Here is a 113259-nt window from a genome sequence, read left to right on the forward strand (position 1 = left end):
CAGCAGCTCAAGCGGAGATTCAAAAGACAGTAAAGGAAATGCTTCAAACAAAGATGAGGCATCAGGTTCCATTACCATCTCAGGATCATCTGCGATGCAGCCTTTAGTTCTTGCGGCAGCAGAAAAATTCATGGATAAACATCCAAAAGCCGATATTCAAGTACAAGCCGGCGGTTCAGGAACAGGACTTTCTCAAGTGTCAGAAGGATCTGTACAAATTGGTAACTCAGATGTATTCGCTGAAGAGAAAGACGGAATCGACGCAAAAGCTTTAACAGACCACAAAGTAGCAGTTGTTGGAATGGCTGCAGCTGTAAACCCTGAAGTGGGTGTCAAAGACATTACAAAGGACGAATTGAAAAAAATCTTTACTGGTAAAATCAAAAACTGGAAAGAGCTTGGCGGGAAAGATCAAAAAATCACTCTTGTGAACAGACCTGACTCTTCAGGAACTCGTGCAACATTTGTGAAGTATGCACTTGATGGTGCAACACCTGCAGAAGGAATCACAGAAGATTCTTCAAACACAGTGAAAAAACTGATTGCAGAAACACCAGGTGCGATCGGATACCTAGCATTCTCTTATTTAACAGATGACAAAATTACACCGCTTAGCATTGATGGTGTGAAACCGGAAGAAAGCAATGTAGAAAGCGGTAAATATACAATTTGGGCTTACGAGCATTCTTATACAAAAGGTGAGCCAGATGGTCTAGCAAAACAATTCTTAGATTACCTCATGAGTGATGAAGTGCAAAAAGAAATCGTCAAAGACCAAGGCTACATCTCAGTTTCTAATATGAAAGTAGAAAGAGACGCAACAGGCAAACAAACAGATAAGTAAGAGGTCTTGAATTGCTGATGAAGGAAAAGTGGAGCTTTTCACTTTTCCTTTTATGACATTCATAGGAGTGTAGAAAAAGATGAAGCAGATAGAACATACAGAAGCGAGCGATCGACTGATCAGCTCGAAGAAAAATAGGCAAATGGATGAAGTAAGAGGAAGTATTTTGGTGAGATTTTGCGCATTCTTAATGATTGCTGTCTCGATCGCCATCACCATCTTCCTTGGCATTAAGGGTTTACAATCTTTCATCGTAAATGGTGTAAGCCCAATTGAGTTCTTAACCAGTATCAATTGGAACCCAACAGCAGAAAACCCGCAGTACGGTGCATTTCCTTTTATCTTCGGATCAATCGCCGTCACGCTCCTATCGGCACTCATTGCAGCGCCGCTAGGCATCGCAGGCGCAATCTTTATGACAGAAATTGCACCTGCTTGGGGACGTAAAATCCTCCAGCCAGTCATTGAATTGCTTGTAGGGATTCCATCCGTTGTTTACGGATTCATAGGTCTTACAGTATTGGTGCCGTTTATCGGACATTTCAAGTCAAGCGGTTCAGGGCATAGTGTGCTAGCAGGAACGATTGTCCTGTCTATTATGATCCTGCCAACCGTTACATCCATTGCGACCGATGCAATGGGTTCACTACCAAAAAGTTTACGTGAGGGATCGTATGCACTAGGCGCAACAAGATGGCAAACGATTAGACGTGTGCTTGTCCCGGCAGCTCTGCCAACATTAATGACAGCGGTCGTTCTTGGCATGGCTAGAGCATTTGGAGAAGCCCTTGCTGTACAGATGGTCATTGGAAACACGCGTAATTTACCAGAGAGCATTATGGATACAGCTGGTACATTAACAACCATTATTACGTTAAACATGGGTCACACAACGTATGGAAGTGTTGAGAACAATACACTTTGGTCAATGGGACTTGTCCTTCTAGTTGTATCATTTATGTTCATGCTCATTATCAGATACTTGTCGTCTAGGAGGAAGATTTAATGAATAGCAAAATGACCGATCGATTTGCCACATTTATATTTGGATTATGTGCTGCCATTATTACGGCGATTCTCGTTGGTTTGTTTTCTTATATCATTTTCAACGGTGCAAAAGAATTAAATTTCGACTTTTTGACAACCCGCTCAAGTGCGATTGGCTCTGGCGGCGGCATCAGGGATCAGCTGTTTAACTCGTTTTATATTTTGTTTATTACGATGCTGATTACAGTCCCGCTTGGCGTCGGCGGCGGAGTGTATATGGCAGAGTACGCGCCTCAAAACAAAGTCACAGATTTTATTCGTACATGTATTGAAGTGCTGTCTTCACTTCCGTCTATCGTCATTGGTATGTTTGGTTTACTCATGTTTGTGAATTTAACAGGCTGGGGCTATACGATCATTGGAGGAGCTCTTGCGCTCACTGTGTTTAACCTGCCGGTGATGGTCAGAGTGACAGAAGATGCGCTGCGCTCTGTACCGAAGGATCAAAAGGAAGCATCACTTGCGCTTGGTGTAACGAAGTGGCATACAGTCAAAACGGTCCTTATTCCAGGTGCGCTTCCTTCTATAATTACCGGTGCGATTTTAGCATCAGGAAGAGTCTTTGGTGAGGCGGCTGCCCTTCTTTTTACAGCAGGTCTCTCCACACCGCGCCTAGATTTCACAAACTGGAGTCCTTTTTCTGATACGTCACCGCTGAATGTGTTTAGACCGGCAGAAACATTAGCCGTTCATATATGGAACGTCAATACACAAGGAATCATTCCAGATGCAGAAGCCATCGCAAATGGTGCATCAGCTGTACTTGTGCTTTCAGTCTTATTATTCAACTTAGCAGCTAGATGGCTGGGTTCATTTATTCATAAAAAGCTTACGTCAAAATAATGTGAGAGAGGTGTGAAGGGGATATGGTTCAAATGCTAGCAGAAAAAAAAGAGATTGCAGCGAAAAAGGCTCCACTTCAAGCGGAACAGATTTTACAGGTGCAGGATTTAAGCATTTATTATGGTGAAAAAAGAGCGGTCAATCACATTTCATTCGAGATTGAGAAGAATGCAATTACTGCATTAATCGGTCCATCCGGCTGCGGGAAGTCAACCTTTTTACGCAGTATTAACCGCATGAACGACTTAATTCCAGGTGCGAGAAGTGAAGGGGCGATCATGTACGAAGGATTAAATATTTTGGATGACCGTATTAATGTGGTGAATTTAAGAAGAGAAATCGGCATGGTCTTCCAAAAACCAAATCCATTTCCTAAATCGATCTACAATAACATTACCCATGCGTTAAAGTATGCCGGGGAGAAAAGAAAATCTGTGCTTGATGATGCGGTTGAAGAAAGCTTAACAAAGGCGGCGTTATGGGATGAGGTCAAAGATCGTTTGCACCGATCCGCTTTGTCATTGTCAGGCGGTCAGCAGCAGCGTCTTTGTATTGCTCGTACACTTGCGATGAAACCTAGTGTCTTGCTATTAGATGAACCGGCTTCTGCCCTAGACCCTATCTCAAATGCGAAAATTGAAGAGCTATTAGGCGAATTAAAAAATGATTATTCAATCGTCATTGTGACACACAACATGCAGCAAGCGCTCCGTGTATCAGATCGTACGGCCTTTTTCTTAAACGGAGATCTAGTAGAATATGATGCCACAGAACGTATCTTTACACGTCCTGCGCAGCAAAAAACAGAAGACTATATCAATGGTCGATTTGGATAAGGCGGGTGGATTTGATGAATGCAGTAGCAACTGAAACAGCAAAAAAAGAAGTGTTTCGTGTGAATGATATGAATCTTTGGTATGGACAGCATCATGCATTGAAGCATATTGACTTAGCGATTAGAGAGCATGAAGTCACAGCGATTATCGGCCCGTCCGGCTGCGGAAAGTCAACGTTTATTAAAACGTTAAATCTTATGGTCAAAACAGTGCCAGGTGTGAAAATCACCGGGGATATGATGTATAAAGATGACAACATTTTAAAAGGTCGTGTCGATTTAGTCGAGCTGCGTAAAAATGTCGGCATGGTGTTTCAAAAAGGGAATCCATTTCCTCAGTCAATCTTTGATAATGTCGTATACGGACCAAGAATTCATGGAGTAAAGAGCAAGCAGCAATTGAAAGAAATCGCGGAAAAAGCGCTTCGAGATGTTGCCCTATGGGATGAAGTGAAAGATCGATTAAGTGCCCCCGCTCTAGGTCTTTCTGGCGGTCAGCAGCAGCGTCTTTGTATCGCAAGAGCCATTGCCACAAGCCCAGACATCTTATTAATGGATGAGCCAACATCAGCGCTTGATCCTGTCTCCACATTAAAGATTGAAGAATTGATTATGAAATTGAAAGAGAAATATACAATTGCCATTGTGACGCATAACATGCAGCAAGCGGCTCGGGTATCAGACCGAACGGCATTCTTCTTAATGGGAGAGCTTGTTGAAGTCAATGATACAAATGTGATGTTTTCTGAGCCAAACGATCAAAGAACGAATGATTATATATCTGGTCGATTTGGATAAGAAAAACCCCCTGGAGGTCAGTGCCGCCAGGGGGTTTTTCTTGTTATTTTGTTAAGGCTTTGACAATCTGTTTGAACGTCATTCCTGTTTTTAAATTGAATTTGCCTGCACGAATTTCTTTATGGTAGCCAGCGTCAATTACGTAATCATTAAAGTCTTTAGACGAGTTGATGATGCCGTCTTTTTCAAGCATGTCTGAAACATCACTTGTACTCATACCGTTTTTAATCACGAATTTGATCGATTTGCCTTTAGGCTTGTCCTCTTTTTGTTGATCACTATTAGAATCGCCGTCTTCATTTGCCTTCAGCGCTTTTTCCTTATAGTCAAGAAGCTGCTGGTACGTTTCACGGCTGACAGTGACTTCTTTTTTGGAGTCTAAATAGTTTTTCACGTCAGTGTCTGTTACTTTCTGTGCGAGTGTTTCTTTTGTTGTTGTATCAGCTGCTGCCTCGTCTTTCCCAGTGAGGAAAAAGACAATCGCAAGAACCCCAGTTGCAAGAATCATACCTGCTGCAAACGTTTGGATGCTTTTTTTCGTCATACAAGCACCCTCTCGTTGTCTTTAATGATCATGTTGACATCTTCTACAGATACATGCTCAGCGCGCGCAATGGCCTCAGGAGACATGCCATTTTGATGCTTTGAAATGATCTGTCTTGCGATGGATGGATCAATTTCAGAATGCTGGCGAACAACGATGTTTGTTTCAAGTAATTCTTCTTCAAGCACTTTCATTTTCTTTTTCAGTTTATAGATTTCTTGCATTGCAGATAGTTGAAGTGTTTCAAGTTCCTGCTCGACTTCTTTAATCGGCTCTCTTTGAAAATATGAGAATGCGATCAGTACAATACTGACAACAAGCAATCCGATAATTGCAATTTCCATGTTTCATCACCTTTTATTCATATTTTAATGCTGAAAGCCATAAAAGGCTTTCAAGATTGTTTCAGACAGTTTTCGACCCTTCTTTTTTATACCATAAAAAAGCTAGTTTCAAAAGGAATTGCTGAAGAAAATCACCTTTTTTTCATCTTTTTTCTTTTTATATGTAAAACGGGTATGAAAACCTTGCCTCGCTGTCAAAATAAATGAAAGCGGCGGGGAGAAGAGGGGTCTCATGTATACAGTACGACAAAGGATCAGGTTTTATAGGGGAGCAGACGATTTTTCATGACATAAGCATGCAATATGTAAGTGAATGCATTCAAATTGAAATTGGTGAAAAAACATTCTAGCATTCCTAAGCTAGAAGTGGTATTATGGTTAGGTCTGAATGTGAATTGATTTTAGTTTGGAGGGAAAAATATGCGCGTAAATATTACTCTAGCTTGCACTGAATGCGGTGAGCGTAACTATATTACTAAAAAGAATAAGCGAAACAATCCAGATCGCGTTGAATTCAAAAAGTATTGCTCACGTGATAAAAAACAAACTGTACATCGTGAAACAAAGTAAGCAGCAGGGAATTTTCCTGCTGTTTTTTTATGATGGGAGATGATCTGTATGAAAAAGGAGCTTCGCCTTCAAACATTAGCCAAGCTTGATCAGATAAGCGCTGAAGAATTTGAGCGCAGCACGGCTTTACTTCATGAGCATTTACTGCAGCTGCCAGCATGGAAACAGGCGGAAACGATCGCTTTGACGATGTCTAGAGGAAAAGAGATACCGACAATGCCTCTGATTGAAAAAGCGTGGGAAGAAGGAAAAACAGTATGTATCCCCACCTGCTTTCCGAAAACAAAAGAGATGATCTTTTATGAATATACACCCGAAACAAAGATGACATCCAGCTACTTTGGGCTATTGGAACCAGATCCTCAAGTATCAACAGCTGTACATAAAGAAGCCATTGATTTAATCATTGTGCCTGGAGTATGCTTCGATCAAAAAGGCTACCGGATTGGATTTGGGGGCGGCTATTATGACCGCTACTTAGCTGACTTTCACGGCGTCACCATTGCACTTTGTCTGTCTTTACAGCAAATTAGGCATGTGCCATCTGAAGCACACGACATGCCGGTGTCTATAATTGTCAGTGAAAAAGGTACGTTATATCAAAAGTAAAAGTCCGCTGATTGTCCAAAGAACGGGCTTTTTGTTGTTTCATAAAGTCATTTCATTTTAGCTGATAGGAGGTCCGTTTTGAAAAAATTTCGTGGAAAGAAAAGATACTTCCGCAATATGCGGGAGGAAGTCAATACTTGTGATCTAAAACTCGATCAGGATTCATGGTTTTATTTTTGGCATACGCACCTTGATTTTTTTGGAGTCGGGGAAAATAGCTTAAAAATAAGAAGAGAGCATATCAAAGCCCATATCGCCTTATATCATAGGCTGTTAAAACAGCTTGAAGGCTTTGAAAAGCCATACCAAACATGGATTTGTATTCACGAACATGACCCTGGTTTGGACGCTGTATATGTACATACACCAAATCCATACGACAGTTATTTCCCGCATAAGATCGAAGAGGTAGAGCGGAATTGTAAGCTGCCTCATACGTTCAAGGATTTAATCGACCTTCATCGATTTGACGTTTCTTTTGATCAATCAGAGTGTGAAGAGGTCTATTATATTCAATCAAAAGAACAAGGGATTAGAGTGTGAAAGCAGATCGCATGGTAAGCGATAAAAATGATGGTTCATGCATAAACACACCCTATTTAAGCCACGATACGAACATAGGAGGGAATATGATGAATAAAATGATTTGGAGCATTGTGTTCACATTGTTTGCATTTGTTCTCGTGCAAAATCGTTATCGACTGATGAATTTGATCTTAGGTCAAAATCAAGTGCGTCACTTTTTTATTAAGTGGCTGATGAAAATCCCATATTTTCGGACGAAATTTATTCGCCAAGCATTCTAATCCCGCAGACGCCGGGATTTTTTTGTTCAGAAATGCGGATCAGAACGATTCTTGTTATAATAATGTAAAAAATGGAGCGCGAATGAATGAATGTCATAGATAGTTTATTTTGGCGAGTTGTTGATGAATTAAGACAAAAAGGGTACGAGATGATTCAAAGTCCGTATCCAGAAGATGAAATATTTTTCGAAGCACCACGAAACTCAGGGTATGATCTTATCCGTCTATATAGAAAAGATGTGAATTTTAAACAGGAGGTCGTTCGAGATATCGAAGAGCAGACGTATCGGATGAATCAGCTGAGAGAGGCCATGCGTAAACGGTCTCTTCATCTCTTGCAGCTCCAATTTACAGCTGACCACCCTGTAGATGATTGGGAGGACCTAAACGGTCAGCCGCAAAAAAAGCAAAAGGTGACGGTTACACCTGTATTACTGAATGCAGACACTCTTCAACACGACGTTAACGAGCTGCAAAAATGGCTCAATACATCGTTGACAGTGGATGTAGAAGAGGCAAAAAGAGACACAGCTGAAGATGTCATAAAGCTTAAAGTGAACGCACTTCAAGCATTCGATGATCAGGAAAAGCAGCGTGAACGAGAACGGGCCGTTTTTCAAAATGGCAGGCCGATTTTCACCTACCTGCTCATCGCTGTTCAAGTGGTGATGTTTCTTTTACTTGAACTATTTGGCGGAAGTACCAATACGGCAACTTTGACAGCGTTTGGTGCTAAAAATAATGGGCTGATCTTAGAGGGAGAATGGTGGCGCCTGATTACACCAATGTTTTTGCACATTGGCTTGACGCACTTACTCTTTAATACATTTGCTCTTTGGTCTGTCGGAGCGGCTGTTGAGAGAATTTATGGTTCATGGAGATTTGTGCTCATCTATTTCATTTCCGGCATTTTTGGTTCCATAGCGAGCTTTGTCTTTAATACCGCCATCGCAGCCGGTGCATCAGGTGCAATCTTTGGATGCTTAGGTGCACTATTATATTTGGCAATCTCTAACCGTAAGCTCTTCTTTCGGACGATGGGGACAAATATTATTGTGATCATCCTCATCAATTTAGGGATCGGCTTCACCGTATCAGGTATTGATAACGCAGGGCACCTTGGCGGTCTAGTTGGCGGTTTTTTAGCTGCTTTAGCTGTCCGTCTCCCTAAACAGGTGCAGCCTGTCAAAATGTTTCTTGCTAGTATTGTTCTACTGTTGATTGGTGGTTTTGGATTGTATACAGGGTTTCATTCCGATGATCAAAAGGAAGCGGCGGCAGTAAGTGAGACAGCAAGTCTATTTGATGACAAGAACTATAACGAAGCAAGTAAACGTTTAGAGGAATATGTACATCAAAAGGACGCATCAGCTGAGGCTCTCCATATATATGCACTATCGGAAGCCCAGCTCGGCCACCTTGACAAAGCGATTGGATTTTTACAAAAGTCGCTTAAAAAAGATCCAGATGATCCAAATAAACTGTATCATTTATCGTTGTTGTACGTAGAAAAAGGAGAGACAGCGAAAGCAGAGGATCTAATAGAAAAAGGATTAGACCAAGATCCAAAAAATGATCAATTTTTAAAGCTGAAACAATATATTGAAAACACGCAAACACATTGAATGACTTGACTGAAAGCGCATTTATGAATACGCTTATCCTATCTGTTGATGAGAAGAAATGGTGGAAACAATGAAAACGTTATATGATGTACAGCAGCTGCTCATGAGATTTGGAAATTATGTGTATTTCGGAGATCGTGAAGTGGAATTAGAATTTATGGCAGATGAACTGAAGGAAATGTATACATCGGGCATTATTGACCGGACCGAATGGTCAAACGCAATGACGATTCTTCAAATGGAACTAGCCAAATTAAATCGAAAAACAATGTGAAGGTGGAGGGCATATGATAGGGGATTGGTTTGTAGGAGTTGATCTTGGCGGTACGACAATTAAGCTTGCGTTCATTAATCTATATGGTGAAATTCAGCATAAGTGGGAAATTCCTACGGATAAATCAGGGCAGACGATCACAGTCGATATTGCCAAATCAATTGACCACAAATTGGTCGAAATCAGTATGCCCAAATCAGCGCTGATTGGGATTGGAATGGGTGCACCTGGGCCTGTAGATAAAGTATCTGGGATTGTCTATAAAACAACGAATCTCGGCTGGACAAACTATCCACTCAAAGATCACCTAGAGGCAGAGACAGGACTTCCATCTGTCATCGAAAATGATGCGAATATTGCTGCACTCGGTGAAATGTGGAAGGGTGCAGGCGATGGCGCAAAAAATATCCTGATGGTCACACTTGGTACAGGTGTTGGCGGCGGTATTATTGTAAATGGTGAAGTTGTTCAAGGGGAGACAGGGGCTGGCGGAGAAATTGGCCATATTTGTGCTGTTCCATTCCAAGGAGCACCGTGTAACTGCGGAAGAACGGGCTGTATTGAAACCATTGCATCTGCGACTGGCATCGTCCGGCTAGCAAAGGATAAATTAGAAACAGAGCAGCATACATCTTCACTGGGCACACTCACCTCGCTGACTGCAAAGGATGTGTTTAAGGCCGCTGAAAGTGGAGATGACCTTGCCATGCGTGTCGTAGAAGAAGTGACGACTCATCTTGGACTTGTCCTAGCGAATCTTGCCAGTGCGTTAAACCCAACAAAAATTGTCATTGGCGGCGGTGTTTCAAAAGCAGGTGAGCTCCTTCGCAGTAAAGTAGAGCGCGTTGTTAAGCATCATGCATTTCCGCCTTGCGCTGATGATGTCGAAGTCGTGATTGCCTCTCTCGGAAACGATGCAGGAGTCATCGGCGGTGCATGGATGGCAAAAAACAAATGGTTGTCTTAAACAAAAAAGTCATCATGATGTCATTTTTATTAAAAAAAGCGATAGATGGGCATGAAATGAAATGTTTAGCATATTTATAAGTTTGTCATGAGGAAAAAGACATTGATTTTCCAGCACATACAGGATAAGATATAGTTTAGTTATTTTTGAAGAAGCACCAATAATTAGGGTGTATCCCTAGCTTGAGTGCTCGCTTAGCATAAGGAGGTTACAATGCGAAAGAAAAGATTAAAGGCGATGTCATTTTTACTGATTGCGACTTTGCTCATGTGGGTCAAAACCTATGTTATCTATAAATCTAGCTTCAATATTAAAATAGAAAATTTCATGCAGGAGTTTATCCTGTTTATTAATCCGCTTAGCTTTATCTTGTTTATCTTCGGTATAGGTCTATTTATGAAAGAAAAAAATCGCAATCGATATATCATCGTGACGAGCTTTATTTTGACATTCATTTTGTTAGCTAACATTGTGTTTTATCGATTCTATAGTGATTTTCTAACCATCCCCGTCCTATTTCAAACAAACAATATGGGGGACCTCGGGTCAAGTATTACCTCTTTAATTGAACCAGTCGATTTATTGATGTTCGTTGATATCATCATTTTAATGTGGCTCTATAAAAAGCAGCCTTCCTTTAGAACGGATGTCACCATTTCACGAAAAGAACGAGCAGCGTATTATTTATTTGTGGCAGCGACTTTCTTCTTTAACCTAGGTTTGGCTGAAACAGAAAGACCAGAACTGCTCACTCGCTCATTTGACCGTGAGATGCTGGTGAAAAATATTAGCTTATATAATTTCCATATTTATGATGGAGTGCTGCAATCGAAGCAGTCTGCTCAACGAGCCCTTGCTGACAGCAATAGCTTAACGGAAATTGAAAACTATGTAAGCGCAAATCAAACCGACCGTAATGAAAAGACGTTTGGTCAAGCTAAAGGACGAAATGTCATCCTTGTCTCACTTGAGTCTACTCAGAGCTTTGTGGTCAATGAAAAATTAAATGGGAAAGAAATCACCCCATTTCTCAACAAACTAATCAAGAAAAGCTACAACTTTACTAATTTCTATCATCAAACAGGCCAAGGAAAAACATCGGACTCGGAGTTTATTGTTGATAACTCTCTCTATCCACTTGGAAGAGGGGCTGTGTTCTTCACAAATCCAAGCAATGAGTATACAGCCACACCTGAGCTGTTAAAGGATGAGGGGTACCATTCTTCTGTCATTCATGCGAATAACAAAAGTTTCTGGAACCGTGACCTGATCTACGATAGCTTAGGCTACGACAAGTTTTTTGATATTAAATCATTTGATGTAAATGAAGAAAATTCAGTTGGCTGGGGGCTGAAAGATGGTCCATTCTTCGAACAGTCAGCGGAATTGATGAAATCGATCCCGCAGCCTTTCTATACGAGATTGATTACATTAACGAATCACTTTCCGTTTGATCTAGACGAAGAAGATAAGCTGATTGATGAATATGATTCTAAGAGCAAAACGTTAAACAAGTTCTTTCCGACAGTGCGATATCAAGATGAGGCGCTGAAGATTTTCTTTGAAAAGATGAAGGAAACAGGTTTGTACGAAAATTCGATCTTTGTTTTATATGGGGATCACTATGGAATTTCAGAAAACCATAACGAAGCAATGGGACAATTTTTAAATAAAGAGATTACGCCATTTGAAGAAGTGCAGCTTCAAAAAGTGCCGTTTGTTGTACACATTCCAGGGATCACAGATCAACAGCCAAAAGAAATTGATACAGTAGGCGGACAAATCGATATCCGTCCAACTATACTCAATCTTTTAGGAGTCGATACAAGTAAACAAATCCAATTTGGTCATGATCTTTTATCAAAAGATAAGAATGACTTTACCGTGCTTCGTGATGGCAGCTTTATTACGAAGGACAGTGTTTTCACAGATGGTGTTTGCTACAATAAAAAAACGGGTGAGCCGAGAGATGATGAGACTGTTTGTCAGTCTTATGAAGAAAAGGCAAAGCAAGAGCTCCAATTCTCTGATCAGATCATCTATGGGGATCTCCTTAGATTTTATGACCGGAACAGCCCGGACCATTCTCCATCCAAAAAAGAAGATGAAACGAAGCTGAAAAAGGCGTCCTAACATATGAGAAAACCTCTGTTATTTTTACATGCAGAGGTTTTCTTTTTTTGTATGCCAGCTCATATAGTATGAGAGGAGGGATGTAAATGAAGACAACGTCGTTTGGGAAAATTGAATGGCAGCTTGATGAAGAGGAAAAGGATAATGTGGCAAAGCAGCTAGGGATAGGGAATGCGGCTTTCCATTTATCCAATCATATCAGCACTGAGTATCTCCTTTTACCGGGATATCGACTTCCGGAAGGCATCCATTCATTTTCTTCCATAGGTGAGCTGCAGAAATTTATTGCGCCATACAGGCTGCAGCAATCCGATGATTGGATCAATGGAACCTTTGAATATGATAGTGTTCAATTAGAAGAAGAGCTGGGCCGATTAAAAGCCGCATTTCCTTTTCTTCAAATCAGTGTCATAGGTCATTCAGTGCTTGATACACCTATTTATGAAATCCGAACAGAGCCTGTTCAGCATTTGCATTCTATTCATTTGAATGCCTCTTTTCATGCAAATGAGTGGATCACGACGTCTGTTTTAATAAAATGGCTGAAATCGCTGTGTTTGGCTGCATCTGACCCGGTGCAAGCAAGACATCATGAAGCCGTTCATATTCTGCGAACTACAGCTCTCTCCATCGTACCAATGGTGAATCCAGATGGCGTGGATCTCGTACGAAATGGACCAGAGTCACTAGGGCTCAGCAGTGAAGAATTCACAGCGCTACATGGAGGATATGCTGATTATCAAGAATGGAAAGCAAATATAAGAGGGGTGGATTTGAACAATCAATTTCCTGCTTATTGGGAGATCGAATACTACCGTTATGAGCCTAAGGAACCGTCCAATCGCGGTTTTCCTGGATATCAGCCGCTAACAGAGCCAGAAGCGAAAGCGATGGCAAATCTAGCGTTACGAAAACGCTTTGACAGGCTTGTTGCTCTTCATACACAAGGAGAAGAGATATACTGGGGTTTTCTTGGTCATGAACCAGCCATCTCAAAAGAAACGGTCAAACGATTTGAGCAAGTAAGCGGCTATCAGCCAGTTCAATATCTTGACAGCTATGCAGGCTATCGTGATTGGTTTATTTATCAATGTCACAATGAGGGCTATACAGTCGAGCTTGGTCTAGGAAAAAATCCTCTTTCCATGAATCAATTTGACACCATCTATGAGAAAACAAAGCGGTTGTTATGGGAAGCATGTAAGTGTTAAAAAGCACCTGTCAGGTGCTTTTTACATTTGACATGAAGCAATTTCTTATTGTCAATAAAAATAATAGTAGGGTCATTGACGAAGGCCTCCCTTGTGAGCTATTGTGAAAGATATGGATGTAAAAAAAAGGATATGTTTTAGGGAGATGTCGATTATTGAGTGCTCAAAGCCTGTGGAAAAGGAATTTCACTTACTTATTTATTTCTAAAATGTGCAAAATAACAGCTGATAGTCTTTCTTTCAACACCATCTTGTGGCTTTTAGTACTAGGCGGAAAAGGGGCAATTGGAACAGCCTTTTTTATTGCGGTCAGCTTTGTTCCGCAAGCCATTGTTGGCCCGCTCATTACCCCAATGATGAAGCCGCATCAACTGAAATTTTGGATGTGTTTTGCTGATTTAACTAGAGGAGCGATAATCCTTGTGATTGTGGTCAGTTACTTTTATGGTTTCACGCCATTAGCACTAGTTATTGGCTGTATGCTGCTTCATTCAGCAACTGGTGGCTCCTACGAACCGGCGTCTGTATCAATTATTCCAAAGCTTGTCCATGAGGACCTCATACAAAAAGCGAATGCAACTATTCAATCAGCAAGTCATGTAGTCAGGCTTGTGACGGTCACGGTTTGTGGTGTCATGATTGCATTTGTGGGGGTAGGATATACAATGCTTGTGATTATTCCTCTTTATCTCTTGTCCGCTTTACTCGTATTCATCATTACATATGAAACAGAAATCATCATCGATAAAGCCAAAAAAGGGTTATCATACGGCAAAAGATTGATTCGGGGATTTTCACTTGTGAGAAGGCATCATATTTTGTTCCCATTGGCGATTTTTTGTGTCTGCTCGAACTTTGCTGCCGCACCATGGGAAGCATTGTCGGTTATTTATTTAACAGAGGATTTACATAGTGGACCAGTGATCTATTCATTTATTAAAGTCACAACGGCACTAGGTGCATTCTTGATGGGATTTGTTTTGACAAAGGTAAAAGTGAACCGGTATGGGCTGCTGTTTATAGGTGCCGGGATCGTTGACGGAATCTCGTTTTTCATCACAGGTATGAACGCATTTTTACCACTTGTATTTATATCAGCTTTTGCTTTAGGTGCCGCCATCAGTGCAGTCAACGTGCCTGAACATACAATGATTCAATTGTCAGTAAAAGCAGAGGATCAGCCGCAAGTGTATGCAATTATCAATATGATTTCCTTCTTCATGATTCCGTTAGGCGCACTCATTGGTGGCTATATGGCAACACAATTTGGGTCTGGATATGTCATTGCGGCTGGCGGCATCATTGAAGCTGTGTCTGGGATATGCCTGCTGCTATTCACAAAGATTGGGAAGGTAAAGAGGACGGATTTGACGATAGAAAGAGACAAACCTTCTTTAAATGCAACGTGAGCATGGCATGATGGAATGCGAATAGGTTACAATGAGGACGAGAAAACATGAGGATTCAATGGAAAGGGGCACTAAACATGGCCATAGCAGATGTCACGATCATTCCAATAGGCACCGAAACACCAAGTGTCAGTGCTTATGTAGCAGATGTACAAAGAATTTTAGAAGGCTTTCAAAAAGAAGGGAAAATTAATTATCAATTAACACCAATGAATACGTTAATTGAAGGTGAATTATCCGTTTTATTTGAAGTCATTCAGCGCATTCATGAAGCACCTTTTGAAAAGGGACTGCACCGCGTAGCGACCAATATCCGCATTGATGACAGGCGGGATCAAACCACAACGCTTACAAGTAAAATAGAAAGCGTGAATAAGCACTTGAATCAATGAAAAAAGCCTGCTAAATGCAGGCTTTTAATGTGCAGTTGGATAACCGCTATAGATGATGGTCATGACAGTAAACCAGCCAAAAACCAAAAAGGTTGCGCCAGCAAAAGCGATGGCAAGTACGTTCACTTTTTTAAGTGAGCGATAGATCCCGAGTGCAGCTAAAATCGTGACTAGACCAAAAATAATGACGAGCATCATGTGAAAGTCCCCCTTTGTCATCAATCCCCTTGATTTCCTTTCTTTTCATTTTAACCGTTTTCATAAAGCTTGTCGAGTAGATTCCAGTTGACGATTGTTTGAATTTTTATTGTGTAGCCTTCATAATAAAAAAGAATGAATAAAGTAGGTGATGAAAATGAATTGGAGAAGAATGCCACTAGGCTATGTACAAGCGAATGCGTATATTTGGAAAAATGAGCACGGAGAATGTTTAATCTTTGATCCAGGCGGTGAAGCACAAAAGCTGATTTCCTATGTAAAAGAAAAACAGCTCACACCGCTTGCTGTCTTACTGACACATGCTCATTTTGATCATATCGGTGCCGCAGATGAGGTGCGGGCAGAGTGGGGAGTGCCACTCTATGTACATGAGAATGAAAAAGAATGGCTCACGAATGCTGAATTAAACGGTTCAGCTCGATTGATTGGGAATGGAATTACGGTCAAAGAAGCTGAAAAATTAATCACGTCAGAAGGAACTCTTCAAATTGGATCGTTTACATTAGAGATGTTCCACACTCCTGGGCATTCTCCAGGCAGTGTATCTTACTATTCGGCGGAAGAAGGATTTGTGATTTCTGGTGACACGCTATTTGAAGGCGGCATCGGGAGAACAGATTTAGTAGGGGGCAGTCAAGAAGTGCTGCTTCAATCAATTCATAACAAATTGTTGTCATTACCAGAATCAACTCTTGTTTTAAGTGGACATGGCGGAGAAACGACTGTACTCACGGAGCAAGAACAAAATCCATTTATCAATGGTTTTTCTCTTTAAACGTATGAAAAAAAGCATCTCTTTTGATAGAGATGCTTTTTTTCAATTAATGTCCGGTACCGGGAACCATGATGAAAATCGAATAATATGTAAATCCGGCAAAGAAAATCGTCAAGTACGCTCCGAAAATGTAAATATACATTCTTTCGGATAGATTCAAGTAGGATAAAAATACAAAAAGAACGGTTTGACCGAAGAACAGCAACGATGCATCTTTCATATGCCCTAAATAGAACATGACAGCAAAAATACCCGTCCAAAAGCCAAGCACGCGGAACATGCGATTCATTTCTTTCCCTCCCCTTAAAAAAACCCCTTTGATTCATATTATAGCTGATCATCACTTGTTATGTAAACATTTACATTTTTGACAACGTGTGAACATTTATTTTGCAGGTAGAAAAAATTTTTTTGAAAAAGTGATCAAAATGTGTTTATGCCGAAATACATGAGGGTACTTACTCCATAAGAGAAAAGGTTAACGACCTAAGGAGGAAGACTAATGAGTGACATTACTTTTTATTCATACCCGAGCTGCACGTCTTGCCGCAAAACAAAACATTGGCTAAAGGCGAATCAAATTGATTTTAAAGAGCGTCACCTTTTCAGAGAAACGCCAACCCTAGAAGAATTAAAAAAGATCCTTTCCTTAACAACAGAAGGAATGGATGAAATTTTAGCCACACGAAGCCAAGCTTTTAAAAGCTTAAATTTAAATATTAATGATTTAAAAGTAAACGAGGTTCTTCAACTTCTCATTGAAAAACCAAAACTGCTCCGAAGACCAATTATCATTGATGGAAATAAGTTAGTAGTAGGCTATAATCCCGGAGAACTCATGAAATTATCAAAAAAGAAAGCGATTCATCAATCAGTTTCCTAATAAAAACGAAGATCAGCTGAAACATGCTTCAGCCGTCTTCGTTTTTGTGCTGAACTGGGCTAGCTGGGTTCGAACCAACGATCACGGAGTCAAAGTCCATTGCCTTACCACTTGGCTATAGCCCAATATCAAACGTGTAATGATATTGTTCACCATCTACGGTCATTTATACATAGAAGTTGTATGTCGCGAGTTTTAAGTGAAAAAGGAGCGGAAGAAGTAAATGAAGAATGAAAAATCTAAGCAATTATATGAATTTATCCTAAAAGAAGCCCCTGTCATGACCGAAGAATGGCTAAAGACAAGAACAGAAGAAGGCTCATTATATTCTAAACATGCTTCAGAGGAAACGGAAAAGAAGCTGAAGGAACAGAATACAGCGTTTATTCAAACTATTGCAGCAACACTTGTGACACTGTCAGACAAAGCAGAAAACCATTTGAAAAAATGGTCTGTTGATATTGCTCGTGATCGAGCAGTGCACGAGGTGCCGTTATATGAAATCATTGGACAATTTAAGATCTTCCGCTACATTTTCTGTTCGAGAATTGAGACATTCACCCAAGAAACAGAGCTTGAAGTGACCCTGCAAGATGTGTGTCAGTGGAATCAGCACTTTCACGCCACATTTGATGATATGATTGAGCGTTTATCAGAAGAATATGACCGCGTGACACTCAGTCAGCTGAATGCACAGAGAGAGATGATTCAAGAACTGAGTGCCCCTGTTATTCCGGTATCAAAGGAAATCGGGATTTTGCCGCTGATCGGAGAAATCGATACGTACCGGGCCAAAATCATTCTGGAATCCGTACTAGAACAGGCTTCAAGACTTCGTTTAACGCATTTATTCATTGATATATCGGGCGTACCGATCGTTGATACGATGGTTGCTTATCAGCTGTTTAAAGTGGTCGATAGTTCGAAGCTACTAGGAATTGAGACGATTATATCAGGCATTCGCCCAGAGATCGCTCAAACTGTAGTGAAACTCGGCATTGATTTCTCAAAAGTAAATACAGAACACAGCCTTGCAAAAGCGTTAGAAAAAAGAGGATTTCGTATCTTTGAAGAGCAGCAGCAAGAAGCAACATGAACAAAACCTTTACTTGTAAAAGTACCGGGTCCGTTGACAAGGAGAAACAATATAATTAGCATATTCATTAGATGGCCAATTCGCATACAGGTTTGGTCTCTTTTTTTACCCATAAATGCTGATTTAATAGGATTTGTCTTTAACAGTTCGTTTAACATACCTATTTTATGATGCATAATCATGATGAGTCAATGTCCAATCTGTATGCTAAAATAACTGCTGGAATTTTTGTTAATTCATCAACCAAAATAAGGAGTCTTTATTTAAGATGATGAATTGGAGCTAAATAAAGCCGGAAAATCAAAGCTCAGATAATGTGAATTGGGTCATTTCCGAACAGACATGAAAGGATATTCTTTATCTTCCGTAATAAGTAACCTGTTGAGGAGGACATACATTTGGAAACACCGAAATTGTTTGCAACAATTTTGAGCAAACCAGAAATAGTTAATTATCTTATTGAATACTATGACTTTGAATTGATTGAGCCTAATTCAGATACAGAAAAATTTCATTTTAAGGTGGATGAACAAGTTGCGATTATTGCTCAAGACGTGTCGGGTGGAATTTTTTCATTAATTGGTTCTGGTGAAGTTGAAAAGCGCCCAGTTCTCTATATTGATTCAGAAGGAAAGGCTGGAAAGGTTGGAAAAAGTTTTAATGGTTTTATTTCACTCATGTTGGCTTGTCCGTACTGGCGTGATTTATTAAAGTTCTCTGGAAATGGACAAATGACAGAAATGATGAAAACACAGCCATTTTTAGAATCGGAAATAGTTGAGGATTACCTTGGGCTAGTGGATATTAAAGATAAAGTTATGACCGAACTTTTAATTGAAGAATTGTCCCATCCGGTAGACACATTATATGAGTCAATGATTTCTCAACCTCAAATTTCTGTTTTCTCACTCGAAGGGGATAAGTATGATTCACTATTTAACTCATTCGTTGTAACGAATCATCCACAATGGAAGAACAAAATAAAATAGTGATGATCCTATGTAAATTAGTATAAAAAAGAGGTGCCAATAGCATCTCTTTTTTTAATGTTATTTAGTTATTTTCCCCTCTGAACGGAACCCGTTGTTGTAAAAATCAATTTTTTTATATGCGCTTCTGTTATTTATAGATGGAATACATCTCATATTGAACATGTTCACACCTTTTCAGTCATGAAAATGAAGAAATACGCTTTTGTCAGGAATGTTCTACCACCTTACAATAGGGTCACTGAAAGGAGTGAACCACTTGTATGGGATTGAATATTTGGGGCAAGAGCTGCTAGAAGAAGCATGCCGTATGAGGGCTTCTGATGTGCATATTGTCCCAAAAGAAAAGGAAGCGTCTGTATCTTTCCGAGTAGACTCAGATTTAATTCAGCAGCGGACCATTGATAAAAAAAGCGGCGAGCGGCTCATTGCTCATTTTAAATTTTTATCATCCATGGATATCGGAGAAAAACGGAGACCGCAAAATGGGTCGCTAGCTGTGATGCTAAGAAGAGGCCAGGTGTTTATTCGAATGTCTACCTTACCAACTGTAAATGATGAGAGTTTAGTGATTAGAATATTGCCGCAGGATCATGTTCCGAAAATAAAACATCTATCACTATTTCCGAAAGCCTCTACTCGATTATTATCGTTTTTGAATCATTCGCATGGGCTCATTTTATTTACCGGTCCAACCAATTCAGGCAAAACAACGACCCTCTATTCATTGATCCAGTTTGCAAAAAAGAATTTCAACCGAAATATAATTACACTTGAAGATCCAGTGGAAACAAGAAATGAAGAAGTGTTACAGGTTCAAGTAAATGAAAAAGCCGGTATCACATATGCCGCAGGATTACGCGCTATTTTAAGACATGATCCAGATATGATTGTGCTAGGAGAAATAAGAGATGCTGAAACGGCCCGAACGGCAATTAGAGCAGCACTGACAGGCCATTTAGTGATGAGTACACTACATGCGAAAAATGCAAAAGGAGCCCTTTATCGTATGCTTGAATTTGGTGTCACGATGAATGAACTCGAACAAACGATGGTTGCGATTGCTGCGCAGCGATTAATCGAGCTCACCTGTCCTTTTTGCGGAGAAACATGCCAGCTTTACTGTAAATTAAATCGTCCGGTCAGACGAACAAATGTATTTGAACTGCTGTTCGGAAAGGAGCTCGGTGAGTGTATCAAGGAGGCTAAAGGAGAATATGCTCACTCGTCATATGAAACACTGCAAAGATTAATTCGTAAAGGAGTGGCACTAGGCTATTTATCGAAAAACACCTATCATCGCTGGGTTTATGAAGAAGCAAGCCTATAAAGCGTGGTCTAAAAAGGATCAAGCGGAATGTCTATCAAAACTTGCTCAATTGATTCAGGCTGGATATACACTGGTTGAGGCATTAACGATGGTGAATATTCAGTTGTCGAATAAACAGCAGCAACAATTAGCACCGGGCATTCAGTGGCTGCTTGAAGGGGAGCCTTTGTATGTGGTGCTAGAAAGACTTCATTTTCAGCGGGAAGTCATCGCCATTTTAAGTTTTTCCGAAAAGCATGGCAGTCTAGCAACAGCACTTGAACAAAGCGCACGGTTTTTAGAGAAAAAAATTAAACAGGTAGACACGTTTAAACGCATATTACGTTACCCAATTTTCCTCATCTTTACGGTTTTGATCGTGCTCATACTTGTTCAGCAAATGATCATTCCTCAATTTTCTCTCTTGTACTCCTCGATGGATACCCGAATGTCATGGCTGATTCAAGGTATGTTTGGAATCTTTCAATTGCTTCATGTATCTCTCCTCCTCATCGGCTGTGTGTGTATTTGTCTGACTGGATACTATGCCTTCTTTTTTAGGAAAAAATCTACCCTTGAGAAGCTGAGGGTCATAAGCAGGTTTCCTTTTTTATATAAAGGAATGCGGCTGATGCATACGTACCTTTTCTCTCTACAGTTAAGCGGACTGCTTCAGGCTGGGTTATCGATGTACGAGAGCTTGCTAGCTTTTAAGCAGCAAAGCTACTTACCCTTTCTTCAAGAAATATCAGAACAGATGATTGAAGAGCTAAGAAAAGGAGAGAGCATGGCATATCAAGTGAGCCTGTCGCCTTTTTTTGAAAAACATTTTGCCGCCGTCATCGAACATGGTGAAGCGAGCGGGATGCTTGCAAGAGAAATGTACACGTACAGCCAATTTCTATTAGAGAATGCAGAGCTGAAAATTGAAAAATGGATGTCGTGGCTGCAGCCGATTATCTATGGTCTGACGGCAATTCTAATACTCATTGTGTATTTATCTATTCTTTTACCAATGTATCAACTGATGGAGCAAGTGTAAGAAGGAGGACAAAAATATGAATGATAAAGGATTTACTCTGTTAGAAATGTTAATTGTCATGCTTGTGATTTCAATTCTTTTACTGATTACCATTCCGAATATCACTCGACACCACCAAACGATTCAAGCAAAGGGCTGTGAGGGGCTTAAATCAATGGTGAGCACACAGGTGATGGCATATGAATTAGAGCACGATGGCAAGACACCATCTTTAGCTGAATTAGAAAAAGAAGGTTATGTCAAAAAGGGATTAACGTGTCCTAATGGAAAAGCGATTGTCATTCAAAACGGCCATGTGAAGCATGAATAAATTAGTTTTTCATGAAAAGGGTTTTACCCTCATAGAACAGCTAATGATCTTACTGGTTCTATCGATACTATTGTCGATCATAGGAGTGAAAATCCCAAATGTAATAGAAGACGCTGAAGCCAAAAGACAAGTGAACATTATGAAACAAGATTTTCAATTGGCTGCTTATACTGCATTTGTCAAAAAAACACGTGTGTATGTTGAATTCCATCCACCACATGTATCGTATCAGGTAATCGATCAAAAGGATGGCGAAATCATTGCTTCTTTTCAGCAGCAAAAGGGAAGCATTAAGGCTTCTACATTTCCACAAGGTATCTATTTTAATGTAAACGGACATCCGAGCAGCGGCGGGTCTCTCATTATTCAATTTGGCAGTCAAACGTATAAGCTCACGATCTATTTAGGAAGCGGGCGAATCCATGTTCAAAAGCAATAGAGGGTTTAGTACGATTGAAACGCTGTTTGCTTGTCATATCTTCCTATTTGCAGCTCTTGTGCTCATGCCAGCTTATGAAAAAATCATGATAGGGAAAAATGAAATAAGAGCCAAACTTGAAGCTTACCAAATTTTGCATGAACAGATGAATGAATTGTTCATAGATGGTACAAAAACTTCTGTCAAAAAGAAGCGAGGCGACATCACATATGTATTCAATTGGAGTAAAGAGAAGGGATGTGTATCATACACGATACATAAAAAGCAGACCATATGCTTTCACCATGTTGCTGAACGGTGAACAAGGTTTTACCCTTGTCCAGGCTTTGTGGCAATTGCAGCTCTTTTTGTTCCTTTCAATTGGCTGTGTACTGATCTTTTCTACAGCTGAGAAAGCTCGTCCTTTTGAAGAGGTCAACCGATTTTCACAAATGGAGTGGAGACAGACCGTGCTGCAATTAGATGAGGAATTAAGCCGAGCAACGGCTATTCGATCGGCGCAAGGAGGTAAAGCGTTAGAGTATGTGTCTGATCAAGGGCGAGTCGTAACGATTGAGCCATATCAAGAGATGCTTCGAAAGAGAATGGATCAAGCAGGCCATCTCCCTTTATTGCAAAAGGTGAAAGAATTTCGCGTAAGAACAAATCAGCATAAAGCTATCCTTAAAGTCACAGATGAATCTGGTAAGGTGTATGAAGCCGTTTTTTTCATATATAAAGGGGTGGTACCTACATCGTGAAAAGGGAAGGAGGATTTATCTATCCGCAAGTACTGGCTGCGATTCTATTTTTTCTCTTGATTCTAGGGGCGATGACGATGGGGTTTCAAAGAGAGCTGAGAAGTGCAGAGCTGACGATTTCATTTTATAAAAAACAGCAGCTTTTCAGGGTGGGTGCGAATGAAGCTGCCAGTACATTACATCGGTTGTGTGAAAAGCAGCATACCCCTATTGACACTGAAGAAGGACGAGTGACATTAAAGCAGGTGACATGCGATCAAAAGAAAAAGCATATCCACATGTTAGTCAGTGTGAAAACAAAGGATGGTTTATCAGATGAGCGGGAACTCGTGCTAAATTGGAAGACCCGTGAAATCATGAAATGGGCAAACAGTGAATAGCCAGTGTATAAAATGATCCTCTTCCTGGTAACACTTGAAGAAAGAAGAGGTGAATGTGCTTGAAAACAAATGACTATGTAAAATATATGACACAGGAAATCATTAAATATATGAATACACCACGTGACGAACGGAAGGAACATAAACAAGAGAAAATGGAAATGAAACCGCCATTTTCACAGCGTTTATTTGGGGTTCTGCCGTTTGGGTTTTCAATGATGCTAAAAAAACGTAAGCGACATCGACAAAAGTAAAAAGCCGCCAGCAGGCGGTTTTTTTATGCCTATTTAGCTGTATTCTTCCACAACAATCACTTTATTGACCTTGTTTGAGTAGGGATTATAAGAAATAGTGACATATACCCCAAATTCTTTGGTGTGGTCTTTTAATGTAATATGATACTGTTTCACAGATTCCTTCTCGCGATGACGGTCCCATACTTTTTGTTTGAATAAGACTTGCGTTAGAGGATATCGCTTCTTTGCTTCTTTGACTGCCCGTGTTTCCCATTGATCTGCGGCGGCAGTGAAACCTCTCGCATCCGCAGGGTTGGTGTCTTGTATCATAGGAATCAACAGTAAACAGAGCATGATTATCATCTTTCCATATTTCACTTCACATCACCTCACCTGCTATTATTCTGACCAAATGCTGCACTTTTATGTAAATTTTTAAGAAGTACAAATGTCACACAAAAAAATATTGAATACGGCGAAAGAATGAGAAAATGGAAGAATTTTCTCGTAATCATTCTTGTTTAAGAACAAAATGGACTAATTTGACGTTTTGGGTTTTATAGGTATTTCCTTATACTGTATGTAATCGTTCTTATTAAAGAACAATCGTTCAAGGAGTTGGAGAATGAATGAAACAGTCGCTCTTTGTACTTTTTTGTGCCATTTGTTTGATTTTCACGTCTCTCTTGATCTCAACAACGAACGCTTCTTTTAACGATGTTGAGCACTCAAACTTTGTCATGAAAACATGCGAAAATTTTGAACAGACGGATCAGCATTGTCAGCCTGCCAAATGGGATAGAAGTCATTTGGAACTCATCGATCAAACAATGATCAAAGGAACAGTCTGTGCGCCTCAAAGCTTGAGCATGACATTAAAAAATAGTGGACAATCTATTGCACACTCTGAATGGAAATGGGAATTACATAAAGTGAAAAGTGAGCAGAAGCCGTTACAAGATGGTCATATTCTTGAAAAAGGTTCTATAAAATCCCTTCTTTCACAAGAAACAGTGACTGTCACGACAGATAAAGCAAAAACGAATGGAATTTATGCGTTTAAAATTTATTATCCTAAAGGTTTTGGTGGGTCTGAAAAAGCATTTATATGGTCTAAATATATGCAGCTCGTAAAGTGTCAAGAAAAGGTATCTTAAATAGAGCTGTCTTTTTTAATGAAACAATGATAGGCGAAGGGGAGAAGAGGTCATGAAAAAATGGATGAAGATGTCTGGAAGTATTCTTTATGTGGTGGTATTCACGGTGATGATTGCATGTATTATTGTCGTATTGTCATCAAGAACTACAGGAGGAGATCCTCAAATTTTCGGTTTTCAATTCAAGCAAGTATTATCTGGCTCAATGGAACCAGAATTTTCAACTGGCTCTCTCATTGCTGTAAAAGAAGTGACTTCACCTGAGTCGCTTAAAAAAGGAGATATTATCACGTTTCAAACAAAACAGGACCAGTCTTATGTGACCCACCGAATTGTTGGGGTGAAAGGAAAAGGAGCAAAAAAAGCCTTTGAGACGAAAGGTGACAACAATATGTATCGGGACGGCACGCTAGTAAAAGCGGATCAGGTAGCTGCGCAGTATACGGGTGTGAACATTCCTTATGCAGGAAAGCTTCTTTCGTATGCTGGGACTTCTGCTGGAACCGCGTTGCTGCTCATTATACCAGGTGTGATGCTGCTCGTTTATTCAACTCTTCATTTTGTGGGCGCTGCAAAACACCGAAGACGCACAGCTGATTTACATATGTCAGAGGAACAAGCTTAAATTTTCGTTTGTAACCTAATTAGGTTTCAATAAAACAATTTATTAGGGGGTTCATTCATGGCAAAGAAAAGATCAATTCGTTTAGGTGTATTATCAGGGGCTTTAGGCCTGGCATTAATCGGTGGGGGGACATGGGCGGCGTTTAACGATGTTGAAACGGCAAACGCGGTCTACTCGACAGGAGAGCTGGATTTATCTGCAAAAGAGAACTCCGGCGCCATCAACCTTTCAAACTTAAAACCTGGTGATCGGATCAAAAAAGAATTTAATTTTGAAAATAAAGGATCGCTTGCGATCAATCAAGTGCTGATGAGTCTTGATTACAGCCAGTTTCAAGACGGAGCTTCCGCAAAAAATGGCAGTAAGAATACAGCTGAAGAATTTCTTAGCCAGTTTCAGGTAAGTGTTCTGACGGTCGGAGCTGAAGGTGGAAATGGTTATCCGAAAAATATTATCTTAGACGCTGCAAACCTGCTTGACTTGCATCAACTAACGGCAAAACAGGATCAGACCGCATTTGAAAAGCTTCGTCATGCCGTCGATGAGAAGTTTTTACATGAAAGCGGGAAGATTAATGTAGCAACTGTTGATGGAACAGTGGCTCCAGAGTATGACGGCATACCAAAGAACCCGTTTGATTACGATAAAATGGAAATGATCATTGAATTTGTCAATGACCAGACGAAGGATAAAGCTGGTCACTATATCCAAAATAAATACCAAGGCGATGCGATTCAAATTGATCTTTCCTTCGAAGCGACTCAGTGGAATGGTTTAACGATCAATCCCAAAAAGCATACGGATGAAAAAGGCTACGTGAAAGAAAACGAAAAAGCACACAGCGAAGATAAAAAATAAAGCCAGTCTTTAGACTGATATCAAGTTCTGCATAGCAATTGGAGGAGTATGCGCTAAAATGTGCGCTTTACTCCTCTTCTTGCTTTTTTCTCCAGATTTGATAATCTAAAAATTCACGAAATTGCTTTTTCGAAACCCCTGATGTCATTGCATCTCGAACTAGTTTTTCCCATTCACTATCTAATTGACCATCGTATTCGGTTTCATCTTTTTCGTGTAACAGTGTATGAACCGAGACGTCCAGAACAGCGGAGACTTTTTCAAGAAATTGAATGGAGGGGTTTGTTTGCAAGTTTCTTTCTATTGAGCTTAAATAAGACTTCGCTACCCCAGCCTTTTCGGCCAGTTCTGATAGTGAGTAGCCTTTTTCATTGCGGTATTGTTTAATACGCTGGCCAATCAATGTCATCACCTTCCTTTCGATATTATAGCACATTCAGAAAGGTTTGATAGAATGACTTCTTACCAGAGGGTGAGACTCAGAGGACTTTTCACTTGATTTGAGGAATTGACGGACTTCTTCCACTGTTAGCCCTGCTTTACGAGCTTCAAGTAATAATTGAACCCATTCACTGTCTAATATGTTCGTTTTCTTTTCCATACAAATACCCTCCTAAAATACTGAATCATGTATTTCAGGCACTTAACGCATGAAATGGAAAGACACAGGTGGTAAGACCTCGTAGTTTGCTTGCGTCATTTTTCCGCCCAATACAAACAGACAAACGTTGCTTTTGGCTGATCGAAAATTGTACGTCACATGAAAGGGAGGGGCCCTATGGATCAACCTCCTCTTTTTTGCTGTAAGTAAAAAAGTCCGCCATTTTCAATCGTAAGACTGATTTTTGGTTCGTATAAAGTTTTGAGTGCTTGTCTTTCTATTTCATATTCTACAGACGTGTCTGAAGTCCCTTCATAAAATTGGTTTAAAAGTTCAGTGTCTTCTTTCCATTTTTGAACAGCTCTTACCGCCCAATCATCTGGTTCCTCATGGGCGTAATGCTCCATTAAACTGTAGAGCCGTTTGACTCCGCTTTCTGGCTTGATCATTGTACTCATCGTAAAGCAGTAATCGGGAATTTGAGATGACAGCTTACGGGTTTCCAGCTTTTCTTGAAATTGTTCAACGACTTCTCCTCGTATGAGATGAAGTCCTAGTGATAAAAGCTTATCCTTCTTTCGATCTGCGAGATAAGAAATTTTCACATTGAGACCAAGCCAAGGCTCGAGTGCGATCTGGTTGGCCATGAGCGGAGTGACTCGTTCATAGAGCCGGATAAATCGACCCTGCTGTTTGACGGCTTCAAAAATCTGAAATAAACGAGGGGAGCCGAAGTGGATAAATTCACCCTCAATGGTGTCATCCACTATTTTTTGATCGGTGATGAGGGTCAATTGCCGCGGCTCCGGAACACCACCAGTTTTTTCAAGCCAGTGCCAATAAAAAGGGCGGTTCATTATCAATTTATCCATATCGATGGTCAGTTGTACGTTCATATGTCCTGCGCTTTCTTCCAATATATCGCATTGATTTGCCTGAAAGAAACGGAGAAGAAAGGTATGTATGTCACGCTGCTTCATTGATCAACTCTCCTTTATGAGCCTTGCTGTCTTTTTTCTAAAAGCGGTGTTTTTGCTTCTGTTAAATAGGAAGCAAACTGGGTTAATTTCTTGTTCATGTCTCCATCTGATTCATGATGAAAAAGAATCTGATGCAGTTCTGTTTCGGCATCTTTGATATCGATTCGCGTCAAGATATCATCTAGATCGCCAATGACGTTTTCAAACAGCTGAATTTTTTCATATAAAAGCTTTAAGATGTGTTCCTCGACGGTACCGTTAGTAGCCATATTGTAAATGTGGACATCCCGCTCTTGTCCAAGGCGGTGGATACGTCCAATCCGCTGTTCTAGCCGCATCGGATTCCACGGAAGATCGTAGTTGATGATCTGATTACAAAACTGAAGGTTGATTCCTTCGCCGCCTGCTTCTGTAGCAATTAACACTTGCGCCCGTTCTCTAAATAAATCTTTCATCCAATCTTTTTTGCCCCGCTTAAAGCCGCCCCGAAAAGGAACGGAGCTGATGCCATTTTGCTGAAGAAACCATTGTAAATAAATTTGTGTCGCGCGGTATTCGGTGAAAATAATGACCTTTTCATTTAACTGCTGAATAAGCTTGACGACTTCAAGCGCCTTTGTGTTTTGCTGCACTTGGTTGATTTTCTCCATAATTTGCGCTATAGCAGAGGATCCAAGGATATGTTTTTCATCTTCCTGCATTTTTTTAATTGTCATATAGACCGCCTCACGGCTTGAACAGCATTCTCGTTCCAAGGTCATGATGGAAAACATGTGTTTCGTATAAGATGGGTTCTCTTTCAGCTTGCAGATTTCATCATATAATGCTTGTTCCGTCGGAGAGAAATCAATGGAAATCGTTTTGACATGCCGTTTTGTCCACTCGATGCCCGTGTCTTGTCTTCGGTTACGAATCATCACTTTATTCACAAGCTGTTTTAAACGGTCATGGTCTTCTAGCTGTAAATCCTTTTTGGCAAAGACATCTTTAAACTGATGTTCATTTCCTAGGTGACCTGGCTTCAGAAGGGAAACGAGATTAAATATTTCTCCGATACGGTTTTGGATAGGCGTCGCTGTCAGCAGCAAGCAGAATTTCTTATTTAGATTTCTCACAAATTCATAGTTTTTCGTTTTATTGTTTTTCAGTTTGTGTGCTTCATCGATAATGACCATATCGTAGGCAATGGATAAAATGGTATCTCGATGCGGCTGCCTTTTAGCTGTATCAATGGAGGAAACCACGACGTCACACTGCTCCCACACGTAGCTCTTTTTTTGTTCGACAGCATCAATATAAAATTTCGTGCGCAGCTCCTGTACCCATTGAGATACAAGAGAGGCGGGAACGAGTATGAGAATTTTTTTGGCAAGTCCACGAATCATGTATTCTTTGATAATAAGTCCTGCTTCTACGGTTTTTCCAAGTCCCACTTCATCTGCTAAAATGGCTTTTCCGTTCATCTCTTCTACGACTCTTCTGGCAACTTCAAGCTGATGTTTTAAAGGGGTGAATGCAGGCAGATGGGCAGGAGCTTGCAGTCCTTCAAATGAATCAATGGCTGTGACTTTTTGGACCTGCGTCGCTAAACGGTACATTTCCCAGTTCGCCCATGGTCCGTCTGCTGAAAGCCGCTGCTGAAATTCACTTGCCCATTCCTGATCAAAAACCGTTTGAATCTTCAATGTGATCGCCTGCCTTTCTAGTAGGTTAAGGATAAAATTGTTCTGTATTTAAACGCTTCATTTTTTAAGAGGTCTTGAAAAGACTAGATATTTGAATAAAAGCGAACGATAATGAGTGGTTGTTTAAAAAATGTTAATGATTTTTCTGTTGCTCTTCATCCGTTTCTAATGGTAGGATGTTGGTAAGTGATCTAGAAAATAAGTCACCCATTTTGATAGTATGTCCAATAAATGTGAAGAATATGAGCGGATGATGGTATGAGGAGAGACTTGGCGGTTATTTAGCACTGGCAGGCGCCGAAGGAGCAAGCTGAATCGTTTCAGTGAATCTCTCAGGCAAAAGTACTCTTACCGGACGCAACTCTGGAGAGTGTTTGCTCATCGTTTTTTAGCAAACCACCAAAGGGGAAAACGCACAATGATGTTGTGCTGTAAACTTTCAGGTGCAAGGACAGAGACTTCTTTTTGATAAAAGGGAGCGCTCTGTCCTTTTTTGCTGTGATTTTTTTCTGAAAATTCAGCTTGAGATCTGCACTGAAAGAAAAAAGGGGGAAACGATTGATGTTGAAACGAACACCGCTTTTTCATGCGTATGAAACGTTTGGCGCAAAAACCATTGACTTCGGGGGCTGGGAATTACCTGTCCAATTTTCTTCCATTAAAGAAGAGCACGAAGCTGTTCGAACAAAGGCAGGGCTTTTTGATGTGTCTCACATGGGTGAGGTGGAAATCAAAGGTCAAGACGCCCTTCCTTTTTTACAAAGGTTATTAACCAATGATGTGTCGAAGCTGACAAACGGCAAGGCACTATATACAGCCATGTGCTATGAAGATGGCGGGACAGTGGATGATCTGCTCGTCTATCAAAAAGAAAAGAACGATTATTTGCTTGTCATTAATGCATCGAATATCGAAAAAGATGTGGAATGGCTGCTTCAGCATCAAGAGGAGAACGACGTATTGATCCAAAATGTCTCTGATCAAATCGCCTTGCTAGCCCTTCAAGGACCTCTTGCCGCTGACATCATGAAAGATGTAGCGGGTGAAGAAGTGACATCGCTCAAGCCATTTACATTTTTATCAAAAGCTGAGGTTGCTCAAAAAGAGGTGCTTGTTTCAAGAACGGGCTACACAGGGGAAGACGGCTTTGAAATCTACTGCCAGTCAGAAGATGCGGTCCACATTTGGTCGGTTTTATTGAAAGCAGGCGAGCCCAAAGGGTTAATACCGTGCGGGCTCGGTGCGCGTGACACCTTGAGATTTGAAGCAAGACTTCCGCTTTATGGACAGGAGCTGACAAAGGAGATCTCTCCATTAGAAGGCGGGATTGGCTTTGCGGTCAAAACAGATAAAGAAGCCAATTTTATTGGCAAAGAAGCGCTCAAGAAGCAAAAAGAAGAAGGGCCGAAGCGAAAGCTTGTCGGCATTGAAATGATAGATAAAGGGATTCCGCGCACAGACTATCCAGTCTTCTCAGGAGAAAAGCAGATTGGAGTTGTCACCACAGGCACACAATCCCCAACATTAAAGAAAAATGTCGGGCTTGCTTTAATCGAATCTTCTCAGGCGCAGCTTGGAACAGAGATAGAAGTACAAGTTCGCAAAAAACGTCTAAAAGCAAAAATCGTCGCAACACCATTTTATAAAAGAGCCAAATAACGAGGGGGAATAGAGGATGAAGCACAGGTATTTGCCGCAAACCGAGCAAGATCAAAAAGAAATGCTGGATGTCATCGGCGTTCAGTCAATCGATGAGCTTTTTTCAGATATCCCAGAAAAAGTGAGATTTAAAGGAGCATACAACATTAAAGCGGCCGCATCTGAAACAGAGCTTGTAAGGGAATTATCCCGATTAGCTGCAAAGAATAAAGATACGGTTTCCTATGCATCGTTTCTTGGTGCCGGTGTATATGATCATTATCAGCCTGTCATTGTGGATCATGTCATCTCACGTTCTGAATTTTATACAGCATACACACCTTATCAGCCGGAGATTTCGCAAGGTGAACTACAAGCCATTTTTGAATTTCAAACAATGATTGCTGAGCTGACGGGTATGGATCTTGCTAACTCCTCGATGTATGACGGCGGGACGGCATTAGCTGAAGCGGCGATGCTAGCTGCTGGACATACAAAAAAGAAAAAAGTGGTTGTTTCTGAAACGGTTCACCCTGAATCAAGAGCCGTGCTAAAAACATACGCCAAAGGACAGCACATCGAAGTTGTTGAAGTGCCTGCCAAAAAAGGGCAGACGGACCTAGCAGCATTAGAAGAGGCCGTCTGCGACGAGACAGCAGCAGTTCTTGTGCAATATCCAAACTTTTTTGGTGTCGTCGAACCGTTAAAAGACATCGAACCCATTGCGCATAAAGGAAAAAGTCTGTTCGTTGTTTCTAGTAACCCACTTGCACTCGGGTTACTGACGCCGCCAGGAAAACTTGGAGCGGATATTGTCGTTGGTGATGCACAGCCGTTTGGCATTCCAGCAGCGTTTGGCGGGCCGCATTGCGGATATTTTGCTGTCACGAAAAAGTTGATGCGAAAAGTGCCAGGCCGTTTAGTCGGGCAGACAGAAGACGAAAATGGTGTTCGTGGGTTTGTACTAACCCTTCAAGCGCGTGAGCAGCATATTCGGAGAGATAAAGCGACGTCTAATATTTGTTCGAATCAGGCATTAAATGCATTAGCCGCTTCCGTTGCCATGACAGCGCTCGGAAAAACAGGCATCAAAGACATCGCCTATCAAAACGTGCAAAAAGCTCACTATGCGAAGACGCAGGCAGAAGCATATGGACTGCTTGCTGATGTAGAAGGGGCCCATTTCAATGAATTTGTCATCAAATTACAAGAACCTGTAAAAGAAGCCAATAAACGATTGCTTGAAAAAGGAATCATCGGCGGCTATGACTTAGGGAGAGACTACCCAGCGCTTCAACATCACATGCTCGTCGCCGTGACAGAGCTAAGAACGAAAGAAGAAATTGATACGTTCATTAAGGAATTGGGGGATCGCCATGAATAAACAAGATCAGCCGCTTATTTTTGAATTATCCAAAGAAGGAAGAATTGGTTATAGCCTGCCTGATTTAGATGTACCTGAACAGGAGATCCCGTCCTTATTTGATGAGGCGTATATCCGTCATGAGGATGCGGAGCTTCCTGAAGTATCTGAACTTGATATTATGCGTCATTATACAGCATTATCAAGACGTAATCACGGGGTCGATTCCGGATTTTATCCTCTTGGCTCTTGTACGATGAAATATAATCCAAAGATTAATGAAAAGGTTGCACGCTTTGCAGGCTTCGCGCAAGTCCATCCACTACAGGAGGCGGACACTGTGCAGGGAGCATTAGAATTGCTGTATGACCTAGGTGATCATCTTGAAGAAATTACGGGTATGGACGCTGTGACATTACAGCCTGCGGCAGGAGCACACGGAGAATGGACAGGACTCATGATGATCCGTGCGTACCATGAAGCAAGAGGAGACCATAAGCGAACAAAAGTCATTGTACCGGATTCTGCCCATGGAACGAACCCAGCATCTGCGACAGTGGCCGGATTTGAAACCATTACCGTCGCATCTGATGAAAATGGGCTTGTTGATTTAGAGGACCTGCGCCGTGTTGTCAATGAAGAAACTGCGGCTTTAATGCTGACGAATCCAAATACACTTGGCCTATTCGAAGAAAATATTTTAGAAATGGCTGAAATCGTTCACGGAGCTGGCGGCAAGCTTTATTATGACGGAGCCAACTTGAATGCCGTTTTGAGCAGAGCAAGACCGGGGGATATGGGCTTTGACGTTGTTCACTTAAATCTTCATAAAACCTTTACAGGTCCACATGGAGGCGGAGGCCCTGGTTCAGGTCCTGTAGGCGTCAAAAAGGATTTGATTCCGTACTTGCCAAAGCCGGTGCTTGTGAAGAAAGAAGGCCGCTTTTACTTCGATGATGATCGACCAGAATCAATTGGCCGCGTGAAGCCGTTCTATGGCAACTTCGGCATTAATGTCAGAGCGTATGCGTATATTCGCTCTATGGGTCCAGACGGCTTAAAGGCTGTAACTGATAATGCTGTGTTAAATGCGAACTATATGATGCGCCGTTTAAGTACTCATTTCGATTTGCCATTTGACCGTCACTGTAAGCATGAATTTGTCCTTTCAGGTAAACGTCAGAAAAAATTAGGTGTGCGTACACTGGATATTGCCAAACGATTACTTGATTTTGGCTATCATCCGCCAACGATCTACTTCCCGCTCAATGTAGAGGAATGTATCATGATTGAACCAACTGAAACAGAATCAAAAGAAACTCTTGATGCCTTTATCGAAGCAATGATTCAGATTGCCAAAGAAGCAGAAGAAAATCCAGAAGTGGTACAGGAAGCGCCGCATACAACAGTCGTCAAACGAATGGACGAAACAAAGGCCGCGCGAAATCCAGTTCTCGTTTTTGAAAGATAAAGAAAAAAGACTCAGGGGGGATCATGCTCCCAGAGTCTTTTTTGTTAGTTCTTTGTTTTGATGCGGCCGCCCCATTTTTTAAAGCCGCCTTTTAAATTATAAATCTCACGACAGCCGTTTTTACGTAAAGTTTGCGCTGCTTTTCCGCTTCTCAAATTGTTTTGGCAATAGAGATAAACAGGCTTGTCAGGACGAATTTCATTTTTGCGCTGTTTTAGCTGGGAAAGGGGGATGTTTCTTGCCCCTAAAATATGTCCGCCATCAAACTCATTTGGCTCTCTCACATCAATGAGTTGAGCTTTGCGGTAACCTTTAATAAATTCTGCTTCCGTCAGCGTTTTCATAATACGCTGCTGATAAATGTAGCTGCCGACAGAATAAAGAACGAAAAGTCCACAAAGTGAGAGGACGATATAGTTGAACATTGACAATACAACTCGACTCCTTCTTGAGCATCAGCACAGTGGCCTGTCTGATGGTACGTTTTAGACAAATACTATTATAGTAAAGCAAAAGAAACTTGTCATCATAAATGGTCAGAATTATTTTCAATTCGTTCCCTATTTGATAGACTGATGAAGAGAGAATATCGGTGGCTGTGACCATCATCTAACATTGACTACGTAAAAGAGAAGGGATTTTTATATGCAAAAAGAGAAATGGTGTTTCATTGATACAGGAAATCAAGACCCTGCCTTTAACATGGCAATGGATGAAGCCTTGCTTTATTGGCATAGTGAGAAGCTCATCCCGCCTGTCATCCGTTTTTATGGATGGAATCCGGCGACATTGTCTGTTGGGTATTTTCAGCATGTTGAAAAAGAAATCAACATGGAAGCAGTCGAGCGTTATGGCCTTGGGTTTGTGCGCAGACCAACTGGAGGGCGGGGGGTTCTTCATGATCAGGAGCTGACCTACAGTGTGATTGTGTCAGAGGAACACCCAGAAATGCCGGCGACGGTGACAGAGGCATACCGCGTCATTTCAGAAGGCATTTTAGAGGGCTTTAAAGAACTGGGACTCGATGCGTATTTTGCCATTCCTCGAACAGATAAAGAAAAAGAAAGCTTAAAAAATCCAAGATCGTCTGTATGCTTTGATGCCCCTTCCTGGTACGAGCTTGTCGTAGAAGGCAGAAAGGTAGCAGGCAGTGCTCAAACGAGACAAAAAGGAGTGATCCTCCAGCACGGCTCCATCTTAATTGACCTTGATGAGGACAAATTGTTCGATTTATTTCTTTATCCAAACGACCGTGTGAGAGAGCGGATGCAGAGAAGCTTTAAAAACAAAGCGGTCGCAATCAATGAAATCTCAGACCGAACCTGTACAATAGATGATGCGCGTGTGGCGTTTAAACGAGGATTTGAAAAAGGATTAAATATTGAGCTTGTGCCTTATGAGCTGACAGATGAAGAGCTAGCATTTGTCCACCACCTTGCCAAAACGAAATATGCATCAGACGAGTGGAATTACAAGCGTTAAAGACAGTGGACACTCCTTGTTTTTTAATGGGCGATGGTGTAGAATTGTTATGATTATTAAGTAAAGGTGCATTATGGAGGGGTTTTATGACTACACCTAGTATGGAAGATTACATTGAACAAATATATATGCTGATAGAAGAAAAAGGATATGCCAGAGTCTCTGATATTGCAGAAGCACTCGCTGTCCATCCCTCCTCTGTAACAAAAATGGTTCAGAAGCTAGATAAAGATGAATACCTCATTTATGAGAAGTATCGTGGTCTAATTTTAACCCCGAAAGGCAAAAAAATTGGAAAACGTCTCGTATACAGACATGAACTGCTAGAGCAATTTTTAAGAATCATTGGTGTAGATGAAGAGAAAATTTATGATGATGTAGAAGGCATTGAACATCATCTCAGCTGGAACAGCATTGACCGTATCGGCGATCTCGTTCAATTCTTTGAAGAAAACGACGAGCGATCTGTTCAGCTGAAAGCGATTCAAAAGAAGAACGAACAAACAAATCAAGAATCTTAAGAAAAAGGACACCCTCAGCATGGGTGTCCTTTTTGATTAAAGTTCTAATTGAAAGCATATGCTCTTACACTATTAATAGCGTGATATCAAAGGGGGCTCCTCGATGAAGATAGATGGTGTGTTCTCAGGTGGAGGCATTAAAGGGGCAGCACTTGCGGGTGCCTATGAAGCGCTTGAAGCGAGAGGATATCAATTTGTCCGCCTTGCTGGTACAAGTGCTGGAGCGATCATTGCTTCACTCATCGTGGCAGGCTTTACAAGTCAGGAGATTCGGGGGCTTTTAGATGAAATGGATGAACATCAGTTGCTTGATAGGAGATGTCAATTCATTCCATTTAAAATGCTTAGGTGGGTCTCCATTTACTGGCGCCTCGGTTTGTACAAAGGCGACCGGCTGGAAAAATGGCTGACAGATGTGTTGAAACGAAAGGGGGTCACCGTATTTGGGGATCTCAAAAAAGATTCGCTGAAAATTGTTGCCTCTGATTTAACAAATGGAAAAATTCTCGTGCTGCCAGACGACCTTCCTTCATACGGCTTAAATCCAGAGCGTTTTTCTGTTGCAAGGGCAATCCGGATGAGCTGCAGTCTGCCGTATTTTTTCGAGCCTGTCAAACTAAAGTCATCAAAAGGCATTTGTACCATTGTGGATGGAGGCGTGCTTAGTAATTTTCCAATTTGGTTGTTTGCCGAAGAGAAAAAAAGACCGTTCGTCGGTGTCACACTAACCCCAAACGAAAAAGAACGCCCTCAACACTCCATCCGCAATGCGTTTGAACTGTTTGGCGCTCTTTTTGAAACGATGCGTGGTGCTCATGACGAAAGACACATTGCCACAAAACACGAACGTCATGTGATTTTTATTCCTGTAGAACACGTCATTGCCACTGATTTTCAGCTGATGACAGAAAAGAAAAAGGCGCTCGTCGATCTAGGCAGACAGAAGGCCGAGCAATTTTTAAAAAGCTGGACATTTTAAAACAAAGCGCGATTCTTCTTTTTGTTTTTCTTGCCTTCAATCACAGTTAACTGTGTTTGGCTTTTCTTTTTGAGAAGGACGGGCTTAGACTTGTGGTCAGTCGGCACGCTTCGCAAATGAGTGACCCGATTTTTCATCTGGCTTTTCGTTTTTGGTTTAGGCTGCTGGTAGCGACGTTTTGATTGTTTGACTGCTTTACGATAAAGATTGCCCTCTGTTCCAGTTCTTCGATTCATCAGCCATCTAAATAAGAAAAACATAACCGCTCCAATGATCACAACTGATAGCAGCATTGTAAAAAGTCTGCCTGGATTCGTTGTGAGTGAATACACAAATCCCAAAACACCTAAAGCGAAAATAATGGTAAAAGCAGGATGTACTCGGCGATTCATAACTGTCCACCTCCGAAGGAATTTACCGGATTTATAAGTTAGATCACTTGATGAGCAGAATCTGACGCTTGTTTCTCAGATGCTTCCTCTAAACGAAGAAGTTCATTAAAACTTGCAATGGCTACCTCGACTTGATCGTCAGAAGGTTCTTTTGTTGTCAGCAATTGCAGCCAAAGGCCAGGATAGCCAAGCACTTTCAGCACAGGCACTTCTCGGAGTTTGTTCGTAAGCTGAAGCACTTCAAATGAAATGCCGAGAACAACTGGAATGAGCGCCAAGCGATTCAGAATTCTCACCCATAAAGGATCTGTCGGTACGAGTAAATAGACGAACATTCCGACAATGACAGTGAATAAAATAAAGCTGCTACCGCATCGATAATGAAGACGTGATTGTTTTTGGACATTTTCCACTGTGATGTCAAGATTCTGTTCATAGCAGTTTATGACTTTATGTTCTGCGCCATGATATTGAAATACCCTTTTAATTAAAGGGGTCATGGAAATAAAGTAAATATAGCCTAATAACAGGACCAGTTTAAAGAATGTTTCAACTGCGATTTGTGCGAAATTCCCTGAAAAGACGGGCCGCACAAGTTCAGCTAAAAAGACAGGTACTAGGGTAAAGACAAATTTACTAAAGAGGAGAGAGAGAACTCCGATCACAGCAATGCCGAAAATCATAGATAATTTTGAGCTTTGTTGTTCTTTTTCAAGAGTATGATCTTCTGAAGGATCTAAGTCATAGCGCTCGCTGGAGAAGTTCAAGTGCTTACTGCCATTTGCGCTTGCTTCAACAAGTGCAACAACACCCCTGACAAAGGGGATTTTCTTGAGAAAGGCGGTTCGTTTATTGAAGGTCCGGGGAAGCTTTAAAAACTCAATGGACTGATCCTTACGCCGAATCGCTGTCACATAGTTCTTTTTACCTCCGAACATGACACCTTCGACAACTGCCTGCCCTCCATATGCTGGAGGTTTTGTTTGATTGGACATATTTCATCAACCTGCCTGTTTCCTGTAATTTACATGCATTTCCTTATACCTTTATTGTACAGGAAATGTAGGGAAATCACTAGCGCACAGGTCGATTATCTACTAGAATTCTATCTACCTCTTTTTAGCCAGTATACCCTGTTATAAAAATTTTACACTCACGTATGGAAATCCTTTTTTTTATGACATTTTGGACATACTACTTGCTGGAGGTGTTCACAAATGAAACGTGATGAAAAGAAAAACCAAGAAGAGAACAATCAGTCTGTACAAACGTCATCGCTATTGGCAAGAGCAGCTGCGACAGGCTTTGTTGGCGGTGTTTTTTGGGGCTTTATCGGGTTTCTGACCCATATGTTTCATTTCTCAGAGGTGAGTCCCAATATGCTCCTTCAGCCTTTTGTACTCGGAGAGTGGAAAAAGGGCGGCCTTGGTACTTTTATCAGTATTGTGCTTTTAGGGGTTTTATCGATCGGAGCAGCCTTTATTTATTATGGGCTTTTGAAACGGATCAAAGGCTATTGGATGGGGCTGATATATGGCGCGCTTTTATGGCTGATCGTTTTTTACGTATTTAACCCGATTTTCCCAGATGTAAAGCAAGTACAAGATTTGCAGCAAAGCACCATCGTCACGACATTTTGCCTATATATTTTATACGGCATGTTTGTCGGGTACAGTATTTCGTTTGAATATAATGAATTAACGAGTCAAAAGCTTGCGAGGGCACTCGGGAAAAAGACAGAATAAAGTGTAAATCACCTATTCATATGATAAAATATTTTTGGAAACGAAAGGTTTCTAAGGAAAAAGAAACAGATCTCGATATAGATTGAATTAGGGTGAAGGAGTGGTTGTATGCCTCATTTTCTTGTGCTGAATGGGCCGAATTTAAATAGGCTTGGCAAAAGAGAGCCGGCTGTTTACGGAAGTAAGACGCTGACAGATTTAGAGACAGATTTGTTCCAGTTTGCAGAAAGAGCCAATATCCAGTTAACGTTCTTTCAATCAAATCACGAAGGAGATTTGATTGATGCGCTCCACGAGGCAGAAGATCAGTACGATGGAGTCGTATTTAACCCGGGGGCTTTTACACATTACAGCTATGCCCTGAGAGATGCCATTGCAAGTATTTCTTTATCCGTCGTTGAAGTACATATCTCAAACGTTCATAAGAGAGAGGAATTCCGCCATCATTCTGTACTTGCTCCAGTATGTCAAGGGCAAATCGTTGGTCTTGGTTTAGAAGGGTATAAATTGGCGATTCGTTATTTAGTGAGTGAAGGGGGAGCAGTATCATGAAACTTAAAAAGTTAAGAACACTTTTATCTGAATTAGAGATCGATGGTCTAGTCATTACGAGCAGCTTTAATTTACAGTATATGACCAGCTTTACTGGTTCAGCCGGTCTCGCCGTTGTTTCAAAGGATCGGGCAGCTTTTATCACGGATTTCCGTTATACAGAGCAAGCGAAGGACCAAGTAAAAGGCTTCGACATTATTGAACATAAAGGAAATATCGCAGAAACCGCAGCTCAAACGGCAAAGGAATTTGGGATCAAACGCCTTGGATTTGAACAAAACCATATGACATTTGCCACGTACCAGCAGTATGCAGAGAAAACAGGTGATATTGAGCTTGTTCCGGTCTCAGAATCAGTTGAAAAGTTGCGCTTGATTAAGTCTAGTGAAGAGATTAAGATATTAGAGGAAGCTGCGAAGATTGCAGATCACGCCTTTGATCATATTCTCACTTACATCAAGCCGGGCTTGACGGAAATTGCTGTCATGAACGAGCTTGAATTTTTCATGAGAAAAGAAGGCGCTGAAGGATCTTCATTCGATATGATTGTCGCCTCAGGTGTTCGTTCAAGCCTGCCGCACGGAAGAGCGAGTGAAAAGGTGATTGAATCTGGTGATTTAGTTACACTCGATTTCGGTGCTTACTATAAAGGGTATTGTTCTGATATGACAAGAACGATTGCTGTTGGCACACCGAGCAATAAGTTAAAGGAAATTTATCATATCGTATTAGAAGCAGAAAACGCTGGTGTGGATAAAATCAAGCCAGGCTTAACAGGAAAAGAAGCTGATCGCATCACACGTGACATCATTGAAAAGTATGGCTATGGTCAATACTTCGGGCATTCAACTGGCCACGGGCTAGGGATGGAAGTACATGAAGCGCCAGGCCTTTCCTTACGATCAGAGGTCGTTTTAGAAGAGGGAATGGTCGTGACAGTTGAACCGGGAATTTACTTGCCGGATGTCGGCGGCGTGAGAATTGAGGATGATATTGTCCTGACAGCTGACGGCAATAAACGATTGACCCACTCACCGAAAGAACTTATCATATTATGATGGTGAAATGTAGGAGGATGACAAAATGATTTCAGTAAACGATTTTCGTACAGGCCTGACAATTGAAGTGGACGGCGGTATTTGGCGTGTAGTGGATTTCCAACACGTAAAGCCAGGGAAAGGCGCAGCGTTTGTTCGTTCGAAACTGCGTAACCTGCGTACTGGTGCTATTCAAGAAAAAACATTCCGTGCAGGCGAAAAAGTAGCGAAAGCTCAAATCGAAACAAAAACAATGCAATATTTATATGCAAATGGCGATCAACATGTCTTCATGGATACAAGTTCTTATGAGCAGCTTGAACTAAGTGAAACACAAATTAAAGATGAGCTGAAATATTTGCTAGAAAATATGTCGGTTCACATTGTGATGTATGGTGCTGAAACACTTGGAGTAGAACTTCCAAACACGGTAGAACTAGAAGTAGTAGAAACAGAGCCTGGTATTAAAGGTGACACGACATCAGGCGGATCAAAACCTGCAAAAACAGAAACTGGTTTAATCGTCAACGTTCCTTTCTTTGTGAACCAAGGAGATAAACTAGTCATTAATACATCAGACGGTTCATACGTGTCAAGAGCGTAATGAACGAAAAAAGACTGTAAACCTCGTGTTTACAGTCTTTTTTTATTGTAAAACATGTAAGACTCCCCCAAAAGGTACGCCTTCTCTCAATTCTCTCATTCATCTCTTTTCCTTTCCGAAAAACAAGACTACTTCCAGCTAGACAAGCATATAGTGTAAAAAAAGCTGGAGGTTCTAGTATGAAACAATTTCTCCCGGGCATCCATCCATCAGTCGCTGCGATGGCAGGCATGAGGTTTTTATCAGCAGCGATTGAAATGACAGCCGCCATCCTCATTTTAGTCACAAATGATGTCCGAAAAGCGGTTGTCATTAATAGTATATTGGCGATCATTGGGCCGCTCATTTTTATTATCACGATGACGATTGGAATCTATCAAATCGCAGGGCAGCTATCCTATGCCAAGCTCGTCTTTATTTTCATTGGTGTCGTATTTATTCTTGTTGGGATTTATAAGTAAAACGGCTTGGCATAATTAGCGGCTCCGATCATACATTTTAGAGAAGAAAAAAAGGAGGGGAATTCGTTGCGGAGCTTGTTGGATATTCTCCCGCACTCGATTGGACAAGAACTTAGACTGCTAAAAGAAGCAGAATGGGATCAAATAGAAGAAATCCGCATTCGCACGGATCGTCCTATTGAATTAATGCAAAGAGGAAAACCGCGCTTTCTTTCTTATCACACAACAGGAGAAGATGCGTCTCAGTTATTAGGCAGGCTGAGCAATTACAGCATGTACACACTTGAAGAGGAGCTAAAGCAAGGCTACATCACCATTTCAGGCGGGCACCGGGTGGGACTTGCAGGAAAGGTGATCGTTGAAAACGGCATTGTCAAAGGATTAAGAGATATCTCTTCATTTAATATCCGCATCGCAAAAGAAAAAGTCGGGATTGCGCTTCCCTTTCTTCCTTATTTATATGATGAGCACTGGTGCAATACACTGATCATCGGTCCACCGCAAACAGGGAAAACGACATTATTGCGAGATATAGCAAGACTGGCTAGTACGGGCACAAAAGCAATTCCTCCTAAAAAAACAGGCATTATAGATGAGCGTTCAGAAATCGCTGGGTGTATAAGAGGGGTGCCGCAGCACCAGTTTGGACACCGGGTAGATGTGCTCGATGCGTGTCCAAAGGCTGAGGGCTTGATGATGATGATTCGGTCTATGAGTCCAGAGATCATGATTGTCGATGAAATCGGCAAACGCGAGGATGTGCAGGCACTTTTAGAAGCGATTCATGCGGGGGTCACCATTATCGTTTCCGTTCATGGCTATTCACTTGAAGATGTATATAAACGTCCATCATTGAAACCGCTATGGGAGCTTCGTGTGTTTGAGCGTTATGTTGAATTAAATCGCAAGGACGGTCCCGGCACGATCGGACGAATATATGACCAAGGCGGACAAGAGATGAAATGGAGGCGGGGAGTGGACGTATGTTAAAGCTCATTGGCGCTATCTTGATTGTCGCGGCTACGACTTGGGGAGGGTTCGAGTTTGCCAAACGATATAGCGACCGGCCGAAACAAATTCGACAGCTCCGGTTTGCGCTCCAGTCTCTTGAAGCTGAAATTATGTATGGTCAAACACCTCTAGCGCGTGCAGCAGAGCAAATTGCGTCACAAGTAGGCACTCCTGTGAATCGGTTATTTGAACAATTTGCAGAAAAGCTGAAAGGTGGAACTTTTTCTGCACGGCATGCATGGAATGAGAGTCTTGAGGATGTTTGGAAAAAAACCGTCTTAAAAAAAGGCGAATATGAGGCACTGAAGCACTTTGGAGAAACACTTGGCCAGCATGATGTCACGTCTCAGCAAAAATATATCAAGCTTGCTTTAGGTCATTTGGAATCGGAGGAGAAGGAAGCTGAAATCGCCCAAGCCAAAAATGAAAAAATGGTCAGAAGCCTCGGATTTTTAAGCGGATTACTACTGATTCTTTTATTGATGTGAGAGGAAGGGAGTCGAGAGCATGGGCGTTGATGTAAACGTCATTTTTCAAATTGCGGGAGTAGGCATCGTTGTGGCATTCCTCCATACGATTTTAGATCAAATGGGGAAAAAGGAGTACGCTCAGTGGGTCACGCTGCTTGGGTTTATCTACATTTTGTTTATGGTAGCAACCATTGTAGATGATTTGTTTAAAAAGATTAAAGCCGTATTTCTATTTCAAGGATAGGGGAGGGCTTACAAATCGAAATCATACAAATTGTTGGACTTGGTTTAATCGCTACTTTTTTAGCATTAATCGTCAAAGAACAAAAGCCAACCTTCGCCTTTTTGCTTGTTGTATTTACAGGGTGTGTGATCTTTCTTTATTTAATAGATCAAATCTATGCCATTATCTCGATGATAGAAAAAATTGCGGCAAGTGCCGGTGTCAACATGAAGTATGTTGAAACCATTTTAAAAATTATTGGCATTGCCTATATTGCGGAATTTGGCGCCCAGCTGACAAAAGATGCTGGACAAGGCGCCATTGCATCAAAAATAGAACTTGGCGGCAAAATTCTCATCTTGGTCATGGCAGTTCCTATTTTAACAGTCATCATTGAGACGATCTTAGGTATGATCCCGTCCATGACTTAATTGAAAAGAGGTGATGACAATGAAACGGGTGACAGCTGTTATGGGACTGATGCTTTTCTTCTGGCTGATCGCTCCGCACGCAGGTGCAGAAGAAAAAGAGCCATTATCAAATGAAGCACCAGCAGCAGAAGAAGTGGCGGCTGGACAAGCTGATGCACTTGAGCTTCATTCCATTAGTGACTTTTGGGAAACCATATTGGATGAGTATGGCGGCTTTCTGCCAGAAAGCCAAAAAGGAACAGTGAAAGAAATGATTGATGGCGATAAAGAGCTGTCTCCCAAGACATGGCTGAAAGCCTTTGTTCATTATCTTTTTCACGAGGTCATCGCAAACGGAAAGCTCCTTGGGACACTGATTTTACTCACCATCTTTTGTTCGCTTTTACACCTTTTGCAGAATGCATTTGAACAGAGCACTGTCAGTAAAGTCGCATACGCACTTGTTTATATGGTGCTGATCATTATTGCACTCAACAGCTTTCATGTGGCGATTTCTTATGCAACGGAAGCCATTCAAACGATGACCAGTTTTATTCTTGCTCTTATTCCTCTGTTATTAGCACTTATTGCTTCCTCAGGCGGGCTTGTCTCAGCCGGATTCTTTCATCCGGTTATCTTATTTTTGATGAATACGAGCGGCGTTTTTATTCAATATGTCGTTCTTCCGCTTATTTTTTTATCAGCGATATTGAGTATTGTCAGTACGCTGACTGAACAATACAAGGTTACCCAGCTTGCCCAGCTGTTAAGAAATGTGGCGATAGGCGGGTTAGCCGTTTTTTTAACTGTCTTTCTTGGTGTCATTTCTGTGCAAGGGGCATCTGCTGCGGTTACAGATGGTATCACACTTCGTACAGCCAAATTTATTACCGGAAATTTCATCCCCGTCCTTGGCAGAATGTTTACAGATGCGACGGATACTGTCATCAGTGCCTCTGTATTACTTAAAAATACGGTCGGACTTGTCGGCGTCGCTATTCTCATTTCAATTGCCGCCTTCCCTGCGATCAAAGTGCTCTCGCTAGCTCTTATATATAAGCTTGCCGCAGCCATTCTTCAGCCATTAGGAGGCGGTCCGATTATCAGCTGCCTCGATGTCATTTCAAAAAGTGTGCTCTATATCTTTGCTGCACTTGCTGTCGTATCGCTCATGTTCTTTTTAAGCATTACCGTCATTATCACTGCTGGCAACCTGACCATGATGATGAAGTAAGGAGGGGACACCTTTTGAGTTTTCTCACGGAATGGATCACAAGTATTATTCTCTTTATCTTATTTGCGATTGTCATTGATCTTCTGCTTCCCAATTCAAGCATGCAAAAATATGCCAAAATGGTCGTCAGCCTCCTGTTGATTGTCGTGATGCTCAATCCGATTTTTGCTTTATTTCGGGCAGACCCTGACCAAATTTTCTCAGAATTGATGAAGGGGAAGGAAGAAGCACAGTCAGAAGAAATAAAAAATCAAATGAATTTAGAAAAAAAAGAAATACAAGCCTCTCAGCGTGCATATATTTTAAAGCAAATGGCTGTCCAACTAGAAAAAAGCGCAAAGGAGCCACTGGAGAAGGAGAGCTATGAAATGAAACACGTAGAAGTGCAGGCAGATGTTGAGCACCTGGATCAGAATATGGAGGCGGATCAATTTCGCATCAAAGCAGTTCTTTCCCCGCTCACAGGTGATGCTGTAGAAACGGTGGCAAAGGTGGACATTGATCTCTCCAGGCAAAAGGAGGAAAGCGCTGGATCTTCTAGCAAAGAGATCAAGAGGGTGAAAGAGACGCTTGCTGATGTTTGGAATACGAGTCCTGAGCACATTGCGCTGAACATTGAGGGAGGTGACGCAGCAGATCATGAATAACAAGGACTGGAAACAAAAGCTGAAATCATTCTTGCAGCCGCCTGAAAAAGGTGAAGGGAAACCAAAATTAACGAAGCACCATTACTTGCTGCTTGTATTCATCATCGGCGTATCTTTCATGTTAGTCAGTCAGATCTTGTCACCGCCATCAAGCAAAGAACAAGCTGCTGTTCCTGCTTCTAAAAAAACAACCTCACAAGAGCAGGAGGTATTCAAGCCGGCATCGTCAAGTAAATCAAAGAATTCGATTGAGGATGTGGAGCAAGAATACGAAAATCAGCTGAAAGAAATTTTAGAGACCATTATTGGCGTTGAGGATGTATCGATTGTGGTCAATGTAGACGCAACTTCTTTAAAAGTGTTTGAAAAAAACAAATCCAATAAAAGCACAACGACCGAAGAAACAGATAAAGAAGGCGGCGTGCGAAGTGTCACTGATCAAACAAAAGAAGAAGAAATCGTCATCATCAAAAATGGCAATGAAGAAACGCCAGTCGTGGTGCAAACGAAAAAACCAGATATTCGAGGTGTTCTCGTTGTTGCTCAAGGAGTAGACAACGTTCAAATAAAGAAAACCATCATTGAAGCGGTTACACGAGTGCTTGATGTACCGAGCCATAGAGTGGCTGTTGCCCCTAAAAAAATCAAGGAGGATTCGGAATGATGTTAAAAAAACAAACGGTTTGGCTATTAACGATGCTAAGTTTAGTTGTCGTCTTAAGTGTGTACTATATCATGTCTCCACAAGGTGAAAATGCAGTGACAGTAGAAGAGATGAAATCAAAAGGAACGGAAGAGAAAAAGACTGAACCAGAAAAAGGAATGGATAAAGGAACAGAAAAAGGCGCTGATGAGAAGTCCACTGACAAAGAAACAAATGGTAAACAAGAGGATATCGAAACAAGCGGTGAAGAAGGAAAGGCTGTATCAGAGCAAACAGACGATGAGCTTTTTACAACATACAGATTAGAGCTTGAAGATAAACGAAGCAAGCAGCGCGAAGAGTTCAACGAAATCGTATCCAGTGATGATGCAACAGCACAAGAAAAAAGCGAAGCGTATGACCAAATGACAGCGCTTAGTGAAGCAGAAGGAACGGAGCGTCAACTTGAAACCTTAATTAAAACAAAAGGTTATAAAGATGCGCTAGTGAGTGCAGAGGGAGATAAAGTGAGCATCACAGTTCGTTCTGACAAAAAATCAAAGTCCCAAGCGGCCGATATTATTGATATGGTCACAAAAGAAATGAGAGGTCTTGATAACGTAGCGGTCACTTTTGAGCCCTCTAACGAATAAAAAATGAAAAGACGCCCTTTGCCGAAAAGGGCGTTTTTTGATGCGGTTTTGCGCCCTCTTCAAGATGCTCTCGCAAAGCGCTTCGCCACAATAGTAGTTGAATTCATTGAAATCCTCCTGTAAGATGGTTATAGTATGTACTTTTAGTACTAGCCTATAAAGAAAAAGATAAATCCATACATAGGGGTGCAAATCCATGTTAAAAATTGAAGAAATTCATGAACTGATTAAATTAATTGACGAATCTACTATTGATGAACTTACGTACGAAAACGAAGGTGCAAAAATCAAACTGAAGAAAAATAAAGAAGTCGTTCAGCAAGTTGCGGCACAAGCATCAGTGGCTCCTGTCCAAGCAGCTCCAGCTCAACAAGCTCCTAAAGCACAAGCTCCAGCTCAGACCGAAGCCCCTGCACAAGAGGCAGCTGCGTCTGATAATCTGCATAAAATTACATCCCCAATGGTTGGCACATTTTATGCTTCATCTTCACCAGAAGCAGGTCCTTACGTGACAACAGGTTCTAAGGTGAACGAAAACACAGTTGTGTGCATCGTAGAAGCGATGAAACTGTTTAATGAAATCGAAGCAGAAGTAAAAGGTGAAATCGTCGAAGTATTAGCTGAGAACGGTCAGCTTGTAGAATTCGGACAACCCCTCTTTCTAGTGAAAGCAGAGTAAGGAGTACGATCATGATTAAAAAGCTATTAATTGCAAACAGAGGAGAAATCGCAGTTAGAATTATCCGCGCTTGTAAAGAGCTTGGAATTGAAACAGTTGCGGTATTTTCGGAAGCGGATCGCGATGCGCTTCATGTTCAAATGGCTGATGAAGCATATTGCATCGGACCGACTGCTTCAAAAGATAGTTATTTAAATGTCACGAATATTGTTAGTGTTGCTAAATTAACAGGTACTGATGCCATCCATCCAGGATACGGCTTCCTTGCTGAAAATGCAGACTTCGCTGAGCTTTGCGGGGAATGCAATGTCATCTTTGTTGGGCCAACTCCGTCAGCGATTTCCAAAATGGGAACAAAAGATGTCGCGAGGGAAACAATGAAAGATGCTGGCGTTCCGATTGTTCCTGGTTCTCAAGGAATTGTAAAAGATCTTGATGATGCTGTTTCAACAGCAGCAAGTATTGGGTATCCTGTGATTATAAAAGCAACTGCCGGCGGCGGTGGTAAAGGAATCCGTGTAGCTCGTACCGAAGAAGAGCTCATTAACGGTGTCACCATCACGCAGCAGGAAGCAGCGCAAAACTTTGGTAACCCTGGCGTCTATTTAGAAAAGTTCATTGAAGACTTTAGACACGTGGAAATCCAAGTGCTTGCAGATCAGCATGGCAATACCATTCATTTAGGAGAGCGTGATTGCTCAATCCAAAGAAGAATGCAAAAGCTTCTTGAAGAAACGCCATCACCAGCGCTAAATGCAGACATCCGTGAGCAAATGGGTGAAGCAGCCGTAAAAGCTGCAGAAGCTGTTGAATACACTGGTGCTGGAACAGTCGAATTTATTTATGATTATAATGAAGAGAAGTTCTACTTCATGGAAATGAATACCCGTATTCAAGTAGAGCATCCTGTAACAGAAATGGTCACAGGTGTTGACTTGATCAAAGAACAAATTAAAGTGGCATCAGGTGAGAAGCTTTCTCTTACACAAGAGGATGTCGTATTTGAAGGATGGGCAATCGAATGCCGTATTAATGCAGAAAACCCAGAGAAAAACTTCATGCCATCAGCTGGTGAAATTAAAATGTATCTTCCGCCAGGCGGTTTAGGAGTACGCGTGGATTCTGCCGCTTATCCGGGCTATGTGATTCCGCCATATTACGATAGTATGATTGCAAAGGTGATCACATATGGTAAGACGAGAGAAGAAGCGATTGCGAGAATGAAACGTGCGCTTCAAGAATTCGTCATTGAAGGAGTCTACACAACAATTCCATTCCATCTAAGATTGCTTGAGCATGAAACATTTGTGAGCGGTAATTTTAATACGAAGTTTTTAGAAACATACCAAATCATGAAATAATCACAGCTTTCGGAGGTGAATGATCGTGTCAGAAAACAATTTGCTTGAAATGAACCTTGATGAAGATCAATTGGGAAAAGTGCAAATTGCACCAGAAGTGATTGAGGTCATTGCTGGGATCGCCGCTTCAGAAGTCGAAGGCATTGCCGAAATGCGCGGCAATTTCGCTGCTGATGTAGCAGAACGCTTTGGTAAAAAAAATCACCGTAAAGGTGTGAAAGTAGATGTCTCTGATGAAGGCATCACAATCGATGTATATTGTGTGATTGAATTTGGCCTATCCATTCCAAAGGTATCCACTGCTGTACAAGAAAATATCCGTCAAACTCTTTTGAACATGACTGCCTTAACGATTAATGAAATCAATATCCATGTCGTTGGTATTCAATTTGATACAAAATCAGCTGATGCTGAAGTAGATCAAGAAATGTAAAAAAGAGTTCAAGTGAAACCAAGGAGGCATCGCCTCTTTGGTTTTTTAAAGCCCATTTTTGGGTCATTTCCGAATAATGATGATCTCACACGTGGATTGATTCGTTTTTCGTGACAGCTCACATGGATCTTGGTGCGACCACGGTCAAAATATGTTATGATCTCTGTATGGCTTAACGACAAGCGGATAAAGTGGTTAAAGGAGTAAATAATGAAAAGAAGAACTGCAAGAGAAAAGGCGCTACAAACATTATTTCAAATTGATGTGAGCAATATTGATCCGAAAGAGGCCATTACACATGCGCTGGACGAACAAGAATCAGATCCTTTTTTTGAGGAGCTGGTTTTCGGTGTGCTTGAACAAAAGGACAAGCTCGATGACATGATTTCACAGCATTTAGTGAATTGGAAACTCGATCGTATTGCAAACGTAGACAGAGCCGTTTTAAGGCTGTCTGTGTACGAGATGGTGTATCAAGAAGATATCCCGGTTAGTGTCTCAATGAATGAAGCGATTGAACTGGCCAAATTATTCGGTGATGATAAAGCACCGAAATTTGTAAATGGAGTACTTTCAAACATTAAAAACGACCTAAAGCAGCAATAGGAGGATTCGACATGACAGCAACAATCATCGATGGGAAAGAAACAGCAAAAGAAAAGCGTGAGCAATTAGCAAAAGAAGTAGAAGAGCTAAAACAAAAAGGTGTCACACCTGGTCTTGCCGTTATTCTAATCGGTGATGATCCGGCTTCACTTTCTTACGTACGCGGAAAGAAAAAAGCAGCAGAAGCAATGGGGATGCATTTCCAGCTAGATCATTTAGATGCTTCTTTAACAGAAGAAGAATTGCTTCAGCTGATTGATCAGTACAATGCGAACGATCAATTTCACGGGATTCTTGTTCAGCTTCCACTGCCAAAACATATTTCTGAAAAAGCCGTGATTGAACGTATTTCACCTGAGAAAGATGTTGATGGTTTCCATCCATTGAATATCGGGAAAATGCTGCTTGGGGAAGACACATTCCTTCCATGTACACCAGCAGGTATTGTTGAACTACTAAACAAGACGGGTGTTAGTCTTTCTGGAAAAGAAGTCGTTGTTGTCGGACGCAGCAATATTGTCGGTAAACCAGTAGGACAATTGCTGTTAAACGAAAACGCAACGGTTACTTATTGCCATTCAAGAACAGCGAATATTTCAGAACATACGTTGAAAGCGGATATTTTAGTTGTTGCCGTCGGTCGAGCAAACTTTATTAAAGCTGACCAAATTAAAGAAGGCGCTATTGTGATCGATGTAGGAGTCAATCGTTTGGATACCGGGAAGCTTGTTGGTGATGTTGATTTTGAAGAGGCAAAAGAAAAAGCTTCTTATATCACACCAGTCCCTGGCGGAGTCGGTCCAATGACGATTACGATGCTTGCACATAATACGGTTAAATCAGCAAAACGTACATTAGCATAAGCTTTATCCATTCATCCACCTGCATACTGCTGGTGGATGAATGTGCGTTTTTGAGGAGGAGGAATACGTCATGAGTGAAAAAGCCTTTGTGACGGTCACAGCCCTTACAAAATACATAAAAAGAAAATTTGATGTTGATCCGCATTTAGAAGATATTTGGATCAAAGGTGAGCTATCCAATGTCAAGATTCATTCAAGGGGACATGTGTACTTCACCTTAAAAGACGAAAACGCCCGCATGCAAGCTGTCATGTTCCAGCGCTCTGCGGCGAAGCTGCCTTTTTCACCTAAGAGTGGGATGAAGGTGTTTGTACGCGGCGGAATTCAAGTCTATGAACCAAGCGGCAACTATCAATTATATGCAAAAGAAATGCAGCCTGATGGTGTTGGTGCTCTTCATCTTGCTTATGAAGAGCTGAAGAAAAAGCTAGCAAGTGAAGGCTTATTTGATGCGCGCTATAAAAAGCCAATCCCTGAATATCCAGAGGTTGTTGGTGTCATTACGTCTCCAACAGGAGCGGCTGTTCGAGATGTCATTACGACGATCAATCGGCGCTATCAGCAGGCGAAAATCATTGTGCTTCCGGCGCTCGTCCAAGGTGAGCATGCGACCCGTTCCATCGTAGAGCGAATCAAGGAAGCGAATGAAAAAAAGCTCTGTGATGTCTTGATTGTCGGAAGAGGAGGCGGTTCGATTGAAGAGCTTTGGGCTTTTAATGAAGAAGCTGTCGCAAGAGCCATCTTCGCATCAGACATTCCAATCATATCTGCAGTTGGGCACGAAACAGACTTTACGATCAGTGATTTCACTGCAGATATGAGAGCACCCACACCAACAGGAGCGGCCGAACTTGCTGTTCCAAGCACGACCGATTTAATAGAGCGAATCAAATCAATCGATATACGGCTAACAAGAGCAGTAAAGAATCGAACCTCACAAGCGAAAGACCGTCTTGTGGCGCTGCAATCCTCTTATGCCTTCCGTTTTCCAAAACGATTACAGGAGCAAAAAGAGCAGCAATTCGATTTGGTATTTGACCGTTTTCAAAAGCAGCTGACGAGACAAATTGAGCAAAAACGCAGTCAGCTAGACCGCCAGACATACAGACTGAAGCCGCTTCATCCTAAAGAACAGCTGCTTCAAGCGAAAAAACGACACGCCAATGAAACAGAACAGCTCATTCGCAGTATGAATGTGCAAATGAAAACAATTCATTCGCAGTTCCAATCGGTTCTTGGTAAACTAAATGCATTAAATCCACTTCAAGTGATGGAAAGAGGCTACAGCTTAGCCTATAAAGAAGAAGAACTAATAAAAAGTGTGAACCAAGTAGAGACGAAGGATCAGCTGACTATCACGATGAAGGATGGACGTCTAATTTGTGAGGTTATTGAGAAGGAGGGGCAATCATCATGACAGAATCCAATAAACAAAAAGAAGAACAAATGACATTTGAAGAGGCGATGAAAGGTCTTGAGGAGATTGTGGGAAAGCTCGAAGAAGGAGATGTACCACTTGAGCAGGCCATTCATTATTTTCAAGAAGGCATGACCCTTTCGAAGCTTTGTCATGAAAAATTACAGCATGTTGAAAAGCAAATGGATTTCATTTTAAAAGAGGACGGTGAGCTGGCTCCCTTCTCAGTGAAGGAGGCAGATGCTGGTGACAAGTAATTTAAATGAATTTTTAACAACACGAAAGCAGGCCATTGAAGATTATTTATTTACATATGTTCAGGAATTGACGATTCCAGAAGACCTGAAATCTTCTATGCTCTATTCACTTAAAGCGGGCGGGAAAAGGCTTCGACCTGTTCTCGTTCTTGCTCTTCTAAATGCTTACGGTAAAAACGAAGAAGACGGTATACCTGTCGGCTGTGCGGTTGAGATGATTCATACGTATTCCTTGATACATGACGACCTTCCTTGCATGGACGACGATGACCTTCGCAGAGGAAAACCGACGAATCATAAAGTGTACGGAGAAGCAACAGCGGTTCTCGCAGGTGATGCCCTTTTAACAGAGAGCTTCCGTTTGATTACATCACAGCTGTCAAGCAGCGTCTCTGCTGACAAAAAGATCAGAATTGTAGATGAGCTTGTAAAGTCAGCAGGTGCACTAGGAATGGTTGGCGGTCAGTTTGATGACATGGAAGCAGAGCAAAAACAAGTATCGCTTGCTGAACTAGAATCCATTCACGCCCGTAAAACAGGAAAGCTCCTCACGTTCAGCGTCGCAGCAGGTGGAATGCTGGCAGGAGCATCAGATGACGATATCGAGAAGCTAAGGGAATTCAGCTATCATATTGGCATTGCGTTTCAAATCCGTGATGATATTTTAGATCTCGAAGGAAGCGAAGAAAAAATCGGAAAACGGGTCGGCTCTGATACAGCAAATGAAAAGTCGACATATCCTTCTTTATTAACGCTTTCAGGAGCAAAAGAAAAACTGCATGAGCACATCACACGTGCAAAAGAAATTGTCTCCAATCTTCAATTAGAGCAGCAATTACTGCATGATTTATGTGATCTAATTGCCTCAAGAGATCATTAAAAACAGCCTAGATTTGAGGGTCCTCGAGCAATTGTGGTAAACTGTAAACAGTTTATTATGATGAGACAACTCTTATTCCCTACTGGTTTTCAAAGGAATAAGGCATTATAGATGTATATAGAAATTTTGTTGAAAGCGAGTTGATCCTAATTGGATCTTTTATCAATAAAAAATCCAACGTTTCTAAAGGGAATGTCAAATGCAGAATTAGAGGAGCTTAGCGCTGACATTCGCATGTTTTTAATTGAGTCCTTAGCTAACTCTGGCGGGCATATCGGTCCGAACCTGGGAGTCGTTGAACTGACTGTTGCGCTTCATAAAGTATTTGACAGCCCGAAAGATAAATTTCTCTGGGATGTTGGACATCAGTCTTACGTTCATAAGCTGTTAACGGGAAGAGGGGCGGAGTTTGATACACTTCGCCAATATAAAGGGCTTTGCGGTTTTCCTAAACGAAATGAAAGCGAGCATGATGTTTGGGAGACAGGTCACAGTTCAACCTCATTATCTGGTGCGATGGGTATGGCGGCAGCGCGTGATATCAAAGGGACAGATGAATATATCCTGCCGATTATTGGAGACGGTGCACTAACCGGAGGTATGGCGCTGGAAGCTTTGAATCATATCGGTGATGAAAAGAAAGATATGATTGTGATCTTAAATGACAATGAAATGAGTATTGCACCAAACGTCGGTGCGATTCACACAATGCTTGGCAGATTACGTACAGCTGGCAAATACCAATGGGTAAAGGACGAACTTGAATATTTATTCAAGCGCATTCCAGCTGTAGGTGGTAAGCTTGCTGCGACAGCAGAGCGTATCAAAGACAGCCTCAAATATTTACTTGTATCTGGCATGTTCTTTGAGGAAATGGGATTTACCTACTTAGGTCCTGTTGACGGACATTCGTATGAAGATCTTTTTGAGAATCTTGAATATGCAAAGAAAACAAAAGGGCCTGTTCTTCTGCATGTCATCACGAAAAAAGGAAAAGGCTATCAGCCGGCAGAATCCGATAAAATTGGCACTTGGCATGGTACGGGTCCATACAAAATTGATACAGGTGATTTTGTAAAACCGGCAGCAGCAGCTCCGTCTTGGAGTGGTCTCGTCAGTGAAACAGTCAGAAAGCTGGCACGGGAAGATGAGCGGATTGTTGCGATCACGCCTGCGATGCCTGTTGGTTCAAAGCTTGAAGGCTTTGCGAAGGAATTTCCAGAGCGGATGTTTGATGTAGGCATTGCCGAGCAGCATGCAGCCACAATGGCAGCTGGTCTTGCGACGCAGGACATGAAGCCATTTTTAGCGATTTATTCAACGTTCCTGCAAAGAGCCTATGACCAAGTGCTCCACGATATTTGCCGCCAGAACCTAAACGTCTTTATTGGCATTGACCGTGCTGGACTTGTCGGTGCAGATGGAGAAACCCATCAAGGTGTGTTTGATATTGCCTTTATGCGTCATATGCCAAATATGGTGCTCATGATGCCAAAAGATGAAAATGAAGGGCAGCACATGGTCAATACAGCTATTCAGTACGATGACGGTCCTATTGCCATGCGCTTCCCGCGCGGTAATGGGTTAGGTGTCAAAATGGATGAACAGCTGAAAACCATTCCGATTGGGTCCTGGGAGGTTCTTCGTCCAGGGAAGGATGCTGTGATTTTAACATTTGGTACGACGATTAAAATGGCGCTTCAAGCAGCAGAAGAACTTCAAAAAGAAGGGAAATCGGTTCGTGTTGTCAATGCTCGTTTTATTAAGCCTCTTGATGAAGCGATGTTAAAAGATATTCTTTCTGAAGGTATTCCGATTTTAACGATTGAAGAAGCTGTGCTCCAAGGCGGGTTTGGCAGCAGCGTTTTAGAATATATACACGATAAGAAAGCATCTCATATCAAAGTAGAACGTATGGGCATTCCAGATGAATTTATTGAGCATGGAAGTGTTGATGCCCTGCTTGAAGAAATTGGTTTGACGAAAGCACAGGTTGCTGACACTTTACGTGACCTGCTTCCCGCAGCACCAAGAAAAGGAATTGGATCATGACATCAAAGAAAGAACGACTTGACGTTTTATTAGTCGAACAAGGACTAATGGAAACGAGAGAGAAAGCAAAGCGTGCTATTATGGCAGGGATCGTTTACTCAAATGAAAACCGTTTGGATAAACCAGGAGAGAAAATCGCTCGTGATACACCGCTCACTGTGAAAGGGAACCCTCTGAAATATGTGAGCCGCGGTGGATTAAAGCTGGAAAAAGCGCTAAAAGAATTCGACTTAACTGTTGAAGGGAAATTGCTAATTGATATTGGTTCATCAACAGGTGGATTTACAGATTGCGCTCTTCAAAATGGAGCGGTCAAATCATATGCTGTTGATGTTGGCTACAATCAGCTTGCATGGAAATTAAGGCAGGATGACAGGGTAATCGTCATGGAGCGCACCAATTTCCGTCATTCCGTCCCGGCAGATTTTACCGAAGGATTGCCAGAAGTAGCGTCAATTGATGTCTCTTTTATTTCACTTAAACTCATTCTTCCGGCTTTAAAGCACATTCTTGTTCCGGGCGGAGACTGTATTGCACTCGTCAAGCCCCAATTTGAAGCAGGAAGAGAGCTTGTTGGGAAAAAAGGCATCGTGCGAGATCCGTCTGTCCACCTTGGTGTGCTGGAAGAGATGAATCAATTTGCTGCAAAAGAAGGCTATGATGTGAGGGATGTCTCATTTTCGCCTATTACAGGCGGAGACGGGAATATTGAGTTCCTTCTCCATTTAGTGCTTCACCCTGATCAAGAAGAGAATGCGGCACTTCCAGTTTCAGAACTTGAAAAGATCGTCAAGGAAGCCCATTCTGTATTGAAAGAAAAGAAAAACAGTCCTGAGCCGGCTGATACATGAGGTTGAAACAAAAGGAATAATAGCTCGCTATTATTCCTTTTTACATGGTCAAAAGATGAGAATTGACCGTTTCTTACGTAACGCTTGTTTTTTGAACTGTGGTTCATATAACATAGAACGTAAAGAAAAACTGAGATCAAACGCCTAGGGGGGTCAATAATGAATAAAGGTCAAAGGCATATTAAGATTAGAGAAATCATCGCGAGCCAAGAGATTGAAACACAAGATGAACTAGTCGATATTTTAAAAGCCGATGGATATAACATTACACAAGCGACCGTTTCAAGAGATATTAAAGAATTGCATTTAGTGAAAGTGCCGACGAACAATGGAACATATAAATACAGCCTTCCTGCGGATCAGCGGTTTAATCCGCTGTCTAAACTAAAGCGATCCTTAATGGATGCATTTATTAAAATGGATGCTGCCAGTCATTTAATCGTCCTCAAAACCATGCCGGGTAATGCTCAGGCGATTGGGGCTTTAATGGATAATTTAGATTGGGAAGAAATCATGGGAACCATTTGCGGAGATGATACCATTTTGATCATTTGCCGCACACCAGATGATACGGAAATAGTTTCAAGCAAAATTTTAGAGCTCCTATAAAGAATCAGGTTTACAAAAAGAGGTGGCAAATGAGTGTTAGCAGAACTAACCATTAAAAACTTTGCAATCATTGAAGAGTTAACGGTTTCATTTGAAAAAGGACTCACAGTCCTAACAGGGGAAACAGGTGCAGGGAAATCCATCATGATTGACGCTGTCTCACTTCTTGTGGGAGGTAGAGGGTCGTCTGAATTTGTTCGTTATGGTGAGAAAAAGGCTGAGCTGGAGGGGCTTTTTCTTGTACCAGCAGCTGACCACCCTGTATTTGCTTTATGCGAAGAGCAGGGAATTGACGCAACTGATGAAATGATGATCCTTCGCCGTGATATTAACAATAACGGGAAAAGCATTTGCCGCATCAATGGCAAGCTCGTCACAATCTCACTTTTACGCGAAGTAGGACGCCTTTTGCTCGATATACATGGACAGCACGATAACCAGTTATTGATGGAGGATGAAAATCATCTGCATTTACTCGATCAATTTGGAGCAGAAGAAATTGCACCTGCTTTGTCACAGTATCAAGAAGCATATGAGCAATATACAAAGACAGCCCAAAAGCTAAAACAGCTCTCTGAGAATGAGCAAGAAATGGTGCACCGATTAGATTTATTGCAATTTCAGCTAGAAGAGATTGAAGCGGCACAATTAGAGCCGGGAGAAGATGAGAAGCTTCAAGAAGAGCGCCATCAGATCAGCAACTACGAAAAGATCTTTTCCTCACTCCAAAACGCCTATAATGCCTTGCGCAATGAGCAGGGGGGACTTGATTGGGTTGGCATGTCATCGAGCGAGCTCGAGCAGGTTTCTGAGATTAACGACGATCTAAAAAAGCTTTCCGAACAAGTGTCGAACTCTTACTATTTATTAGAGGATTCGACGTTTCAAATGCGAAGCATGCTGGATCAATTAGAGTTTGACCCAGCACGTCTTGATTTTATTGAGTCTAGGCTGAATGAAATGAAGCAGTTAAAGCGAAAGTACGGGACGACGGTTGAGGAAATTTTGGAGTATGCGGCGAAGATTGAAGAAGAAATCGATCAAATTCAAAATCGAGACAGTCATCTGCAGACACTTAAAAACAAACTGGATGCAATGAGCCGTGACGCCCTGCTTGAAGCACTTAACGTTTCGGAGCTTCGTAAAAAATGGGCCAAAAAGCTAGCGAAGCAAATTCAAACAGAACTAAAGGATTTGTATATGGAGAAGTCAACATTTGATACATCCTTTTCCATTCGGTATGCGCCTTTTAGCAGCACGGATAATCCGCTGCTAGATGGAAAGCCCGTCCAGCTTGGGAAAAACGGAATTGACCAAGCTCAATTTGTGATTTCTACTAATCCTGGCGAACCGATGAAATCTTTATCAAAAGTTGCTTCTGGTGGAGAAATTTCACGTGTTATGCTCGCCGTGAAAAGTATCTTCTCAGCCAAACAAGAGGTCACTTCCATTATTTTCGATGAGGTGGATACAGGTGTAAGCGGCAGAGTTGCACAGGCAATTGCCGAAAAAATTTATAAAGTGGCGGCTGGCTCACAAGTGCTCTGCATTACGCATCTCCCGCAAGTAGCAGCAATGGCTGACACGCATCTCTTCATTTCGAAACGCTCTAAAGCTGGTAGAACACTGACAAACGTCAAACCATTAAGTCATGAAGAAAAAGTGAGTGAAATTGGCAGGATGATTGCGGGTGTCGAAGTCACTGAGCTGACAAAACAGCATGCAAAAGAATTGCTGCATCAAGCAAATGATGTCAAAACAACAGGGTAGCTGAAAAACCAGCTGCCTTTTTATATTGTGTCAAAATCGCTGTATATACCCACGAATTCGTCTTTTTCTTTTATCAATTTATCCAATCATTTTCTATAGCTGCTGGTTATAAATCAAAGCGAAGAAGGCAAAAGTAAAGATGTAGCCAAAACATGAGTGTTCTGGTGTGGGTAAGGAGCGAGGAGAGTGAAAAATGAATGCCCGAAAAGATGAGAAAAGCCATTGGTGTGATTCTCCTTGTTTCTTTAATAAGTACAGGGTTTATGAGCATAGTGAAGGAATACATCAGCATTCCAACAAATGTTGCTGTATTTGAAAAACAGAAGCACGCAATTGACACATCAATAGAAGCGTCAGCCAATGCTTCTTCACAAGCCTTTAGTCTTTCAGAGAAAAAGAATCAGCTTGAAGTAACAGGACAAAAGGCAGGAAAAGCCGAAATTGTTTATGATTTTAAAGGATTTCCTATTAAGAAAACAAAAGTCGACGTTCTCCCTGAATTAAAAGTTGTTCCTGGAGGACAATCCATTGGCGTCAAGCTCCACTCTGTAGGAGTTCTCGTTGTAGGTTTTCATCAAATCACAACAGCAGACGGCAAAAAATCACCAGGCGAAGCCGCAGGCATTCAATCAGGGGATATGATCATTGAAATCAATGGTCAAAAGATGGAGAAAATGAATGACCTCACCCCATTTATCCAGAAAGCAGGGAAAACAGGTGAAACGCTTCGTTTACTCATAAAAAGAGACCATAAAACCTTTCAAACAACATTAACACCCGCAAAAGATGCAAGTGAAGGCACCTATCGAATTGGTCTTTACATTCGAGATTCCGCCGCAGGAATCGGCACGATGACCTTCTTTGAACCATCTTCTAAAAAATATGGTGCCCTTGGGCATGTCATTTCTGACATGGATACAAAAAAACCAATTGTTGTCGACAATGGTGAAATTGTCAGATCAACCGTAACATCGATTGAAAAAGGCACAGGAGGCAATCCTGGAGAAAAATTGGCGAGATTCTCTTCCGAACGAAAAACGATAGGGGATATCTCCCGCAACAGTCCATTTGGTATCTTTGGTACGTTAACCGAAAAGCTTGAAAATCATGTATCAGACAAACCGCTTCCAGTTGCTTTATCAAATGAAGTGAAAGAAGGTCCAGCAGAGATTTTAACCGTTGTGGATCATGATAAGGTGGAGAAGTTTGATATTAAAATCGTCAGCACGACTCCGCAGAAATTCCCGGCAACAAAAGGGATGGTATTAAAGGTAACAGATGAGCGTCTTTTAAGTAAAACGGGCGGTATCGTCCAAGGTATGAGCGGAAGCCCCATCATCCAAAACGGAAAAGTCATTGGGGCGGTCACACACGTCTTCGTCAATGACCCGACAAGCGGCTACGGCGTACACATTGAATGGATGCTGTCAGAAGCAGGCATCGACCTTTATCAAAAAAACAAAAAAGCAAGCTGATCATCAAACTGCCGCGAATCTTCCGGCAGTTTTTTTCTCCTCTTTCTTTCTCTGTCATCATGTTATAAAATAAGGAAAAAGAGATTTTTCGACAAAATGAAAAATGGTATGTTGTCAAATTGCAATAATCGTCGATTCGTTAAGAAAAACGTAGAAAAAGCTAGATAATGCTCTATTATTCGGAAAATTAAAGTTTTTTAAAGGGGATAGCATGGTTTTGTCGAATTGAACACTCAGAAGAGAAATACAAAAGACTAAAGGAAATCGACATTGGGGAGGAAAGAACGTGGAGAAAATTAAAGTGTGTGTAGCTGATGACAATCGAGAGCTTGTTGGCCTTTTGACAGAGTATATTGAGGGACAGGAAGATATGGAAGTACTTGGCGTGGCGTATAATGGTCAGGAATGTCTGACATTATTTAAAGATAAAGAGCCCGACGTTCTCCTCTTAGATATTATCATGCCTCATTTAGATGGCCTTGCTGTACTGGAACGCCTCCGTGAAAACAATGACATGACCAAACAGCCGAGTGTGATTATGCTAACGGCGTTTGGACAAGAAGATGTCACGAAAAAAGCAGTTGATTTGGGCGCATCCTATTTCATCTTAAAGCCATTTGATATGGAAAACCTAGTCGGTCATATTCGTCAAGTCAGTGGAAACGGCACACAAGTCACCCATCGATCTTCATCTATCCAAAACAGTGTTCTTCGAAATAAACCTGAACCGAAGCGTAAAAACTTAGATGCGAGCATTACGACGATTATTCATGAGATTGGTGTACCTGCTCATATTAAAGGTTACTTATACTTAAGAGAAGCCATTTCGATGGTGTACAATGACATCGAGCTTCTCGGAAGCATCACAAAAGTGTTGTATCCAGACATCGCGAAGAAATTTAACACGACCGCGAGCAGGGTAGAACGAGCAATTCGTCATGCGATTGAAGTGGCTTGGAGTAGAGGAAACATTGACTCCATTTCCTCACTCTTTGGTTATACAGTCAGCATGTCTAAAGCAAAACCAACCAATTCTGAATTTATCGCAATGGTGGCTGACCGTCTGCGCTTGGAGCATCGAGCTAGCTAGTTCATTTTTATAGAAAAACGTTTCTTCAAAGAGGCGTTTTTTTATTTTGAAAAAATATTGTAAAAAATTGGTTGTATTGATACAATCATCTTATTGTTTCATTTGGACAACTCAGCTTGATTTATTTTCAGAATAAAATGAAAAATAAAGCATGAAAGAAATGGGTATGACATAAATTAGTGGTAATCAGCTACGCCAATCAATTGTTTGGTCTTCAAAATAGTAGAAGGAAACGCTCATTCGTAAGAAAAAGGATGAGAGGAAAAGGTCTGATGAATTTGGTAAATAAAGCAAATGAGATCGAAAGTTCTATTGCTATTGACCTGATTGGTTGGCGTTTTAAAGTCACTGGCTTCTTAGAGATTGTGCCATTTGAACTGAATATTCCCATTGTCGAATTTAATAATTTTCACATTCTTTTACTATGCTATAATAATGAAAAGAAGAGGGTGAGGTTATGGGAAAGCTGAAAATCCACTCTGCTGAGGTAGCGAACGAAATTAGCAAGTGGACGAGGGTCATTTCTCAAAATGACCTAGAAAAATCTGCGATCTATAAAGAGAAAATTCAGAATTTGCTAAAAAATACAGATGAAGACCGCGAAGTTCTCCTGTATTATCAGCTTGTTAATGGCAGACATGAAATGTTACTTGGAAATATTGAAAAAGCCAATCACATTATGAAGAGTGTCGGAACGCTTGATGAGAAAGTAGATGACATTATTAATTTTTATTTTTACTTTTACAAAGGTCAATATGCTGCATATGTGAAAAAATATGATGAAGCCATCAGCTTTTACAAAATTGCAGAACAGCGTCTAAAACGTGTGAATGAGGACCTTGAAGTAGGGACTTTTCATCATAAGGTTGCTTCAATTTATTACGAACTGAAACAAAATTTCATATCCATTAATCATATCAAAAAAGCCATCGATACGTTCAAAGCGCATGAAGAATATACAGCGCAGGCGATTGACAGCTTGATTTTACATGCAAGTAATTGTATCGATTTGATCCAATTTGACGAAGCGGAGGAAAAATACCAAGAAGCACTTGAGAAAAGTAAACGTATTAACAATGAAGTGCTGATTGGGAAATGCTATCACAATTTAGCCGTTCTTTATTATGCGAAACATGATTACGAAAACAGCGCACAATATGCCAAAAAAGGGATGGGCATTCAAATGCACCGTGACAATAGCCATTATTACATCCAATCTTTATATGTTCTGGCAAATGCCTTGGTTCATCTAGGAGATCAAGAGGCGAAGGAATATATTAAAGAGGGCATTCAGTATAGTTGTGATATCCAAAATAATGAATATATAGTAAAATTTGAAATTTTAGATTTGATGTGCGAAAATAGTGGAGCAGCAGACTTATTCTCTGAAAAATTAGACTACATAGAAAAAAATAGATTATATGTGGAGCTTGAGGATTTGTCTGAACAAATATCGAAATACTTCAAGGAACGAAATGACTATCAAAATGCCATACGTTTTCTTGAAAAGAAATTCGATGCACAAATACTTCAAAAGAAAGTGGAGGTTATCTTATGAAAAAGTTGTTGTTAGGTTTAACCGTTGTTACAGCAGTCGCAGTTGTTTCTTCCCTTTTTGCTCTTGACGCAGAGACGACAGAGCAAGCCATCAGAGCGATTACGTGATCGAATTTATACAGAACCTCTTCGTACGAATCAGAAGAGGTTTTTTTATGTGCTCAAACTGGAAAAACGAAAAGAGAGACGTCATAATGAAAGGAAGCATCATACTTAGAGGTGACATATGACGAAAATTTTTGCACACAGAGGTTTTAAAGGCATCTATCCTGAAAATACCATGATAGCCTTTGAGCATGCACTTCATTCTGGGGCTGACGGAATTGAGCTGGATGTTCAGTTGACGAAAGATGGCAGGCTTGCTGTTATTCACGATGAGAAGCTGAATAGAACAACCAATATGAAAGGCTTAGTGAAAGACCATACATATGAAGAGTTAAAAGCAGGAGATGCGAGTCATTCTTTTTATGAAGAAACCGGTGCTGTATCCATTCCCCTTTTAGAAGAAGTATTGGAGCTAGTGACGCAGCAATCATCTCTCATCATCAATATTGAACTGAAAAACTCCATTTATCGATATCCTGGTATTGAAGAGAAAGTAAAAGAGCAAATTGAACATTTTCAAATAGAAGATCGTGTACTAGTCTCATCGTTTCATCACGGCAGTTTAGCTCTTTTTCACAAGCTGATGCCGCATGTTGAGCTTGCTGTTCTCACAATGGATGTCATTCATCAGCCAGAGATGTACATAAAAACAGTACCTGCAAGAGGTTATCACCCCAATTTAAAGGGCGCAGGGGTAACAAAAGAAGTCGTATCAGCTCTCCATGCTGCCCAGCAAGTGATCAGGCCATTTACAGTAAACAGTGAAAAGCAAATGAAAAACATGTTTTCCTTAGGTGTCGATGGGATTTTCACAGATTTTCCTGATAGAGCCGTCGAAATAAGAGAAGAAATGAAATAAAGACCTGCTGTCATCAGCGGGTCTTTTTTCGTGTTTATCACTGCTTAAAGCGAGTAGTCACTTTATTGCGTTTGCGGTCTCTATATAAAATAAAGCCAGCAACTACATAAAGACCTCCGCCTAAAAATAATAACCCTGCAATTCCTTGCAGCCATAAAAATGGAAATGGTGAAATGATGATACCGAAAACAGTGTCGCGCAAAAGCTTAATTCCAAGTGCAGCAAGCGCGCCAGGTATTAAAATAATCACTAATGCAAGTATTCTCCCCATCAAATGTCCCCTTAAACGTCATTTACTTCCATTGTCTAATTCAAAAAATATTTTGTCAAGAAAGGAAAACGTGGTAATATAAGAGTTGTGCAATTTTTTGCAACGGAAAAATATGGTGTGCAAAATTTTTCATATAAAGGGGTAACGGGATGCAGAGAGTCTTGATTGTCGGTGCAGGACAGGGTGGATCAGCATTACTTGAAACATTGCTGAAAACAAATATGATTCAAATCGTTGCAATTGCCGACCTTGATCTTGGGGCACCGGGGATGGTAGAAGCGAAAAAGAATGGAATTGATACGACAACGAATTGGAAAGAATACATAAAAGATGACATTGATATCATCATTGAAACAACGGGCAGTTCAGCTGTCCTTAAAGAACTGATGGAAGAAAAAGCAGAGCAGTCTGTCATTGTTCCAAGTTCGATGGCATACGTCATTTCAGAATTAATGTCAGAAAAGCATCAGCTCATTCAAATATTAAAAGAACAAACCTATAAACATGATCGCATTTTTAATGCAACGAACGATGGCATGATTTTTATTAATATGGATGAAGAAGTTGTTCTGTTTAATCGATCGGCTGCCAAAATGGTTGGACGTTCGCAAAAAGATGCGATTGGCCGGCACATACGTGAAGTGATCCCAAATACAAAACTCCCCGATATTTTAAGGTCGAGGGAGCCAGAATTTCATCAAAAACAATTTCTGAATCAGCAAATACAAATTGTCACAACGCGTTTGCCGATTATTGATGACGCAGGAAGAATGCTAGGCGCTCTATCCATTTTTAAAGATATTACAGATGCAGTGGAACTTGCAGAAGAAGTCACAAACCTCAAAGAAGTGCGCACGATGCTTGAGGCGATCATTCAATCATCAGATGAAGCGATATCCGTCGTAGATGAGCAGGGGAAAGGAATTTTAATTAACCGAGCTTATACGAAAATGACGGGATTAACAGACAAAGAGGTTGTGGGCAAACCTGCGGGTGCGGATATTTCTGAAGGGGAAAGCATGCATTTGAAGGTGCTTGAAACAAGAAGGCCAGTTCGAGGCGTCAGAATGAAAGTCGGACCTAATAAGAAGGATGTGATTGTCAACGTAGCACCAGTGATCGTTGATGGCATTTTAAAAGGCAGTGTCGGCGTCATTCATGACGTATCAGAAATTCAATCACTCACGAATGAATTAAATAAAGCAAGACAGCTCATCCGAACACTTGAGGCAAAGTACACTTTTGAAGACATTATTGGAGAAAGTGAGCAAATGCTTGTGGCGCTTGAGCAGGCAAAGCTAGGGGCTAAAACACCAGCCACCATTTTACTCAGGGGAGAGTCAGGGACTGGAAAAGAGCTATTTGCGCACGCTATACACAATGAAAGTGACCGGAAATATAATCGCTTTGTGAGAGTCAACTGTGCTGCCTTATCAGAAACACTTTTAGAGTCAGAGCTTTTTGGCTACGAGGAAGGTGCATTTTCTGGTGCGAGGCGCGGCGGGAAGAAAGGGCTGTTTGAAGAAGCGAATCACGGCAGTATCTTTTTAGATGAAATTGGTGAAATGACGCCAAGTACACAAGCAAAATTATTACGCGTCATGCAGGAGAAAGAAATTGTGAGAGTAGGCGGAACAAAAGCGATACCAGTTGATGTGCGTGTGATTACCGCAACAAATGTCAACATTGAAAAAGCGATGGCGGAAGGAAAGTTCAGAGAGGACTTATATTATCGGATGAACAGATATCCGATCTCCATTCCGCCTCTAAGGCAGCGCCTTGAAGATATTGACTCATTAAGCAAACGTCTTATTCAGAAAATCAATTTAGACTATGGTCGAAATGTGAGCGGCTTAACAGAAGGTGCGCTCGATAGACTTCGGTCTTACAGCTGGCCTGGAAACGTGAGAGAACTGGAAAATGTCCTTGGACGAGCCATGATCTTTTTGAATCCGCAAGAAGAATGGATCGATGAAGATCATATTTCCTTCATGGAGTCAGAAGAGCAGGAAGAAAAAGAGCAGCAGGAACTAGCTGTCAGTCAATTTGAGGGAGAGACTCTTTCGGATGCTGTTGAAGCGTTTGAAGCGCAGTTGATTAAACAAACCCTTGAAAAGCATCAATTCAACCGTACGAAAACAGCGAAAACGTTAGGGATTAGCATTCGTAACCTTTACTATAAAATGGATAAATATCAACTTGCAAAAGATAGCATGCAATAAAATGCACGTTACCTGCAAAAAATTGCACGTATTTCTTGTGGAATGCCTCATTTCACTGCATTTCAAGTTGGCATAGAACTTGCATATGAAAAACCATGAACCCGAGCATAAGGAAAGGTGGGCATATATGAAGCTTGACGATCTGATTATGAAAGCCGCCCAGCTGCAGAATAAAACTGCTGCTGTGGCTCATGCAGAAGACGAAGAAGTGCTTCATGCCATCAAAATGGCAATTGAACGCAAGGTCGCTCGCTTCCTACTGGTTGGGAACAAACGCAACCTGAAGGAGCTGGTGAAACAGCATGAGATCAATGAAGACTGGATAGATATTATTCATTCGGATTCTCCTGAAGAATCAGCCAAGATTGCCGTGCAGGCAGTGAGTGAGAAGCATGCAGATATATTGATGAAGGGGCATGTCACGACAGCCGTTCTTTTAAAAGCGGTGCTGAATAAAGAGTACGGACTGCGGACGGCGAGTGTTCTATCACATGTCGCGGCATTCGAAGTGCCGGGCTTTGATCGTTTTATTTATGTCACAGATTCTGCGATGAACATCGCGCCGGATTTAAACATGTTCAAAGAGATCACGATCAATGCTGTTCAAGTAGCACAAGCTGTCGGAAACGACATGCCAAAGGTGGCTGTGTTATCTGCGGTAGAGGTCGTGAACCCGGCAATGGATTCCACTTTGACAGCGGCAAGCCTGGCGCAAATGAATAGGCGAGGGCAAATTTCTGGCTGCCTCATTGACGGGCCGCTTGCTTTAGACAATGCGATTTCTCAAACAGCAGCTTCTCATAAAAATATTACGAGTGATGTCGCCGGTCATGCAGATATTTTGCTTGTGCCAACGATTGAAGCAGGGAACATTCTTTATAAATCTCTCATCTACTTTGCGCATGCAAAGGTGGGAGCTGTGGTGGCAGGAGCGAAGGCGCCGATTGCTTTAACAAGCAGGTCGGATACAGCTGAAAGTAAGCTTTATTCAATTGCACTTGCCATCTGTACATCAAATTAAGCGAAAGTCATAGGAGGAATAAACAATGGAACTTTTTAAATATATGGAACGATACGATTATGAGCAGCTTGTATTTTGTCAGGATGAACAATCTGGCTTAAAAGCGATTATTGCCATTCATGATACAACACTTGGGCCAGCACTAGGCGGGACAAGAATGTGGACGTATGAAAACGAAGAAGCAGCGATTGAAGATGCGCTTCGTCTAGCAAGAGGGATGACTTATAAAAACGCAGCAGCAGGTCTGAATCTTGGCGGCGGTAAAACAGTCATCATCGGTGATCCAAGAAAAGATAAAAATGAAGAAATGTTCCGTGCATTTGGACGCTACATCCAAGGATTAAATGGCCGCTATATCACAGCGGAGGATGTCGGTACAACGGTAGAAGACATGGATCTGATTCATGAAGAAACAGACTTTGTGACAGGTATTTCTCCTGCATTTGGTTCATCCGGAAACCCGTCTCCTGTTACAGCTTACGGTGTATACAAAGGGATGAAAGCTGCTGCCAAAGCGGCATTTGGAACCGATTCATTAGAAGGAAAAACGATTGCAGTCCAAGGTGTTGGGAATGTGGCCTACAATTTGTGTAAACATCTGCACGAGGAAGGCGCACAGCTGATTGTCACAGATATCAACAAAGACTCTGTAAAACGAGCTGTAGAAGACTTTGGCGCAAAAGCAGTAGATCCTGACGATATTTATGATCAAGCATGTGATATTTATGCACCATGTGCACTTGGTGCAACGATCAATGATGTAACGATTCCTAAGCTGAAAGCAAAGGTTATCGCAGGTGCAGCGAATAATCAGCTGAGAGAAACGCATCACGGCGATCTGATTCATGAAATGGGCATTGTGTATGCACCTGATTATGTGATCAATGCAGGCGGTGTAATTAACGTAGCTGATGAGCTTTATGGTTATAATGCAGATCGTGCGATGAAAAAGGTAGAAGGTATTTACCAAAACATTGAACGCGTGATTGAAATTTCAAACCGTGATGCCATTCCAACTTATAAAGCGGCAGACCGATTGGCGGAGGAGCGAATTGAAAGAATGCGCAAATCAAGAAGTCAATTCCTGCAAAATGGCCAGCATATTTTAAGTCGTCGCTAATTTGAAGAATGAGTTGAAACGGAGGTTTTGTTTTTGCTGACAAAAGAATGGCGTATTCTCACAATTAATCCTGGCTCTACTTCAACAAAAATCGGTGTGTTTCACAATGAACGATCTATTTTTGAAACGACACTGAGACATACAGATGAGGAATTAAAGAAATTCCCTCATATCATTGATCAGTTTTCATTTCGTAAAGAAACAATCTTGAAGACGCTGCATGAACAAGGGATGAACATCTCAAAGTTTGATGCAGTTTGTGCGCGTGGCGGTCTACTTCGTCCGATTGAAGGCGGCACATATGAAGTCAATGAGCAAATGGTGCAAGACCTGAAAGAAGGATATGCCGGCCAGCATGCATCAAATTTGGGGGGTATCATTGCACGAGAAATTGCACTAGGTTTGAACATCCCAGCTTTTATTGTCGATCCAGTTGTGGTGGATGAGCTAAAACCAATTGCTCGTATTTCAGGGCTGCCAACGATTGAAAGAAAAAGCATCTTCCATGCATTAAACCAAAAAGCAGTCGCAAGAAAAACAGCTGCATCCTTTGGGAAGCGCTACGAAGATTTGAATATGATTATTACCCATATGGGCGGCGGCATCACCATTGGTGTCCATGAAAAAGGAAAAGTCATTGATGTCAATAACGGACTCCATGGTGAAGGCCCTTTCAGCCCGGAGCGTGCGGGGACACTGCCAACAGGTGACCTCGTCAATCTTTGCTTTTCTGGTGAGTACAGCCAAGAGGAAATGCTGAAACGCATTATTGGCGAAGGTGGTCTTGCGGGCTACCTTGGTACGACAGATGCTGTGAAAGTTGAGCGCATGATTGAAGCAGGCGATGAACGGGCGGCGCTGATTTATGAAGCGATGTGCTATCAAATTGCCAAGGAAATCGGTGCGGCTAGTGCTGTCCTAAAAGGTGCAGTTGACGTCATTGTGTTAACAGGCGGACTTGCGTACAGCAAACAAATTACATCAAGTATTAGAGGTCACATTGACTGGATTTCAGATGTCGTCGTCTATCCAGGCGAAAATGAACTGCAATCCTTAGCAGAAGGTGCACTTCGTATTTTAAAAGAAGAAGAATCTCCGAAAGAATACCCAAATGATCAAGAGATGAAGAAAGGAGTGACAAGTCATGGCAACTGAATATGACCTCGTCATTCTTGGTGGAGGCACAGGCGGCTATGTAGCGGCCATTCGTGCCTCACAGCTTGGATTGAAAACAGCAGTTGTAGAAAAAGAAAAGCTTGGCGGAACATGTCTCCATAAAGGATGCATTCCGTCTAAAGCGCTGCTTAGAAGTGCTGAAGTCTATCAAACCGTCAAACGTGCTGCTGATTTTGGCGTTGAGGCAAATGGCATCGCCTTGCAGTTTGCAAGTGTGCAGAAAAGAAAAGCAGAGATTGTAGAGAAACTAGCAGGCGGCGTCAAACATTTAATGAAACAAGGGAAAATTGATGTCTATGAAGGGATCGGCCGCATCCTTGGTCCATCTATCTTTTCGCCAATGCCAGGAACCATCTCCGTAGAAATGGCAAATGGAGATGAAAATGAAATGCTTATTCCAAAGCAGGTCATCATTGCGACAGGTTCAAGACCGCGTGTGCTGCCTGGACTTGAAGCAGATGGGACGCACATTCTTACATCAGATGATGCACTAGAACTGCCAGAGCTTCCGCAGTCGATGCTCATTGTCGGCGGCGGGGTAATCGGAATCGAGTGGGCTTCTATGCTCAATGATTTTGGTGTGAAGGTGACGGTGATTGAATTTGCAGACCGCATATTGCCAACAGAGGATCATGACATTTCTAAAGAAATGGAAAAGCTTTTATCTAAAAAAGGCATCACCTTTGTGACAAATGCGAAAGTACTGCCAGATACCGTCAAAAAGCAAGAGAATCTCGTGACGATTCAAGCAGAAAAGGATGGAGACATTCAGACGTTTGAAGCGGAAAAACTTCTTCTATCAGTCGGTAGAGTACCAAATATTGAAGGCATTGGTCTTGAAAACACGGACATCCAAACAGAAAAACAAGGCATTGTCGTGAATGAACATTATCAAACGAAAGAATCACATATTTATGCAATAGGAGATGTCATTGGCGGGCTTCAGCTGGCACATGTGGCATCACACGAAGGCATGATTGCTGTGGAGCATATGGCTGGGCAAGATCCAAAGCCGCTCGATGAAACGCTCGTTTCTAAATGTGTTTACTCTCACCCGGAAACCGCTAGTGTTGGACTCACTGAACAGGCGGCAAAAGAGCAAGGCTTCGAAGTCAAAATGGGGAAATTTCCATTCATGGCGATCGGAAAAGCACTTGTATACGGGGAGTCTGATGGATTCGTCAAAATCATTGCTGATCAAAAGACAGATGATATTTTAGGGATTCATATGATTGGTCCTCATGTCACAGATATGATATCTGAAGCTGGATTAGCCAAAGTACTTGATGCAACGCCGTGGGAAGTCGGGCAGACAATTCACCCGCACCCAACCTTATCAGAGGCGATTGGCGAGGCTGCCCTTGCTGTTGACGGGAAAGCGATCCATTTTTAATCAAGGAGGGAAATAAGATGAGTAACATGCGTCATCATGAATTAGGATTATCTGATGAACAAGCAATTGATATATATAGAACAATGCTTCTAGCAAGAAAAATTGATGAACGGATGTGGCTTTTAAACCGTTCTGGTAAAATTCCATTCGTCATTTCTTGTCAAGGGCAGGAAGCGCAGCAAGTCGGTGCTGCTTTCGCTCTTAATAGAGAAGAGGATTACGTCTTACCTTACTACCGTGATATGGGGGTTGTCCTCGCATTTGGAATGACAGCAAAAGATTTAATGATGTCAGGTTTCGCAAAACAAGACGATCCAAACTCAGGCGGAAGACAGATGCCAGGGCATTTTGGACAGAAATCAAATCGAATTGTGACAGGATCTTCACCTGTTACAACGCAGGTTCCTCATGCAGTGGGGATCGCACTTGCTGGACGACTAGATCAAAAAAACTTTGTCAGCTTTGTTACGTTTGGAGAGGGCTCTTCAAACCAAGGTGATTTCCACGAAGGTGCTAACTTCGCTGCTGTGCATAAGCTGCCTGTTATTTTCATGTGTGAAAACAATAAGTACGCGATTTCCGTACCTTATGACAAACAAGTAGCATGTGAACGCATTTCAGACCGTGCGATTGGGTACGGAATGCCTGGCGTAACCGTTGATGGCAATGATCCGCTTGAAGTATATGCCGCTGTCAAAGAAGCGAGAGACCGTGCGACAAGAGGCGAAGGACCAACGTTGATTGAAACGATCTCTTACCGTTTAACTGCGCATTCAAGTGATGACGATGATTCAAGCTATCGAGAAAAAGAAGAAGTGCTTGAAGCGAGAAAGAAAGATCCGCTCATCCAATATGAAACGTATTTAACCGAAGGAAACGTCATGACTTCAGAAATGAAAGAAGAGATGACAAAAGAAATCATGCAAATCGTAAACGAAGCTACTGATGAAGCGGAAAACGCTACTTATGCTGATGCTGAAAGCGCACTTCGTTACGTGTATGCGGAGTAAGGGGGAAGAAAAATGCCTGTTATGTCATATATAGACGCCATTACACTGGCGATGAAAGAAGAAATGGAGCGAGATCCGAAAGTGTTTGTGCTCGGAGAGGATGTCGGGAAAAAGGGCGGCGTATTTAAGGCGACAGCGGGTCTCTATGAGCAATTCGGAGAAGCGCGCGTCATGGATACACCTCTTGCAGAATCAGCCATTGCTGGTGTAGGGATTGGAGCCGCGATGTATGGAATGCGCCCAATTGCTGAGATGCAATTTGCGGATTTTATCATGCCTGCCATTAACCAAATCATTTCAGAGGCTGCGAAAATTAGATACCGCTCAAATAACGATTGGAGCTGTCCGATGGTCATCCGTGCACCTTATGGGGGCGGAGTTCACGGGGCGCTTTATCATTCACAATCAGTTGAAGCGATTTTTGCCAACCAGCCTGGTTTGAAGATTGTCATGCCTTCTACACCTTATGATGTAAAAGGTCTTTTAAAAGCTGCGGTGCGAGATCCAGATCCTGTATTGTTCTTTGAACACAAACGTGCCTACCGTCTCATTAAAGGAGAAGTGCCTGAAGAGGATTACACACTCCCTATTGGAAAAGCAGATGTGAAACGTGAAGGCGATGATATCACGGTCATTACATATGGCCTCTGCGTCCATTTTGCGCTGCAAGCAGCAGACCGCCTTGCAAAAGACGGCATTTCTGCGCATATTCTCGATTTGAGAACAGTGTACCCGCTTGATCAGGAAGCCATTATTGAAGCGGCATCAAAAACAGGCAAAGTGCTTCTTCTAACGGAAGATACAAAAGAGGGGAGCATCATGAGTGAGGTAGCGGCGATCATATCAGAGCATTGCTTATTTGATTTAGACGCACCAATCAAACGTCTAGCTGGACCAGAAATCCCGGCAATGCCTTATGCACCGACGATGGAAAAATTCTTTATGGTCAACCCAGATAAGGTAGAAGCTGAAATGAGAGAGCTAGCGGCGTTTTAAGAAAGAGGAGGGTTTCAAGTGGCAATTGAACAAATGAAAATGCCTCAGTTAGGTGAAAGTGTAACAGAAGGAACCATCAGCAAATGGCTCGTTTCACCTGGCGATCATGTGAATAAATACGATCCTATTGCGGAAGTCATGACGGATAAAGTGAACGCAGAAGTCCCGTCATCTTTTACAGGAACGATAACAAAGCTATCAGCTGAAGAAGGCGATACACTGCAAGTAGGAGAAGTGTTCTGTGAAATTGAAGTAGAAGGCAGCTCGCAGCAAAGTGCGAAAGAAGAAGCTGCACCTGAGCAAAGTGAAGCTCCCGAAGCAGATCAAGCAAAAGAGAATCAAAGTCAAAAGAAACGCTACTCTCCAGCAGTCCTTCGTTTAGCTGATGAGCACAGCATTGATTTAGCGGCAGTGCAAGGAACGGGAGCAGGCGGACGAATCACAAGAAAAGATTTACTACAGCTTATTGAAAGCGGCGGCGTACAAGAGAAGGCAGCACCTGTCACTGAACAGGCGGTCAAGCCAGAGCCTGTGCAGTCATCAAAATCAAAAGCGGCGCCTTCCATCTCTACAATGCCTGGTGATGTTGAACTGCCAGTCACGCCAATCAGGCAGGCGATTGCGGCAAATATGCTGAGAAGCAAACATGAAATTCCGCATGCATGGACAATGATGGAAGTTGATGTAACAAACCTTGTGACTAGAAGAAATCAGCTCAAGGACCAATTTAAAGCAAAAGAAGGCTTTAATTTGACGTTCTTTGCGTTCTTTGTCAAAGCAGTGGCTCAGGGCTTAAAGGAATTCCCAGAAATGAACAGCATGTGGGCTGGAGATAAAATTGTGCAAAAGAAAGCAATCAACGTCTCGATAGCTGTTGCCACTGATGACGCTCTATTTGTTCCAGTTATTAAGGATGCAGATGAAAAAACGATTAAAGGCATCGCCAAGGAAATTCATGAGCTTGCTTCCAAGGTGAGACAAGGTACGCTGAAGCAAAGCGACATGGAAGGCGGCACCTTTACTGTAAACAACACGGGATCATTTGGTTCTGTACAATCTATGGGAATCATCAATTATCCGCAAGCGGCGATTTTACAAGTAGAATCGATCGTGAAGCGTCCGGTGATTGTAAATGGTATGATTGCAGCAAGAGACATGGTTAACCTTTGTCTTTCATTAGATCACAGAGTACTTGATGGTCTTGTATGCGGCAGATTCCTTCAACGGATTAAACAAATCCTTGAAGGCATTGACGAGCAGACATCTGTTTACTAAAACAAGAATGTCCCCCTCCCGCTATGGAGAGGGGGATTTCCCCATGATGAGAAAGGAGCGATGATATGTCTGGACTAGACTTTTTTGCATTTTTAACGATTGGACTCATGTTTATCACAGCAATTGCGTTCGCTTTTCTTCGATATATTTCTAAATCACGCAATCATCCTGAAAGATTACTACTGATCATATCAATCGTTTCTATTATTCAAGTTTTGTATTGCTTGCTGCTTGTCGGTGGATTTAAAGGAGCAGCGAATAGCCTTTTAGGAATTTCTCTTCTTACCGGAACGCTGCTCGGATATGCACTTGAATATTTATACAGACGGTATATCAAAAAAACGCCCGAAAAAGAATGATCTCGGGCGTTTTCTTTATTCTGCTGGAACAATAAAGGTCAAATGCTGTTTTAACACTTCTAAAGAAGTTGGGGCTGTCATATACACTTCACCATCTGTATCAGCATCCATTTCCTCTTTTGTGTGGATCTGAATACTGGATGCTTGAATGAGAGAGAGGTCGCCGGTGAAATCCTCCAGTTCTTCCCGGTCCATAGAAAAGATCTCTTTTAGAGCAGAGAAGCTCGTATTTCTGCAAATTAAGATTTCTGCTTTTCCATCATCAATTGCTGCTCTCGGCAAATCAATTTTATTTGTCCCGATGAAATGTCCATTCATAACAAGAACGATGACGGCTTCTTCTTCCCAGCTTTCCTCCTCTGTTTCAACTCGTACGTGAAAAGGATCTGTTTGCTGCAAGGTGCGCAAGGCACTTGTGAAGTAGCTGATTTTTCCGAGTACAGCTTTTTCCTTATCATTAATATTGTTGGACGTGTCTGCAATGAGGCCGATGCCCCAAAAGTTTAACAAGTATCGATCTTCTGCCTTGATTAAGTCGACCTTTTTTTCTACGCCGTCTACAATCATTTGAGCGGCTTTCTGCATTTGTTGCGGAATACCAAGCGTTCTAGAAAAGTCATTACATGTCCCGCCTGGTAAAATCGCTACAGCTGGCCTTTTTTCTAAACCACCGATGCCATTCATACATTCATGCACGGTTCCATCTCCGCCTAATATGATAAGTAATTCAATCGTCTCATTAATTGTACGACAGAATTCATAAGCATCATTTGGCTGCTTTGTTGGTTTAAGAATGAGTTCATCAATATGTAGAGAAAGAAGAGGTACTGTTTGACCGAGAACTTTTTCCATGTTTTTTTGTCCAGCATTTCCATTATAAATGAGCATCGCTTTTTTAAATTGTGCCATCACGCAGTTCTCCCTTTCATCTCTTTATCATCACTTTTCCCCAATTTTGCGGCGTATAAACGATGTTCAGAAAAAGTGTGGAATGAAAAGACAACACATTTGCCCGCAGGCGTTTTCCTTGATATGATGTTGTTAAAATGGTTTTGGCATGCTAAAGGAGTGGACGGACAATGAATATTGATTTTAATTTATTTATGAATGATATTGTGAAACAAGCGAGAGAAGAGATCAAACAGGCTGGCTATACTGAGCTTACATCAGCTGAGGAAGTGGATGAAGCCTTGTCTAAAGAAGGCACGGCACTTGTCATGGTGAATTCAGTATGCGGATGTGCTGGCGGTATTGCAAGACCAGCTGCAGGCTATTCTGTTCATTACGATAAGCGCCCTGATCAATTGCTGACAGTGTTTGCTGGACAAGACAAAGAGGCAACAGCAAGAGCCCGTGAATACTTTGAAGGCTTCCCGCCATCTTCACCATCCTTTGCATTATTAAAAGATGGAAAGATCATCAAAATGGTCGAGCGTCATGAAATTGAAGGGCACGAGCCAATGGAAGTCGTGTCAAAGCTTCAAGCTGCATTCGATGAGCATTGCGAAGAAATTTAACATGTGACGTTTGAATGATGACATATAAAGCAGTCCGGTCTTTAGATCGGTCTGTTTTTTGTTTTATAAGACCATTGAATCAAAATAATTTTAGCAAAATACTATTGCATCTTAAAAAGAAAGTGTTTAAAATACATTATAGTGAATAAATATTCAAAACAATACATGATTTTAAATACTGGGAGGCATTATCTTATGAAAAAGTGGTTATTATTACTTATGACAGCTGGTCTTGCAGCTGCACTCGCAGCTTGCGGAACTTCTTCTAATAATTCAAACGCATCAGGAGATGACAAAACACTCGTTATGGCGACATCAGCAGATTATCCGCCATTTGAATCAAAAGACGGAGATAAAATTGTCGGCTTTGATGTTGATCTTGCTACAGCACTAGCGAAAAAGAACGGCTACAAGCTAGAAATTCAAGATATGGATTTTGCAAGCCTTGTATCAGCTCTTAAAACAAATAAAGCTGATATCGTCCTTGCAGGCATGACCCCTACAGAAAAACGTAAAAAACAATTAGATTTCTCTGATGTTTATTACAATGCTAAAAACTTAGTTGTCTCAAAGAAATCTAGCGGAATGAAAACAGAGAAAGACTTAAAAGATAAAACAGTCGGCGTTCAATTAGGTTCAATTCAGCAGGATGAAGCAAACGGTTTGCAAAAGAAATATAACTTAAAAGTGGAAGACCGTAATAAAATCTCTGATATCATTCAAGAAATCAAAGCAGGTCGTTTTGATGCAGCCATTATTGAAGATAAAGTAGCTGCTGGTTATTTGAAAAAAGAAAAAGACTTCCAAGCATTTGGATTGAATAGTTCAAATGAAGGTTCAGCTATTGCATTCAAGAAAAATAGCGACTTAACAGCTAAATTTAATAAATCATTAAAAGAAATGCAAGACAATGGCGAACTTGATAAATTAATTAAAAAATGGTTTGCTGATGAAAAATAAGTCAGGAAAAGGATCAGCGTCATTCACGAAAATCCAGTAGAAAGCGCTGAAAAGTTCAACTCATGTTGAACTTTTTTCCTGTTTTATTTTTTGATTTCGTATGAAGGCATAAAAAAGGAGACTGTCATGTTAGATTTTAAAGATGTAATACCTCAGATGCCCTTTATTTTAGAAGGGCTTAAGGTCACACTTTCTATTGTAGTGGTATCACTTTTTCTTGGATTTATCTTAGGGATTTTATTAACGCTTTGCAAAATTAGTGTATTTAAGCCGCTCATTTGGCTTGCGGATTTTTATACATCCATCTTCCGAGGCACACCGCTTGTGCTTCAATTGCTCATTATTTATTTCGGTCTGCCTCAGCTTCTCGGGTTTCAAATCGATCAATACTGGGCTGCTGTAGCGGCATTTTCACTAAACTCTGCTGCATACGTATCTGAAATTATTCGTGCTGGTATTAATGCCATTGATAAAGGGCAAAAAGAAGCAGCCGTTGCTTTAGGCATCCCTTATGCTAAAATGATGAAGGACTTATTGCTTCCGCAGGCATTTAAAAATATTTCACCTGCACTTGTGAACGAAACGATTACACTGACAAAAGAATCAGCGATTGTAACAGTCATTGGACTGGGAGATGTCATGAGACGAGCCTATCAAGCAGGTGCCGTCACGTATAATTATCTTGAACCGCTTATTTTTGCGGGCCTCATCTATTATGTCATCGTGCTTGTTCTCACCTTTGTCGGCAAATCGGTGGAAAGGAAGTTAAAATCAAATGATTAACATAGAGAAACTCACAAAATCTTTTGGTAAAAATGAAGTATTAAAAGGGATTGACACCACCATTAAAGAAGGGGAAGTTGTCGCAGTCATTGGACCATCTGGTTCAGGAAAATCGACGTTTCTTCGCTGCATCAACTTGCTTGAAAAGCCGACTTCTGGTGTCATTACGATTCAGGATACCGAAATCACAAACCCAAAAACCAATGCACTCAAAGTGCGTGAGAACATCGGAATGGTGTTTCAGCATTTTCACCTGTTCCCGCATAAAACGGTGCTGGAAAATATCACATATGCGCCAATGAATGTGAAGAATCAATCGAAGGAAGACAGCATCAAACAAGCTGAAGATCTGCTGAAAAAGGTAGGGCTTTTAGAGAAAAAAGATGATTTTCCGAACCGCTTGTCAGGTGGTCAAAAGCAGCGTGTCGCAATTGCACGTGCGCTTGCGATGACACCAGACATCATGCTGTTTGACGAGCCAACGTCTGCACTAGATCCAGAAATGGTCAAGGAAGTGCTAGAGGTCATGAAAGAGCTGGCTCAATCTGGAATGACGCTTGTGATCGTCACACATGAAATGGGCTTTGCAAAAGAAGTGGCTGACCGCGTGATCTTTATGGACGATGGGAAAATTGTAGAGGATGCAAACCCTGTGCAATTCTTTGAATCACCGTCGTCACAGCGCGCGAAAGATTTCTTGCAAAAAATATTATAAAGAAAAAAGAGAAGGAGACTTAACATCTCCTTCTTTTTTTGATTATAATGGGGAAAGTAAAAAAGTTCATCATTTCACAATAAGTGAATAGAAACAAGACAGAAAAGAGTGACTCACATCATGTTTAAAATCGGTTACCGAACGCTGAAAACAGCATTAGGAACAGCGATCGCCATTTATATTGCGCAACTGCTTGGCCTTCAAAATTATTCCGCTGCCGGGATTATTACGATTCTGTGTATTCAGGTGACAAAGAAACGGTCGCTTCTTGCATCAGGCGCCCGCTTTGCCGCATGCAGTCTTGCCATTTTATTTTCTTATCTATTTTTCGATCTGATTGGGTATCATCCTTTTGTGATTGGTCTGATGCTGCTTGTCTTTATTCCGACAACCGTATTGCTTCGCATTAAAGAAGGGATTGTCACAAGTTCAGTCATCATCCTCCATTTATACATGTCCGGCGGGATTACCCTTCACCTCATTTGGAATGAACTGCTGCTGATTACGATTGGTGTTGGCGTGGCACTGATCATGAACCTGTATATGCCAAGTGTTGATAAAAAGCTTAAACGCTACAGCGAACAGATTGAAGCCAACTTTGCAAAAATTTTTGAGGAAATCGAACAATACTTAATGACAGGGAAACAAGACTGGACAGGCAAAGAAATACCAGAGACACATCAATTGATTAAAGAAGCAAAAGCTCTTGCATATCGTGATGTTGAAAACCATGTGTTAAGACATGAAAACCTGTATTATCATTATTTCAATATGAGGCAAAAGCAATTCGAAATCATCGAGCGTGTGCTTCCGAAGATCACGTCCATTTCCATTACAACAGAGCATGGACAAATCATTGCAGAATACATTAGAGACTTACGTGAACATATTCACCCAGGGAACACGGCACATAAGTTCTTAAGGCGCCTCATTGATATGAAAGAAGAGTTCGATAAGCTACCGCTGCCGCAAACAAGAGAAGAGTTTGAGGCAAGAGCTGCACTGTTTCATTTCCTCGGAGAAATGGAACAATATTTAGTACTGAAAAGCTATTTTAAAGGGATGAAAGAATAGAGACGCATGAGTTCCTCCTTCATTGGTCAATCTAATGAAAAAGGAGGAGCTTATGCGTCTTTTAATTTATACCGTATTGACCATGTCCCTTTCACCAATCTGGCCGCTCGGACAAAACCCGCTTCCAGGAGACCCGTATGTCATTATTAATAAACAAACAAATGAACTTGCCTATATTGATCAAGGGAAAATCCAACAAATATATCCTGCTTCTACTGGGAAAACGTCAGATTTAACGCCAGAAGGGGAATTTACCATTATGATCAAAGCGAAAGATCCGTATTACAGAAAAAAGAATATCGAAGGCGGTGCGAAAAATAACCCTCTCGGCAGAAGATGGATTGGATTTGATGCACGAGGAACAGATGGCAGAACATACGGAATTCATGGGACGAGTGACGAAACAACGATTGGGAAATTTATCACGGCAGGATGTGTGAGACTTCATAATCACGATGTAGAGCTTCTATTTGACCAGCTTCCGGTTGGGACAAAAGTATGGATTACAACATCAAGCGATTCATTTGAAAAGCTTGCCAAAGACAAACAGGCCATTCGTTGATTGAACGAATCACCTGCTTGTCTGCTTTTATTGAAATCTTATAAAAAGGTTGCCGCTCCTGCTAAAAGTGAAGATATTAGCAGCAGGCTAATCATGAGCAATACCATGAATTTCATCATTTTCTGAGACATATCGCACCCCTATAACCGAAGATTTTTTGCGATGAACGCACCTTTCTTTATTCTAGCTCGTTTTTTCAAATGCGACAAGTGATCAACAAAGGAAGTGAACGGATGAATCAAATCGACCATATTGCCATTGCGGTCTTTTCTATAAAAAATACATCTCGCATTCTTCAACAGCTGTTTAACTGGCATTTTTCAGACATACAAGAGATTCCTGAACAGGAGGTTAAAGCGTCTTTCGCTTCACTTGATCATGTGCACATTGAATTAATTGAACCGATGTCCGGCAGCAGCAAACTACATACCTTTTTAACCAAAAGGGGAGAAGGACTTCATCATATTGCGTTAAAGACAGGTGACATACAGGCGGACCTTAACCGTCTTGATCATCTTGGCGTGGAGCTTCTCCAACAATCAGCACAGATAGGCGCGAGCGGGAAGCGGATTGCATTTATTTCACCGAAAGAAACGTCCGGTGTGTTATTTGAATTGTGCGAGCCCTTGAAAGGAGAGGAACATGGCAATGAATGAATCGTTCAATTACTTGGCGAAATGGCGCGAAAAAGTATTCATGGGCGGTGGCGTGAAACGTGCAGCTGCGCACCGGAACAAAGGAAAACTATCGGTTCGTCAGCGGCTGCATGAACTTCTTGACGGGGGCAGTTTCATGGAAATTCAAGCATTTGCAACAGGCCGCATGTCAGAGCATGTCGGTGACGGCGTCGTCACTGGAACTGGACTCATTCATGGAAGGCCAGTATGTGTTTATGCACAAGATGCAACAGTGCATGGAGGGTCTTTAGGCGAAATACATGCTAAAAAAATTGCTTCTCTCATGGATCTCGCAGCTAAGAATCAGATGCCGGTCATCGGTCTAAAAGACTCAGGTGGTGCGAGAATTCAAGAGGGTGTGGTATCATTAGAAGGATACGGACAGATCTTTAAACGGAATGTGCTGTACTCCGGTCAAATCCCGCAAATATCCGTTATTTTAGGTTCTTGTGCTGGAGGAGCAGTCTATTCTCCTGCCTTGACCGATTTTGTGTTCATGACAGAACAGACAGCTCATATGTTTTTAACAGGTCCGAAAGTCATAGAGAAGGCAACAGGAGAAACGGTCTGTCCTGACCGTCTTGGCGGTGCAAGTGTTCAGCATCAGACAAGCGGGAATGTGCACTATACTGGGAAAGATGAGAAAGACGTGTTAAAAGCGGTTCGAACACTTTTAACGTACATACCAACGAAACAACAGACTGTCATGGATGCGAAAACGAGTGAGCAAGACGCAGCTGATCCAGGTAACATCTTGCCAAAGGATCCATCACGCACCTATGATGTCAAACAAGTGGTGACAGCCATCATCGATTCAGGCTCATTCTTTGAGACGCAGCCTTGTTTCTCAAAAAATATCGTCACAGGGTTTGCGAGATTACAAGGGGCTTCAATTGGTGTAGTTGCCAATCAACCAAAGGTGCTGGCAGGAAGCCTTGACCTTGATGCGGCTGATAAAGCGGCTAGGTTTATTCGATTTTGCGATGCGTTTCATATTCCGATCTTAACGCTTGTAGACGTCCCTGGTTTTTTACCAGGTGAGAAAGCCGAGCATGCGGGAATTATCCGTCACGGTGCAAAGCTTTTATATGCATACGCTGAAGCGACCGTTCCAAAAATCACAGTGATTTTAAGAAAGGCGTTTGGCGGAGCATATGTCGCAATGAATAGCAAGGGCTTAGGCGCTGATTTTGTTTATGCATGGCCAGCGGCAGAAATTGATGTGATGGGGAAAATGTTCGCAGACGAAATCGTTCATCCTGATTCGCGCGAGGTTGAAACGAAGCCAAGTGTATTAAAAGCGGCTCAGGCAGGGCTGATAGACGATATTTTTATGCCGTCTGAAACGAGAGAACGATTGATTCGCTCATTTGATTTGGTTCGCAGGAAGGAAGAAGAAAGACCGTTAAAAAAGCATGGCAACATGCCGCTATAAGAGGAGGAGCAGTATCATGATCAATGAAAAACGTTTATTAGACGAATTTTTAGAACTTGTTCAGATTGATTCCGAAACAAAACACGAAGAGAAAATTGTGGAAGTCTTAAAAGAAAAATTTTCGCTGCTTGGACTAAAAGTGGTGGAAGACGACTCAAAAGCGAAAACAGGCCATGGTGCAGGCAACCTCATCTGTACACTGGAAGGTACTCAAGAGGCTGATACCATCTATTTCACTTCTCATATGGACACAGTTGTTCCGGGCAATGGTGTAAAGCCAGTCATTGAAGACGGCTATGTGAAAACAGATGGAACAACCATTCTAGGTGCTGACGATAAAACAGGACTTGCGGCAATGTTTGAAGCAATCCGTGTGCTGAAAGAGAAGAATTTACCGCATGGAACGATTGAATTTGTCATCACAGCAGGTGAGGAATCAGGACTTGTCGGAGCAAAAGCGTTAGATCCAAAGTTGATGACAGCGGCATACGGCTATGCCCTTGATTCAGATGGCAAGGTCGGAACCATTATCGTTGCAGCGCCAACACAGGCGAAAGTACGCGCAACCATTTACGGAAAAACAGCTCACGCAGGTGTCGCGCCTGAAAAAGGTGTGTCAGCGATTACCATTGCATCAAAAGCCATTGCTAGTATGCCGCTTGGCCGAATTGATGAAGAAACAACGGCGAATATCGGCCGCTTTGAAGGCGGAACGCAAACGAATATTGTGTGCGATCAAGTCGATATCCTTGCTGAAGCACGCTCTTTAGAACCTGCAAAAATGGAAGCGCAAGTAGCGAAGATGAAAGAAGCCTTTGAAAAAACCGCTAAAGAAATGGGCGGAAGTGCCGATGTACACATTGACATCATGTATCCAGGCTTCAAATTCTCTCACGGCGATCAAGTCGTAGAAGTGGCGAAAAAAGCGGCTGCGAAAATTGGCCGTCCATCAGAACTACAGACGAGCGGCGGAGGCAGTGATGCAAACGTCATTGCAGGAAACGGCGTCCCAACTGTCAACCTAGCTGTTGGATATGAAGATATTCATACGAAAAATGAGAAAATGCCGATTGAAGAATTAGTCAAAACAGCTGAAATGGTTCTCGCCATTATCGAAGAAACGACAAATCCATCGTAAAGGCAGGAGACTCTGTGAGCACGCAAAAGATCATTATTTTCCAAGTGGGGCAAGAGGATTTTGGCATCAGTGTAGAACATATTCGTTCAATTGAGAAGGTCCCTTATTTACAAGAAGTATCGAACCTTCCAAAAGAAATAAAAGGACTCATGTCTTTAAGGGGAGAGGTCATTCCTGTCAGTGACACAGGCGTGATGCTTCACGGAAAGCCTCTTGATGTGAACGAGCAGTCCAAGGTATTGCTATTTGAATTAAACGAACAAATGGTAGGCTGTCTTGTCTCGGATGCAAAAGATATTATCGATATCGAGCAAAGTGAGATCAAGCCATTTCATATGAACACGAAAGCCTCTGAATACTTCTTCGGCGTTGTGGAGAGAGAGAACAAGATGATTTTACAAGTGGACCCAAATAAGTTCCTTGGGAGAATTGAGGATCTCGATCAATTGCCAGCGCGGTTAAAAGAAGAATTGGCATAAAGAAGATCCCCTTATCTGATGATAAGGGGATTATTTTTATTCAGCAGCTGGGCTAGCTTGGTCGTTTGCCTCAGCTTTTGATTTTGATTTTTGGTACATGACATTCAAAATAATGGTTTGGACTGTGAGTAATAATCCGCTTGTCATCCAGTATAAAGGAAGGGCAGCGGGTGCATTAATTGAAATAAACAGCATCATGATTGGGAAAATCATGCCCATCACTTTGGCTTGCTTTAGCGCAGTCTCTGTCTGGGTGCCTAATTGCTTCGCAAACCTTTGCGTAACATAAAATTGCAAGAAATACATAGCGCCTGCAAAGATCGCGACCAATAGATCAGTTTGTCCTAAGTTAAACCATAGGAACGAATGTGTTGCGATCTCAGGTGTTGAACGGATCGCTGAGTAAAAGCCAAGAACAATTGGAATTTGAATCAGCATAGGCAGACAGCCCATTGCCAGCGGGTTCACATTGTTCTCTTTGTATACTTTCATCATTTCCATTTGTAATTCTTTTTGTTTTTCAGGTTCTTTCGTTTTCTTTAATTTGCTTTGAATGTCGTCAATTTGAGGCTTCACCAGTGCCATTTTCTCCTGCATGACTCTTTGCTTCTTAAATTGGTTCGCAAAAAGAGGGAAAATCAGCAGGCGGACGATCAAGGTTACGAACATAATCGATAAACCATAATCATCATGGAAGAAGTTCGCAAGCCAAATGATCAGCTCAGAAAAAGGCTGGACAAAATAATGATGGAAAAACCCATCAGAGCTCGCATTTGTCTGCCCACTCGCTGCAAAAGCAGGTGAGGCAATCATCATTAAACATAAAGTCGTACAAATCGTTAATAAACGTTTCAATTCGTTTCCTCCTCATTTTTAAAAAAATTAATTAGAGAGAGGAAGCGAATGGTCTTCATCATCGTTTGATGATCGTTTCATTCGAATGACTTTACTAATCCAAGTTGTAATGCGATCATATATGATAAACAGAAAGTCTGTTCGATTCAATAAAGATGCGTCCAACTCTTCCAAACGATGTCCACCGAGGTGCTCGTTCATACGGCAGTCTTTTAATAAAAACGCAATGCCGATGGCCGTCAGCGCTGGAAGAATAATCGTAAAGAATTCAACAAGGAAAAAGACTTCATTGAATGTATCAATAATCATGATTATCACATCCATTTCATTACTCACAGTGTACTATACACATTGTGAAATGTCTAACAGGACCAAGTGTTTTCTTTATTAAGTGCAAATCCTTATTTTGTATAAAGTGGTATTTGTCATCCAAACTTCACCATTCCTATCTTATAATGAGGGGGAATAGAAGAAATGGAGGTTTTGAATATGACAAGTATTTACCCGAAGTTTCGAGCAGCTGCGGTACAAGCAGCCCCTATCTACTTAAATTTGGAGGCAACCGTTCAGAAATCATGTGAACTGATCGACGAAGCAACTTCAAATGGTGCTAAACTTGTGGCATTCCCAGAAGCATTTTTACCTGGTTATCCTTGGTTTGCTTTTATTGGTCATCCAGAATATACAAGAAAGTTCTATCACAAATTATATAAAAATGCAGTCGAAATCCCTAGCTTAGCTATCCAAAAAATAAGTGAGGCAGCAAAAAGAAATGAAACGTACGTTTGTATATCATGCAGTGAAAAAGATGGCGGTTCCCTCTATTTAGCTCAACTTTGGTTTAACCCAAATGGGGATTTAATAGGAAAACATCGGAAAATGAGAGCTTCTGTAGCAGAAAGACTGATTTGGGGAGATGGAAGTGGAAGCATGATGCCCGTTTTTCAAACTGACATTGGCAATCTTGGCGGATTGATGTGCTGGGAGCATCAAGTACCACTAGATTTGATGGCGATGAATGCTCAAAATGAACAGGTGCATGTAGCATCTTGGCCAGGTTATTTTGATGATGAAATTTCAAGCAGATATTATGCTATTGCGACACAAACTTTTGTGCTGATGACTTCTTCAATCTATACGGAAGAAATGAAAGAGATGATTTGTTTAACGCAGGAGCAAAGAGATTACTTTGACACATTTAAGAGTGGGCATACGTGCATTTACGGTCCAGATGGAGAACCGATCAGTGATATGGTTCCAGCTGAAACAGAGGGAATTGCATACGCAGACATTGATGTGGAAAGAGTCATTGATTACAAGTATTATATTGATCCAGCTGGCCACTACTCCAATCAAAGCTTGAGTATGAATTTTAATCAGCAGCCGACTCCGGTTGTGAAACATTTGAATGACAATAAAAATGAAGTGTTAACATACGAGGCTATTCAATATCAAAATGGTATGCTTGAAGAAAAAGTATAATTCGTGAAACCTTCTCTTTTTTAGAGAAGGTTTTTTTGAGGAAAGATGAAATAAATCAATGTATAATTGAGCATAAAAGAGATTCATCATATTTGATCGATTCGGAACTTCTGATTAAAATATAGGAACTGAAGAAAATGGGGTTATGCCAATGTCAAATATTATTTTTCATATAGACATGAATGCGTTTTATGCCAATGTAGAAATGGCGTATGATCCTTCTTTGAGAGGGAAACCTTTAGCCATTAGCGGAAATGCGAAAGAGCGTAAAGGGATTGTGGTGACGTGCAGCTATGAGGCAAGAGCGCTAGGTGTAAAGCCCCCGATGCCGTTATGGGAAGCGAAGCGGCTTTGTCCGGGGCTGATTGTCCGTACACCAAACTTTGACCGGTACCGAAGCTCCTCACAAGAGATGTTTACGATACTAAGAGAATACAGCGATTTAGTCGAGCCAGTATCCATCGACGAGGGCTATATTGATTTAACGCATACGCCATATGCCGAGCACGCGTTGAAAACGGCTCATGATATTCAAACGAGGCTTGTAGAGGAGCTCATGCTTCCTTCAAGTATTGGCATTGCGCCGAATAAATTTTTAGCGAAAATGGCGTCTAATTGGAAAAAACCAATGGGCATCACCATTTTGCGTAAACGAGATGTACCCCAAATGCTATGGCCGCTGCCAGCGGGTGACATGCACGGAGTTGGACAAAAAACGGCAGATAAATTGAAAACGATTGGCATTCACACCATTGAAGACTTAGCGAAAGCAAATGAGTATACACTAAAGGAATTACTAGGCATCAATGGACCGAGATTAAAGCAAAAGGCGAATGGTGAACATGACGGCATCGTAGACCCAGAAAGAATATACGATTTTAAATCCGTCGGTAATTCGTCAACCCTTCCTCATGATTCTGACGATCCAGATGAACTTGTCGCGTTAATTGATAAGCTATCACAATCTGTGAGTGCAAGGTTAAGAAGAAAAGAAGTGATGGCAAATCGGCTGCTCATCATGATTCGGTACGCAAGCTGGAAAAATATTACGCGAAGTGTCACCCTCACGAATCCGACGGATCGGAAGGAAGACTTATTTGAGGCAGCAAGGCAGTTATTCCTTAAACATTGGAATGACCAGCCTGTGAGACTCTTAGGTGTGACGGGGACAGATCTTGTAGAACGAAAAGCAGCCGTTAAACAGCTTGATTTATTTTCCTATACAGAAGATGCAAAAGAAGAGCCTCTTCAAACCATTTTAGAAGGACTGAAAGAAAAGTATGGAAAATCCCTCGTTCAAAGAGGGATAACAATCAAGGAAAAAGAGAGCAAAACAAGTGGAACAAGTTTTAATAAAGACTTTTTTCAGGACAAAAGAGGAAATGACTAGCCTGAAAACTTGATAAAAGAGGTGGTGTTGTGGTAATTTCAAAGGGTACATCATTTCAGCATTAATCAATATAGTGTGTTAGAAGGGACGTCAGAATTATGTCAAAACAACAAATCGGTGTGGTTGGACTAGCCGTTATGGGGAAAAACCTTGCCCTTAATATTGAAAGCCGCGGGTTCTCCGTGTCCGTTTATAACAGATCTAGCAGCAAAACGGAAGAATTTCTTCAAGAATCAAAAGGGAAAAACGTTGTAGGCACATACAGCATCGAAGAATTTGTTCAGTCGCTTGAAACACCGCGTAAAATTCTTTTAATGGTAAAAGCTGGTGCAGCAACGGATGCAACCATTCAATCATTACTTCCTCACCTAGAGAAAGGTGACATCTTAATTGATGGTGGAAATACATATTACAAGGATACGCAAAGACGTAATCAAGAGCTTGCGGAAAGTGGTATCCACTTCATTGGTACAGGTGTTTCTGGCGGTGAAGAAGGGGCACTAAAAGGTCCATCGATCATGCCTGGCGGTCAAAAAGAAGCGCATGAGCTAGTGAAACCAATTTTAGAAGCGATCTCTGCGAAAGTAGATGGCGAGCCATGTACAACGTATATCGGCCCAGATGGAGCAGGACATTATGTCAAAATGGTCCATAACGGCATCGAGTACGGAGACATGCAATTGATTTCTGAATCATACTTTATCTTGAAGCATGTGGCTGGATTATCAGCAGAGGAGCTTCATGAAGTATTCTCAGAATGGAATAAAGGTGAGCTTGACAGCTATTTAATCGAAATTACAGCTGATATTTTCACAAAAGTGGATGAAGAAACAAACCAGCCGCTTGTGGATGTGATCTTAGATAAAGCTGGACAAAAAGGAACTGGAAAATGGACGAGCCAAAGTTCTCTTGATCTAGGTGTTCCGCTTCCAATCATTACTGAGTCTGTTTTCGCGCGCTACATTTCAGCGATGAAAGATGAGCGTGTTGAAGCAAGTCAATTAATCGAAGGTCCTAAGCCAGCACAATCAGCAGAGAATAAACAAGAGCTGATCGAAGCGGTTAGAAAAGCCTTATTCATGAGTAAAATCTGCTCATATGCACAAGGTTTTGCGCAAATGAAAGCAGCATCTGATGAGTATAACTGGGATTTGAAATACGGTGAAATTGCAATGATCTTCCGTGGTGGCTGTATCATTCGTGCAGCCTTCTTACAACAAATTAAAGAAGCATATGACCGTAATCCAGAACTGAAAAACCTATTGCTTGATCCTTACTTTAAGGATATTGCTCAAAGCTATCAATCATCTCTTCGTAAAGTCATTTCACTTGCAGTGGAGCAAGGAGTTCCTGTTCCTTCATTCTCAAGTGCACTTGCTTACTTTGATAGCTATCGCACAGCTGTCCTGCCAGCGAACTTAATTCAAGCGCAGCGTGACTATTTCGGTGCACATACGTATGAGCGCACAGATAAAGAAGGCATCTTCCATACAGAATGGATGAAATAAACATAGAATGACTGAAAAACCTTACCCTTTGGTAAGGTTTTTTTGTGTTTGCATCTTTTCGGCTAAAAATGCGAAAAAGAGGGATGCTATGTAAAAAAGAAAAGAAAGTAGGGATCGAAGTGGGCATCTTATATGCACTTCTCCCAGCGATATTTTGGGGAAGTATTGTTCTCATCAGTGTCAAACTTGGCGGGAATGCTTACCAGCAAACCCTCGGTATTACGCTTGGCGCATTTATATTTTCAATTGCAGCCTTCTTCATCAAAATGCCAGAGCTGACACCGTTTATTTTTGCAGTTTCTATCATTTCAGGCATCTTTTGGAGCATTGGGCAAATGAATCAGCTTTCAAGTGTTGCGTTTCTCGGAGTCTCGAAGGCGGTTCCTTTGTCAACCGGCATGCAGCTTGTGAGCACTACGTTATTTGGCGTCATGGTCTTCAAAGAATGGCAAACGATGACGGTCATACTCATTGGTTCTTGTGCCATTTTACTGATTATTGCAGGTGTTGTGCTGACATCGCTCGGTCAAAAAAAGAATGGCGGTGGGAACGGTGGGGGCAATTTCAAAAAAGGGATCATGATTCTGCTTATCTCAACGGTTGGTTATGTCGGATATGTTGTTATTTTGCGATGGTTTCATATTGATGGCTGGTCTGCCCTCGTTCCGCAATCGGTCGGCATGCTGCTTTCATCCTTGGCGATTAGTCTTAAGCAGAACCCGTTTAGTAAATATACGTTTAAAAATATCATTGCCGGGCTTGTTTGGTCGACAGGAAATCTCGGACTTCTTTTGGCCATTCCGCTCATTGGTGTCGCCGTAAGTTTTTCGATGTCACAGACAGGGATCGTTATCTCGACATTAGGCGGCATTTACTTATTAAAAGAGAAAGCATCCAGAACAAGCTTTGTCATTGCAGGCTGCTTGATGATCATTGCAGGTGGCGTGCTATTAGGATTTACAAAATAGGAGGGTAAACGAATGTATCCAGATTTAGAAGGAAAAACAGTCGTGATTACAGGAGCTGGTACAGGAATAGGTCAAGCGATGGCGCGCCGGTTTGGACAAGAAAAAGCCAATGTGGTAATTAATTATTTCTCCGACAAAGAAAACCCAGATGACACGATTGCTGAGATTCAGAAAAGTGGCGGACAGGCTGTCAAAATTAAAGGAGATGTATCAAAGGAAGAGGATATGAAGGCAATGATTGATCAAGCTGTCGATACATATGGCAGTCTTGATGTCATGATTAATAATGCAGGAATTGAAAATGAAGTCCCTTCAACGGAGATGACGCTAGATAATTGGAACAAAGTGATGTCCACCAATTTAACAGGTATGTTTTTAGGCTGTCGTGATGCATTGAAGTATATGACAGAACATGGAATTGAAGGATCGATCATTAATATGTCATCGGTCCATCAACAAATTCCATGGCCGCATTTCGTCCATTATGCAGCAAGTAAAGGAGGCGCCAAGCTTTTAACAGAAACGCTGGCACTAGAATATGCCCCTAAAAAAATCCGCGTAAACAGCATTGCACCAGGCGCAATTGATACCCCGATCAATGCTGAAAAATTTAATGATCCAGCATTGAAAAAAGGCGTAATTGAGCTTATACCGATTGGTTATATCGGAAAACCGGAAGAAGTAGCAGCATGTGCTGTCTGGCTGGCGTCAAAAGAGGCGAGCTATGTGACAGGGTTGACGCTCTATGTGGACGGCGGCATGACAAAGTATCCTGGCTTCCAAGCAGGAAAAGGATAAGAAGAAACAAAAAGAGCGTACACACACATACGCTCTTTTTTATATAAAATACAGACAAATCATTCTAAATGTCTAGACATTTAGAAATAAAAATATATAATATTAACTGGAAGCGCTTTTATTACAACAATGGGGTGAGAGAAATGAAACGTATTTTATTAGCATGCAGTTCAGGAATGTCTACGAGTTTACTAGTTACAAAGATGAAGGCTCATGCCGACTCAATAGGGGACGAGGCAGAAATTTGGGCAGTTGGACAAGATCAAGCGAGGAAAGAAATGGCGAATGCGGATGTTGTGTTAATTGGACCGCAAATGAGCTTTTTAAAAGGGGATCTTCAAAAAGAAGCAACAAAATACGGGATTGCAGTAGAGGTCATCGATATGCAGGCGTATGGGCTTGCCGATGGACAAAAAGCGTATGAACAAGCCGTTACATTGATGGAGGAAGCGTAAAGAATGGAAAAGAAAACACTCGAAGGGCTTACGGAGGAACAAGTCAGTTTTCAATTGATCTTACACAGCGGTAATGCACGCAGCAAATTGCTTCAATCTCTGAAACAATTTCGAGAAGGTCAAGAAGATGAGGCATTTGGTCTCATGAAAGAAGCCGAAGCAGATTTACGTCATGCACATGGCATCCATTTTCAACTCGTACAGCAAGAGGCAGGCGGGGAGAAAACGCCTTTCTCCTTATTGCTCATGCACGCAGAAGACCACTTAATGTCGACTATTACGATGAAGGAGCTTGTGGGAGAGCTCCTGCCGATTTTCCAATCGCTTAAACAATAAAGGGTGTAAACAAGGGGGGGAAACCAATGTTTGATAAAATAAGTGCCATTTTGGTTCCGATTGCTGGGAGACTGAACAATAACCGCTATTTAGGTGTATTACGGGATGCCTTTATGCTTGCGTTCCCGCTTACTATTTTTGGTTCCATAATGGTTGTGCTAATGAATTTGCCATTTTTAGATAAAATCATGAGTCAAACCGCACTGGAAGGTGTCCAGTCTGCACTGAATATCGCGCCAAGTGCGACCATCAGCATTATGAGTGTGTTTGTTGTATTTGGGATTGGCTACTATTTATCGAAAAGCTATGATGTAGAAGCTGTCTTTGGCGGCGTGATTGCTTTAGCCTCTTTTCTACTTCTAACGCCATTTTTACTAGAACAAGAAGGCGGTGCATCTATTGCAGGCGTGATCCCAGTCGATCGTTTAGGAGCAAAGGGAATGTTCCTTGGGATGATCACAGGCTTTTTGTCTGCTGAAATTTATCGTTATTTTGTCCAAAAGAAATTTGTCATTAATATGCCGCAAGGGGTTCCGCCAGCTGTTTCAAAGTCTTTTGCTGCACTGATCCCGGCTACTTTGACACTCACAACCTTTTTACTGATCAATATCATCATTACACAAGGCTTCAAAACAAACATGCATGACTTGATTTATCATGCGATTCAGGCACCGCTTGTCGGACTTGGAAGCGGTATCATTCCTACCTTGATCGCTGTTTTCTTTATACAAATTCTTTGGTTCTTTGGGCTTCACGGCCAAATTATTATCAACTCTGTCATGGACCCCATTTGGAATACGTTGTCCATTCAAAACCTAGAGAGCTATACAAAAACTGGTGAGGTTCCAAATATCATCAGCAAGCAGTTTATCGAAATTTATACGGTTGGCATGGGCGGAACCGGTATGACGCTAGCTGTCGTGTTTACGATTTTAATTTTCCTGAAAAGTAAGCAATTAAAACAGGTAGCAAAGCTAGGCTTAGGACCAGGATTATTTAACGTCAATGAACCGATTATTTTCGGCTTACCGATTGTCATGAACCCGCTTATTCTTATTCCATGGATTTTGGCGCCAATGGTCATTACATGTATTTCTTATTTTGCGATGGCATCAGGCATTGTACCACCGCCGACTGGCGTGAATATTCCTTGGACGGTGCCGATCTTTATAAGCGGAATCATGGCAACCAATTCACTAGCTGGCGGGCTTCTTCAGCTGTTTAACCTGATGATCGTGTTTGTCATTTGGTTCCCGTTCCTGAAGTTTATTGACCGTATGAATGTGAAAAATGAAAAAATAACCACAACGGAAAAAACAAAAACAACCAACATCAAAGGTGAAGGAGACTCAATACATGTCGATGGAAAATAACAAGCAAATATATACATTTCCGGAAGGTTTCTGGTGGGGATCTTCTGCCTCTGCCACGCAAACAGAAGGAAGCGTTCCTGGTGATGGAAAAGGACCGAATATTTGGGATCATTGGTTTGAGCAAGAGCCGACTCGTTTTTTTGATGGCGTTGGACCGAACGTGACATCTCAATTTTACCGAAAATATAAAGAGGATATTCGTTTGATGAAAGAAATTGGGCACAATTCATTCCGGTTGTCCATTTCATGGTCACGTCTCTTGCCTGAAGGGACAGGTGCGGTCAATGAAGAAGCAGTATCTTTTTACAATGATGTGATCAACGAATTGATTGCACAAGATATTGAGCCGTTTGTGAACCTGTACCATTTCGATATGCCAATGGCACTTCAGGAAAAAGGCGGCTGGGTCAACAGACAGGTAGTAGATGATTATGTGAGCTATGCAGAATTGTGCTTTCAATTATTTGGCGACCGGGTGAAAAAATGGTTTACCCATAATGAACCGATCGTTCCTGTAGAGGGCGGATATATGTATAGCTTTCATTATCCAAACGAAGTTGATTTCCAAAAGGCTGTACAGGTCGGTTATCATGAACTTTTATCAAATGCGAAGGCGATTGCGGCTTATAAAAAGCTGAAGCAAGGCGGTAAGATTGGCATCATCCTTAATCTTACCCCATCTTATCCGAGAAGCCAGAATTCGTGCGATGTAGAAGCAGCTGAGATGGCGGATGCTTTCTTTAACCGTTCCTTCCTAGATCCTGCGGTGAAGGGACATTTCCCAGAGAAACTAGTAGAGGTCTTAAAGAAAGAAGGCTTTATGCCGAGTATGGAAGAAGGAGACCTTGAGCTCATTCAAGAGAATACCGTCGATCTCCTTGGAATCAACTATTATCAGCCAAGAAGAGTGAAAGCGAAAGAGCATATGCCGCATCCAAATGCCCCATTTATGCCAAATCATTATTTTGATGCATTTGACATGCCGGGAAGAAAAATGAATGTGTATCGTGGCTGGGAAATCTATGAAAAAGGCATTTATGATATATTGAAAAAAGTCCAAACAGACTATGATAATATTGAATGTTTTATTTCTGAAAATGGAATGGGTGTTGAAGGAGAAGAGCGGTTTAAGGATGAAGAAGGAATGATTCATGACGATTACCGCATTGACTTTATTTCAGAGCATCTGAAATGGGTGCATCAAGCCATTCAAGAAGGAAGTAATGTAAAAGGCTATCATCTGTGGACCTTTATGGATAACTGGTCATGGTCGAATGCCTATAAGAATCGCTATGGATTTGTCTCAGTTGATCTTCAAGAAGACGGAAAACGTACGATTAAGAAAAGTGGATACTGGTTTCAATCGGTATCAGAAAATAACGGTTTTTAATCAAGATACTTGCTCTTTCCTTGAAAAGGGCAAGTATTTTTCTTATGTGACGGTAAATGGATGAAACAAAAATGGCTGGTACCTTTTAAGCTCACTAGGCTTAGTGTAGAATGAGAGGAAGCTATGAAAAAACAAGTCAGTTGGTGGTGTGAGATGAAAAAGTACGAACTCATTTCAGAAGAAATCAGAAAACGAATAGGAACAGCATATTATCCAGAAGATCAACCCATTCCAGATGAAAACTCGCTTGCCGCTGAATTTCAATGCAGCCGAATGACGATGAAGCGTGCGCTCGATCTTCTCGTAGCAGAAGGTCTCCTCTTTAGAAAAAGAGGTCACGGTACATTTATTGTGAAGGCAGCTCTCAATCAAGGGGCAATCAATGTGTCAGGACATGAAAATAAAGGGTTCACAAAAGTCATGGCGGATAAAAACGTCACGACGCAAATCATTCACTTTGATGTCCATTTTCCAAGCAAAGAGGTGGCAGCCCACCTATCCATAGACTCCACCACACCCATTTATGACATCATCCGTCTCCGTCTTGTGGACGAGGAGCCATACGTATTAGAAAAAACGTTTATGCCCGTCAATCTTATTAAGGGAATAGATGAAGAGGTTTTATTGGGATCCATCTATGGCTACATATCAAATGATTTGAATTTAAAAGTGGCAGGCGCGCATAAGAAAATTAGAGCGGCTAAATCAGACGAGCTAGACCAGCAATATTTAGGCTGTGACCCAACGGATCCTGTGCTAGAGGTCGAACAGGTTGCTTATTTAAACACAGGCCGGCCGTTTGAGTACTCCTTTAGTCATCATCGCTATGATAAGTTCGACTTTTCAACGGTTGAAATTACGAAAACAGGACGTTAAAAAAAGAGCAGAACCCCCAAGGGAGACTGCTCTTTTTTATATCATTTTATATATTCCACCAATGATACCCATCTTTTTCTAGAAGCTGATCGGCTTCTTTCGGTCCCATAGAACCAGCAGGATAATTTGGTTTTAATGTTTTGTTTTCTGCCCATTTTTCAGAAATCGGATCAACAAAGTTCCAAGAAAGCGCCACTTCATCCCAGTGAGCAAAGTTCGTAGCATCACCCAGCAAGCAGTCATGAATCAGCTTTTCATATGCTTCTGGTGTATTCATGATGTCATTATGGTTTGTTTGGTAGTCGAGCTTAATCGGCTTTGCAAATGTACCGCCATCAAGCTTGCGAGCGTTCAGGTGAAGGGTAATGCCTTCATCTGGCTGAATATGAATGACGAGTAAGTTCGGATGCATGGAATTTCCGTTACCATAGTACAGGTTCATTGGAATGTCTTTAAATTGAACAACGATTTGAGTAGATTTCTTTTCTAAACGTTTTCCAGTACGAATGTAAAATGGCACGCCGGCCCATCTAAAGTTATCGATGAGCAGCTTCCCTGCAACGAATGTTTCCGTGTTTGAGTTCGGGTCAACATTTTGCTCTTCAAGATATGAAGGAACCATGCCGCCATCAACCGTACCAGCATCATACTGTCCGCGGACAAAGAATTGATCGACCTCATCTTTAGAGAAAGGACGAAGAGCGCGTAATGCTTTCCGTTTTTCGCTGCGGATTTCCTCGGTATTCAGCTTAATTGGCGGCTCCATTGCTAAAAGTGCAACCATTTGAAGCATATGGTTTTGGACCATATCTCTTAGAGCACCTGAACTTTCGTAATAGCGGGCCCGGTCTTCAACCCCTAATGACTCACTAGATGTAATTTGAATGTTTGAGATATATCGGTTTGTCCAAAGTGGTTCAAAGATGGCATTTGCAAAACGGATGACCTCAATGTTTTGAACCATTTGTTTACCGAGATAGTGGTCAATACGATAAATCTGATCTTCAGAGAATGCATCTCGAATTTCTTCATTTAACTTTTTCGCACTTGGCAAGTCATGGCCAAATGGTTTTTCGATGACAAGTCTTGACCAGCCAGTTGTTTTTGATACACCTTCACTTTTTAGGAACTTTGCAATCGTTCCGAAGAATTCCGGTGCCATCGCTAAATAGAACATCCGGTTGTTTGGGATACTGTACGTATCTTCAAGGCCTGTTAGAAGTGTGTTAAGCGATTGATAGGAAGCAGGGCTTGATACGTCAAAGTCGTGATAATAAAAATGTGAACTGAATTCCTCTATTTTCGCTTCTGCATCATCAGAAGAAACAGATTCTTTTACCACAGCTCTTAGATCCTCATGAGACCACGGACGGCGTCCAACACCGACCACGGCGAATTGATCGCCAAGTTTTCCGCTATGATAAAGTCTATGTATAGAAGGGTAGAGCTTGCGTTTGGCAAGATCTCCTGTTGCGCCAAAAATGACAATGACTGCTTTTGGATTGTTAGTTTCTGTATTCACGAAAAGTACCTCACTTTATTCGTAGCATTGTTGTAAAAACCGAGAATGTATGTACATTTTCTTTATTTTAAAGCTTCATTGTTCGTAAAGCAAACATTTGATTCGACTTTTTCTGCTCTCGTTTGACTTTTTTCGAAAATTCCGCTGAATTCACATTTACCTTGTCTTCATGTATTCTATATGAATAAAGATATTGTATACCGGCTTTAGGAGGAAAAGTAATGGAACTGCTCTTTTTAGGAACGGGTGCAGGCATTCCTGCGAAAACTAGAAACGTCACTTGCACTGCACTAAAGCTTTTAGAAGAAAGAAAAGCAGTGTGGCTTTTTGATTGCGGAGAAGCGACGCAGCATCAAATATTACATACAACGATTAAACCGAGAAAGATTGAGAAAATATTTATCACTCATATGCATGGTGATCATGTATACGGTCTCCCAGGACTGCTTGGGAGCAGATCCTTCCAAGGCGGAGAAGATGAACTAACGATCTATGGACCTAAGGGCATCAAAGCGTTTGTGAACGCAGCACTTTCAGCTACACAAACGCATTTGACATATCCGCTGCATATCATAGAGATAGATGAAGGGATCGTATTTGAAGATGATACCTTTCAAGTAGAAGCAAGAAGAGTATCTCACGGGATTCCAGCTTACGGCTATCGGGTAGTAGAAAAAGATGTACCAGGTGCATTAAAAGCCGAAGATCTAAAAGAAATCGGTGTAAAACCTGGACCTTTGTATCAGAAGTTAAAAAATGGTGAAACCGTGACACTCGAAGATGGAAGAATCATTGATGGAACCGATTATTTGGAACCCCCTAAAAAAGGGAGAATCGTTGCATTTTCAGGAGATACCCGTTTATGCGAGAATATAACAAGGCTTGCCAAGGATGCGGATGTGTTAGTCCATGAAGCAACATTCGGTAAAGAAGATGCTGAGCTAGCCTACAATTATTATCACAGCACGACAGAACAAGCAGCGAAAACAGCGCTGGAAGCGGGCGCAAAAAGATTAATTTTGACCCATATTAGTGCACGTTACCAGGGAGAAGAGGCACTAAAACAACTATTGAAAGAGGCACGCGATATATTCCCGCTGACAGAAGCTGCACAGGATTTCTCTTCTTTTTCCATTGACCGCACCCTGTAAAAATTGGATGAAACGTCAAAAAAAGTTGTGTGATTTTTTTGATATTTATAATGACTCTCTTTTTCAGGTAGTGGTAAAATGGTGAAGAAAAAACAAATGACGAATGAAACTATGAAGAATACGGGAGGCACAATCAAAGATGAGCGGTTTTACAGCGTTAAGTGAAGCAGAATTAAATGACCTATATGCAGCACTACAAAATGAGTACGAAACGTATAAAAGTAAAAACTTACACTTAGACATGTCTAGAGGAAAACCTTCACCAAAACAGCTCGATTTGTCTATGGGCATGCTCGATGTTGTGACATCAAAGGATGCGATGACGGCTGAAGATGGCACAGATGTGCGTAACTATGGCGGTTTGACAGGGCTTCCTGAAACGAAGACATTTTTTGCAGATGTGCTCAATCTGAAGCCAGAACAAATCATCATCGGCGGTAATTCCAGCCTGAATATGATGCACGATACCATTGCCCGTGCCATGACCCACGGTGTATATGACAGCAAAACACCTTGGGGAAAGCTGCCAAAGGTAAAATTCCTTGCACCAAGCCCAGGATATGACCGTCACTTTTCCATTTGTGAGCTATTTAACATAGAGATGATCACGGTAGATATGAAAGCTGATGGACCTGATATGGATCAGGTCGAAAAATTGGTCGCAGAGGATGAAGCGATTAAAGGCATTTGGTGTGTGCCAAAATATAGCAACCCAGATGGCATTACGTATTCAGATGAGGTGGTTGACCGCCTTGCTTCGATGAAAACAAAAGCAGACGACTTCCGCATTTTTTGGGATGATGCATACGCAGTCCATCACCTAACGGATACGCCTGATACGTTAAAAGATATTTTTCAAGCAGTAGAGGAAGCAGGGCACCCTAATCGTGTATTTATGTTTGCATCTACTTCTAAAATTACATTCCCAGGCTCAGGTATTGCACTCATGGCATCTAGCCCGGATAATGTGAGCTTCACTCAAAAACAATTATCGATTCAAACGATCGGACCAGACAAAATCAATCAATTAAGACACCTTCGTTTCTTCAAGAATCCAGAAGGCTTGAAGGAACATATGAGAAAACATGCAGCGATCATTAAGCCAAAGTTTGACCTCGTTCTTTCCATTCTTGATGAAACACTTGGCGGGAAGGACATTGCAGAATGGCACAAGCCAAATGGCGGATATTTTATTAGTTTAAATACACTTGATCATTGTGCAAAAGCTGTTGTGCAAAAGGCAAAAGAAGCTGGTGTGACCATGACAGGTGCAGGCGCGACTTATCCTTATGGAAAAGACCCGCTCGATCGTAACATTCGCATTGCACCAACGTTCCCATCACTTGAAGAACTAGAGCAAGCGATTGACATCTTTACATTATGTGTTCAGCTTGTCAGCATTGAAAAGCTGCTGTCTAAAAAAAGTCAGTCAGCTCCAACGGCATAAAGAAAAAAACTCCTTGACGCAAAACTAGTCAAGGAGTTTTTGTTTTTAATTGGCTGTTTGATAATAGGAAACAGGTTGTTTGGCTGCGCACCATACATCATAGATCGCAAGCTGCACAATATGCGGTTCATCATGATGAATATAGTGCGAGCTGTTCTGCGCTTGAATCCATCCACTTTGGGATGACAAAGACAGCATCCGTTTATGAAGTCTGAGCCATGCCTCGTGTGCTGGATGAAACAATCGGCTCTTACCTGATGAAATGACAAGGAGCGGCATCATCCCATAATGGGTTTGCTCCTCTTTCATTGTGCTGAGCATTTGCTGAAAATCCTCATGCGTACATTCTGCTGTAAACTGCGCCATATATGAGGTGCGTTCTTCCTTTGATAAAAGCGGCAGGATCACCTGCTCTTGCTCCTCACTTGCTGGGTCTAACAGCACCATGCCAATGACGTCATCCCCTCTGCGGCTTGCCCATAACCGGCTGACAAGAGAGCCAAATGAGTGAGCCACAATGAGAAAAGGCGGCTGGATATCGGCTTCTTTTAGCAGCGCATCTAAATCATCTGCAAGATCATGCAATGTTCTTCCTTCACTGCTCTCACTGCTTTTTCCATTTCCTAATCGATCATATAAGAAAACCCCAAGCTCAGGATCGATATCACGGGCCATATTCGACCACGTATCACCCGAAATGCCGTAGCCTGCTTCAAAGATAATGGTGGCTTGCCTTTTGCCCTGACGATGTTTTGTATAAAAATGATGTCCATCTATATGATACATTCTTTCAATCATTGCCGAGTTCATTCTTCCATCTCCTCTAAGTGGTTCTTTAGCTAAAAGACGGCACAAAAGGCAGATATGTTTCTCTTAAAAACAAAAAAGATGCCTATTTCAAAAAATAGACACCTTTTTCCTATGCATTTTTACCAAGCGCGGTCATATTGACGCGGGCTTTCGATGGATGTACGAAGCTCTTCAGCAGCTGTTTTTGGGAAGTATGGATCCCGTAAAAATTCTCTGCCTATCAAAATTAAGTCTGCACGCTGATTTCGTAAAATCTCCTCTGCCTGTACACCAGATGTGATCAGACCGACAGCACCTGTTTGAATACCGGCACCTGCTTTGATTTTTTCTGCGAAGGTCACTTGGTAGCCAGGGAATGTGCTGATTTTCGCCTGTATGACAGCGCCTGAGCTGACATCGATTAAGTCGACACCTTGTTCCTTCAGCCATGTAGCAATGCCAATGTAATCAGCAATATCAAGTCCTTTTGTCGTGTAATCAGAAGCCGACACACGGACAAATAATGGGCCGTCCCATACTTCATTGACTGCATCGACGACTTCTCTTAAGAAACGATAACGGTTCTCTGGTGAACCACCATAATCATCTGTTCGATGATTTGCCAGCGGTGAAAGGAATTCATTAATCAAATAGCCATGCGCCCCATGAATTTCAATGATGTCAAAGCCGGCCTTTTTTGCCCGGACTGCTGCATCCTGAAACGCCTGAACAGTATCTTTGATTTGATCGACGGACATCTGGACAGGGGTTTTAGACTGTTCATCAAATGGAATGCTAGATGGTGCTAGGATGTCACCATCTAGTTCAGCTTTACGTCCTGCATGAGCCAGCTGGATGGCTGTCTTGGTTCCGTATGCTTTGATTTGTTCATTTAATGAAGCGAAGCCTTCAATGTGCTCATCACTCCAAATTCCGAGGTCTTGATCACTAATTCTTCCCTCGGGGGAAACGGCACTTGCCTCCACCATGATCAGGCCAGCTTGACCTTGGGCACGGGAAATATAATGTGTAAAGTGGAAAGGCTGTAATTTCCCATCCCGATCATAGGATGAATACATACACATCGGGGACATTACGATGCGGTTTTTGAGCGTAACACCTTTTAATGTCCAAGGTGAAAAGAGTTTTGTTTCCAAATACCTTCGCCTCCTCATAGAATTGTATAGCCGATTATAACAGCCAATCAAACTTTCGTCATAAAAGGTGCTCAAAGAATATAGCTTTTATACACGTTTTTGTATAATGGAGAAATAGAGAAAGCAAAGGGGGAGAACGAATGAAATGGCAAACAGAGAGTGAACGAAAGGAACTGCTCACAGCTCTTATGCAGTATGAAAGCATATCGGGTACAACTGGAGAAGTTGCGTTAGCTGAATATTTATATTATTTACTGAGGGAGCGGCCTTATTACAAGCAGAATCCTGATCATTTGGCTTTGCATCCGATGAAAGATGGCCGGTATTATTTAACGGCGCTTGTAAAGCGCCGTTCTCTTTCTCGTACCGTTTTGCTGCTTAGTCATTTCGATGTTGTCGATACAGAAGATTACGGTGAATTTCAAAACATGGCATGCAAGCCAGAGGAGTTAATGGCGTCATTTTCTCAAAAAAGTGCGCTTCTCCCAAAAAGAGCAAGAGAAGATCTAGCTTCAGGTGACTGGTTGTTTGGAAGAGGTGCCATGGATATGAAGGCAGGTCTTACTGTACAGCTGTCTATGCTGGAAAGAGCGATGGCAGAGACATTTGATGGAAATGTCCTACTCGTCACAGTCCCAGATGAAGAAGTGAATTCTCAAGGAATGCTTGAAGCTGTTCCAAAACTAAAGGAGCTTAAGGAAAAGCATGACCTTGACTATACCGCGTGCTTAAACAGTGAGCCTATGTTTGAAAAGTATCCAGGTGATGAACATTATTATATGTATACAGGCAGTATAGGGAAGGTGCTGGCCGGATTTTTCTGCAAAGGAATTGAAACACATGTAGGAGAGCCGTTCTCAGGCTTAAATGCGAATTTTATGGTATCTGCATTAAATCGGCTGTTAGAGCTGAATAGTGATTATTGTGAGGAAGTAGATGGGGAAGTCACGCCGCCCCCAACTAACCTAATGCAAAAGGATTTAAAAGAAGCCTATTCCGTTCAAACACCTCACACAGCTGTTTCTTTATTTAATGTGCTGATGATGAATCGTTCAAGTGAAGAACTGCATGGGCTTCTTTATGACACGGCGAAACAAGCAGCAGACCAAATCGAAGCTGATCTCAAACAAAAAACAGCAGATTTTCAGCGCTTTAAACCATTTACACCGATTGATACGAGAATCACCGTTCTCACGTATCATGAGCTGTATCAAAAAGCTGCTGAACGCTCAGGTAAACAGGAGGTTGAACGCATTGTAAACTATGCGTTTGCCAATCGAGGTGAGCTTGGAGATCGTGATTTTTCAACCAAAATCGTCTCTGAGCTGACGACGCTTTGTAAGGAAGATGGGCCGCTCATTGTTCTATTTTATAGCCCGCCATTTTATCCAGCGGTTTCCTCAACGGAAGATCCGCATATCCAAGCAACCTTAAAGAGGATTCAAATTGAGGCGAAGAAGAGTTATGGTCTTGAAATAGAAGAAGTGAAATATTTTCCGGGATTGTCTGATTTAAGTTACTTACAGCTCGAAAAACAGGACGTAGGGCATTACACGACCAATATGCCGCTTTATCAGAAAGGCTATTCTTTACCGGAAGGAGAAAAGGGAGCACTTTACGTTCCAGTCATCAACGTGGGTCCATTAGGAAAGGACCCACACAAATGGACAGAGCGCCTGCACATCCCGTTCTCATTTGGCATTTTGCCAGAATTATTAGACTCAGCGATTCATGCTTTGTTAGAGAAAAAGTAAGTATATGATGAAGAGCCCTATCGTGATGATAGGGCTTTTTATTTTTAAATAAACGATCCGACGACTTAGATAAATAGAGTATGATAAAGAATATGACTTACATTTATTTGAAGAGGATGGTGAGAATGAAATGGAAACTGGAAAATTAACAAAAACAGAAATTACTACATCGCTTCAGGAAAGTATCCGTGAACTAGAACAGCTAGTGGGGACATGTGATGAGCACACACTAGATCAATCTTTGGGAGAGGGCAAGTGGTCGATCAAGCAAATTGCAGGGCATTTGTATGATACAGAAGAAGTCTGGTCAGAGCGAATAAAGCAAGCAATATCAAATGACCATACGCCTTTTCAATCGTATGATCCTGAAATGTATGTGAAGGAAAGAGCTTACGAAAGATTTAACGTACAGGAAATCAAAGCATTGATTAAAAGACTGAAAGAGAGAAGAAGCAAGACACTTCATCTATTAGAAAACGATACATGGGAGCAATCAGGTCTGCATCCTGAAGAAGGGGTGATGACAGTGCAAATATTAGCTGAAACGATCGCCTTACATGAACTACATCATCTCGATCAAATCAAAGCCATCATGTCAATGAGTGAATCATCTGCATGAGGAGGTGCTAATTAGTGAAGCATCAAGAATGGTTAATCGATATGAATTTTTATCAGGCACGTAATTCTTTATTAGAACAAGCCATTTCTAAAAAAGCACCGAAGTGTGAAACAGGCAGTTTGCATCAAGTTGCTAGTGAGAAAAAATAGATGCGTATGTCAAAAAGCACCTGTCATCAACACAGGTGCTTTTCTCTATCATTTATAAGTGCTTGCTGAAAACATTTCGTTTAATTCTGCTGCTCGTTTTGTTGCGGTTTTGACACAATCGACAACGGCTTCTTCAAATCGATAGGCAGCAAGTGTGTTCAGGCCGGCTTCTGTCGTTCCGCCCTCACTTGTGATTTCTTTGCGCAGTTCAGCAGGTTCTTTACCACTGCTTTGAAGCATGTTGGCGGCACCCGCAATCATTTGGCAGATGAGCAGCTTCGCTGTTGCTTGGTCCATCCCAAGTTCTGAAGCGCCTCGCTCCATTCCTTCAATCAAATGATAAATGAAGGCAGGACCGCTTCCTGCAATAGCTGTAACAGCATTAAGCTGTGATTCATCTAATACCGTCACATGACCGATCGTTTCAAACAGCTCGATTGCTTTATTCTTTTGATCCTCTGTCACTTCTTGACTGACAGAAATGCCTGTTGCTGATTGCTGAATGGCGGCTGATGTATTTGGCATCGCGCGAACCACCGCAGTCTTCTCGCCAGCATTGTGTTGGATCGTTTCAATTGAGATGCCTGCTAAAATAGAAATGATCAGCTGCCCTTGTAAATGAGGCCGAACTTCAGATATCCCGCTTTCAGCATCTTTCGGTTTTAAAGCAAATACGAGAATATCCGCTTCTTCATAAATAAAAGAACGAGAGAAATCCGTTTTGACCCCATAACGCACCTTTAATTCTTCTAGACGTTTTTCATTCGTTTTGTTTGTGACAATAATATCGTCGTTTGACATGATGCCGCTTTTTAATAAACCTTTCATCATCGACTCTGCCATTGAGCCTGCACCAATAAATCCAATTTTACTCATAAGCCGCTCCTCCTTGTAGAAAATAAAAAAACCTCTCGCCTGAAAAGGACGAAAGGTTTTTCGCGGTACCACCCTCAATTAGCATGCAAATATGCATACTCAGCTCTAGTCCCTTAACGCGGGAAACGTTTAGGTTTGCCTAACAGCTCAAAGGGCAGGTTCAGCAAATAAGAGGATGGTGAGGTCTTACAGCCGGCGGACCTCACTCTCTTGCATCATTATTTTGCTTACTAATCCTTGTCATCACGCATTTTATATTTGTTGTTCATTATGCAACGATGGACAAGTTTGTGTCAATAGGGACAGATAAAAAAATTGACCGCCTAAACCGCATGACAGTCTGCCCTTTGCAGGATACAATGAATAAAGAAGACGAAGTGACAATGAATCATGAGTCAAAAAGCAGGAGATGACATAAAAAAGTGAAAGAAGACATCATTCAATTATCTATCCCGACCCCTTTTGCTGTTGGGGATGTACATGCATATATTTTAAAAGGAGAAGCTGTGACTTTAGTGGACTGCGGGCCGATGACAGAAGAGGCGGAGCACGCCTTTGTCACGCAATTACATGAGCATCGTTTATCAATTGACGATATTGATCAAGTGGTGTTGACCCATCATCATGCAGATCATGTCGGTCTTTTAAATCTGATGAAGCCTCATGTTCGTGTGATCGGACATGAGGTAAATGAGCCGTATATTAGCCAGGACCCTGTGTTTAAAGAGCATCAAATTGCTTTTACGAAACACTTTTTTCAGCAGTTAGGTGTGCCGCTTCGCCCTGATGAGTGTGAAAGAATCGTGAAGCAATCTTATACATATTCCTGTACTGCACATGTAGATGACGTCATCAAAGAAGGCGATCGGTTGAAAGGGCATGAACATTTTTTCGTCATGGAAACACCGGGACATGCACAATCTCATCTTTCCTTTCTAGATGAAACAACGGGCCACTTCATTGGTGGAGACCTTCTTTTGACGACTATTTCCTCAAACCCGTTAATGGAAGCGCCGTATGAAGGGGAGGAACGCCAAAAATCGCTGCTTCAATATAAAGCATCACTCAATCGATTACTTCATCTGCCGATCAAGACGATTTATCCAGGACACGGGCAGCTCATCACGTCTCATCATGAATTGATCGAAGAAAGATTTAAGAAACAAGAAAAACGGGCAAATGCGATGTATCAGCTGCTTAAACGAAAAGAAATGACTGCCTTTCATCTTTGCCGCAAGCTATTTCCAGTGCTGTATGAAGAGGCCTTGTTTTTAACGATGTCAGAGACTGTTGGGCAGCTGGATGTCCTCTTAGAAGCTGGACAAATTGAAGAAGTGCAAAAAGATGGAATTCTCTATTACAGGGCAAACTAAGGAGTGAAACGCATGGGGCGATTAACAGGAAAGAGAATATGGATTACAGGCGCATCTGGCGGCATTGGTGAAAAAATGGCGTACTTGGCAGCAGCAGAAGGCGCAGAGATCATTATTTCAGCAAGACGAATTGAAAAGCTGGTGGGTGTAAAAGAAAAGATTATGAGTGCTGGCGGGGTGTGTCACATCGTGGAGCTAGATGTCAGTCATCTTGAGGACATTGATCGCGCATATAAAGAAGTGGGGGCTGTTGACATTTTGGTGAACAATGCCGGTTTTGGTGCGTTTGATCTCGTTGAAGATGCCTCCATTGAGGAAATGGTGTCGATGTTTGAAGTAAACGTGTTTGGTTTAATCGCCTGCACGAAAAAGGTCATTCCAGAGATGAAACAAAGAGGACACGGACATATTATCAATATTGCCTCTCAGGCAGGAAAGATTGCCACCCCGAAATCAGCCATTTATTCTGCATCCAAGCATGCCGTCCTTGGCTTTTCAAACAGCCTCAGAATGGAGCTGTCAGACATCGGCATTCACGTCACCACAGTGAATCCAGGCCCGATTGCCACTGACTTCTTTACCATCGCCGATCGCAGCGGTGAATATGTGAAGAATGTTGAATTCATGATGCTTAGTGCGGACAAGGTGGCGGGGAAGGTCGTATCCGCTATGATGACGAAAAAAAGAGAGATTAATCTGCCTGGATGGATGAACACTGGCAGTAAATTGTATCAATTATTCCCATTTTTATTTGAAAAAGCAGCACGCAAAGCGATGATGAAAAAATAATAAAAAAGAAACCGGTCGTGAACTGGTTTCTTTTTTTTGAAGTAAGCCCGCCATTGTGACCGTCTTTTTATCTCCGCCTTGCTGCTTGCTGAAGCGGGTCCCACACACTGTTAAAAGGCGGTGCATAGCTAATATCTAAATCTTCAAGATCTGTTATGGTTAGCTGTTGGTAAAGAGCAGTTGCCATCACATCGATCCGTTTATCTACACCGTTTCTTCCGATGATTTGGGCACCGAGCAAGGTGTAGTCATCACTTCTGTAAAGCAGTTTGATTTTCATTTTTTGCGCATCTGGATAATATCCAGCGTGATCTGTACTGTCAATGGTGATGGTGGAAAAAGGAATATCAGCTGCTTGTGCTTCCTTTTCAGATAAACCCGTTCGTCCTGCTGTCATGCTCATAAATTTCATGACGGCAGTTCCAGTCACGCCTTGAAACGCCCGGTTTGTTCCCGTCATATGAAAACCAGCGATTCTTCCTTGTTTATTCGCCGTTGTGCCGAGCGGAATATAATCGAGTGATTGTTTGATGCGGTGATAAGTGGCTGCGCAATCCCCGGCAGCATAGATGTCTTTTACATTGGTTTGCATGTATTCGTTTACAATAATGGCACCATTTGAAAGTCGTTTGATTCCTGTTTTGTCTAAAAAAGAGGTTTGCGGGGTGACGCCGATGGCCATGATGACCATATCTGTTCTTATGGTTTGTTTGTCTGTTTGAACAGCTGTGACACGTGACTCGCCCTCTAATGTCTGCACGGTTTCCCCGAGAGTCACGTGAATGCCTTGGGCATCCGCCTCTTCTTTCAGGTGCTTTGCCATATCGGGGTCAAAGCCCGGACCAAGTGTTGAACCCCGCTGAATGATATGTACATTTTTCCCCAGTGCTTTTAAATTTTCAGCCAGCTCTAAGCCGATATATCCACCGCCGATAATGGTGACATGTGTGATATTTTGTTTTAAGTGGTCTAAAATGGACAGCGCATGCGGAATGGTTTTTAATACGTGTACGCCTTCTAGCGGCTGATTATTTAAATTCAGTGTGACGGGGCTTGCTCCTGTCGCAATTAAGAGGCGGTCATAGCTTTCGGTAAAGGATTCTTTTGTTTTCGTATGAGCCCCTGACACCATTTTTTGCTTTGGGTCAATGGAGGTCACTTCGTGTAAGCATCTAGCATCAATTCCGTATTTGTCGCGAAATGTTTCAGCACTGCGTGCAATCAGCTTGCTGTGGTGATCAATGAGACCGCCGATCAAGTAGGGGAGGCCGCACTGTCCATATGAGAAAATCTCTCCTTTTTCAAAAGCGACAATATGTGCATCCGGGTCCTCTCGATATATTTGCATAGCACAGCTCATTCCTGCTGCATCTCCGCCAATGATCACATATTTCATTTGGTGTGCTCCCTTCTATCTATCGAACTGAATACTCTTATTTACCCTCATTTTCCTTTTTTTAATGCTTTTTTTCGCAAAAGAAGCAAACTTTAGTTGAAAAATAAAGACAGCGCCTTCATTTTAAGCTACAATCGGATTATCGTCTTTTTGGTTACGAGTTTAGTGAAGATTGGTGGGAAAGACTTTGAGTGACACACGACTAGATTTTAATACTTTATATACACGTCATACAAGAGAGGCTTGGTCTGCTCTTGGAGAATATATGCCGGTATCTGTTTCAGAAGAGGAAGCAAGAGCACTTCAAGGATTAAATGACTATTTATCGCTTGAAGAAGTTCAAGATATTTACATACCACTTATTCGTTTTTTGACATTGCATGTTTTTGCAGAAAAACAAAAAAATCAGCATGTGAATGCCTTTTTAAACTACCCGCATCATGCGAAAATTCCTTTTCTAATTGGGATTGCTGGAAGTGTGGCTGTCGGGAAAAGCACAACGGCCCGTATCATCGAAACACTTTTATCGAGGCTTGGAGATGGACTGAAAGTGAGTCTTGTGACAACAGATGGCTTTTTGTATCCTCAAAAAGAATTAAAGGATCGAGGACTCATGGAAAAGAAAGGCTTCCCGGAAAGCTATGATGTCAAAGCCTTGTTGTCTTTTTTAAACGAATTAAAATCAGGGAAACAAACCGTGCATGCCCCGGTATATTCGCATCTGACTTATGACCGGCTTGAAGGTGTGTATGAAACGGTGGAAGATGCCGATATTGTCATCATTGAAGGAATCAATGTGCTGCAATCCCCAGCGCTGGATGATCTGAAGGATGAACCGCGTGTGTTTGTATCAGATTTCTTTGATTTTTCGATTTATGTAGATGCTGCTGAAGCGCAAATTCAATCATGGTATAAAGAACGGTTCCGTTTGCTGAGGGAAACAGCTTTCCAAGACCCTGAATCCTTCTTTCATCAATACAAAGATTTGACGGATGAAGAGGCAGATCACATGGCAAGCACAATTTGGAATACTGTCAATCGCCCTAATTTATATCAAAATATTTTACCGACAAAATATCGAGCTGATCTCATTTTAAAAAAAGGCGATCAGCATAAGGTGGAAGAGATCGCCATCCGCCGAGTATAAAGAAAAACCGCTCAAACGAGAGCGGTTTTTTTAGTGACCTCCACTTACTTTTACAGCGACGGCAGCCGCCGTTCGTTTTTTTAGGCGGTAGTATCCGATGAGTAAGAACGGAACGCCTGCAGCAGTGACAATCGCCAAGACTGAAAAAATGGAAAGGGGATGGGATGCACCAAATAAATCAATACACAATCCTCCGACAAACGGTCCGACGACGCTGCCTAGCTGAGAAAACCCCATTGCGCCGAAGTATGATCCTTTCATTTCAGGTTTTGCAATATTGTCCACAAACAGATCCATCATTGCAAAGAGCAGTACTTCACCAATCGTAAACACGACAATGATAAAAGCAAGCGCACCGAGACTTTGTGAAAAAGCAATGGCAAACAAACTGCCTGCTAGAAGCAAGTTCCCAGTCGTTAACGACAAAATCGTTGAATAGCGCTTGGCGATCATAATCAGCGGGTACTGAATGACAATGACAACAACAGCGTTTAAGGATAAAAGGTAACCAAATAGCTTAGGGCCATCCTCAATCATAGGCGATGCCGATAAATATTGAGGCAGTGTTGAACTGAGATGCGAATAGCCAAACGAACATAAAGTAACGCCAATGAGGATGATGCTAAAGACCGTATCTTTCTGAATAATGGAAAGAGCTTTTTTGACACCGATTTGTTTGGTGCTTTCTGGAGCAGCCACTGGATGCTTTTGAAATTGCCATGCCAGCGTTAATCCGTATAACAAGTAAATGAGGGCAGCGACGAGAAATGGAAAAGTCGTTTTTGATGACCCAAGATATAAGCCAAGCAGCGGGCCGAAAATGACACCAATGTTAATGGCTGTATACCGTAAATTAAACACAAACAACCGAATACTTGATGGGGTGACATCAGATAAGAGTGCCTTAGATGTTGGTTCAAACAGTGCCCGGCACAGTCCGTTTAAAGCGTTCATGATAAAGAAGACCCAAATGGCATCTGCAAATGCAAAGCCAACAAAGACAAGTGTCCAACCGAAGATTGATAGAAGCATGACCTTTTTTCTTCCGATACGATCAGAAATATATCCACCGTAAAAACTCGCAACGATCCCAATCAGAGAGCTAACGGCAATGATTAATCCAGCAGAAGAAGCTGAGGCGCCTTTGACTTGTGTTAAATAAACGGCCAAAAAAGGAATGCTCATGGACGTCGCCATTCGGCCAAATATGGTGCCGATGATGATCGTCCAACTAAGCGGATGTAGCGTACGTAAGTTATTTTTCATGCTGTTTCTCCCCTGAGTTTGTAAGATGTTCCAATCATACATGAAAAATTGTGCAAATTAAATACACAATTTGATGGAGGGGACATCCGCCATATGGCAGAGAAGCTTGATTAGTTCGTATTTGAAGACGCGTGCTTTTTTATTCCGGTGCTTTTATGACACTGATTCGTGCGGTCATTTGACCCCATTTAATCAAGGTCGATCGCGACGATTTGCTGCAAGGACAGGTTGAGAACATCTTCATCATTGATGATTTTTATGCGCTGCGTTTCATAATGAATGGCTTTTACCCAGCCCCAAAACTGCTCTTTCCTACCTTCTACGGCGTATGTCACGCAAATCGCTTGATCCTCGGTAATCGACTGTGTGATCAAAAAATTCATTTCCTCCAGTTGATCGGTGCTCAGCGGGAGAGGGATGTATTCTTTTTTCTTCCGTTTTTGAGCAAGCAGCTGCTCCCGGTGCTCTGGAAGCATCATTCGGCTTGATTCCCACATGAGGTTGTATCCAGGTGTTAATTTATTGGGATTCATGGCTGTTCGCCTCCGTTATTTGTAATGTCCGCCAATTTTTTCGGCGCGGTGATACGCCTGCCCTGCGCTTGTCAGTGACGAAGCGTGCAGCAGGGCAGCAGGCCCATACTTTATGTGGATTGCATCAAATACTTTGCTGAGTTTGTCTTTTTGAACATGATGATCAAATAAATTTAGCTGATACTGACTGTCAGACTGCAGCTGTGAGAGAGTAATACCGACACTTCGAATGGGCTGACCATCCCAGTGCTGCTGGCATAACTGAATGGCTGCGTCTGCAATATCTCTCCCGTACTGTGTAGGCGAATGAAGCTTAGTTTGTCTATGAAATCCGGTCGGGTGAGAAAAATCAGCGCCTCTCACGCCAACAGACACCGTTTGACCAAGATAATGCTTAAAGCGTGCACGTCTTGCCACTTCTTCGCTCAATTCAAGAAGAGCGACTTTGATATCCTCAAAAGACGCATAATCATGTGGGAGAGTCATATGATGTCCCACCGCTTTTTGTTCATTATGTGTGTGAATGGTAACCGGAGAGGGATCATGCCCTAATGCTGTTCGCTGCAAAAGCTCTCCGTTGATTCCCCAGCGTTTTTTAAGCCGGTCTAACGGATAAGCAGCAAGCGTCCCAATGGTACTGATGCCCATTCGTTTTAAATGGTGCTCCATTCGTTTACCAACGCCAAATAATTTTCCAATCGGAAGCGGCCATAAATCAGCCGCAACACTGTCTTCGCGAAGTTCATAAATGCCAGATGTGTTTTTTTTAGCAAAATGGTCACAGGCCATTTTGGCGAGCACTTTATTAGGACCGATGCCAACACGTGCGTAAATACCCGTCTGGTTCATAATGGTTGTTTGTATATTTTGAGCGATCTCACGGGGAGAACCGAGTAGTGTCAGACTACCTGTAATATCGAGAAATTGTTCATCAATTGAATACGGTTCGACAAGATCTGTGTATTGTTCAAGCAGCTCTGTGATCATGACAGAGATATCAAGATAGCGCTGCATACGGGGGCGTACGACGACAGCTTCGGGGCATTTCTCCTGTGCTTCCCATAATCTTGATGCATTTTGTACGCCCCGTTTTTTAGCAAGCGGGCAGGCAGCAAGTACGACCCCGCTCCGCCGCTCAGGATCTCCAGAGACGATGAGCGGTACATCCTTCAAGTGGGGAGCCTCCACTTTTTCGACTGACGCATAAAACGATTGCATATCCACAAGCAGAATGGCTCGTTCATTCATTATTTTCACCTCTTAGAACGTATGTTCTGTATTTATTGTAACCGTCAAGAGGCGAAATTGATACTGGTAAATCATTCAAAGAAAAGAGTGTAAAACCATATAAAAAAGACGAAGTGTCTTCCACTTCGTCTCATTTGATCAAACATATTTTTAAGCATGTGCTAAATTGTAAGATGTTTGGAGCGGCTCAGAACGCAAACGATAGGCCGTCAGTTTTTTCTTAGGCTTATGAGTAAATTGCCGCACCACATCCACGTGGTCATCGTAATGATACAGATAAAGGGTCACATCATGCTTGCCAAGCTTTGTTTGCATAGTAAGCGGCGCAGGCCCTTCCTGCGGACGAAGAAAGCGTTCTTCATCACCAGGATAAATATAATAGCGTTCAATAAAGATCGCATCATTAAAATGTTGAATAATTTCAGATGCTTGCTGATCATCGAGCGGACGATCT

General features: G+C 41.8%; 129 protein-coding genes, 1 tRNA gene, 2 riboswitches and 1 other annotated feature (2 of these 133 running past the window's edge). Of the genes, 103 read left to right on the top strand and 27 right to left on the bottom strand.

The features are described 5' to 3' along the window. The 5 genes from ACQYAC_RS04725 to pstB (ACQYAC_RS04745) all read left to right on the top strand — a co-directional run. A protein-coding gene (locus ACQYAC_RS04725) for a phosphate ABC transporter substrate-binding protein (RefSeq protein WP_034661310.1) crosses the window boundary here: on the top strand, positions 1-844 show its 3' portion. It extends 74 nt beyond the left edge of the window; the window shows 844 of its 918 coding nt (coding positions 75-918); its start codon lies off the left edge, out of view; it ends in the stop codon at positions 842-844. A 79-nt stretch (positions 845-923) separates the two neighbouring features. Beyond that, positions 924-1850: a phosphate ABC transporter permease subunit PstC gene (pstC, locus tag ACQYAC_RS04730; RefSeq protein WP_429942832.1), complete on the top strand. Its 927-nt coding sequence runs from the start codon at positions 924-926 to the stop codon at positions 1848-1850. Next, positions 1850-2734, top strand: coding sequence for a phosphate ABC transporter permease PstA (gene pstA / locus ACQYAC_RS04735; protein ID WP_003217489.1), 885 nt, complete (start codon positions 1850-1852; stop codon positions 2732-2734). The genes pstC and pstA overlap by 1 nt, the downstream gene beginning before the upstream one ends. 23 nt (positions 2735-2757) lie before the next feature. Further along, positions 2758-3570, top strand: a complete 813-nt coding sequence (gene pstB, locus ACQYAC_RS04740) for a phosphate ABC transporter ATP-binding protein PstB (RefSeq protein WP_034661308.1) — start codon at positions 2758-2760, stop codon at positions 3568-3570. A 14-nt stretch (positions 3571-3584) separates the two neighbouring features. Beyond that, positions 3585-4367, top strand: a complete 783-nt coding sequence (gene pstB / locus ACQYAC_RS04745; RefSeq protein WP_034661307.1) for a phosphate ABC transporter ATP-binding protein PstB — start codon at positions 3585-3587, stop codon at positions 4365-4367. Between the two features lie 43 nt (positions 4368-4410). Here the strand turns inward: pstB (ACQYAC_RS04745) and ACQYAC_RS04750 are convergent, their stop codons facing one another. Both ACQYAC_RS04750 and ACQYAC_RS04755 read right to left on the bottom strand, forming a co-directional pair. Continuing rightward, positions 4411-4911: an endolytic transglycosylase MltG gene (locus tag ACQYAC_RS04750; RefSeq protein ID WP_144462705.1), complete on the bottom strand. Its 501-nt coding sequence runs from the start codon at positions 4909-4911 to the stop codon at positions 4411-4413. Continuing rightward, positions 4908-5255, bottom strand: coding sequence for a hypothetical protein (locus tag ACQYAC_RS04755; RefSeq protein ID WP_058014670.1), 348 nt, complete (start codon positions 5253-5255; stop codon positions 4908-4910). The genes ACQYAC_RS04750 and ACQYAC_RS04755 overlap by 4 nt, the downstream gene beginning before the upstream one ends. Before the next feature lie 420 nt (positions 5256-5675). Here ACQYAC_RS04755 and rpmG point away from each other — a divergent pair, with 420 nt between their 5' ends. The 11 genes from rpmG (at position 5676) to ACQYAC_RS04810 (ending at position 15251) form a co-directional block, all read left to right on the top strand. Continuing rightward, a complete protein-coding gene (gene rpmG / locus ACQYAC_RS04760; protein WP_012010579.1) occupies positions 5676-5825 on the top strand; it encodes a 50S ribosomal protein L33 in 150 nt (49 codons plus the stop codon). A gap of 48 nt (positions 5826-5873) precedes the next feature. Further along, positions 5874-6434 carry a 5-formyltetrahydrofolate cyclo-ligase gene (locus ACQYAC_RS04765; protein ID WP_429942833.1) on the top strand — a complete coding sequence of 187 codons (561 nt, stop codon included), beginning with the start codon at positions 5874-5876 and terminating at the stop codon, positions 6432-6434. Positions 6435-6512: 78 nt separating this feature from the next. Further along, positions 6513-6977: a hypothetical protein gene (locus ACQYAC_RS04770; protein ID WP_429942834.1), complete on the top strand. Its 465-nt coding sequence runs from the start codon at positions 6513-6515 to the stop codon at positions 6975-6977. An 89-nt stretch (positions 6978-7066) separates the two neighbouring features. Further along, on the top strand, positions 7067-7240 hold the full coding sequence (locus ACQYAC_RS04775) for a hypothetical protein (RefSeq protein ID WP_017367602.1): 174 nt from the start codon (positions 7067-7069) through the stop codon (positions 7238-7240). A gap of 86 nt (positions 7241-7326) precedes the next feature. Beyond that, positions 7327-8865 (top strand): rhomboid family intramembrane serine protease, encoded by a 1539-nt coding sequence (locus ACQYAC_RS04780; protein WP_429942835.1) that lies wholly within the window; start codon positions 7327-7329, stop codon positions 8863-8865. A gap of 70 nt (positions 8866-8935) precedes the next feature. Then, a complete protein-coding gene (locus ACQYAC_RS04785; protein WP_008342322.1) occupies positions 8936-9139 on the top strand; it encodes a YqgQ family protein in 204 nt (67 codons plus the stop codon). Positions 9140-9152: 13 nt separating this feature from the next. Beyond that, the gene (locus ACQYAC_RS04790) at positions 9153-10106 is read left to right on the top strand and encodes an ROK family glucokinase (protein ID WP_429942836.1); all 954 of its coding nucleotides are present in this window, start codon (positions 9153-9155) and stop codon (positions 10104-10106) included. 213 nt (positions 10107-10319) lie between these two features. Further along, the gene (locus tag ACQYAC_RS04795) at positions 10320-12239 is read left to right on the top strand and encodes an LTA synthase family protein (RefSeq protein ID WP_429942837.1); all 1920 of its coding nucleotides are present in this window, start codon (positions 10320-10322) and stop codon (positions 12237-12239) included. Positions 12240-12325: 86 nt separating this feature from the next. Next, positions 12326-13450, top strand: a complete 1125-nt coding sequence (locus ACQYAC_RS04800; RefSeq protein WP_429942838.1) for a M14 family metallopeptidase — start codon at positions 12326-12328, stop codon at positions 13448-13450. Between the two features lie 155 nt (positions 13451-13605). Beyond that, on the top strand, positions 13606-14859 hold the full coding sequence (locus tag ACQYAC_RS04805; protein WP_429942839.1) for an MFS transporter: 1254 nt from the start codon (positions 13606-13608) through the stop codon (positions 14857-14859). A gap of 77 nt (positions 14860-14936) precedes the next feature. Next, a complete protein-coding gene (locus ACQYAC_RS04810; protein WP_034662003.1) occupies positions 14937-15251 on the top strand; it encodes an MTH1187 family thiamine-binding protein in 315 nt (104 codons plus the stop codon). Between the two features lie 24 nt (positions 15252-15275). Here the strand turns inward: ACQYAC_RS04810 and ACQYAC_RS04815 are convergent, their stop codons facing one another. Beyond that, positions 15276-15449: a DUF2759 domain-containing protein gene (locus ACQYAC_RS04815; protein ID WP_003217333.1), complete on the bottom strand. Its 174-nt coding sequence runs from the start codon at positions 15447-15449 to the stop codon at positions 15276-15278. A 157-nt stretch (positions 15450-15606) separates the two neighbouring features. On the opposite strand from ACQYAC_RS04815, the gene ACQYAC_RS04820 reads away from it, so the two are divergent. Further along, complete coding sequence (locus ACQYAC_RS04820) at positions 15607-16245, top strand: MBL fold metallo-hydrolase (protein WP_003217463.1); 639 nt, start codon at positions 15607-15609, stop codon at positions 16243-16245. Positions 16246-16291: 46 nt separating this feature from the next. On the opposite strand, the gene ACQYAC_RS04825 is transcribed toward ACQYAC_RS04820, so the two are convergent. Beyond that, the gene (locus ACQYAC_RS04825; protein WP_003217440.1) at positions 16292-16534 is read right to left on the bottom strand and encodes a DUF2626 domain-containing protein; all 243 of its coding nucleotides are present in this window, start codon (positions 16532-16534) and stop codon (positions 16292-16294) included. Positions 16535-16747: 213 nt separating this feature from the next. Between ACQYAC_RS04825 and ACQYAC_RS04830 the strand changes: the two genes are divergently transcribed. Next, positions 16748-17128: a Spx/MgsR family RNA polymerase-binding regulatory protein gene (locus tag ACQYAC_RS04830; RefSeq protein WP_003217382.1), complete on the top strand. Its 381-nt coding sequence runs from the start codon at positions 16748-16750 to the stop codon at positions 17126-17128. 54 nt (positions 17129-17182) lie between these two features. Here ACQYAC_RS04830 and ACQYAC_RS04835 read toward each other — a convergent pair. Further along, positions 17183-17253 (bottom strand) — tRNA-Gln (locus ACQYAC_RS04835). A gap of 98 nt (positions 17254-17351) precedes the next feature. Between ACQYAC_RS04835 and ACQYAC_RS04840 the strand changes: the two genes are divergently transcribed. The 10 genes from ACQYAC_RS04840 to ACQYAC_RS04885 all read left to right on the top strand — a co-directional run bounded on the left by ACQYAC_RS04840 (position 17352) and on the right by ACQYAC_RS04885 (position 23687). Next, positions 17352-18224: an STAS domain-containing protein gene (locus tag ACQYAC_RS04840; protein WP_058014678.1), complete on the top strand. Its 873-nt coding sequence runs from the start codon at positions 17352-17354 to the stop codon at positions 18222-18224. Positions 18225-18622: 398 nt separating this feature from the next. Beyond that, complete coding sequence (locus ACQYAC_RS04845) at positions 18623-19213, top strand: hypothetical protein (RefSeq protein WP_429942840.1); 591 nt, start codon at positions 18623-18625, stop codon at positions 19211-19213. 259 nt (positions 19214-19472) lie between these two features. Beyond that, the gene (gene comGA, locus ACQYAC_RS04850; protein ID WP_081106456.1) at positions 19473-20543 is read left to right on the top strand and encodes a competence type IV pilus ATPase ComGA; all 1071 of its coding nucleotides are present in this window, start codon (positions 19473-19475) and stop codon (positions 20541-20543) included. Next, positions 20524-21564, top strand: coding sequence for a competence type IV pilus assembly protein ComGB (gene comGB / locus ACQYAC_RS04855; protein WP_429942841.1), 1041 nt, complete (start codon positions 20524-20526; stop codon positions 21562-21564). The genes comGA and comGB overlap by 20 nt, the downstream gene beginning before the upstream one ends. 16 nt (positions 21565-21580) lie before the next feature. Then, a complete protein-coding gene (comGC, locus tag ACQYAC_RS04860; RefSeq protein ID WP_003217322.1) occupies positions 21581-21874 on the top strand; it encodes a competence type IV pilus major pilin ComGC in 294 nt (97 codons plus the stop codon). Next, positions 21867-22313 carry a competence type IV pilus minor pilin ComGD gene (gene comGD / locus ACQYAC_RS04865; protein ID WP_429942842.1) on the top strand — a complete coding sequence of 149 codons (447 nt, stop codon included), beginning with the start codon at positions 21867-21869 and terminating at the stop codon, positions 22311-22313. The genes comGC and comGD overlap by 8 nt, the downstream gene beginning before the upstream one ends. Continuing rightward, the gene (comGE, locus tag ACQYAC_RS04870) at positions 22297-22614 is read left to right on the top strand and encodes a competence type IV pilus minor pilin ComGE (protein ID WP_058014682.1); all 318 of its coding nucleotides are present in this window, start codon (positions 22297-22299) and stop codon (positions 22612-22614) included. The genes comGD and comGE overlap by 17 nt, the downstream gene beginning before the upstream one ends. Continuing rightward, positions 22553-23053 (top strand): competence type IV pilus minor pilin ComGF, encoded by a 501-nt coding sequence (gene comGF, locus ACQYAC_RS04875; RefSeq protein WP_429942843.1) that lies wholly within the window; start codon positions 22553-22555, stop codon positions 23051-23053. The genes comGE and comGF overlap by 62 nt, the downstream gene beginning before the upstream one ends. Beyond that, on the top strand, positions 23050-23433 hold the full coding sequence (locus ACQYAC_RS04880; RefSeq protein WP_058014684.1) for a competence type IV pilus minor pilin ComGG: 384 nt from the start codon (positions 23050-23052) through the stop codon (positions 23431-23433). Before comGF ends, ACQYAC_RS04880 begins: the two co-directional genes overlap by 4 nt. Positions 23434-23492: 59 nt before the next feature. Continuing rightward, the gene (locus ACQYAC_RS04885; RefSeq protein WP_429942844.1) at positions 23493-23687 is read left to right on the top strand and encodes a YqzE family protein; all 195 of its coding nucleotides are present in this window, start codon (positions 23493-23495) and stop codon (positions 23685-23687) included. Between the two features lie 33 nt (positions 23688-23720). Here ACQYAC_RS04885 and ACQYAC_RS04890 read toward each other — a convergent pair whose 3' ends face one another. After that, positions 23721-23999, bottom strand: coding sequence for a DUF3889 domain-containing protein (locus ACQYAC_RS04890; RefSeq protein ID WP_234034921.1), 279 nt, complete (start codon positions 23997-23999; stop codon positions 23721-23723). A 299-nt stretch (positions 24000-24298) separates the two neighbouring features. Here ACQYAC_RS04890 and tapA point away from each other — a divergent pair, with 299 nt between their 5' ends. From tapA to tasA, 3 genes are read left to right on the top strand one after another with little or no spacing between them, the layout of a single operon-like run. Beyond that, positions 24299-24826 (top strand): amyloid fiber anchoring/assembly protein TapA, encoded by a 528-nt coding sequence (tapA, locus tag ACQYAC_RS04895; protein WP_429942845.1) that lies wholly within the window; start codon positions 24299-24301, stop codon positions 24824-24826. Between the two features lie 52 nt (positions 24827-24878). Further along, positions 24879-25451: a signal peptidase I SipW gene (sipW, locus tag ACQYAC_RS04900; RefSeq protein ID WP_429942846.1), complete on the top strand. Its 573-nt coding sequence runs from the start codon at positions 24879-24881 to the stop codon at positions 25449-25451. Positions 25452-25508: 57 nt separating this feature from the next. After that, the gene (tasA, locus tag ACQYAC_RS04905; RefSeq protein ID WP_429942847.1) at positions 25509-26309 is read left to right on the top strand and encodes a biofilm matrix protein TasA; all 801 of its coding nucleotides are present in this window, start codon (positions 25509-25511) and stop codon (positions 26307-26309) included. A gap of 67 nt (positions 26310-26376) precedes the next feature. Here the strand turns inward: tasA and sinR are convergent, their stop codons facing one another. The 4 genes from sinR to ACQYAC_RS04925 all read right to left on the bottom strand — a co-directional run bounded on the left by sinR (position 26377) and on the right by ACQYAC_RS04925 (position 29575). Continuing rightward, positions 26377-26712 carry a transcriptional regulator SinR gene (gene sinR / locus ACQYAC_RS04910; protein WP_012010555.1) on the bottom strand — a complete coding sequence of 112 codons (336 nt, stop codon included), beginning with the start codon at positions 26710-26712 and terminating at the stop codon, positions 26377-26379. A 33-nt stretch (positions 26713-26745) separates the two neighbouring features. After that, positions 26746-26910, bottom strand: a complete 165-nt coding sequence (locus ACQYAC_RS04915; RefSeq protein WP_003217357.1) for an anti-repressor SinI family protein — start codon at positions 26908-26910, stop codon at positions 26746-26748. A gap of 182 nt (positions 26911-27092) precedes the next feature. After that, entirely contained in the window at positions 27093-27890 is a 798-nt protein-coding gene (locus ACQYAC_RS04920) for a YqhG family protein (protein ID WP_429942848.1), read from the bottom strand. A 14-nt stretch (positions 27891-27904) separates the two neighbouring features. Further along, the gene (locus ACQYAC_RS04925) at positions 27905-29575 is read right to left on the bottom strand and encodes a DEAD/DEAH box helicase (protein WP_339163088.1); all 1671 of its coding nucleotides are present in this window, start codon (positions 29573-29575) and stop codon (positions 27905-27907) included. Between the two features lie 250 nt (positions 29576-29825). Then, positions 29826-29933, top strand: a riboswitch (glycine riboswitch). A 3-nt stretch (positions 29934-29936) separates the two neighbouring features. Next, positions 29937-30032: riboswitch (glycine riboswitch) on the top strand. 104 nt (positions 30033-30136) lie between these two features. Between ACQYAC_RS04925 and gcvT the strand changes: the two genes are divergently transcribed. From gcvT to gcvPB, 3 genes are read left to right on the top strand one after another with little or no spacing between them, the layout of a single operon-like run. Further along, entirely contained in the window at positions 30137-31234 is a 1098-nt protein-coding gene (gene gcvT, locus ACQYAC_RS04930; protein ID WP_323641008.1) for a glycine cleavage system aminomethyltransferase GcvT, read from the top strand. A 16-nt stretch (positions 31235-31250) separates the two neighbouring features. Beyond that, positions 31251-32597: an aminomethyl-transferring glycine dehydrogenase subunit GcvPA gene (gene gcvPA, locus ACQYAC_RS04935; protein ID WP_429942849.1), complete on the top strand. Its 1347-nt coding sequence runs from the start codon at positions 31251-31253 to the stop codon at positions 32595-32597. Further along, entirely contained in the window at positions 32590-34047 is a 1458-nt protein-coding gene (gene gcvPB, locus ACQYAC_RS04940; protein WP_058014693.1) for an aminomethyl-transferring glycine dehydrogenase subunit GcvPB, read from the top strand. The genes gcvPA and gcvPB overlap by 8 nt, the downstream gene beginning before the upstream one ends. 44 nt (positions 34048-34091) lie before the next feature. Here the strand turns inward: gcvPB and ACQYAC_RS04945 are convergent, their stop codons facing one another. Beyond that, positions 34092-34472, bottom strand: a complete 381-nt coding sequence (locus ACQYAC_RS04945; protein ID WP_041816283.1) for a rhodanese-like domain-containing protein — start codon at positions 34470-34472, stop codon at positions 34092-34094. 220 nt (positions 34473-34692) lie between these two features. Here ACQYAC_RS04945 and ACQYAC_RS04950 point away from each other — a divergent pair, with 220 nt between their 5' ends. The 3 genes from ACQYAC_RS04950 to ACQYAC_RS04960 all read left to right on the top strand — a co-directional run bounded on the left by ACQYAC_RS04950 (position 34693) and on the right by ACQYAC_RS04960 (position 37029). Next, complete coding sequence (locus ACQYAC_RS04950; protein WP_003216009.1) at positions 34693-35529, top strand: lipoate--protein ligase family protein; 837 nt, start codon at positions 34693-34695, stop codon at positions 35527-35529. 86 nt (positions 35530-35615) lie between these two features. After that, positions 35616-36050: a transcriptional regulator MntR gene (mntR, locus tag ACQYAC_RS04955; protein WP_003215946.1), complete on the top strand. Its 435-nt coding sequence runs from the start codon at positions 35616-35618 to the stop codon at positions 36048-36050. A 103-nt stretch (positions 36051-36153) separates the two neighbouring features. Beyond that, on the top strand, positions 36154-37029 hold the full coding sequence (locus tag ACQYAC_RS04960; RefSeq protein WP_429942850.1) for a patatin-like phospholipase family protein: 876 nt from the start codon (positions 36154-36156) through the stop codon (positions 37027-37029). Here ACQYAC_RS04960 and ACQYAC_RS04965 read toward each other — a convergent pair. Both ACQYAC_RS04965 and ACQYAC_RS04970 read right to left on the bottom strand, forming a co-directional pair. Beyond that, a complete protein-coding gene (locus tag ACQYAC_RS04965) occupies positions 37026-37421 on the bottom strand; it encodes an SA1362 family protein (RefSeq protein WP_429942851.1) in 396 nt (131 codons plus the stop codon). The two genes, ACQYAC_RS04960 and ACQYAC_RS04965, sit on opposite strands and share 4 nt — an antisense overlap. Positions 37422-37459: 38 nt before the next feature. Beyond that, positions 37460-38416: a DUF1385 domain-containing protein gene (locus tag ACQYAC_RS04970; protein WP_268496886.1), complete on the bottom strand. Its 957-nt coding sequence runs from the start codon at positions 38414-38416 to the stop codon at positions 37460-37462. Between the two features lie 222 nt (positions 38417-38638). Between ACQYAC_RS04970 and ACQYAC_RS04975 the strand changes: the two genes are divergently transcribed. The 29 genes from ACQYAC_RS04975 to ACQYAC_RS05115 all read left to right on the top strand — a co-directional run bounded on the left by ACQYAC_RS04975 (position 38639) and on the right by ACQYAC_RS05115 (position 63975). Beyond that, positions 38639-39166: a YqhR family membrane protein gene (locus ACQYAC_RS04975; RefSeq protein WP_058014697.1), complete on the top strand. Its 528-nt coding sequence runs from the start codon at positions 38639-38641 to the stop codon at positions 39164-39166. A 108-nt stretch (positions 39167-39274) separates the two neighbouring features. Further along, entirely contained in the window at positions 39275-39718 is a 444-nt protein-coding gene (aroQ, locus tag ACQYAC_RS04980) for a type II 3-dehydroquinate dehydratase (RefSeq protein ID WP_003215787.1), read from the top strand. Then, entirely contained in the window at positions 39715-40776 is a 1062-nt protein-coding gene (locus tag ACQYAC_RS04985) for a M24 family metallopeptidase (RefSeq protein ID WP_429942853.1), read from the top strand. Before aroQ ends, ACQYAC_RS04985 begins: the two co-directional genes overlap by 4 nt. 25 nt (positions 40777-40801) lie before the next feature. Then, positions 40802-41359, top strand: a complete 558-nt coding sequence (gene efp, locus ACQYAC_RS04990; protein ID WP_003215497.1) for an elongation factor P — start codon at positions 40802-40804, stop codon at positions 41357-41359. Positions 41360-41538: 179 nt separating this feature from the next. After that, positions 41539-41820, top strand: coding sequence for a YqhV family protein (locus tag ACQYAC_RS04995; RefSeq protein WP_058014699.1), 282 nt, complete (start codon positions 41539-41541; stop codon positions 41818-41820). A gap of 66 nt (positions 41821-41886) precedes the next feature. After that, positions 41887-42810 carry a stage III sporulation protein AA gene (spoIIIAA, locus tag ACQYAC_RS05000; RefSeq protein WP_061408532.1) on the top strand — a complete coding sequence of 308 codons (924 nt, stop codon included), beginning with the start codon at positions 41887-41889 and terminating at the stop codon, positions 42808-42810. Then, positions 42804-43319, top strand: a complete 516-nt coding sequence (gene spoIIIAB / locus ACQYAC_RS05005; RefSeq protein WP_058014701.1) for a stage III sporulation protein SpoIIIAB — start codon at positions 42804-42806, stop codon at positions 43317-43319. The genes spoIIIAA and spoIIIAB overlap by 7 nt, the downstream gene beginning before the upstream one ends. A 19-nt stretch (positions 43320-43338) precedes the next feature. Then, on the top strand, positions 43339-43545 hold the full coding sequence (gene spoIIIAC / locus ACQYAC_RS05010) for a stage III sporulation protein AC (RefSeq protein WP_003153142.1): 207 nt from the start codon (positions 43339-43341) through the stop codon (positions 43543-43545). Further along, a complete protein-coding gene (spoIIIAD, locus tag ACQYAC_RS05015; protein WP_144462743.1) occupies positions 43542-43955 on the top strand; it encodes a stage III sporulation protein AD in 414 nt (137 codons plus the stop codon). Before spoIIIAC ends, spoIIIAD begins: the two co-directional genes overlap by 4 nt. 19 nt (positions 43956-43974) lie before the next feature. Beyond that, positions 43975-45168 (top strand): stage III sporulation protein AE, encoded by a 1194-nt coding sequence (gene spoIIIAE, locus ACQYAC_RS05020; protein WP_429942854.1) that lies wholly within the window; start codon positions 43975-43977, stop codon positions 45166-45168. 14 nt (positions 45169-45182) lie between these two features. After that, positions 45183-45815 (top strand): stage III sporulation protein AF, encoded by a 633-nt coding sequence (gene spoIIIAF / locus ACQYAC_RS05025; protein WP_058014703.1) that lies wholly within the window; start codon positions 45183-45185, stop codon positions 45813-45815. Further along, positions 45808-46479, top strand: a complete 672-nt coding sequence (gene spoIIIAG, locus ACQYAC_RS05030) for a stage III sporulation protein AG (RefSeq protein ID WP_012010535.1) — start codon at positions 45808-45810, stop codon at positions 46477-46479. The genes spoIIIAF and spoIIIAG overlap by 8 nt, the downstream gene beginning before the upstream one ends. Further along, on the top strand, positions 46479-47111 hold the full coding sequence (locus ACQYAC_RS05035; RefSeq protein ID WP_003216063.1) for a SpoIIIAH-like family protein: 633 nt from the start codon (positions 46479-46481) through the stop codon (positions 47109-47111). The genes spoIIIAG and ACQYAC_RS05035 overlap by 1 nt, the downstream gene beginning before the upstream one ends. Before the next feature lie 196 nt (positions 47112-47307). Further along, on the top strand, positions 47308-47790 hold the full coding sequence (gene accB, locus ACQYAC_RS05040) for an acetyl-CoA carboxylase biotin carboxyl carrier protein (RefSeq protein WP_429942855.1): 483 nt from the start codon (positions 47308-47310) through the stop codon (positions 47788-47790). Positions 47791-47801: 11 nt separating this feature from the next. Then, positions 47802-49151, top strand: coding sequence for an acetyl-CoA carboxylase biotin carboxylase subunit (accC, locus tag ACQYAC_RS05045; protein WP_058014705.1), 1350 nt, complete (start codon positions 47802-47804; stop codon positions 49149-49151). Positions 49152-49176: 25 nt separating this feature from the next. After that, positions 49177-49584: an Asp23/Gls24 family envelope stress response protein gene (locus tag ACQYAC_RS05050; protein ID WP_058014706.1), complete on the top strand. Its 408-nt coding sequence runs from the start codon at positions 49177-49179 to the stop codon at positions 49582-49584. 210 nt (positions 49585-49794) lie between these two features. Then, the gene (gene nusB, locus ACQYAC_RS05055; protein WP_058014707.1) at positions 49795-50190 is read left to right on the top strand and encodes a transcription antitermination factor NusB; all 396 of its coding nucleotides are present in this window, start codon (positions 49795-49797) and stop codon (positions 50188-50190) included. A gap of 11 nt (positions 50191-50201) precedes the next feature. Continuing rightward, positions 50202-51053, top strand: a complete 852-nt coding sequence (folD, locus tag ACQYAC_RS05060; RefSeq protein ID WP_024422943.1) for a bifunctional methylenetetrahydrofolate dehydrogenase/methenyltetrahydrofolate cyclohydrolase FolD — start codon at positions 50202-50204, stop codon at positions 51051-51053. A 70-nt stretch (positions 51054-51123) separates the two neighbouring features. Continuing rightward, on the top strand, positions 51124-52470 hold the full coding sequence (xseA, locus tag ACQYAC_RS05065) for an exodeoxyribonuclease VII large subunit (RefSeq protein ID WP_429942856.1): 1347 nt from the start codon (positions 51124-51126) through the stop codon (positions 52468-52470). Continuing rightward, on the top strand, positions 52467-52727 hold the full coding sequence (locus ACQYAC_RS05070) for an exodeoxyribonuclease VII small subunit (RefSeq protein ID WP_003215880.1): 261 nt from the start codon (positions 52467-52469) through the stop codon (positions 52725-52727). The genes xseA and ACQYAC_RS05070 overlap by 4 nt, the downstream gene beginning before the upstream one ends. Continuing rightward, on the top strand, positions 52711-53607 hold the full coding sequence (locus ACQYAC_RS05075) for a polyprenyl synthetase family protein (protein ID WP_199800955.1): 897 nt from the start codon (positions 52711-52713) through the stop codon (positions 53605-53607). The genes ACQYAC_RS05070 and ACQYAC_RS05075 overlap by 17 nt, the downstream gene beginning before the upstream one ends. Before the next feature lie 150 nt (positions 53608-53757). Next, positions 53758-55659: a 1-deoxy-D-xylulose-5-phosphate synthase gene (gene dxs, locus ACQYAC_RS05080; protein WP_429942857.1), complete on the top strand. Its 1902-nt coding sequence runs from the start codon at positions 53758-53760 to the stop codon at positions 55657-55659. Continuing rightward, entirely contained in the window at positions 55656-56510 is an 855-nt protein-coding gene (locus ACQYAC_RS05085) for a TlyA family RNA methyltransferase (protein WP_429942858.1), read from the top strand. Before dxs ends, ACQYAC_RS05085 begins: the two co-directional genes overlap by 4 nt. A gap of 159 nt (positions 56511-56669) precedes the next feature. Next, positions 56670-57119, top strand: a complete 450-nt coding sequence (gene ahrC / locus ACQYAC_RS05090) for a transcriptional regulator AhrC/ArgR (protein ID WP_058014712.1) — start codon at positions 56670-56672, stop codon at positions 57117-57119. 33 nt (positions 57120-57152) lie between these two features. Further along, entirely contained in the window at positions 57153-58889 is a 1737-nt protein-coding gene (recN, locus tag ACQYAC_RS05095) for a DNA repair protein RecN (protein WP_061408509.1), read from the top strand. A 197-nt stretch (positions 58890-59086) separates the two neighbouring features. Next, on the top strand, positions 59087-60364 hold the full coding sequence (gene spoIVB, locus ACQYAC_RS05100) for a SpoIVB peptidase (protein WP_058014714.1): 1278 nt from the start codon (positions 59087-59089) through the stop codon (positions 60362-60364). 286 nt (positions 60365-60650) lie between these two features. Beyond that, the gene (gene spo0A, locus ACQYAC_RS05105; RefSeq protein ID WP_012010520.1) at positions 60651-61454 is read left to right on the top strand and encodes a sporulation transcription factor Spo0A; all 804 of its coding nucleotides are present in this window, start codon (positions 60651-60653) and stop codon (positions 61452-61454) included. A 457-nt stretch (positions 61455-61911) separates the two neighbouring features. Then, the gene (locus ACQYAC_RS05110; protein ID WP_427128295.1) at positions 61912-63012 is read left to right on the top strand and encodes a Rap family tetratricopeptide repeat protein; all 1101 of its coding nucleotides are present in this window, start codon (positions 61912-61914) and stop codon (positions 63010-63012) included. 225 nt (positions 63013-63237) lie between these two features. Continuing rightward, positions 63238-63975, top strand: coding sequence for a glycerophosphodiester phosphodiesterase (locus tag ACQYAC_RS05115; RefSeq protein WP_169057018.1), 738 nt, complete (start codon positions 63238-63240; stop codon positions 63973-63975). A 37-nt stretch (positions 63976-64012) separates the two neighbouring features. Here the strand turns inward: ACQYAC_RS05115 and ACQYAC_RS05120 are convergent, their stop codons facing one another. Then, entirely contained in the window at positions 64013-64246 is a 234-nt protein-coding gene (locus ACQYAC_RS05120) for a DUF2627 domain-containing protein (RefSeq protein ID WP_429942859.1), read from the bottom strand. A 149-nt stretch (positions 64247-64395) separates the two neighbouring features. Between ACQYAC_RS05120 and ACQYAC_RS05125 the strand changes: the two genes are divergently transcribed. The 9 genes from ACQYAC_RS05125 to ACQYAC_RS05165 all read left to right on the top strand — a co-directional run bounded on the left by ACQYAC_RS05125 (position 64396) and on the right by ACQYAC_RS05165 (position 74818). Further along, positions 64396-66468, top strand: coding sequence for a sigma-54 interaction domain-containing protein (locus tag ACQYAC_RS05125; protein WP_306010856.1), 2073 nt, complete (start codon positions 64396-64398; stop codon positions 66466-66468). An 85-nt stretch (positions 66469-66553) separates the two neighbouring features. Continuing rightward, positions 66554-67489 carry a phosphate butyryltransferase gene (yqiS, locus tag ACQYAC_RS05130; RefSeq protein ID WP_081042322.1) on the top strand — a complete coding sequence of 312 codons (936 nt, stop codon included), beginning with the start codon at positions 66554-66556 and terminating at the stop codon, positions 67487-67489. Between the two features lie 25 nt (positions 67490-67514). Next, on the top strand, positions 67515-68609 hold the full coding sequence (bcd, locus tag ACQYAC_RS05135) for a branched-chain amino acid dehydrogenase (protein ID WP_003215658.1): 1095 nt from the start codon (positions 67515-67517) through the stop codon (positions 68607-68609). A 33-nt stretch (positions 68610-68642) separates the two neighbouring features. Continuing rightward, positions 68643-69764 (top strand): butyrate kinase, encoded by a 1122-nt coding sequence (gene buk, locus ACQYAC_RS05140; protein WP_370337143.1) that lies wholly within the window; start codon positions 68643-68645, stop codon positions 69762-69764. Continuing rightward, positions 69754-71178 (top strand): dihydrolipoyl dehydrogenase, encoded by a 1425-nt coding sequence (gene lpdA / locus ACQYAC_RS05145; RefSeq protein WP_169057022.1) that lies wholly within the window; start codon positions 69754-69756, stop codon positions 71176-71178. Before buk ends, lpdA begins: the two co-directional genes overlap by 11 nt. A 17-nt stretch (positions 71179-71195) precedes the next feature. Then, the gene (locus ACQYAC_RS05150) at positions 71196-72188 is read left to right on the top strand and encodes a thiamine pyrophosphate-dependent dehydrogenase E1 component subunit alpha (RefSeq protein WP_429942860.1); all 993 of its coding nucleotides are present in this window, start codon (positions 71196-71198) and stop codon (positions 72186-72188) included. A 12-nt stretch (positions 72189-72200) separates the two neighbouring features. Beyond that, positions 72201-73184, top strand: coding sequence for an alpha-ketoacid dehydrogenase subunit beta (locus ACQYAC_RS05155; RefSeq protein WP_003215848.1), 984 nt, complete (start codon positions 72201-72203; stop codon positions 73182-73184). Positions 73185-73202: 18 nt separating this feature from the next. After that, the gene (locus tag ACQYAC_RS05160; RefSeq protein ID WP_339163045.1) at positions 73203-74459 is read left to right on the top strand and encodes a dihydrolipoamide acetyltransferase family protein; all 1257 of its coding nucleotides are present in this window, start codon (positions 73203-73205) and stop codon (positions 74457-74459) included. A gap of 65 nt (positions 74460-74524) precedes the next feature. Further along, positions 74525-74818: a YesK-like family protein gene (locus ACQYAC_RS05165; RefSeq protein WP_058014723.1), complete on the top strand. Its 294-nt coding sequence runs from the start codon at positions 74525-74527 to the stop codon at positions 74816-74818. A gap of 15 nt (positions 74819-74833) precedes the next feature. Here ACQYAC_RS05165 and ACQYAC_RS05170 read toward each other — a convergent pair whose 3' ends face one another. Beyond that, the gene (locus ACQYAC_RS05170; RefSeq protein ID WP_339163042.1) at positions 74834-75727 is read right to left on the bottom strand and encodes a YegS/Rv2252/BmrU family lipid kinase; all 894 of its coding nucleotides are present in this window, start codon (positions 75725-75727) and stop codon (positions 74834-74836) included. A 170-nt stretch (positions 75728-75897) separates the two neighbouring features. Here ACQYAC_RS05170 and ACQYAC_RS05175 point away from each other — a divergent pair, with 170 nt between their 5' ends. The 6 genes from ACQYAC_RS05175 (at position 75898) to ACQYAC_RS05200 (ending at position 80429) form a co-directional block, all read left to right on the top strand. Then, complete coding sequence (locus ACQYAC_RS05175; RefSeq protein WP_169057025.1) at positions 75898-76335, top strand: BrxA/BrxB family bacilliredoxin; 438 nt, start codon at positions 75898-75900, stop codon at positions 76333-76335. A 195-nt stretch (positions 76336-76530) separates the two neighbouring features. Next, positions 76531-77295 (top strand): transporter substrate-binding domain-containing protein, encoded by a 765-nt coding sequence (locus ACQYAC_RS05180; protein WP_012010505.1) that lies wholly within the window; start codon positions 76531-76533, stop codon positions 77293-77295. A gap of 126 nt (positions 77296-77421) precedes the next feature. Then, on the top strand, positions 77422-78078 hold the full coding sequence (locus tag ACQYAC_RS05185) for an amino acid ABC transporter permease (RefSeq protein ID WP_003215691.1): 657 nt from the start codon (positions 77422-77424) through the stop codon (positions 78076-78078). Continuing rightward, complete coding sequence (locus tag ACQYAC_RS05190) at positions 78071-78793, top strand: amino acid ABC transporter ATP-binding protein (protein ID WP_003215712.1); 723 nt, start codon at positions 78071-78073, stop codon at positions 78791-78793. Before ACQYAC_RS05185 ends, ACQYAC_RS05190 begins: the two co-directional genes overlap by 8 nt. 120 nt (positions 78794-78913) lie before the next feature. After that, positions 78914-79867: an aromatic acid exporter family protein gene (locus ACQYAC_RS05195; RefSeq protein ID WP_061408485.1), complete on the top strand. Its 954-nt coding sequence runs from the start codon at positions 78914-78916 to the stop codon at positions 79865-79867. Positions 79868-79919: 52 nt separating this feature from the next. Continuing rightward, entirely contained in the window at positions 79920-80429 is a 510-nt protein-coding gene (locus tag ACQYAC_RS05200) for a L,D-transpeptidase (protein WP_268496908.1), read from the top strand. Positions 80430-80467: 38 nt separating this feature from the next. Here the strand turns inward: ACQYAC_RS05200 and prli42 are convergent, their stop codons facing one another. Beyond that, positions 80468-80560: a stressosome-associated protein Prli42 gene (gene prli42, locus ACQYAC_RS05205; protein ID WP_149917133.1), complete on the bottom strand. Its 93-nt coding sequence runs from the start codon at positions 80558-80560 to the stop codon at positions 80468-80470. Positions 80561-80662: 102 nt separating this feature from the next. On the opposite strand from prli42, the gene mce reads away from it, so the two are divergent. Genes mce through ACQYAC_RS05225 form a run of 4 tightly spaced genes read left to right on the top strand, consistent with a single transcriptional unit; the run spans position 80663 to position 84158 of the window. Next, positions 80663-81085, top strand: coding sequence for a methylmalonyl-CoA epimerase (gene mce, locus ACQYAC_RS05210; protein WP_268496910.1), 423 nt, complete (start codon positions 80663-80665; stop codon positions 81083-81085). Continuing rightward, on the top strand, positions 81072-82541 hold the full coding sequence (locus tag ACQYAC_RS05215; RefSeq protein ID WP_429942861.1) for an acyl-CoA carboxylase subunit beta: 1470 nt from the start codon (positions 81072-81074) through the stop codon (positions 82539-82541). Before mce ends, ACQYAC_RS05215 begins: the two co-directional genes overlap by 14 nt. A 16-nt stretch (positions 82542-82557) precedes the next feature. Beyond that, positions 82558-83679, top strand: a complete 1122-nt coding sequence (locus ACQYAC_RS05220; RefSeq protein ID WP_058014730.1) for a M20/M25/M40 family metallo-hydrolase — start codon at positions 82558-82560, stop codon at positions 83677-83679. Between the two features lie 14 nt (positions 83680-83693). Further along, entirely contained in the window at positions 83694-84158 is a 465-nt protein-coding gene (locus ACQYAC_RS05225) for a chemotaxis protein CheW (protein ID WP_058014731.1), read from the top strand. A gap of 36 nt (positions 84159-84194) precedes the next feature. On the opposite strand, the gene ACQYAC_RS05230 is transcribed toward ACQYAC_RS05225, so the two are convergent. Next, positions 84195-85013 (bottom strand): membrane protein insertase YidC, encoded by an 819-nt coding sequence (locus ACQYAC_RS05230; protein WP_429942862.1) that lies wholly within the window; start codon positions 85011-85013, stop codon positions 84195-84197. A 27-nt stretch (positions 85014-85040) separates the two neighbouring features. Then, a complete protein-coding gene (locus ACQYAC_RS05235) occupies positions 85041-85322 on the bottom strand; it encodes a hypothetical protein (RefSeq protein WP_003215677.1) in 282 nt (93 codons plus the stop codon). A 180-nt stretch (positions 85323-85502) separates the two neighbouring features. Here ACQYAC_RS05235 and ACQYAC_RS05240 point away from each other — a divergent pair, with 180 nt between their 5' ends. The 10 genes from ACQYAC_RS05240 to ACQYAC_RS05285 all read left to right on the top strand — a co-directional run bounded on the left by ACQYAC_RS05240 (position 85503) and on the right by ACQYAC_RS05285 (position 95589). After that, complete coding sequence (locus ACQYAC_RS05240) at positions 85503-86495, top strand: carbon-nitrogen hydrolase family protein (RefSeq protein WP_429942863.1); 993 nt, start codon at positions 85503-85505, stop codon at positions 86493-86495. A 145-nt stretch (positions 86496-86640) separates the two neighbouring features. Beyond that, positions 86641-87885 (top strand): DNA polymerase IV, encoded by a 1245-nt coding sequence (locus ACQYAC_RS05245; RefSeq protein WP_058014733.1) that lies wholly within the window; start codon positions 86641-86643, stop codon positions 87883-87885. Positions 87886-87983: 98 nt separating this feature from the next. Next, a complete protein-coding gene (gene gndA, locus ACQYAC_RS05250) occupies positions 87984-89393 on the top strand; it encodes an NADP-dependent phosphogluconate dehydrogenase (protein ID WP_058014734.1) in 1410 nt (469 codons plus the stop codon). Between the two features lie 119 nt (positions 89394-89512). Beyond that, the gene (locus ACQYAC_RS05255) at positions 89513-90361 is read left to right on the top strand and encodes a GRP family sugar transporter (RefSeq protein WP_429942942.1); all 849 of its coding nucleotides are present in this window, start codon (positions 89513-89515) and stop codon (positions 90359-90361) included. Positions 90362-90373: 12 nt separating this feature from the next. Beyond that, the gene (locus tag ACQYAC_RS05260) at positions 90374-91159 is read left to right on the top strand and encodes an SDR family oxidoreductase (RefSeq protein ID WP_144462769.1); all 786 of its coding nucleotides are present in this window, start codon (positions 90374-90376) and stop codon (positions 91157-91159) included. 143 nt (positions 91160-91302) lie between these two features. Then, positions 91303-91614 (top strand): PTS sugar transporter subunit IIB, encoded by a 312-nt coding sequence (locus ACQYAC_RS05265; RefSeq protein WP_144462771.1) that lies wholly within the window; start codon positions 91303-91305, stop codon positions 91612-91614. 3 nt (positions 91615-91617) lie between these two features. Further along, a complete protein-coding gene (locus ACQYAC_RS05270; RefSeq protein ID WP_429942864.1) occupies positions 91618-91950 on the top strand; it encodes a PTS lactose/cellobiose transporter subunit IIA in 333 nt (110 codons plus the stop codon). 26 nt (positions 91951-91976) lie between these two features. After that, positions 91977-93323, top strand: coding sequence for a PTS cellobiose transporter subunit IIC (gene celB / locus ACQYAC_RS05275; protein WP_012010487.1), 1347 nt, complete (start codon positions 91977-91979; stop codon positions 93321-93323). Beyond that, complete coding sequence (locus tag ACQYAC_RS05280; protein ID WP_429942865.1) at positions 93307-94713, top strand: glycoside hydrolase family 1 protein; 1407 nt, start codon at positions 93307-93309, stop codon at positions 94711-94713. Before celB ends, ACQYAC_RS05280 begins: the two co-directional genes overlap by 17 nt. Before the next feature lie 153 nt (positions 94714-94866). Continuing rightward, entirely contained in the window at positions 94867-95589 is a 723-nt protein-coding gene (locus ACQYAC_RS05285; protein WP_003215808.1) for a GntR family transcriptional regulator, read from the top strand. A gap of 46 nt (positions 95590-95635) precedes the next feature. Here ACQYAC_RS05285 and zwf read toward each other — a convergent pair whose 3' ends face one another. Further along, entirely contained in the window at positions 95636-97111 is a 1476-nt protein-coding gene (gene zwf, locus ACQYAC_RS05290; protein WP_058014740.1) for a glucose-6-phosphate dehydrogenase, read from the bottom strand. Positions 97112-97332: 221 nt separating this feature from the next. Between zwf and rnz the strand changes: the two genes are divergently transcribed. Next, entirely contained in the window at positions 97333-98262 is a 930-nt protein-coding gene (rnz, locus tag ACQYAC_RS05295) for a ribonuclease Z (RefSeq protein ID WP_429942866.1), read from the top strand. A gap of 139 nt (positions 98263-98401) precedes the next feature. Then, entirely contained in the window at positions 98402-99709 is a 1308-nt protein-coding gene (locus ACQYAC_RS05300; RefSeq protein ID WP_050943801.1) for an aminotransferase class I/II-fold pyridoxal phosphate-dependent enzyme, read from the top strand. A gap of 45 nt (positions 99710-99754) precedes the next feature. Here ACQYAC_RS05300 and ACQYAC_RS05305 read toward each other — a convergent pair whose 3' ends face one another. Together ACQYAC_RS05305 and namA are read right to left on the bottom strand one after the other, a co-directional pair. Continuing rightward, positions 99755-100519: an alpha/beta fold hydrolase gene (locus ACQYAC_RS05305; protein WP_306010844.1), complete on the bottom strand. Its 765-nt coding sequence runs from the start codon at positions 100517-100519 to the stop codon at positions 99755-99757. 119 nt (positions 100520-100638) lie between these two features. Further along, positions 100639-101655: an NADPH dehydrogenase NamA gene (gene namA / locus ACQYAC_RS05310; RefSeq protein ID WP_429942867.1), complete on the bottom strand. Its 1017-nt coding sequence runs from the start codon at positions 101653-101655 to the stop codon at positions 100639-100641. A 140-nt stretch (positions 101656-101795) separates the two neighbouring features. On the opposite strand from namA, the gene ACQYAC_RS05315 reads away from it, so the two are divergent. The 3 genes from ACQYAC_RS05315 to ACQYAC_RS05325 all read left to right on the top strand — a co-directional run bounded on the left by ACQYAC_RS05315 (position 101796) and on the right by ACQYAC_RS05325 (position 104177). Continuing rightward, a complete protein-coding gene (locus ACQYAC_RS05315) occupies positions 101796-103409 on the top strand; it encodes a M20/M25/M40 family metallo-hydrolase (protein ID WP_058014743.1) in 1614 nt (537 codons plus the stop codon). Between the two features lie 130 nt (positions 103410-103539). Then, a complete protein-coding gene (locus tag ACQYAC_RS05320) occupies positions 103540-104028 on the top strand; it encodes a DinB family protein (RefSeq protein ID WP_058014744.1) in 489 nt (162 codons plus the stop codon). A 14-nt stretch (positions 104029-104042) separates the two neighbouring features. After that, positions 104043-104177, top strand: coding sequence for a hypothetical protein (locus ACQYAC_RS05325; protein WP_257474626.1), 135 nt, complete (start codon positions 104043-104045; stop codon positions 104175-104177). A 48-nt stretch (positions 104178-104225) separates the two neighbouring features. Here ACQYAC_RS05325 and proC read toward each other — a convergent pair whose 3' ends face one another. Further along, positions 104226-105053, bottom strand: a complete 828-nt coding sequence (gene proC / locus ACQYAC_RS05330) for a pyrroline-5-carboxylate reductase (RefSeq protein WP_429942868.1) — start codon at positions 105051-105053, stop codon at positions 104226-104228. A 41-nt stretch (positions 105054-105094) separates the two neighbouring features. Then, positions 105095-105306 (bottom strand) — a binding site (T-box leader). A gap of 169 nt (positions 105307-105475) precedes the next feature. On the opposite strand from proC, the gene ACQYAC_RS05335 reads away from it, so the two are divergent. Then, positions 105476-106426: an MBL fold metallo-hydrolase gene (locus ACQYAC_RS05335; RefSeq protein WP_268466017.1), complete on the top strand. Its 951-nt coding sequence runs from the start codon at positions 105476-105478 to the stop codon at positions 106424-106426. 12 nt (positions 106427-106438) lie between these two features. After that, positions 106439-107215, top strand: a complete 777-nt coding sequence (locus ACQYAC_RS05340) for an SDR family NAD(P)-dependent oxidoreductase (RefSeq protein WP_180310553.1) — start codon at positions 106439-106441, stop codon at positions 107213-107215. Positions 107216-107282: 67 nt separating this feature from the next. Here ACQYAC_RS05340 and ACQYAC_RS05345 read toward each other — a convergent pair whose 3' ends face one another. Then, complete coding sequence (locus tag ACQYAC_RS05345) at positions 107283-108611, bottom strand: CoA-disulfide reductase (RefSeq protein WP_061408449.1); 1329 nt, start codon at positions 108609-108611, stop codon at positions 107283-107285. A 187-nt stretch (positions 108612-108798) separates the two neighbouring features. On the opposite strand from ACQYAC_RS05345, the gene coaA reads away from it, so the two are divergent. Beyond that, a complete protein-coding gene (gene coaA, locus ACQYAC_RS05350) occupies positions 108799-109758 on the top strand; it encodes a type I pantothenate kinase (protein ID WP_058014749.1) in 960 nt (319 codons plus the stop codon). A 30-nt stretch (positions 109759-109788) separates the two neighbouring features. On the opposite strand, the gene ACQYAC_RS05355 is transcribed toward coaA, so the two are convergent. The 4 genes from ACQYAC_RS05355 to ACQYAC_RS05370 form a co-directional block, all read right to left on the bottom strand. Next, positions 109789-111024 (bottom strand): MDR family MFS transporter, encoded by a 1236-nt coding sequence (locus tag ACQYAC_RS05355; protein WP_058014750.1) that lies wholly within the window; start codon positions 111022-111024, stop codon positions 109789-109791. 188 nt (positions 111025-111212) lie between these two features. After that, positions 111213-111557 (bottom strand): YolD-like family protein, encoded by a 345-nt coding sequence (locus tag ACQYAC_RS05360; RefSeq protein ID WP_058014751.1) that lies wholly within the window; start codon positions 111555-111557, stop codon positions 111213-111215. 15 nt (positions 111558-111572) lie between these two features. Continuing rightward, positions 111573-112805 carry a DNA polymerase IV gene (locus ACQYAC_RS05365; protein WP_429942869.1) on the bottom strand — a complete coding sequence of 411 codons (1233 nt, stop codon included), beginning with the start codon at positions 112803-112805 and terminating at the stop codon, positions 111573-111575. Positions 112806-112955: 150 nt separating this feature from the next. Continuing rightward, positions 112956-113259, bottom strand: partial view of a YfmQ family protein gene (locus ACQYAC_RS05370; RefSeq protein WP_061408447.1) — the 3' portion only. The gene runs 146 nt beyond the window's last position; only the last 304 of its 450 coding nucleotides appear in the window; the start codon falls outside the window, past its right edge; the stop codon is at positions 112956-112958.

Origin of the sequence: Bacillus sp. MM09(2025) (genome assembly GCF_050496725.1) — a bacterium.
GTDB classification, from domain to species: domain Bacteria; phylum Bacillota; class Bacilli; order Bacillales; family Bacillaceae; genus Bacillus; species Bacillus pumilus.

Excerpts from the sequence above, each read along its gene's own strand:
- pstC (WP_429942832.1), top strand. The coding sequence starts at position 924 with ATGAAGCAGATAGAACATACAGAAGCGAGCGATCGACTGATCAGCTCG.
- pstA (WP_003217489.1), top strand. The coding sequence starts at position 1,850 with ATGAATAGCAAAATGACCGATCGATTTGCCACATTTATATTTGGATTA.
- pstB (WP_034661308.1), top strand. The coding sequence starts at position 2,758 with ATGGTTCAAATGCTAGCAGAAAAAAAAGAGATTGCAGCGAAAAAGGCT.
- pstB (WP_034661307.1), top strand. The coding sequence starts at position 3,585 with ATGAATGCAGTAGCAACTGAAACAGCAAAAAAAGAAGTGTTTCGTGTG.
- ACQYAC_RS04750 (WP_144462705.1), bottom strand. The coding sequence starts at position 4,911 with ATGACGAAAAAAAGCATCCAAACGTTTGCAGCAGGTATGATTCTTGCA.
- ACQYAC_RS04755 (WP_058014670.1), bottom strand. The coding sequence starts at position 5,255 with ATGGAAATTGCAATTATCGGATTGCTTGTTGTCAGTATTGTACTGATC.
- rpmG (WP_012010579.1), top strand. The coding sequence starts at position 5,676 with ATGCGCGTAAATATTACTCTAGCTTGCACTGAATGCGGTGAGCGTAAC.
- ACQYAC_RS04765 (WP_429942833.1), top strand. The coding sequence starts at position 5,874 with ATGAAAAAGGAGCTTCGCCTTCAAACATTAGCCAAGCTTGATCAGATA.
- ACQYAC_RS04775 (WP_017367602.1), top strand. The coding sequence starts at position 7,067 with ATGAATAAAATGATTTGGAGCATTGTGTTCACATTGTTTGCATTTGTT.
- ACQYAC_RS04780 (WP_429942835.1), top strand. The coding sequence starts at position 7,327 with ATGAATGTCATAGATAGTTTATTTTGGCGAGTTGTTGATGAATTAAGA.
- ACQYAC_RS04785 (WP_008342322.1), top strand. The coding sequence starts at position 8,936 with ATGAAAACGTTATATGATGTACAGCAGCTGCTCATGAGATTTGGAAAT.
- ACQYAC_RS04790 (WP_429942836.1), top strand. The coding sequence starts at position 9,153 with ATGATAGGGGATTGGTTTGTAGGAGTTGATCTTGGCGGTACGACAATT.
- ACQYAC_RS04795 (WP_429942837.1), top strand. The coding sequence starts at position 10,320 with ATGCGAAAGAAAAGATTAAAGGCGATGTCATTTTTACTGATTGCGACT.
- ACQYAC_RS04800 (WP_429942838.1), top strand. The coding sequence starts at position 12,326 with ATGAAGACAACGTCGTTTGGGAAAATTGAATGGCAGCTTGATGAAGAG.
- ACQYAC_RS04810 (WP_034662003.1), top strand. The coding sequence starts at position 14,937 with ATGGCCATAGCAGATGTCACGATCATTCCAATAGGCACCGAAACACCA.
- ACQYAC_RS04815 (WP_003217333.1), bottom strand. The coding sequence starts at position 15,449 with ATGATGCTCGTCATTATTTTTGGTCTAGTCACGATTTTAGCTGCACTC.
- ACQYAC_RS04820 (WP_003217463.1), top strand. The coding sequence starts at position 15,607 with ATGAATTGGAGAAGAATGCCACTAGGCTATGTACAAGCGAATGCGTAT.
- ACQYAC_RS04825 (WP_003217440.1), bottom strand. The coding sequence starts at position 16,534 with ATGAATCGCATGTTCCGCGTGCTTGGCTTTTGGACGGGTATTTTTGCT.
- ACQYAC_RS04830 (WP_003217382.1), top strand. The coding sequence starts at position 16,748 with ATGAGTGACATTACTTTTTATTCATACCCGAGCTGCACGTCTTGCCGC.
- ACQYAC_RS04840 (WP_058014678.1), top strand. The coding sequence starts at position 17,352 with ATGAAGAATGAAAAATCTAAGCAATTATATGAATTTATCCTAAAAGAA.
- comGB (WP_429942841.1), top strand. The coding sequence starts at position 20,524 with ATGAAGAAGCAAGCCTATAAAGCGTGGTCTAAAAAGGATCAAGCGGAA.
- comGC (WP_003217322.1), top strand. The coding sequence starts at position 21,581 with ATGAATGATAAAGGATTTACTCTGTTAGAAATGTTAATTGTCATGCTT.
- comGD (WP_429942842.1), top strand. The coding sequence starts at position 21,867 with ATGAATAAATTAGTTTTTCATGAAAAGGGTTTTACCCTCATAGAACAG.
- comGE (WP_058014682.1), top strand. The coding sequence starts at position 22,297 with ATGTTCAAAAGCAATAGAGGGTTTAGTACGATTGAAACGCTGTTTGCT.
- ACQYAC_RS04890 (WP_234034921.1), bottom strand. The coding sequence starts at position 23,999 with ATGATACAAGACACCAACCCTGCGGATGCGAGAGGTTTCACTGCCGCC.
- tapA (WP_429942845.1), top strand. The coding sequence starts at position 24,299 with ATGAAACAGTCGCTCTTTGTACTTTTTTGTGCCATTTGTTTGATTTTC.
- sipW (WP_429942846.1), top strand. The coding sequence starts at position 24,879 with ATGAAAAAATGGATGAAGATGTCTGGAAGTATTCTTTATGTGGTGGTA.
- tasA (WP_429942847.1), top strand. The coding sequence starts at position 25,509 with ATGGCAAAGAAAAGATCAATTCGTTTAGGTGTATTATCAGGGGCTTTA.
- ACQYAC_RS04915 (WP_003217357.1), bottom strand. The coding sequence starts at position 26,910 with ATGGAAAAGAAAACGAACATATTAGACAGTGAATGGGTTCAATTATTA.
- ACQYAC_RS04920 (WP_429942848.1), bottom strand. The coding sequence starts at position 27,890 with ATGAAGCAGCGTGACATACATACCTTTCTTCTCCGTTTCTTTCAGGCA.
- gcvT (WP_323641008.1), top strand. The coding sequence starts at position 30,137 with ATGTTGAAACGAACACCGCTTTTTCATGCGTATGAAACGTTTGGCGCA.
- gcvPA (WP_429942849.1), top strand. The coding sequence starts at position 31,251 with ATGAAGCACAGGTATTTGCCGCAAACCGAGCAAGATCAAAAAGAAATG.
- gcvPB (WP_058014693.1), top strand. The coding sequence starts at position 32,590 with ATGAATAAACAAGATCAGCCGCTTATTTTTGAATTATCCAAAGAAGGA.
- ACQYAC_RS04945 (WP_041816283.1), bottom strand. The coding sequence starts at position 34,472 with ATGTTCAACTATATCGTCCTCTCACTTTGTGGACTTTTCGTTCTTTAT.
- ACQYAC_RS04950 (WP_003216009.1), top strand. The coding sequence starts at position 34,693 with ATGCAAAAAGAGAAATGGTGTTTCATTGATACAGGAAATCAAGACCCT.
- mntR (WP_003215946.1), top strand. The coding sequence starts at position 35,616 with ATGACTACACCTAGTATGGAAGATTACATTGAACAAATATATATGCTG.
- ACQYAC_RS04960 (WP_429942850.1), top strand. The coding sequence starts at position 36,154 with ATGAAGATAGATGGTGTGTTCTCAGGTGGAGGCATTAAAGGGGCAGCA.
- ACQYAC_RS04965 (WP_429942851.1), bottom strand. The coding sequence starts at position 37,421 with ATGAATCGCCGAGTACATCCTGCTTTTACCATTATTTTCGCTTTAGGT.
- ACQYAC_RS04970 (WP_268496886.1), bottom strand. The coding sequence starts at position 38,416 with ATGTCCAATCAAACAAAACCTCCAGCATATGGAGGGCAGGCAGTTGTC.
- ACQYAC_RS04975 (WP_058014697.1), top strand. The coding sequence starts at position 38,639 with ATGAAACGTGATGAAAAGAAAAACCAAGAAGAGAACAATCAGTCTGTA.
- aroQ (WP_003215787.1), top strand. The coding sequence starts at position 39,275 with ATGCCTCATTTTCTTGTGCTGAATGGGCCGAATTTAAATAGGCTTGGC.
- ACQYAC_RS04985 (WP_429942853.1), top strand. The coding sequence starts at position 39,715 with ATGAAACTTAAAAAGTTAAGAACACTTTTATCTGAATTAGAGATCGAT.
- efp (WP_003215497.1), top strand. The coding sequence starts at position 40,802 with ATGATTTCAGTAAACGATTTTCGTACAGGCCTGACAATTGAAGTGGAC.
- ACQYAC_RS04995 (WP_058014699.1), top strand. The coding sequence starts at position 41,539 with ATGAAACAATTTCTCCCGGGCATCCATCCATCAGTCGCTGCGATGGCA.
- spoIIIAB (WP_058014701.1), top strand. The coding sequence starts at position 42,804 with ATGTTAAAGCTCATTGGCGCTATCTTGATTGTCGCGGCTACGACTTGG.
- spoIIIAC (WP_003153142.1), top strand. The coding sequence starts at position 43,339 with ATGGGCGTTGATGTAAACGTCATTTTTCAAATTGCGGGAGTAGGCATC.
- spoIIIAE (WP_429942854.1), top strand. The coding sequence starts at position 43,975 with ATGAAACGGGTGACAGCTGTTATGGGACTGATGCTTTTCTTCTGGCTG.
- spoIIIAG (WP_012010535.1), top strand. The coding sequence starts at position 45,808 with ATGAATAACAAGGACTGGAAACAAAAGCTGAAATCATTCTTGCAGCCG.
- ACQYAC_RS05035 (WP_003216063.1), top strand. The coding sequence starts at position 46,479 with ATGTTAAAAAAACAAACGGTTTGGCTATTAACGATGCTAAGTTTAGTT.
- accB (WP_429942855.1), top strand. The coding sequence starts at position 47,308 with ATGTTAAAAATTGAAGAAATTCATGAACTGATTAAATTAATTGACGAA.
- accC (WP_058014705.1), top strand. The coding sequence starts at position 47,802 with ATGATTAAAAAGCTATTAATTGCAAACAGAGGAGAAATCGCAGTTAGA.
- nusB (WP_058014707.1), top strand. The coding sequence starts at position 49,795 with ATGAAAAGAAGAACTGCAAGAGAAAAGGCGCTACAAACATTATTTCAA.
- folD (WP_024422943.1), top strand. The coding sequence starts at position 50,202 with ATGACAGCAACAATCATCGATGGGAAAGAAACAGCAAAAGAAAAGCGT.
- xseA (WP_429942856.1), top strand. The coding sequence starts at position 51,124 with ATGAGTGAAAAAGCCTTTGTGACGGTCACAGCCCTTACAAAATACATA.
- ACQYAC_RS05070 (WP_003215880.1), top strand. The coding sequence starts at position 52,467 with ATGACAGAATCCAATAAACAAAAAGAAGAACAAATGACATTTGAAGAG.
- ACQYAC_RS05075 (WP_199800955.1), top strand. The coding sequence starts at position 52,711 with ATGCTGGTGACAAGTAATTTAAATGAATTTTTAACAACACGAAAGCAG.
- ACQYAC_RS05085 (WP_429942858.1), top strand. The coding sequence starts at position 55,656 with ATGACATCAAAGAAAGAACGACTTGACGTTTTATTAGTCGAACAAGGA.
- ahrC (WP_058014712.1), top strand. The coding sequence starts at position 56,670 with ATGAATAAAGGTCAAAGGCATATTAAGATTAGAGAAATCATCGCGAGC.
- spoIVB (WP_058014714.1), top strand. The coding sequence starts at position 59,087 with ATGCCCGAAAAGATGAGAAAAGCCATTGGTGTGATTCTCCTTGTTTCT.
- ACQYAC_RS05110 (WP_427128295.1), top strand. The coding sequence starts at position 61,912 with ATGGGAAAGCTGAAAATCCACTCTGCTGAGGTAGCGAACGAAATTAGC.
- ACQYAC_RS05115 (WP_169057018.1), top strand. The coding sequence starts at position 63,238 with ATGACGAAAATTTTTGCACACAGAGGTTTTAAAGGCATCTATCCTGAA.
- ACQYAC_RS05120 (WP_429942859.1), bottom strand. The coding sequence starts at position 64,246 with ATGGGGAGAATACTTGCATTAGTGATTATTTTAATACCTGGCGCGCTT.
- ACQYAC_RS05125 (WP_306010856.1), top strand. The coding sequence starts at position 64,396 with ATGCAGAGAGTCTTGATTGTCGGTGCAGGACAGGGTGGATCAGCATTA.
- yqiS (WP_081042322.1), top strand. The coding sequence starts at position 66,554 with ATGAAAAACCATGAACCCGAGCATAAGGAAAGGTGGGCATATATGAAG.
- bcd (WP_003215658.1), top strand. The coding sequence starts at position 67,515 with ATGGAACTTTTTAAATATATGGAACGATACGATTATGAGCAGCTTGTA.
- lpdA (WP_169057022.1), top strand. The coding sequence starts at position 69,754 with ATGGCAACTGAATATGACCTCGTCATTCTTGGTGGAGGCACAGGCGGC.
- ACQYAC_RS05150 (WP_429942860.1), top strand. The coding sequence starts at position 71,196 with ATGAGTAACATGCGTCATCATGAATTAGGATTATCTGATGAACAAGCA.
- ACQYAC_RS05155 (WP_003215848.1), top strand. The coding sequence starts at position 72,201 with ATGCCTGTTATGTCATATATAGACGCCATTACACTGGCGATGAAAGAA.
- ACQYAC_RS05165 (WP_058014723.1), top strand. The coding sequence starts at position 74,525 with ATGTCTGGACTAGACTTTTTTGCATTTTTAACGATTGGACTCATGTTT.
- ACQYAC_RS05170 (WP_339163042.1), bottom strand. The coding sequence starts at position 75,727 with ATGGCACAATTTAAAAAAGCGATGCTCATTTATAATGGAAATGCTGGA.
- ACQYAC_RS05175 (WP_169057025.1), top strand. The coding sequence starts at position 75,898 with ATGAATATTGATTTTAATTTATTTATGAATGATATTGTGAAACAAGCG.
- ACQYAC_RS05180 (WP_012010505.1), top strand. The coding sequence starts at position 76,531 with ATGAAAAAGTGGTTATTATTACTTATGACAGCTGGTCTTGCAGCTGCA.
- ACQYAC_RS05185 (WP_003215691.1), top strand. The coding sequence starts at position 77,422 with ATGTTAGATTTTAAAGATGTAATACCTCAGATGCCCTTTATTTTAGAA.
- ACQYAC_RS05190 (WP_003215712.1), top strand. The coding sequence starts at position 78,071 with ATGATTAACATAGAGAAACTCACAAAATCTTTTGGTAAAAATGAAGTA.
- ACQYAC_RS05195 (WP_061408485.1), top strand. The coding sequence starts at position 78,914 with ATGTTTAAAATCGGTTACCGAACGCTGAAAACAGCATTAGGAACAGCG.
- ACQYAC_RS05200 (WP_268496908.1), top strand. The coding sequence starts at position 79,920 with ATGCGTCTTTTAATTTATACCGTATTGACCATGTCCCTTTCACCAATC.
- prli42 (WP_149917133.1), bottom strand. The coding sequence starts at position 80,560 with ATGTCTCAGAAAATGATGAAATTCATGGTATTGCTCATGATTAGCCTG.
- mce (WP_268496910.1), top strand. The coding sequence starts at position 80,663 with ATGAATCAAATCGACCATATTGCCATTGCGGTCTTTTCTATAAAAAAT.
- ACQYAC_RS05215 (WP_429942861.1), top strand. The coding sequence starts at position 81,072 with ATGGCAATGAATGAATCGTTCAATTACTTGGCGAAATGGCGCGAAAAA.
- ACQYAC_RS05220 (WP_058014730.1), top strand. The coding sequence starts at position 82,558 with ATGATCAATGAAAAACGTTTATTAGACGAATTTTTAGAACTTGTTCAG.
- ACQYAC_RS05235 (WP_003215677.1), bottom strand. The coding sequence starts at position 85,322 with ATGATTATTGATACATTCAATGAAGTCTTTTTCCTTGTTGAATTCTTT.
- ACQYAC_RS05240 (WP_429942863.1), top strand. The coding sequence starts at position 85,503 with ATGACAAGTATTTACCCGAAGTTTCGAGCAGCTGCGGTACAAGCAGCC.
- ACQYAC_RS05245 (WP_058014733.1), top strand. The coding sequence starts at position 86,641 with ATGCCAATGTCAAATATTATTTTTCATATAGACATGAATGCGTTTTAT.
- gndA (WP_058014734.1), top strand. The coding sequence starts at position 87,984 with ATGTCAAAACAACAAATCGGTGTGGTTGGACTAGCCGTTATGGGGAAA.
- ACQYAC_RS05260 (WP_144462769.1), top strand. The coding sequence starts at position 90,374 with ATGTATCCAGATTTAGAAGGAAAAACAGTCGTGATTACAGGAGCTGGT.
- ACQYAC_RS05265 (WP_144462771.1), top strand. The coding sequence starts at position 91,303 with ATGAAACGTATTTTATTAGCATGCAGTTCAGGAATGTCTACGAGTTTA.
- ACQYAC_RS05270 (WP_429942864.1), top strand. The coding sequence starts at position 91,618 with ATGGAAAAGAAAACACTCGAAGGGCTTACGGAGGAACAAGTCAGTTTT.
- celB (WP_012010487.1), top strand. The coding sequence starts at position 91,977 with ATGTTTGATAAAATAAGTGCCATTTTGGTTCCGATTGCTGGGAGACTG.
- ACQYAC_RS05280 (WP_429942865.1), top strand. The coding sequence starts at position 93,307 with ATGTCGATGGAAAATAACAAGCAAATATATACATTTCCGGAAGGTTTC.
- ACQYAC_RS05285 (WP_003215808.1), top strand. The coding sequence starts at position 94,867 with ATGAAAAAGTACGAACTCATTTCAGAAGAAATCAGAAAACGAATAGGA.
- rnz (WP_429942866.1), top strand. The coding sequence starts at position 97,333 with ATGGAACTGCTCTTTTTAGGAACGGGTGCAGGCATTCCTGCGAAAACT.
- ACQYAC_RS05300 (WP_050943801.1), top strand. The coding sequence starts at position 98,402 with ATGAGCGGTTTTACAGCGTTAAGTGAAGCAGAATTAAATGACCTATAT.
- ACQYAC_RS05305 (WP_306010844.1), bottom strand. The coding sequence starts at position 100,519 with ATGAACTCGGCAATGATTGAAAGAATGTATCATATAGATGGACATCAT.
- ACQYAC_RS05315 (WP_058014743.1), top strand. The coding sequence starts at position 101,796 with ATGAAATGGCAAACAGAGAGTGAACGAAAGGAACTGCTCACAGCTCTT.
- ACQYAC_RS05320 (WP_058014744.1), top strand. The coding sequence starts at position 103,540 with ATGGAAACTGGAAAATTAACAAAAACAGAAATTACTACATCGCTTCAG.
- proC (WP_429942868.1), bottom strand. The coding sequence starts at position 105,053 with ATGAGTAAAATTGGATTTATTGGTGCAGGCTCAATGGCAGAGTCGATG.
- ACQYAC_RS05340 (WP_180310553.1), top strand. The coding sequence starts at position 106,439 with ATGGGGCGATTAACAGGAAAGAGAATATGGATTACAGGCGCATCTGGC.
- ACQYAC_RS05345 (WP_061408449.1), bottom strand. The coding sequence starts at position 108,611 with ATGAAATATGTGATCATTGGCGGAGATGCAGCAGGAATGAGCTGTGCT.
- ACQYAC_RS05355 (WP_058014750.1), bottom strand. The coding sequence starts at position 111,024 with ATGAAAAATAACTTACGTACGCTACATCCGCTTAGTTGGACGATCATC.
- ACQYAC_RS05360 (WP_058014751.1), bottom strand. The coding sequence starts at position 111,557 with ATGAATCCCAATAAATTAACACCTGGATACAACCTCATGTGGGAATCA.
- ACQYAC_RS05365 (WP_429942869.1), bottom strand. The coding sequence starts at position 112,805 with ATGAATGAACGAGCCATTCTGCTTGTGGATATGCAATCGTTTTATGCG.